General features: G+C 48.0%; 94 protein-coding genes, 1 other RNA gene and 1 pseudogene (2 of these 96 cut by a window edge). 63 read left to right on the forward strand and 33 right to left on the reverse strand.

What is annotated here, in order from left to right:
* The 6 genes from ACJJI0_RS11420 to ACJJI0_RS11445 form a co-directional block, all read left to right on the forward strand.
* Positions 1-902, forward strand: the 3' portion of a protein-coding gene (locus ACJJI0_RS11420; protein WP_444882658.1) for a bifunctional protein-serine/threonine kinase/phosphatase. 877 nt of this gene lie to the left of the window's left edge; only the last 902 of its 1779 coding nucleotides appear in the window; its start codon lies beyond the left edge, outside the window; its stop codon occupies positions 900-902.
* A 331-nt stretch (positions 903-1233) separates the two neighbouring features.
* Positions 1234-3771 (forward strand): nitrite reductase large subunit NirB, encoded by a 2538-nt coding sequence (gene nirB, locus ACJJI0_RS11425; protein ID WP_444882659.1) that lies wholly within the window; start codon positions 1234-1236, stop codon positions 3769-3771.
* A gap of 78 nt (positions 3772-3849) precedes the next feature.
* Positions 3850-4278: a nitrite reductase small subunit NirD gene (nirD, locus tag ACJJI0_RS11430; RefSeq protein WP_444882660.1), complete on the forward strand. Its 429-nt coding sequence runs from the start codon at positions 3850-3852 to the stop codon at positions 4276-4278.
* A 12-nt stretch (positions 4279-4290) separates the two neighbouring features.
* The gene (locus ACJJI0_RS11435; protein WP_444882661.1) at positions 4291-7053 is read left to right on the forward strand and encodes a nitrate reductase; all 2763 of its coding nucleotides are present in this window, start codon (positions 4291-4293) and stop codon (positions 7051-7053) included.
* A gap of 275 nt (positions 7054-7328) precedes the next feature.
* Entirely contained in the window at positions 7329-7742 is a 414-nt protein-coding gene (locus ACJJI0_RS11440; RefSeq protein WP_444882662.1) for a VOC family protein, read from the forward strand.
* 34 nt (positions 7743-7776) lie between these two features.
* On the forward strand, positions 7777-8502 hold the full coding sequence (locus tag ACJJI0_RS11445; RefSeq protein WP_444882663.1) for a dienelactone hydrolase family protein: 726 nt from the start codon (positions 7777-7779) through the stop codon (positions 8500-8502).
* 52 nt (positions 8503-8554) lie between these two features.
* On the opposite strand, the gene soxR is transcribed toward ACJJI0_RS11445, so the two are convergent.
* Positions 8555-9043, reverse strand: coding sequence for a redox-sensitive transcriptional activator SoxR (soxR, locus tag ACJJI0_RS11450; RefSeq protein ID WP_444882664.1), 489 nt, complete (start codon positions 9041-9043; stop codon positions 8555-8557).
* A gap of 86 nt (positions 9044-9129) precedes the next feature.
* Here soxR and ACJJI0_RS11455 point away from each other — a divergent pair, with 86 nt between their 5' ends.
* From ACJJI0_RS11455 to ACJJI0_RS11475, 5 genes are all read left to right on the forward strand, one after another.
* Positions 9130-9309 (forward strand): hypothetical protein, encoded by a 180-nt coding sequence (locus ACJJI0_RS11455; protein ID WP_444882665.1) that lies wholly within the window; start codon positions 9130-9132, stop codon positions 9307-9309.
* Positions 9306-10535 (forward strand): MFS transporter, encoded by a 1230-nt coding sequence (locus tag ACJJI0_RS11460; RefSeq protein WP_444882666.1) that lies wholly within the window; start codon positions 9306-9308, stop codon positions 10533-10535. The genes ACJJI0_RS11455 and ACJJI0_RS11460 overlap by 4 nt, the downstream gene beginning before the upstream one ends.
* 62 nt (positions 10536-10597) lie before the next feature.
* Positions 10598-11560 carry an ABC transporter ATP-binding protein gene (locus ACJJI0_RS11465; RefSeq protein ID WP_444882667.1) on the forward strand — a complete coding sequence of 321 codons (963 nt, stop codon included), beginning with the start codon at positions 10598-10600 and terminating at the stop codon, positions 11558-11560.
* Entirely contained in the window at positions 11560-12321 is a 762-nt protein-coding gene (locus ACJJI0_RS11470; protein WP_252083213.1) for an ABC transporter permease, read from the forward strand. The genes ACJJI0_RS11465 and ACJJI0_RS11470 overlap by 1 nt, the downstream gene beginning before the upstream one ends.
* Positions 12322-12338: 17 nt before the next feature.
* Positions 12339-12764 carry a GFA family protein gene (locus tag ACJJI0_RS11475; RefSeq protein WP_444882668.1) on the forward strand — a complete coding sequence of 142 codons (426 nt, stop codon included), beginning with the start codon at positions 12339-12341 and terminating at the stop codon, positions 12762-12764.
* 14 nt (positions 12765-12778) lie between these two features.
* Here ACJJI0_RS11475 and ACJJI0_RS11480 read toward each other — a convergent pair whose 3' ends face one another.
* On the reverse strand, positions 12779-13411 hold the full coding sequence (locus ACJJI0_RS11480; RefSeq protein WP_252083215.1) for a TetR/AcrR family transcriptional regulator: 633 nt from the start codon (positions 13409-13411) through the stop codon (positions 12779-12781).
* 134 nt (positions 13412-13545) lie between these two features.
* Between ACJJI0_RS11480 and ACJJI0_RS11485 the strand changes: the two genes are divergently transcribed.
* The gene (locus ACJJI0_RS11485; protein WP_444882669.1) at positions 13546-14664 is read left to right on the forward strand and encodes an efflux RND transporter periplasmic adaptor subunit; all 1119 of its coding nucleotides are present in this window, start codon (positions 13546-13548) and stop codon (positions 14662-14664) included.
* 111 nt (positions 14665-14775) lie between these two features.
* A complete protein-coding gene (locus tag ACJJI0_RS11490; RefSeq protein ID WP_444882670.1) occupies positions 14776-17886 on the forward strand; it encodes an efflux RND transporter permease subunit in 3111 nt (1036 codons plus the stop codon).
* Between the two features lie 105 nt (positions 17887-17991).
* Here ACJJI0_RS11490 and ACJJI0_RS11495 read toward each other — a convergent pair whose 3' ends face one another.
* From ACJJI0_RS11495 to ACJJI0_RS11505, 3 genes are all read right to left on the reverse strand, one after another.
* Positions 17992-18903, reverse strand: coding sequence for an MBL fold metallo-hydrolase (locus ACJJI0_RS11495; RefSeq protein WP_444882671.1), 912 nt, complete (start codon positions 18901-18903; stop codon positions 17992-17994).
* Between the two features lie 50 nt (positions 18904-18953).
* Positions 18954-19757, reverse strand: a complete 804-nt coding sequence (locus tag ACJJI0_RS11500) for a glycerophosphodiester phosphodiesterase family protein (protein ID WP_444882672.1) — start codon at positions 19755-19757, stop codon at positions 18954-18956.
* A 184-nt stretch (positions 19758-19941) separates the two neighbouring features.
* Complete coding sequence (locus ACJJI0_RS11505; RefSeq protein WP_444882673.1) at positions 19942-21423, reverse strand: hypothetical protein; 1482 nt, start codon at positions 21421-21423, stop codon at positions 19942-19944.
* A gap of 802 nt (positions 21424-22225) precedes the next feature.
* Here ACJJI0_RS11505 and ACJJI0_RS11510 point away from each other — a divergent pair.
* From ACJJI0_RS11510 to ACJJI0_RS11580, 15 genes are all read left to right on the forward strand, one after another.
* Entirely contained in the window at positions 22226-22819 is a 594-nt protein-coding gene (locus tag ACJJI0_RS11510) for a helix-turn-helix transcriptional regulator (RefSeq protein ID WP_444882674.1), read from the forward strand.
* A complete protein-coding gene (locus ACJJI0_RS11515) occupies positions 22816-23244 on the forward strand; it encodes a CsgE family curli-type amyloid fiber assembly protein (protein WP_444882675.1) in 429 nt (142 codons plus the stop codon). The genes ACJJI0_RS11510 and ACJJI0_RS11515 overlap by 4 nt, the downstream gene beginning before the upstream one ends.
* Positions 23244-23663: a curli assembly protein CsgF gene (locus ACJJI0_RS11520; RefSeq protein WP_444882676.1), complete on the forward strand. Its 420-nt coding sequence runs from the start codon at positions 23244-23246 to the stop codon at positions 23661-23663. The genes ACJJI0_RS11515 and ACJJI0_RS11520 overlap by 1 nt, the downstream gene beginning before the upstream one ends.
* Positions 23664-23693: 30 nt before the next feature.
* Positions 23694-24566: a CsgG/HfaB family protein gene (locus ACJJI0_RS11525; protein ID WP_444882677.1), complete on the forward strand. Its 873-nt coding sequence runs from the start codon at positions 23694-23696 to the stop codon at positions 24564-24566.
* A 42-nt stretch (positions 24567-24608) separates the two neighbouring features.
* The gene (locus ACJJI0_RS11530) at positions 24609-25160 is read left to right on the forward strand and encodes a hypothetical protein (RefSeq protein WP_444882678.1); all 552 of its coding nucleotides are present in this window, start codon (positions 24609-24611) and stop codon (positions 25158-25160) included.
* 686 nt (positions 25161-25846) lie between these two features.
* Positions 25847-26797 (forward strand): hypothetical protein, encoded by a 951-nt coding sequence (locus ACJJI0_RS11535; RefSeq protein WP_444882679.1) that lies wholly within the window; start codon positions 25847-25849, stop codon positions 26795-26797.
* Between the two features lie 484 nt (positions 26798-27281).
* Positions 27282-28310, forward strand: a complete 1029-nt coding sequence (locus ACJJI0_RS11540; RefSeq protein WP_444882680.1) for a hypothetical protein — start codon at positions 27282-27284, stop codon at positions 28308-28310.
* 370 nt (positions 28311-28680) lie between these two features.
* A complete protein-coding gene (locus tag ACJJI0_RS11545) occupies positions 28681-29715 on the forward strand; it encodes a hypothetical protein (RefSeq protein ID WP_444882681.1) in 1035 nt (344 codons plus the stop codon).
* Positions 29716-29965: 250 nt separating this feature from the next.
* The gene (locus ACJJI0_RS11550; RefSeq protein WP_444882682.1) at positions 29966-30997 is read left to right on the forward strand and encodes a hypothetical protein; all 1032 of its coding nucleotides are present in this window, start codon (positions 29966-29968) and stop codon (positions 30995-30997) included.
* Between the two features lie 250 nt (positions 30998-31247).
* A complete protein-coding gene (locus tag ACJJI0_RS11555) occupies positions 31248-32279 on the forward strand; it encodes a hypothetical protein (RefSeq protein WP_444882683.1) in 1032 nt (343 codons plus the stop codon).
* 679 nt (positions 32280-32958) lie between these two features.
* Entirely contained in the window at positions 32959-33984 is a 1026-nt protein-coding gene (locus ACJJI0_RS11560) for a hypothetical protein (protein WP_444882684.1), read from the forward strand.
* 447 nt (positions 33985-34431) lie between these two features.
* The gene (locus tag ACJJI0_RS11565) at positions 34432-35454 is read left to right on the forward strand and encodes a hypothetical protein (RefSeq protein ID WP_444882685.1); all 1023 of its coding nucleotides are present in this window, start codon (positions 34432-34434) and stop codon (positions 35452-35454) included.
* 583 nt (positions 35455-36037) lie between these two features.
* Complete coding sequence (locus ACJJI0_RS11570; RefSeq protein WP_444882686.1) at positions 36038-37066, forward strand: hypothetical protein; 1029 nt, start codon at positions 36038-36040, stop codon at positions 37064-37066.
* A gap of 275 nt (positions 37067-37341) precedes the next feature.
* The gene (locus tag ACJJI0_RS11575; RefSeq protein WP_444882687.1) at positions 37342-38232 is read left to right on the forward strand and encodes a hypothetical protein; all 891 of its coding nucleotides are present in this window, start codon (positions 37342-37344) and stop codon (positions 38230-38232) included.
* A gap of 495 nt (positions 38233-38727) precedes the next feature.
* Entirely contained in the window at positions 38728-39606 is an 879-nt protein-coding gene (locus ACJJI0_RS11580) for a hypothetical protein (protein ID WP_444882688.1), read from the forward strand.
* 66 nt (positions 39607-39672) lie between these two features.
* On the opposite strand, the gene greA is transcribed toward ACJJI0_RS11580, so the two are convergent.
* The 7 genes and pseudogenes from greA to dapB all read right to left on the reverse strand — a co-directional run bounded on the left by greA (position 39673) and on the right by dapB (position 48230).
* Positions 39673-40149, reverse strand: a complete 477-nt coding sequence (gene greA, locus ACJJI0_RS11585; RefSeq protein WP_252083232.1) for a transcription elongation factor GreA — start codon at positions 40147-40149, stop codon at positions 39673-39675.
* An 86-nt stretch (positions 40150-40235) separates the two neighbouring features.
* Positions 40236-43463 (reverse strand): carbamoyl-phosphate synthase large subunit, encoded by a 3228-nt coding sequence (gene carB, locus ACJJI0_RS11590; RefSeq protein ID WP_252083233.1) that lies wholly within the window; start codon positions 43461-43463, stop codon positions 40236-40238.
* Positions 43464-43575: 112 nt separating this feature from the next.
* On the reverse strand, positions 43576-44724 hold the full coding sequence (gene carA, locus ACJJI0_RS11595) for a glutamine-hydrolyzing carbamoyl-phosphate synthase small subunit (RefSeq protein WP_282931318.1): 1149 nt from the start codon (positions 44722-44724) through the stop codon (positions 43576-43578).
* Between the two features lie 333 nt (positions 44725-45057).
* A complete protein-coding gene (locus tag ACJJI0_RS11600) occupies positions 45058-45771 on the reverse strand; it encodes a YfiR family protein (protein WP_444882689.1) in 714 nt (237 codons plus the stop codon).
* A 54-nt stretch (positions 45772-45825) separates the two neighbouring features.
* Positions 45826-46764: a 30S ribosomal protein S6--L-glutamate ligase gene (rimK, locus tag ACJJI0_RS11605; RefSeq protein ID WP_444885930.1), complete on the reverse strand. Its 939-nt coding sequence runs from the start codon at positions 46762-46764 to the stop codon at positions 45826-45828.
* An 84-nt stretch (positions 46765-46848) separates the two neighbouring features.
* A pseudogene (locus ACJJI0_RS11610) lies at positions 46849-47265 on the reverse strand (ATP-dependent zinc protease family protein); the annotation flags it as partial.
* Positions 47266-47414: 149 nt separating this feature from the next.
* Complete coding sequence (dapB, locus tag ACJJI0_RS11615; protein WP_444882690.1) at positions 47415-48230, reverse strand: 4-hydroxy-tetrahydrodipicolinate reductase; 816 nt, start codon at positions 48228-48230, stop codon at positions 47415-47417.
* A 238-nt stretch (positions 48231-48468) separates the two neighbouring features.
* Here dapB and ACJJI0_RS11620 point away from each other — a divergent pair, with 238 nt between their 5' ends.
* On the forward strand, positions 48469-48924 hold the full coding sequence (locus ACJJI0_RS11620; protein ID WP_444882691.1) for a hypothetical protein: 456 nt from the start codon (positions 48469-48471) through the stop codon (positions 48922-48924).
* Positions 48925-49056: 132 nt separating this feature from the next.
* Here the strand turns inward: ACJJI0_RS11620 and dnaJ are convergent, their stop codons facing one another.
* The 3 genes from dnaJ to grpE form a co-directional block, all read right to left on the reverse strand.
* Positions 49057-50181 (reverse strand): molecular chaperone DnaJ, encoded by a 1125-nt coding sequence (gene dnaJ, locus ACJJI0_RS11625; protein ID WP_252083238.1) that lies wholly within the window; start codon positions 50179-50181, stop codon positions 49057-49059.
* Between the two features lie 225 nt (positions 50182-50406).
* A complete protein-coding gene (dnaK, locus tag ACJJI0_RS11630; protein ID WP_252083239.1) occupies positions 50407-52359 on the reverse strand; it encodes a molecular chaperone DnaK in 1953 nt (650 codons plus the stop codon).
* Positions 52360-52482: 123 nt separating this feature from the next.
* Positions 52483-53124: a nucleotide exchange factor GrpE gene (grpE, locus tag ACJJI0_RS11635; RefSeq protein WP_252083240.1), complete on the reverse strand. Its 642-nt coding sequence runs from the start codon at positions 53122-53124 to the stop codon at positions 52483-52485.
* Between the two features lie 231 nt (positions 53125-53355).
* Here grpE and recN point away from each other — a divergent pair, with 231 nt between their 5' ends.
* Together recN and ACJJI0_RS11645 are read left to right on the forward strand one after the other, a co-directional pair.
* Positions 53356-55026: a DNA repair protein RecN gene (recN, locus tag ACJJI0_RS11640; protein WP_444882692.1), complete on the forward strand. Its 1671-nt coding sequence runs from the start codon at positions 53356-53358 to the stop codon at positions 55024-55026.
* Positions 55027-55288: 262 nt separating this feature from the next.
* Positions 55289-55894: a 1-acyl-sn-glycerol-3-phosphate acyltransferase gene (locus ACJJI0_RS11645; RefSeq protein WP_444882693.1), complete on the forward strand. Its 606-nt coding sequence runs from the start codon at positions 55289-55291 to the stop codon at positions 55892-55894.
* 42 nt (positions 55895-55936) lie between these two features.
* On the opposite strand, the gene fur is transcribed toward ACJJI0_RS11645, so the two are convergent.
* Positions 55937-56347 (reverse strand): ferric iron uptake transcriptional regulator, encoded by a 411-nt coding sequence (gene fur / locus ACJJI0_RS11650; protein WP_252083243.1) that lies wholly within the window; start codon positions 56345-56347, stop codon positions 55937-55939.
* Positions 56348-56624: 277 nt separating this feature from the next.
* On the opposite strand from fur, the gene ACJJI0_RS11655 reads away from it, so the two are divergent.
* On the forward strand, positions 56625-56969 hold the full coding sequence (locus ACJJI0_RS11655; protein WP_444882694.1) for an outer membrane protein assembly factor BamE: 345 nt from the start codon (positions 56625-56627) through the stop codon (positions 56967-56969).
* Positions 56970-56971: 2 nt separating this feature from the next.
* Here ACJJI0_RS11655 and ACJJI0_RS11660 read toward each other — a convergent pair whose 3' ends face one another.
* The gene (locus ACJJI0_RS11660; protein ID WP_252083245.1) at positions 56972-57319 is read right to left on the reverse strand and encodes an RnfH family protein; all 348 of its coding nucleotides are present in this window, start codon (positions 57317-57319) and stop codon (positions 56972-56974) included.
* Positions 57316-57756, reverse strand: coding sequence for a type II toxin-antitoxin system RatA family toxin (locus ACJJI0_RS11665; protein WP_252083246.1), 441 nt, complete (start codon positions 57754-57756; stop codon positions 57316-57318). The genes ACJJI0_RS11660 and ACJJI0_RS11665 overlap by 4 nt, the downstream gene beginning before the upstream one ends.
* Before the next feature lie 193 nt (positions 57757-57949).
* Between ACJJI0_RS11665 and ACJJI0_RS11670 the strand changes: the two genes are divergently transcribed.
* The 8 genes from ACJJI0_RS11670 to ACJJI0_RS11705 all read left to right on the forward strand — a co-directional run bounded on the left by ACJJI0_RS11670 (position 57950) and on the right by ACJJI0_RS11705 (position 64566).
* The gene (locus ACJJI0_RS11670) at positions 57950-59368 is read left to right on the forward strand and encodes a sodium-dependent transporter (RefSeq protein ID WP_252083247.1); all 1419 of its coding nucleotides are present in this window, start codon (positions 57950-57952) and stop codon (positions 59366-59368) included.
* A gap of 15 nt (positions 59369-59383) precedes the next feature.
* Entirely contained in the window at positions 59384-59863 is a 480-nt protein-coding gene (gene smpB, locus ACJJI0_RS11675) for an SsrA-binding protein SmpB (RefSeq protein ID WP_152454820.1), read from the forward strand.
* A gap of 39 nt (positions 59864-59902) precedes the next feature.
* Positions 59903-61249: a sodium-dependent transporter gene (locus tag ACJJI0_RS11680; RefSeq protein WP_252083248.1), complete on the forward strand. Its 1347-nt coding sequence runs from the start codon at positions 59903-59905 to the stop codon at positions 61247-61249.
* 155 nt (positions 61250-61404) lie between these two features.
* Positions 61405-61794: a transfer-messenger RNA gene (gene ssrA / locus ACJJI0_RS11685) on the forward strand.
* A 601-nt stretch (positions 61795-62395) separates the two neighbouring features.
* Positions 62396-62848, forward strand: a complete 453-nt coding sequence (locus ACJJI0_RS11690) for a nucleoside deaminase (protein WP_444882695.1) — start codon at positions 62396-62398, stop codon at positions 62846-62848.
* Positions 62849-63284: 436 nt separating this feature from the next.
* A complete protein-coding gene (locus ACJJI0_RS11695) occupies positions 63285-63566 on the forward strand; it encodes a hypothetical protein (protein ID WP_444882696.1) in 282 nt (93 codons plus the stop codon).
* Positions 63567-63624: 58 nt separating this feature from the next.
* On the forward strand, positions 63625-63867 hold the full coding sequence (locus ACJJI0_RS11700; protein WP_444882697.1) for a hypothetical protein: 243 nt from the start codon (positions 63625-63627) through the stop codon (positions 63865-63867).
* A 105-nt stretch (positions 63868-63972) separates the two neighbouring features.
* Complete coding sequence (locus tag ACJJI0_RS11705) at positions 63973-64566, forward strand: hypothetical protein (RefSeq protein ID WP_444882698.1); 594 nt, start codon at positions 63973-63975, stop codon at positions 64564-64566.
* 697 nt (positions 64567-65263) lie between these two features.
* Here the strand turns inward: ACJJI0_RS11705 and tenA are convergent.
* Positions 65264-65929 (reverse strand): thiaminase II, encoded by a 666-nt coding sequence (tenA, locus tag ACJJI0_RS11710; RefSeq protein WP_444882699.1) that lies wholly within the window; start codon positions 65927-65929, stop codon positions 65264-65266.
* A 311-nt stretch (positions 65930-66240) separates the two neighbouring features.
* Here tenA and ACJJI0_RS11715 point away from each other — a divergent pair, with 311 nt between their 5' ends.
* Positions 66241-66492, forward strand: a complete 252-nt coding sequence (locus ACJJI0_RS11715; protein ID WP_444882700.1) for a hypothetical protein — start codon at positions 66241-66243, stop codon at positions 66490-66492.
* 330 nt (positions 66493-66822) lie between these two features.
* Here the strand turns inward: ACJJI0_RS11715 and ACJJI0_RS11720 are convergent, their stop codons facing one another.
* Entirely contained in the window at positions 66823-67038 is a 216-nt protein-coding gene (locus ACJJI0_RS11720; protein ID WP_444885931.1) for a putative phage abortive infection protein, read from the reverse strand.
* Between the two features lie 388 nt (positions 67039-67426).
* Positions 67427-67726: a transposase gene (locus tag ACJJI0_RS11725; RefSeq protein WP_444882701.1), complete on the reverse strand. Its 300-nt coding sequence runs from the start codon at positions 67724-67726 to the stop codon at positions 67427-67429.
* Between the two features lie 530 nt (positions 67727-68256).
* Between ACJJI0_RS11725 and ACJJI0_RS11730 the strand changes: the two genes are divergently transcribed.
* The 5 genes from ACJJI0_RS11730 (at position 68257) to ACJJI0_RS11750 (ending at position 74188) form a co-directional block, all read left to right on the forward strand.
* The gene (locus ACJJI0_RS11730; protein WP_444882702.1) at positions 68257-68511 is read left to right on the forward strand and encodes a hypothetical protein; all 255 of its coding nucleotides are present in this window, start codon (positions 68257-68259) and stop codon (positions 68509-68511) included.
* A 450-nt stretch (positions 68512-68961) separates the two neighbouring features.
* Positions 68962-69144, forward strand: a complete 183-nt coding sequence (locus tag ACJJI0_RS11735; protein WP_444882703.1) for a hypothetical protein — start codon at positions 68962-68964, stop codon at positions 69142-69144.
* A gap of 198 nt (positions 69145-69342) precedes the next feature.
* On the forward strand, positions 69343-73026 hold the full coding sequence (locus tag ACJJI0_RS11740; protein WP_444882704.1) for a S8 family peptidase: 3684 nt from the start codon (positions 69343-69345) through the stop codon (positions 73024-73026).
* A 14-nt stretch (positions 73027-73040) separates the two neighbouring features.
* Complete coding sequence (locus ACJJI0_RS11745; protein ID WP_252083255.1) at positions 73041-73331, forward strand: hypothetical protein; 291 nt, start codon at positions 73041-73043, stop codon at positions 73329-73331.
* A gap of 599 nt (positions 73332-73930) precedes the next feature.
* Positions 73931-74188 (forward strand): hypothetical protein, encoded by a 258-nt coding sequence (locus tag ACJJI0_RS11750; protein ID WP_444882705.1) that lies wholly within the window; start codon positions 73931-73933, stop codon positions 74186-74188.
* A gap of 254 nt (positions 74189-74442) precedes the next feature.
* On the opposite strand, the gene ACJJI0_RS11755 is transcribed toward ACJJI0_RS11750, so the two are convergent.
* Positions 74443-74715: a hypothetical protein gene (locus ACJJI0_RS11755; RefSeq protein ID WP_444882706.1), complete on the reverse strand. Its 273-nt coding sequence runs from the start codon at positions 74713-74715 to the stop codon at positions 74443-74445.
* Between the two features lie 709 nt (positions 74716-75424).
* On the opposite strand from ACJJI0_RS11755, the gene csrA reads away from it, so the two are divergent.
* Positions 75425-75613, forward strand: a complete 189-nt coding sequence (csrA, locus tag ACJJI0_RS11760; protein WP_444882707.1) for a carbon storage regulator CsrA — start codon at positions 75425-75427, stop codon at positions 75611-75613.
* A gap of 190 nt (positions 75614-75803) precedes the next feature.
* Here csrA and ACJJI0_RS11765 read toward each other — a convergent pair whose 3' ends face one another.
* Both ACJJI0_RS11765 and ACJJI0_RS11770 read right to left on the reverse strand, forming a co-directional pair.
* The gene (locus tag ACJJI0_RS11765; protein ID WP_444882708.1) at positions 75804-76988 is read right to left on the reverse strand and encodes a serine hydrolase domain-containing protein; all 1185 of its coding nucleotides are present in this window, start codon (positions 76986-76988) and stop codon (positions 75804-75806) included.
* A 58-nt stretch (positions 76989-77046) separates the two neighbouring features.
* Positions 77047-77892: an alpha/beta hydrolase gene (locus ACJJI0_RS11770; protein WP_444882709.1), complete on the reverse strand. Its 846-nt coding sequence runs from the start codon at positions 77890-77892 to the stop codon at positions 77047-77049.
* Positions 77893-78112: 220 nt separating this feature from the next.
* On the opposite strand from ACJJI0_RS11770, the gene ACJJI0_RS11775 reads away from it, so the two are divergent.
* On the forward strand, positions 78113-80278 hold the full coding sequence (locus ACJJI0_RS11775; protein WP_444882710.1) for a winged helix-turn-helix domain-containing protein: 2166 nt from the start codon (positions 78113-78115) through the stop codon (positions 80276-80278).
* A gap of 183 nt (positions 80279-80461) precedes the next feature.
* Positions 80462-80782 (forward strand): transposase, encoded by a 321-nt coding sequence (locus ACJJI0_RS11780; RefSeq protein WP_444882711.1) that lies wholly within the window; start codon positions 80462-80464, stop codon positions 80780-80782.
* 35 nt (positions 80783-80817) lie between these two features.
* Here ACJJI0_RS11780 and ACJJI0_RS11785 read toward each other — a convergent pair whose 3' ends face one another.
* The 5 genes from ACJJI0_RS11785 to ACJJI0_RS11805 all read right to left on the reverse strand — a co-directional run bounded on the left by ACJJI0_RS11785 (position 80818) and on the right by ACJJI0_RS11805 (position 93928).
* Positions 80818-81195: an IS66 family transposase gene (locus ACJJI0_RS11785; RefSeq protein WP_444885932.1), complete on the reverse strand. Its 378-nt coding sequence runs from the start codon at positions 81193-81195 to the stop codon at positions 80818-80820.
* Between the two features lie 102 nt (positions 81196-81297).
* The gene (locus ACJJI0_RS11790) at positions 81298-81621 is read right to left on the reverse strand and encodes a hypothetical protein (RefSeq protein WP_444882712.1); all 324 of its coding nucleotides are present in this window, start codon (positions 81619-81621) and stop codon (positions 81298-81300) included.
* Positions 81622-81978: 357 nt separating this feature from the next.
* Positions 81979-82323 carry a hypothetical protein gene (locus ACJJI0_RS11795; RefSeq protein ID WP_444882713.1) on the reverse strand — a complete coding sequence of 115 codons (345 nt, stop codon included), beginning with the start codon at positions 82321-82323 and terminating at the stop codon, positions 81979-81981.
* Between the two features lie 21 nt (positions 82324-82344).
* On the reverse strand, positions 82345-92082 hold the full coding sequence (locus tag ACJJI0_RS11800) for an RHS repeat-associated core domain-containing protein (protein ID WP_444882714.1): 9738 nt from the start codon (positions 92080-92082) through the stop codon (positions 82345-82347).
* A gap of 574 nt (positions 92083-92656) precedes the next feature.
* Positions 92657-93928, reverse strand: coding sequence for a BamB-related PQQ repeat family beta-propellar protein (locus ACJJI0_RS11805; RefSeq protein WP_444882715.1), 1272 nt, complete (start codon positions 93926-93928; stop codon positions 92657-92659).
* Positions 93929-95960: 2032 nt separating this feature from the next.
* On the opposite strand from ACJJI0_RS11805, the gene ACJJI0_RS11810 reads away from it, so the two are divergent.
* The gene (locus ACJJI0_RS11810; RefSeq protein WP_444882716.1) at positions 95961-96200 is read left to right on the forward strand and encodes a transposase; all 240 of its coding nucleotides are present in this window, start codon (positions 95961-95963) and stop codon (positions 96198-96200) included.
* 67 nt (positions 96201-96267) lie between these two features.
* A complete protein-coding gene (locus tag ACJJI0_RS11815) occupies positions 96268-96738 on the forward strand; it encodes an IS5 family transposase (RefSeq protein ID WP_444882717.1) in 471 nt (156 codons plus the stop codon).
* A 128-nt stretch (positions 96739-96866) separates the two neighbouring features.
* On the opposite strand, the gene ACJJI0_RS11820 is transcribed toward ACJJI0_RS11815, so the two are convergent.
* Positions 96867-97757: a LysR family transcriptional regulator gene (locus tag ACJJI0_RS11820; protein ID WP_444882718.1), complete on the reverse strand. Its 891-nt coding sequence runs from the start codon at positions 97755-97757 to the stop codon at positions 96867-96869.
* 142 nt (positions 97758-97899) lie between these two features.
* On the opposite strand from ACJJI0_RS11820, the gene ACJJI0_RS11825 reads away from it, so the two are divergent.
* Together ACJJI0_RS11825 and ACJJI0_RS11830 are read left to right on the forward strand one after the other, a co-directional pair.
* Positions 97900-99390, forward strand: a complete 1491-nt coding sequence (locus ACJJI0_RS11825; RefSeq protein WP_444882719.1) for an aldehyde dehydrogenase family protein — start codon at positions 97900-97902, stop codon at positions 99388-99390.
* A gap of 36 nt (positions 99391-99426) precedes the next feature.
* Positions 99427-100551, forward strand: coding sequence for an alkene reductase (locus ACJJI0_RS11830; RefSeq protein WP_444882720.1), 1125 nt, complete (start codon positions 99427-99429; stop codon positions 100549-100551).
* Positions 100552-100735: 184 nt separating this feature from the next.
* Here ACJJI0_RS11830 and ACJJI0_RS11835 read toward each other — a convergent pair whose 3' ends face one another.
* Positions 100736-101437, reverse strand: a complete 702-nt coding sequence (locus tag ACJJI0_RS11835) for a cytochrome c biogenesis CcdA family protein (RefSeq protein WP_444882721.1) — start codon at positions 101435-101437, stop codon at positions 100736-100738.
* Positions 101430-101831: a thioredoxin domain-containing protein gene (locus tag ACJJI0_RS11840; RefSeq protein ID WP_444882722.1), complete on the reverse strand. Its 402-nt coding sequence runs from the start codon at positions 101829-101831 to the stop codon at positions 101430-101432. Before ACJJI0_RS11840 ends, ACJJI0_RS11835 begins: the two co-directional genes overlap by 8 nt.
* A 337-nt stretch (positions 101832-102168) precedes the next feature.
* Between ACJJI0_RS11840 and ACJJI0_RS11845 the strand changes: the two genes are divergently transcribed.
* The 10 genes from ACJJI0_RS11845 (at position 102169) to ACJJI0_RS11890 (ending at position 114782) form a co-directional block, all read left to right on the forward strand.
* The gene (locus ACJJI0_RS11845) at positions 102169-102528 is read left to right on the forward strand and encodes a hypothetical protein (protein ID WP_252083269.1); all 360 of its coding nucleotides are present in this window, start codon (positions 102169-102171) and stop codon (positions 102526-102528) included.
* 49 nt (positions 102529-102577) lie between these two features.
* Positions 102578-103141, forward strand: a complete 564-nt coding sequence (locus ACJJI0_RS11850; RefSeq protein WP_444882723.1) for a DUF4166 domain-containing protein — start codon at positions 102578-102580, stop codon at positions 103139-103141.
* Positions 103142-103360: 219 nt separating this feature from the next.
* Positions 103361-106381, forward strand: coding sequence for a DUF2339 domain-containing protein (locus ACJJI0_RS11855; RefSeq protein WP_444882724.1), 3021 nt, complete (start codon positions 103361-103363; stop codon positions 106379-106381).
* A gap of 1109 nt (positions 106382-107490) precedes the next feature.
* Complete coding sequence (locus tag ACJJI0_RS11860) at positions 107491-108375, forward strand: hypothetical protein (protein WP_444882725.1); 885 nt, start codon at positions 107491-107493, stop codon at positions 108373-108375.
* Between the two features lie 45 nt (positions 108376-108420).
* Complete coding sequence (locus tag ACJJI0_RS11865) at positions 108421-109683, forward strand: hypothetical protein (RefSeq protein WP_444882726.1); 1263 nt, start codon at positions 108421-108423, stop codon at positions 109681-109683.
* A gap of 282 nt (positions 109684-109965) precedes the next feature.
* Positions 109966-110703, forward strand: a complete 738-nt coding sequence (locus ACJJI0_RS11870) for an OmpW/AlkL family protein (RefSeq protein ID WP_444882727.1) — start codon at positions 109966-109968, stop codon at positions 110701-110703.
* Positions 110704-110868: 165 nt separating this feature from the next.
* A complete protein-coding gene (locus ACJJI0_RS11875; protein ID WP_444882728.1) occupies positions 110869-111300 on the forward strand; it encodes a DoxX family protein in 432 nt (143 codons plus the stop codon).
* A gap of 78 nt (positions 111301-111378) precedes the next feature.
* Positions 111379-112350 (forward strand): glutathione S-transferase family protein, encoded by a 972-nt coding sequence (locus ACJJI0_RS11880; protein WP_444882729.1) that lies wholly within the window; start codon positions 111379-111381, stop codon positions 112348-112350.
* Between the two features lie 609 nt (positions 112351-112959).
* Entirely contained in the window at positions 112960-113856 is an 897-nt protein-coding gene (locus ACJJI0_RS11885; protein WP_444882730.1) for a LysR family transcriptional regulator, read from the forward strand.
* Positions 113857-114086: 230 nt separating this feature from the next.
* A complete protein-coding gene (locus ACJJI0_RS11890; protein ID WP_444882731.1) occupies positions 114087-114782 on the forward strand; it encodes a pirin family protein in 696 nt (231 codons plus the stop codon).
* Positions 114783-114805: 23 nt separating this feature from the next.
* On the opposite strand, the gene ACJJI0_RS11895 is transcribed toward ACJJI0_RS11890, so the two are convergent.
* Positions 114806-115343, reverse strand: the end of a protein-coding gene (locus tag ACJJI0_RS11895) for a flavohemoglobin expression-modulating QEGLA motif protein (protein WP_444882732.1). It continues 605 nt past the right edge of the window; the window shows 538 of its 1143 coding nt (coding positions 606-1143); the start codon falls outside the window, past its right edge — the gene reads right to left on this strand; its stop codon occupies positions 114806-114808.

Raw genomic sequence — 115343 nt, forward strand, 5'->3', positions numbered from 1 at the left:
TTATTTTGCAAGAGCTATATGCCAGTAAACGTAGCCACCTATACCTGGCCCAAGATCATATGACCGGAGAGCTTCGCGCGTTGAAAACGCCATCGGTAAATTACTGTGATGATCCAAACTATATCGAGCGTTTTATCGCCGAAGAATGGACCGGCAGGCGAATAAATCATCCAGGGGTTATCAAGCTATACGCCCCAAGAACCGAACGCGCTTGCCTGTATCATGTTCTCGAATATATTGAGGGGCAGACGTTGCGACAGTGGATGCAACTTAACCCTCAGCCAGAAGTATCCCAGGTAAGGGAATTACTTTCTCAGCTGGTAAGTGCCCTGCGCAGCCTGCAGCGATTAGAGATTGTGCACGGCGATCTGAAGCCGGAGAATATTATGATCCGCAACAATGGTCGCCTAGTGATCATTGACCTCGGAGGGGTCGATGGGCCAGGCCTTAGAGAGCAATTACATTTCACAGAAATTGATACTCCAGGCAGTAAGAATTATGCGGCTCCTGAATTCTTTTATGGCGATAGCGCCAGCCATCGTTCGGATATTTTTTCTCTCGGAGTAATTGCCTATGAATTACTCACAGGAAAATATCCCTACTCTGAGCGCCTCGGCAATCTGCACTATCACCTCAAAAGTTATCAACAGTTGCGTTATACAAATGCATATGTGCACCGCAAGAATATCCCCAACTGGATAGATAGTGCCTTGCAAAAAGCCTGTGCTCCCAATCCTAAACATAGATACGATAGCCTATCCGAATTTATCCAGGACCTGCAGCATCCCAATCCAACCTTCAAACCTGCCCAGAGCCATCCTCTACTGGAAAAAAATCCAATTTTATTCTGGCAGCTCATAGCGCTGATCCTACTACTTTCCCACCTTCTGTATGTTTTCTAAAGCCCCTCTTGGTTAATCCCTCATTTGTCTCTCAGTAACTTAAGATGACATTTCCCGCTTAATAATCCACAAAATTTAACTAAGCACCAATTCAGAGCAGAAAAAAGGTTTTCTGCACCAACATATCGCAAAAATTGTGGACAATAGGAGCGGATAGGCGCCATCCCTGGGATAAATACTGGCATGAAGATTGAATGTATTTAATGACCAACAAAATTATCCCCCAATTCGAGGCAACGGCGCCTGTACTCTTCGGCAGAAGAGGAGGCGCCCTTGTCATATCATCCGCCCCTCCTGCCAAGAGAATCGCTTCTAGATGGCAGGAATATCAATGACGGAAAAGACAAAAAAGCAAAAGCTGGTTGTGATTGGTAACGGCATGGTCGGGCACCACTTTCTTGAGCAGCTGGCAGAAAAAAATGAAAGCATCGGTTTTACCGTCACAGTCTTTTGTGCGGAAAACAGACCTGCTTATGATCGAGTACATCTATCCGAATACTTCGCTGGGTGCAGTGCGGAAGATTTGGCTATGGGTCATATTGAGCAATATCGACAATGGGGTTTTGAGCTAGAGCTCAACAATCCGATAGCTTCCATTGATCGCGAAAAGCAAACTGTTACCACCCAGACTGGAAGCTTACATAGATATGATCAATTGGTCCTCGCTACTGGCTCCTATCCTTTTGTGCCCCCCATCCCAGGGCATCAACACGAGCGTTGCTTTGTCTACCGCACCATCGAAGATTTGAATGCGATTCGCGCAGCTGCGTCTAACGCGCAAAGTGGCGTCGTTGTCGGTGGTGGCCTGCTCGGTTTGGAAGCGGCAAACGCCTTGAAAACCCTGGGGCTTGACGCCCATGTGGTGGAATTTGCTCCAGGACTGATGTCCACTCAGCTTGATGAGGGCGGCTCCAATTTACTGCGAAAAAAAATCGAGGCCCTTGGCGTTACTGTACATACCAGCCGAGCTACCGAACTTATTACAGAGGCTGACGGCCGCTTGCGTATGCAATTTAAAGGGGGGGATGAACTGATTACCGATATGATCGTGTTCTCTGCAGGAATTCGACCTCAAGATGAGCTGGCAAAATCCTCAGGGCTGCAAGTCGGTGAGCGAGGAGGTATTGTCATCGACAACCGCTGTCGTACATCAGACCCCAACATTTTTGCCATCGGTGAGTGCGCTCTCTATGAGGGGCAAATTTTTGGCCTGGTGGCTCCAGGCTACAGTATGGCTCGCACCACCGTCGCACAGCTCACCGGTATGGAGACGTTTTTTAATGGTGCCGATATGAGCACTAAATTAAAACTTCTCGGTGTGCAGGTTGGCTCTATTGGCGATGCTCACGGCCGCAGCGAAGGCGCTGCAGCAATTACTTTTGTCGATGAACAGAGCGGCGTGTACAAGCGTATGATAACCGATGCTACAGGCCAGAAACTGCTCGGCGCTGTACTGGTTGGTGATACTGGGGATTACGATACTCTTCTGCAATATCATCTCAATGATATCGACCTGCCAGAGCACCCGGAACAACTGATTCTTCCCTCAACTGACGGAGCGGAATCACTCCTTGGTGCTTCCGCTCTCCCCACTAATGCTACCGTGTGCTCCTGTTATAACGTGAGTAAAGGGCAAATTCTGGATGTTGTACATGGCGGCTGTCATACCTTGGCTGAAGTGAAGGATGCCACTAAGGCCTCCACGGGTTGTGGTGGTTGTGCCGCATTGCTGAAGGATATCGTCGATAGTGAATTAGCCGCTCTAGGAATGGAGGTCAACAATCATCTCTGTACACACTTCCCCTATAGTCGCCAAGAGTTGTTCCACATTATTCAGGTGGAGGAAATTAAAACCTTCGATGATCTCCTTCAAAAGCATGGTAGCGGCAAGGGCTGCGAAGTATGTAAACCCACCGCCGCCTCTATTTTCGCCTCCCTATGGAATGAACATATCCTGGAGCAAGCCCACGTTGGCCTGCAGGATACCAATGATACGTTTATGGCGAATATGCAGAAAAATGGTAGCTACTCTGTAGTACCGCGTATTCCCGGTGGAGAAATCACCCCAGAAAAACTCATCGTGATTGGCGATGTTGCCAAACGCTATAACCTCTACACCAAAATTACCGGTGGCCAGCGTATCGATTTGTTTGGCGCACGCCTAGAACAACTGCCGGAAATTTGGCGGGAACTCATTGATGCGGGATTTGAAACCGGCCATGCCTATGGCAAATCTCTGCGCACGGTAAAGTCCTGTGTAGGTAGTACTTGGTGCCGCTTTGGTGTGCAGGACAGTGTTTCCATGGCCCTGCGTGTAGAAAACCGTTACAAGGGGCTTCGCTCCCCACACAAAATAAAGATGGCTGTATCGGGCTGTACACGCGAGTGCGCCGAAGCGCAGAGCAAGGATGTAGGAGTTATCGCCACAGAAAAAGGCTGGAACTTATTTGTTGCCGGCAATGGCGGCATGCGCCCGCGCCACGCCGATCTATTCGCTACCGACCTGGATGATGAAACCCTGATTCGCTATATCGATCGTTTCCTGATGTTCTATGTGCGTACTGCCGATAAATTGCAGCGCACCTCGGTATGGCTGGAAAGCCTTGATGGCGGACTCGACTATCTACGTGAAGTCATTATCGATGACAAATTGGGAATCTGTACCGAGCTGGAAATCCAGATGGAACGCGTTGTCGATAGTTATCAGTGTGAATGGAAGTCCGCAATCAACGATCCGGAAAAACTTAAACGATTTCGTCAGTTTGTTAACAGCAATGAGAGTGATGACAATATTATTTTCGTCAAAGAACGCGGCCAGCCCCGTCCCGCAACTATTGAAGAAATAATAGAAACTGCTGAATCTGCATAGAGACAATCCTATACATTTAATTTATGAAAATTTAATTTCAATTGCTGATTTTTCTCTTAATCCCGCAAGGAAATTGTTATGCACCAAGCCAGCGCCAGACAAAGCTCACATACATCCAATGCCATAACCCACCCCCATTGGCTGCCGATCTGCCAAAGATCAGATTTAGTCAGCAACTCCGGGGTGTGTGCCCTTTGGGGCGATACCTCCTCAGAAAAAACGAACTATCTAGCAAAACCTGAGAGGAAAGGTATCGCCCTATTTTTTTTACCGGGGCAAGAGCGACAACTTTACGCCGTTGACAACTGGGACCCGATCGCACAAGCTGGCATAATTTCACGGGGAATAATCGCAGAACTGGATGGTGAATTAACTATTGCCTCACCACTTTATAAACATCACTTTCGGCTTGAAGATGGCGTTTGTATGGAGGACGGTAATATCCAGCTTGCCACTTACCCTTTAGCATTTAATGGAAATACCGTTTATATCGGTTGTGATAAATAAGCAAGAATAATAATGGCAGTAAAGGAATACCTAAGCACCCAGCGTTCCTGCACTACCTGCCCCTATTGTGGGGTGGGCTGTGGAGTAACTATTAACAAGGAAAAGCGGCAAAGTACTTCTGTAATTTCCGTCACAGGTGATAAACAACACCCCTCTAATTTTGGCCGTTTGTGTGTTAAGGGCTCAGCTCTTGGGGAGACACTCGGTGAGCATGGGAGACTCTTACGCCCACATTTGCATGGCGAAGCCTGTGACTGGGATACCGCTATGTCTTATGTGGCCAATGAATTCGCCCGCAATATTCACGAGCACGGCCCGAATTCAGTAGCTTTTTACCTTTCTGGGCAACTCCTTACTGAAGACTATTATGTTGCTAATAAATTAATGAAGGGGTTTATTGGCAGCGCCAATATTGATACCAATTCACGCCTTTGCATGTCCTCAGCCGTAGCAGGATACAAACGCGCCCTGGGTGCAGATGCCGTGCCCTGTTGTTATGAGGATCTGGAAGAGGCAGACCTTATTGTTTTAATAGGCTCTAACGCCGCTTGGACCCACCCGATACTGTTCCAGCGTATGCAGGCAGGCAAGGCCAAAATAGTAGTCGTTGATCCGCGGGCTAGCGCTACCAGCGAGATGGCCGATCTGCACTTGGCGATAAATCCCGGCAGCGACGCAGCACTGTTTAATGGTCTGCTTAATTTCCTCGCCCAGCACAACCGCCTCAATCACCACTATATTCAGCATCATACCCAAGGCTTTGAGCTGGCTCTGGAAGCGGCCCAGCATTGGTCCCTACAACAAACTGCACTGAGTTGTGGTGTACCTGCAGAAAAGTTATTAGCTTTCTTCCGTTTGTTTGCCGAAACGGAAAAAACACTTAGTTTTTACTCCCAAGGGGTTAATCAATCCAGTAGCGGCACAGACAAAAACAACACAATCATTAACTGCCACCTGGCAACAGGTCGCATTGGCCAGATTGGAGCTGGCCCTTTCTCTATTACCGGCCAGCCCAACGCGATGGGGGGGCGAGAAGTAGGCGGCCTGGCCAATATGCTCGCCGCCCATATGGAGTTTAAAGAGAGTGATATTGATCGGGTGCGACGCTTCTGGGATGCTCCCAATATGGCACTGGCCCCCGGTCTAAAGGCGGTGGATATGTTCCATGCAGTGGAGACCGGCCAGATCAAAGCAATCTGGATTATGGCCACTAATCCCGCGGTGAGTATGCCTGAAGCAGAGAGGGTGACTGAGGCACTACGTAAATGTCCGCTGGTGATTGTTTCCGATTGCATCGCCGATACCGATACCGCCCGCTGCGCCGATGTACTACTGCCGGCCACCGGCTGGGGAGAGAAAAATGGCACAGTTACCAATGCAGAGCGGCGTATTTCCCGGCAGCGCACTTTTATCGACCCCACTGGAGAGGCGCGTCACGACTGGCAGGCTATCTGTGATTTGGCCAACCGCCTAGGGTTCCGCGAGCAGTTTAACTTTGCCCATCCCGCAGATATCTTTCGAGAACATGCACAATTGTCAGGTTTCGAAAATAACGGCAGTCGCGCCTTTGATATCTCACTCTTTAGTAATATCGATCAAAATGAATACGATGCGCTTGAACCAGTACAGTGGCCGGTAAATCGGGAAAATCCCCAGGGTAGTGCACGATTATTTGGCAACGGAAAATTTTTCACTGAAACTGGTCGAGCCAATTTTATTGCTGTCAAGCCGCGTACACCCCAGCAACAAATAAGCCCTAGTTATCCCCTATGGCTAAACAGCGGCCGCATACGTGACCAATGGCACACCATGACCCGTACCGGCCGCGCGCGGAAATTGCTGGATCACAGTGAGATTGCCGAAATTCAGATAAACCCCAGAGACGCGCGTAAATACGGTATAGACGAGGGCGTGTTGGTAGAGTTACACAGTGCCCAGGGTAGAATGTGCGGACGTGCGGTATTAAACAGTGGCCAAAAACCCGGTGAGCTATTCGCTCCTATTCACTGGAGTCAGACCTTGGCCCAAGAGTCTAAGGTCAGCGCCCTTGCCGGGGCAGAGGTAGACCCAATTTCCGGTCAGCCCGAATTCAAACAGGTACCGGTTCAGCTGAAAGCCCTCGCCTGTAAGAGCTTTATCACCCTTATTTGCCCGGAACCACTGGCACAAAACCTTTGGCGCTGGCTACAGACCCATATGGAAGAAAATCTACTGCACTGGTATCGAGTGCCCTGTCAAAATGGATATCGCTTTGAGTTGGCGCTCAGCGCCCCTTTGGATGGTCGCCAACTGGGTGCCCAATTACTACAAAAAAATCCAGATATACGCTGGCAGCAAATAGAGACCTTAAATAGCCAGCGTTGGCTCGCTTATAGCGAACAAATAGAGCTGCTTATTTTTTCCAGTAATGATTGGCAGACACTTCCTGATCGACGCAGCCTGGAACGCTACCTACAACTGGAATTACCTGAAAATCCTGCCCTGTTTCTCCAGGCAATTCCACCAGGTGAGCGCATAGTATGCACCTGTATGCAGGTTTCACGTCCACAGATTGAAAAAGCAATCAACCAGGGGGTCAATTCCATTGATGCGCTGGGTGACGCCCTGGGTTGCGGGACCCGCTGTGGTTCCTGCAAGCCAGAGATTTCCCAGCTGTTGCGCACGAGACTGCAGCATAATGCACAGAACCACGCAGTTGCGGCGGTGCTGGAAACAGAGATTGTCAGATCGGCAAAAAGTCTGCGTGAGAAATTTGATAAGGTTTATAGCGCTTAAGACCAATATTGTTCGATAAATTCATATCCAAATGCGCGGATTGCGGTTTTCTCAACCAGCACTCCACGCAAAGGCATAGCACTAGTCGCAATACACGCCCCACCTGGCCCATAAAGCCTCACACCCCCTACACTTAGAGCCGTTAATACACTGGCGCAGATATTTGGATCAAAGGTTTCAACCACAGCCATTATTGGCTTTTAGCTGCGGTGGCGGTTATTTGTATTATTTTTTATTCGCCAGATTAGCGCCCGCCACAATTATAAGGAATTCCAGTGTTCAAAATTCAACATATTGACCATGTAGTGCTGAGGGTTAAATCCCTGGCTGCAATGCGCGATTTTTATGAAGGAGTCCTCGGCTGCACCATGGAGCGAGAGAATAAGGAGTTGGGTCTCTATCAGTTGCGCGCAGGGCACTCATTAATCGATCTGGTTCCAGTTGATCAAGGCATCGGTCGCGAGGGTGGTGCAGCCCCAGGCAAAGAGGGGCGTAATTTACATCATTTCTGTTTGCGTATAGACCCTTTCGAAGCCGATAAAATCATTGCTTATTTGAAGGGGAAGAATATTGAACCCTCCGCGCCACAACAGCGCTACGGTGCCGAAGGCATGGGCCCATCAATTTATATTTATGATCCCGAGCAAAATTTAGTGGAACTCAAAGGCCCCCCCAAATTATTGAAATAACAGTATCCATCATTCGCCAGAGAGACATGCAACGATGAAAACCGAAGTGATCGAATATGCGGTAGATGGCAAGTCCTATAGCGGCTATCTCGCCTGGGACGACACAACTCAAAAAAAACGTCCTGGCGTTATGCTGGTTCACGAATGGTGGGGTCACAATGCCTTTGTACGCGAGCAGGCGGAAAGGCTCGCCGGACAGGGTTACTGTGCATTTGCGGTGGATATGTTTGGTAGTGGCAAGCAAACCGATGATCCCGCTGAAGCCCAGCAGTATCGCGATGAGGCACTTGAGAATCCTGTTTCCCTCGAGGCATGTTTCCGCACCGCCCTCACCCTGCTTCAACAGCATAAAGTTGTCGAGGAAACTCAAGTCGCTGCTCAGGGCTATTGCTTTGGTGGTGGCGTAGCCTTGACCATGGCACGCCTCGGTGTGGAACTTCATGGCGTGGTCAGCTACCACGGAGCCCTGGCCAGCGAGGTTCGTACCAAAAAAGGGGGAGTCCAAGCGGAATTATTGGTTTACACCGGTGGTGCCGATAGCATGATCCCACCGCAACAGGTTGGCGCTTTTGTGGCGGAGATGCAGGAGGCCGAGGCCAAATTTACCCTGGTGAGCTACCCCGGCGTATTGCACGGCTTCACCAATCCTGCTGCAACTGAGCGCGGGCAGAAATTTGGCCTGCCGCTGGCCTATAATCAGGAAGCCGCGCAGGACGCATGGCTGGGCACTCTGGATTTTTATCAGAAAATTTTCCAGTAGTTTCAATCAAATATCTCAGGGGCCGAATAGTTCACCCCGCAAAAATACCCCGCTACTTGCCAATATCCAGATAGCGCGCCCCAGCCCCCTGCTCTGCAGCTTGGTCCCCTGGATTGCGGAGCGGGCAGCTCTCCATGGAAAGACAGCCGCAGCCGATACAGCCTTCCAAACGGTCGCGCAGCTGGGTCAGCTGGCGAATGCGTTGGTCCAGTTCCTCACGCCAGCCGGCGGAAAGCTTGGCCCAATCCTTCGCGGTGGGTGTACGCCCATCAGGCAGATTAGACAGGGCCTCGCGAATTTCGGCGAGGGGAATACCAGTGCTCTGTGCCACCTTGATAATGGCCACACGTCGCAATACGTCCCGCGAGTAACGCCGCTGATTGCCGCTGGTGCGCCAGCTGCTGATCAGCCCTTTACTTTCATAAAAATGCAGCGCACTCACCGCCACATCACTACGCTCTGCAACCTCACCTACGGTCATCTCACGACGGCATTTCTTGTTTCCACAAACCGACACTTTCTTTTCATTTGTATCAGACATCAGATGTCTCCGACAACTATTGACCTCAATATTACTTGAGGTTTTACACTGCGCAGCATTCCATTGCAAGCCCAGGGAGAATCATGATGAACCGTAACAGCAAACAAACCTACCCAGTCACAGAAATACCGGCTACAACTGCCACTTCCCTTTTAGTGGCAGCACAAAGTCAAAGTATCAGCCTGTCGGTGCAAGAGGGGCTATGCCAACCAATCACTTCCATGAGCGTAGAGAATAGAGAAACCGATAGCGGAGGGCGCCGGTGATACTTAACAGCGCAGCACCAACCCGCGAAATGGCGGAATCAGCTATACCGGTGCCGATGCGATTCACATTGCTGTGTCTGGCGGCGCTCACAATTATGTCTGGTGCCACCATAGCGCCATCCTTACCGGCACTGGAGGCACATTTTGCCCAGCACGAAGATATTGCCCTTCTCAGTCGCCTGATTTTGAGCCTACCGGCATTAATGATCGCTCTATTTGCACCTATCGCCGGGTTTATATCCGACCGTTATGGTCGCAGGAAATTGCTGTTACTGGCGGTAACTGTTTACGCCCTGGCCGGCATCTCTGCACTGTTACAGGAAAGCTTGGCGGGACTTTTGGCCAGTCGCATCCTTCTGGGAGTTGCAGTGGCAGGCACAATGACTTCAGTCACCACCCTGGTAGGTGACTATTTCAGCCCCATTCAAAGGCAAACCTATATGAGTCAGCAGGGCGCCTTTATCAGCCTCGGCGGAGTTGTCTTCCTTTTGGCCGGTGGACTCTTGGCAGATTTACATTGGCGCGCGCCCTTTGCCATTTACGCAGTGGCACTACTACTAATCCCTGCCGTGTTGCGTTTTCTGCCAGAACCTACACGCAATCGCATTGAACCACTCCCCAACAATATCACGAATGGAAATCCCGATTGGCCAGCATTCGCCTTGTTGCTGGGTGCAGCCTTACTAAACAGTCTTATCTTTTTCCTGATTCCCACACAGCTCCCATTCCTGCTAAAAGAGATTGGAGCAGACACCCCCAGCCTCGCGGGCATTGCCATTGCTGCCAGCAATTTAATGGGGGCCCTGGCTTCACTGGTTTTCTACCCTCTGGCACGTAACTACTTGGGAAAAAGTGGCGTTTTTGTGTTAGGTTTTACTGTTATGGCCTGTGGTATGGGGCTGATCGCCGAGGCAGATTCATTTAATGCAATAATAATGGCCACCGCGATTTACGGCTGCGGTATGGGGACATTGATCCCCCATATCTTCGCCACCGGGCTGGAATCTGCCACTCCCAACATTCGTGGGCGAATATCTGGAGCTCTCGCCGCCAGTGTTTTTATCGGACAATTTATCTCACCATTTATCAGCCAGCCCTGGATAGAACGTTTTGGCCTCGCCAGTGGCTTTTCTGCAGCCAGCACTACGCTGCTATTTTTAGCCTCCCTGGCACTGCTCCTGCATTGGTTAAAACCGAAGCCCTCCGCAAAAATGTTTTTGCAGTAGGATCTATACACACTAAAAATATTTTGGCCGAGCCGCCTGTAAGGCCACGCTTAGGAGAGAAAGTGAAACCGATAATTTCTGTTAGAGGTCTCGACAAGACATATAGTGGTGGGTTTAACGCCCTAAAAAGTATTGACTTGGATATTCAACGGGGTGAGATCTTCGCACTGCTCGGCCCCAATGGTGCCGGCAAAACGACTCTGATCAGTATAATCTGTGGCATCGTCAATCCTGGTCAGGGCAACGTTACAGTCAATGGCTACGATATCCAGCGTGATTACCGCCACGCACGGCGCGAAATTGGCTTGGTCCCCCAGGAAATTGCCACAGATTCCTTTGAGAGCGTGCTTGGCGCAATTCAATTTAGCCGCGGCTTGTTTGGCAAGCCGCCCAACCCCGCTTACCTGGAGAAAATCCTTCGACAGCTTTCCCTATGGGAAAAAAGAGACAACAAAATTGTCACCTTGTCCGGCGGTATGAAACGACGCCTGATGATCGCAAAGGCCTTATCTCATGAGCCCAGCGTACTCTTCCTGGACGAACCCACCGCCGGGGTCGATGTGGAACTGCGCCAGGATATGTGGGGGATGGTGCGCGACCTGCGCGACTCCGGCGTAACCGTTATTCTCACCACGCACTATATTGAAGAGGCGGAGGAGATGGCCGACCGGGTCGGTGTTATTAATCGCGGTGAATTAGTACTGGTTGAAGATAAAAAAACTTTGATGCAAAAAATGGGGGAAAAAGAGCTCAGCCTACAATTACCCACGCCTCTGGAAACTATTCCTGACAGCCTCTCCGACCTGCCACTGCGCCTCAATGGAGATGGTAGTGAACTCATCTATCGCTTCGATATCAAGAGTGAAAATACCGGTATTACTGAATTCCTTCGCCGCCTCACCTCTGCAAATATTGAATTTCGCGATTTATATACCAGGGAGAGTTCTCTCGAAGAAATATTTGTCAATCTGGTGCACTCTGCACAGCACCAAGGCGAGGAGCAACTCAGTGGGGAGGCACAATAATGAACTGGTATGGTATTGCGGCAATTTACAAATTTGAAATGTCACGGACTTGGCGCACATTGATACAAAGTGTCGCTTCTCCTGTACTCTCCACATCCCTGTACTTTATTGTTTTTGGTGCCGCTATCGGCTCGCGTATGGGAGACATCGAAGGTGTGAGCTACGGGGCCTTTATTATCCCAGGCTTGTTGATGTTGGCGCTTTTGGGAGAAAGTATTGCCAACGCCGCCTTCGGCATCTTTTTCCCGAAATTTTCAGGCACTATTTATGAAGTGCTATCGGCACCGGTATCCCCCTTTGAAATTGTCGCCGGCTATGTCGGCGCTGCGGCCAGCAAGTCAATTCTTCTCGGGCTACTAATCCTTCTCACCGCGCGATTTTTTGTGGACTATGAAATCCTTCATCCATTCTGGATGGTCACATTTCTGGTGCTAACCGCCGTTAGTTTTAGCTTATTCGGCTTTATTATCGGCATCTGGGCCGATGACTTCCAAAAACTGCAAATTATTCCGCTAATGATTATTACCCCCTTAACCTTTCTCGGTGGGGCTTTTTATTCCATCAGTATGCTGCCGGAGTTCTGGCAAAAAGTGACTTTGTTTAATCCGGTGGTTTATCTGATCAGTGGTTTCCGCTGGGCATTCTACGGTGTGGCCGATGTAAACCTGGGCCTCAGCGTGGGAATGACATTACTCTTCCTTTTCCTATGCCTGGTAACAGTCTGGTGGATTTTCCGCACCGGTTACCGCATTAAAACCTGATCGGTGAGAGTTTAGGGATGGAGGAATTTCACGAAGGTGGCTGTGCCTGTGGCCTCGTACGATTTCGCGCCACTGGCCAGCCGCGCCGAGTGAGCCTCTGTTCCTGTAGCTGGTGTCGGAAACGCACCGGTAGCTTAATAGGCGTATCAGTGTATTTCGAAAAAAACAATGTAGAGTTCATTCGAGGCAGGCTGAAAAGTCACCGGTTAATGTCCGATGCAGGCCGTTGGATAGAGTGCCAATTTTGTGGGCAATGCGGCAGCGCCCTCAGCTGGACACTGGAATTTCTCCCAGAGCTTCGCGGCCTAGCTGGGGGCGCCTTCGACGACCCGGTATTTATCCGACCAGAGCGTTACGTCTACTACCAAAACAAGCCGGGCTGGCTGGAAATAAGCGGCGATATCAACCGTTGCCCAGCGATGCCGGAAAACCCCAACCAGTAGCCTGCAGTAGCCTGTCAGCGGTAACCCCGCATAAAAAGCGCTACTGCCTTGCGCACCCGCTCGCGCCGCTCATCCTCGGCCTGTACCTCACAACAACCGATCAATACCCGCATGTGCCGGCAACCCAGCAGTATGCCCATAAAGTCCTCGGCGGCCTCGGCCGGATCTGCCACCTGCAGCTTGCCCATCTCGGTAGCGCGACGCAGCAATTGCTCAATATCTCGGAGGATGCGCTGGGGGCCCGCATCAAAAAACAACTGAGCAAGTTTTGATTCCTGCGCCGCCAGAGCACATAAAAGCCGTAACAGGCGGATACTATCCTCGCTATCCACCATGCTTAGAAAAGCCTGACCAATGCGCTCCAGTACTTCTGCCACCGAATCCCCCTCTTTCAGATCGAAAATGGGCAGGGGCATCATCATCTCGCAGCGGGAGGTAATCGCAGCACTGAACAGCGTCTCTTTATCGGAGAAATGGCTGTACACCGTCAGTTTCGATACGCCCGCAGCAGAGGCCACCGCATCCACACTGGTAGCGGCAAAGCCTTTGGTCAGAAACAGCTCTTTGGCTGCATCGAGAATGGCCTGGCGTTTGGCCAGATCCTTGGGACGCCCGCGCTGGGCGGCCGTCTGAGTCTGTTCAGACATAGCACTCCATATACTGGACTCGCCAGTTTAATAAATTTACTATACTCGCTAGTATAACATTACCGGCCGCCCGGCCATGACTCGTCCACTTCCGGACTTACCTTGTCGCCTCGCCGCCGAGGAAGGGAGCCCCTATGTACCGATCGCTACTCTTCGCTGCCCTGTCGTTCAGCCTGCTGTTGTCCGCCTGCGCGCCATCAGAGTCTACCGAACAATTAGAAAAACCCCGCCCAGCGGTGATGGTCCAGCCACAAGTGGCCAGTGCCCAACAGGATTTTTATCCCGGCGAGGTGCGAGCCCGCTTCGAACCCGCTTTGGCCTTTCGCATCAGTGGCAAATTACAGCGGCGCCTGGTTAATGTAGGCGACCGTGTTGAGCAGGGCCAACCGCTGGCCGAACTGGATACCGAAGACCTGCTCCTGCAACTGGATTCCGCACGCGCACGCCTCACCTCCGCCGTGGCAGACCAGCGCCTGGCCAGCAGCGAGCTGGGGCGCCACCGCAAACTATTGGAGCGCCAGCTGGTCAGCCAGTCACAGTTCGATGCGGTTGAGACCCGTTTCGAAGCCAGCGATGCGCGCCTGCAACAAGCCAAGGCGCAATTAGACGTAGCCCGTAATCAGGCCGCCTATGCGGAACTGAAAGCCCCAGAGAGCGGCGTTATTGCCCGCCGCATGGCCGAGGCTGGCCAGGTTGTCGCCGCTGGTCAGGGGATTTTCGAACTTGCCGCCGACGGCGAACGCGAAGTGCGCATCGATTTACCGGAGCAGGCAATTAGCCATTTCCGTGTCGGCCAACCTTTGACCGTAGAACTCTGGTCGCAGCCCGGTAAATCCTTCCCCGCCCAGGTGAGGGAACTCTCCCCCGCCGCAGATCCGGTATCCCGCACCTTTGAAGCACGCGTGGCTTTTACCAATAAGACCACCGGCATTGAAATAGGTCAGAGCGCCCGAGTATTCGTCCCCAAAGCAGTGGCCACCGATGTTTTACAAGTACCCATGTCGGCAGTGAGCGCCGATGACGGCAAAGCCTTTGTCTGGGTACTGAACCGCGAACAGCAAACCCTGCATAAAACCGAAGTCACCGTAGGTGCCTTCGGCCAGGAATTTGTACCTATTTTCTCCGGCCTGAGCGCCGATGATTGGATCGTTGCCGCTGGTACGCACCTGTTATTGGAGGGACAACAGATTCGTCCCGTGGACCGTATGAATCGCCCGATCGATCCGGACCGCGCGCTTGCCCAGCAGGACTAACTAAGCACGACCCCAAAATAACAACTGGACTGAACGCTAAAACGCGCTCCGATGAAATTGCCGAAGCACTACTGGCTCGATCAATCCGTGCTTCCATACAGAGAAATAACCATGGGCTTTAACCTTTCCGAATGGGCGCTGAAAAACCGCCCGCTGGTACTCTACGCCATGATCGTGCTGGGGTTGCTGGGCGCTGCCTCCTACACTCAACTTGGGCAAAGCGAAGACCCTCCCTTCACTTTCAAGGTAATGGTGATCAATACCCTTTGGCCCGGCGCCAGTGCCGAGGAGGTATCCCGTCAAATTACCGAGCGGGTGGAGAAAAAGCTGCTGGAGACTGGTGACTACCAGCGTATCTCCTCTTTCTCCCGTCCCGGCCAATCCCAGGTGTTGTTCGTCGCCCGCGACGATATGCACTCGCGCTACATTCCCGATCTCTGGTATCAGGTACGCAAAAAGGTCAGGGATATCCGCCACACCCTACCACCGGATATCCAGGGCCCGTTTTTTAATGACGAATTCGGCACTACTTTCGGCAATATTTATGCGCTAACCGGCAGCGGTTTCGATTACGCCCTGATGAAAGACTATGCCGAGCGCCTGCAGTTGGCACTGCAGCGGGTCAAGAATGTGGGCAAGGTGGAATTACTGGGGCTGCAAGATGAAAAAATCTGGGTGGAAATTTCCAACACCAAGCTCGCCTCTCTGGGCATTCCCCTCAGTGCAGTGCAAAGCGCACTGCAGTCGCAAAATCAGGTCGCCGATGCGGGCTTTGTAGATACGGTGAGCGACCGCGTACGAATTCGCGTTAGCGGTCAATTTCACTCGGTCGATGAAATACGCCGCTTTCCCATCACTGCCGGCGGGCGTACCCAGAGGCTGGGTGATATTGCCGAAGTACACCGCGGTTTCAGCGATCCTGCACAACCTCGCATGCGCTTTATGGGCGAGGACGCCATCGGCCTGGCCGTTTCCATGAAAGAAGGCGGTGATATCCTCAAGCTGGGCAAACAGTTGGACGCCACCTTTGCCGAATTGCAGGAAGATCTGCCGATCGGCATGCAGTTACGCAAGGTGTCCGACCAACCTGCGGCGGTGAAACGCGGTGTGGGGGAATTCCTGCAAGTATTGGCGGAGGCACTGGGCATTGTCCTGCTGGTGAGTTTTTTCTCTCTCGGCAGCCGCCCCGGCTTAATCGTGGCGCTATCGATACCATTGGTGCTGGCCATGACTTTCGCACTGATGAATTACTTCAATATCGGCCTGCACAAGATTTCTCTGGGCGCCCTGGTACTCGCCCTTGGCCTGATGGTGGACGACGCCATTATCGCCGTGGAAATGATGGCCATTAAAATGGAGCAGGGGCTCAGTCGCCTGAAAGCCGCCGGCTTCGCCTGGACCAGTACTGCCTTCCCCATGCTCACCGGTACCTTAATCACCGCCGCCGGTTTCCTACCCATCGCCACGGCGGAATCCGGCACCGGGGAATACACCCGCTCAATCTTCCAGGTGGTCACACTTTCCCTGGTTGTCTCCTGGATTGCCGCAGTCATATTCGTGCCCTACCTGGGCCATTACCTTTTACCCAATCTGGCTCGCCACAATCACAGTGGCGAGGTTCAAGACCCCTACCAGAAGCCCTTTTACCAGCGCTTCCGCCGCCTGATTACCTGGTGCCTGCGCCACCGCAAAACTGTCATAGTGGCAACCCTGGCGATCTTTATTGGTTCCCTGGCACTTTTCCGCCTGGTGCCCCAGCAGTTCTTCCCTTCTTCCGGGCGCTTGGAACTGTTAGTCGATCTCAAGCTGGCCGAAGGCGCTTCGCTGAAGTCCACCGAGTACCAGGCCAAGCGACTGGAAACCCTGCTGGATAAAAACGACCTGGTGGAAAACTATGTGGTGTATGTGGGCACCGGTTCGCCGCGTTTCTATCTGCCATTGGACCAGCAGTTACCCGCAGCCAGCTTTGCCCAGTTTGTAGTGATGACACGTAACGTAGAGGAGCGCGAACAGGTACGCAGCTGGCTGATCGAAACCATGGAGGAGGAATTCCCCACTCTGCGCAGCCGGGTATCCCGCCTGGAAAATGGCCCACCGGTTGGCTATCCGGTGCAGTTCCGCGTCTCTGGTGAGCATATTGGTGAAGTGCGCAGCCTGGCCCGTCAGGTTGCCGAGCGCTTGCGGGAAAATGCCAAGGTCACCAACGTCCACCTGGATTGGGAGGAACCCAGTAAAACCGTCAACCTGAATATCGATCAGGACCGCGCCCGCGCTATGGGCGTGAACAGCGCCTCGCTCTCCCGCGCCCTGCAAAGCTCACTTACCGGTATTACCGTTAGCCAATACCGCGAAGACAATGAGCTGATTGACGTGCGTGTGCGCGGCGACGAGCAGGAACGCTACGCCCTCAGCCAACTGGGTAACCTGGCGGTGCAAACCGACAGCAGCCGCAGTGTCCCCCTGAACCAGATTGCCACCCTGGAGTACGGCTTCGAGGAAGGGATTATCTGGCACCGCGATCGCCTGCCCACCGTCACAGTACGTGCCGATATTTATGGTGAAGAACTGCCCGCAACCGTGGTGAATGAAGTCTGGCCGCGCCTGCAGAACATTCGAGAGCAGCTGCCACCGGGCTACCTGCTGGAAGTTGGTGGCAGTGTGGAGGAATCCGAGCGTGGACAAAAATCAGTGAATGCCGGTATGCCGCTATTTGTCTTGGTGGTATTCACCCTATTGATGCTGCAGCTGCGCAGCATGTCCCTGTCCACCATGGTCTTCCTCACCGCGCCTTTGGGACTGATCGGGGTTACCTTGTTCCTGCTGCTGTTCGGCAAACCCTTCGGTTTTGTCGCCATGCTCGGCACCATTGCCCTGGCCGGTATGATTATGCGCAACTCCGTCATTCTGGTGGATCAAATACAGCAGGATATCAGCCAGGGCTTGAGTACCTGGGAGGCAATTATTGAGTCCACTGTGCGGCGTTTCCGCCCGATCGTTTTAACCGCTCTGACTGCGGTATTGGCGATGATTCCACTGTCGCGCAGTGACTTCTTCGGCCCCATGGCTGTCGCCATTATGGGGGGACTGATCGTTGCTACTGGCTTGACCCTGATCTTCCTGCCAGCCCTGTATGCAGCTTGGTTCCGAGTGCGAGAGGAGAAAACAGAGATAGCAGTAGAAACGCCAACGGAGTTAAATGGTGCTGAACCCCAAGCATCCTGATAACTACAGATGCTTTAATAGACTGGCTCAAGAAAGCCCCTGAACAAAAAGGCCCTGATAGCAGTATCCGGGCCTTTTTATTTCAGCAACTTTTATAATATAGGGTCAAGACTTCTTGGATTTTGCAGCCAGGGAGTCATACACAATACCAGTCCAAATATCTGGTGTCATAAAACCCTGTCCATACTGCTCGTCAAAATCTTTGGTGGGTTTGGCAGCAATCACTTGGTCACGGCTTTGGCCATTATCGACCAGCTTCTGGATACGATCCCTCAGGGTCTCCAACATATCCCGTTGCACTTTTAACTCCGCAGGACTACTCAGAGGGCCATGCCCTGGAATGATTTTGGTGTTTTCGCCAGAAAGCGCCAATGCGGTGTCCATCGCTTCAATCATGCCATCCACCGAACCACCAGATGAAAGATCAATAAATGGATAAGTGCCATTAAAATAGATGTCACCCATATGAATCACATCGGCTTTGGCGAAATGCACAATAGAGTCACCATCAGTATGGGCTGGACCGACATGCTGCACCTTCACCTCATCGCCATTCCAGTGAAAAGTAGTGGCATCGGTAAAGGTGATTACCGGCAGTGCTGCCGGCGGTGAGGGCTCAACCTTACGCTTAAAAGCCTCAATAAACTGTTCGGTACTCACACGTTTACGCACATTCTCATGGGCAACGATCAGGGCGCCGCTTTTACCCAGGTTTTCATTGCCGCCGGTATGATCGCCATGCCAATGGGTATTGATCACAAAGCGCAGCGGCTGATCTGCCAAACCCGCCACCGCTTTCTGTATTTTTGCAGTGAGTGGCGCATATTGGTCATCCACCATAAAGGTGCCGTCCTCTCCGACCAGTACTGCAATATTGCCGCCAGCCCCCTGGAGCATATAAACATTTCCTGCCACCGGCTCACTACTAATTTCTACTTTGGCAAAGCGGTCTTCCGCCAATACCGGGGTGCTGATTAGAGACGCTAACAGCACCCCAATACCTGCAATCTGCTTCATAAACATTTCTCTGTTGTTATTGTCATATTGTTTTTGCGATGTTGCTCAATTTAGGAAGCCCGTTCAAGTAGCTTTGGTTCTACCTTCGGCTCCCGACCGGGCAACATACTCATCAATATATCCGGGCGGTCGGTAACAATACCATTCACTCCCATATCGATATAGCGCTGTAGATCAGCCCGCCCATTTACGGTCCATACAGAGACGTGCAGGTTAAGCTTACGCGCCGCACGCATAGTGCCCCTGGAAACCACATTGAGCCCCCAAAATTGCATGGGCAATTGCATAGTTTGATAACGGGGTGCTAGCAGGCTTTCCGCACGCAGTAACTGAGCAAAAAATAAAAGGGTCGCCTCCCAGCTTGTAGAACCGGTCGCCGTCTCCGGGCTCAATCGTCGAAATTCCAGTAGAACCTTGTGATTAAATGAGGAGACGATAACCTGACAGTTCTTGCCGGTACGCTCGAGCAAAGCGCTCAACTGTCGTGCGGCCCGTAACTGTTTACTTTTTATATCCAATATTAGTGGCGTCTTACCCACTATCTGTAAAGTCTCTTCCAGGGTAATTATTTTCAAAGGTTTATGTCGATAGGGGTAGGATTCTTGATCACGACTCCAGTGGTAAGCTGCATTTAAGTTACGCAGTTGAGCCAGGGTAAAGTCCTCTATACAACCACTACCATTGGTTGAATCTTCCAGATCAGGATCATGGCGTAAAACCAAATGCCCGTCAGCACTAAGCCAAACATCTATTTCAATAGCATCCACCCCCTGCATCACCATATTTTGCAGAAATTCCTGAGTATTCCCCGGGAAAAGCCCATTGCCACAATCATTGCCATGTGCGATAACCATAGGCCCTTTGCATGAGGGTAGCTTTAATGCTGATTTTGGCGCAATACCCGAGCGGGCATATAAGAACAACACAAGCAAAAGAAAGAAAAAAATAAGTAACATTGACATCTATTTCAAAAACCTAAGATCAATAAAAAGACACTAAATTGATTTATCTGGGCAGCAATCATTACTTAAACAGCAGTCAGACACTAGTGGCTCCTCCTGTAGACACTTCTTTCTCAATATTTATTTCTGACTTGGATTGGCTTACTGGTGATTTCGACTTATCCGACGCAACACCTGATTCTGAAGCTTTACGAAACTGCCAATAAGTATGCTGCAACCAAAGAGGCAGAAATATTATTAGGTCATAGATACGATTAAGGAGTGTGCCACAATTTATTGCAATAACCGCCAGAAGACGCAAGCCCACTGATAACACATTCAGGAAAAATACTAAGACACTACCAAACACCGTGCGGGCAGAAGATAAAAATTGCTCCAAGGGTATTGCGATAAAGGCCAGGACCAAAGAGAGCGTAAAACCCAACATCATTTGTACGAGCCCGAGAATCCAGTAAGCATTTACCTCAGTAACAGCAGAACCGCTCGTTTCGGATAACCCCGTAAGAAACTGATCCTGTTGCAATAGTAACTCCCTTGAGAGTGATAGTCCCGCCTCAATAGAGGCCAAACACAAGAGTAGAAGCATCCCAAACCACAGCAAACGCTTCCGTACTGAATCAGTTAATGCGGAGATCGAGGGAAATAATCGCGTAATCCTCAAACACTCCATAACCACAATACCAGTGACAGTTTGTATGAAGATTAAAACCAAAGCAGCAATATCCGCTGTCCCATATCCCCCCAGAAAGCTGTTACTTCCAATGATTTCTGCCACTGGCCTGGCAATTAATTGGTGATTCAACCAAATCCCTGCCATTATCAAAAGCAATACCAGTGAAGAGATAAAAAAACGACTAAAAAACGAGGTGGATAGAAGGCGTAAACTACGATCACTCTCCTGTAATATCTCCTCGTAGCGTGACATATGCTCATCCAATACTTTGCTACGGTAAATTACAGATTCCACACTCTTGTTCATTCTTCCCAGAGTTTTCAATATGGAACGCCAACCAGGCATCATGCGCTTTAGTAGCTGATGACGCTCCCTTATAGACTCCCGATAAGACTCCAGAGCTTTATTTTCAGCCTTGCGCATAGAGTGATTAATAGTCTCCAACACATCTGCCACAACTGTATCGTCTGGAGTAGGAATTTCCGCCACAGAGCGGATTGCCCGGGCCCAGCTTGATGGCTCTGGAGGAACCTCTGCGCTACGCACATAATCATCATCTATGGTTGTCATCTGCTCACACAAATGACGATGCAACGTAGGATATTGTGCCATATCCCGCTTTAAACTACTTTCTATTCGCTCAAACTCCCTCTCAATTTGCCACTCTGTTACCTCACGACCTCTAGCCAGCAGTACCTCTCGATTGCGTTCACGGAGGCCCTGCCCGGCAAGCTCAACAGCGTTTGCAGAAAACAATAATGAGCGATGAAATAGCCTTGCCAAGGAATAAATACTTCTATGAATAGGCCCTCTAGCTAAGAAAAATGTAATGACCGCCAAACTCACCCATAGCCAGGATGGTAGTGTCTCAAATAGGTGACTCATGACGTTACTTTTCCCTGTGGAACCGAGCGATATCACATCCTAACAGCTGAAGCTTTGACAATCGCCTAAAATGTCACACTTTGTGTTGCTATATTGCGTCACTTGCTAGCAGGCATGATTCACTATCTATTTATTGCTTCCTAATGGTAAAAATTGGACCACAGTCATCCCAGCATTACTACTCACAATATTCACCCTGGGAATACCATAAACCAGGGCTCATACCACCACTTTACCGCCTGCCAAAAACCACCAATCTCATCTAAAGACTACATCAGTGACATATTCCACAAGTCACTTAAAAAACAATCACTAAGTAACTACCCTCATACGTATGTTTTAACTTCAGAGTTAAATTTTTCCATATATTCAAAAGCAAGCTTTAGAAAGAAAGAATCTTAGAAATCAACGCTCGCACCCAACCGACTATTCCTAACCAGCAACCCCAGCCAACTTTCCCATTCAAAATAGAGACAAACTCACAAACAAAAAGAAAAACTTAATCAATCACATAAAATTCAACCAATAAAATTTACTGACGACATCATTCACTGCTCCCTTACCGTGAAATAAAAACAGGCATCATATTTTCCAGAACACCTCACACCCACGACTACACTCCAAACTAAATTCTCACGAAATGAGTTATTTTCCCTAAACAAAGAGGTACTTAGCGTTAACAGAAATATTTTTTTGAGGTCTTCAAAGATCAACCAGGAAACTTAAACGACAGGAGTCGACAACGGATTCCGCTCTTCAAATTGAGAGGATTCCATTTGTTTCAAGGAGAGGTACGAGGTATATGCCGGTTCTTTTTTTTAGCAATTCCGGCCTTCAGGGCGATCTTTTATTTTCACTGTTTTCTCAGTCTATTCCCATGCCATGGGAGAAAGCCTGTATAGGAAAACAAAGGCACTGTCTACAACACTACGAGGCGATAATCATTGATTGCTGGCAGGTTGGCATCAACAGCTACTCTAAGGATTTTCTTTCTGATTTAAAAAAAATCAGACACCCAAAAGCAATTCTCATTAACTTTCCTGCCGACCTCCCAACCCACATCTCAGAAAAGCTGCGGCAAAGTGGCTTTTATTTGTTGTGTGACAATAACATCAGCCAGGAAAAGCTAATTCAAAGACTCAACACAGCTATTCACAGCTGTGAAAGCAGTCACGCTGATAGTTCGCAGTCCCCTCTTCCTCTCACACGAAGAGAGCAGGAAATCCTAGGGCAGCTAACAACGGGAGAACCCAATAGTGTCATCGCTACGAAGCTACACCTGAGCGAACACACCGTTAAAAATCACATGTATAACATTTTTCGGAAAATCGGCGTGAAGAATCGCTTACAAGCTAGCAACTGGGCAAAACTCAATCTCCAGGAAGAGAGAATATGAGATTAACCCCGCTGATTTTCATTCTCTTCACAACTGCAGGGTTTGCTCAAAATGACACCAGAGTTCCTCCTGCAGACACGGACTCAGGAAGGTTAGAGGATGAAATCAGCGGGTTTAATATCGACAGAACAATTACTCGAACAGGCCACGACTTTGCCAGATACCTTAGTGAATACAGAAATCTGAATTACCCAGATGCCACTTACAATTTAACAGTTTACGAACGCCCTTCAGCTCGCTGGGGAAACTTAATATGGGTTACCTACAACGACAAAATTGTATTTCGACGCTTTATCAGCCCAAGTACCAACAATATTCATCGCCTTGCAGACGAAGCAGCCCAATATATTCATCAAGCGGTCTTAAAGGATCGCGTGAGCAGTGCCCTAATAGATAATTTTGATTTGGGAAAGGACGAATTCTAATGAACAAAAATTACCTTATTTATCCAGCTAGCCTGGCAGCCACCCTATTCTCGTGTGGCTCTGTGATCGCGACCGAATTAATTTATGAGCCAGTGAACCCGAATTTTGGTGGTAATCCTCTAAATGGGACCTACCTGCTGCAAAACGCGCAATCTCAGGATAGCCATGAAGACCCCGACAAGCATAACAGTCTCTACGAACAACCAAGCGCTCTGGATCGCTTCACTGACTCACTGGAAACAAGACTTCTCAATCAACTACTAACAGATGTCGGCGACGGTAATAGTGGCGAATTGATCACCGACGATTTTATCGTACAGATCGTCGATAACGATGGAGTTCTTACCGTACTAATCACCGACAGAAGTACAGGAGATAAAAGTGAGATCGTTGTCAGTGGGCTCAACCCTACGAATTAGATAAGAATCAACACGGAAGGAAAACTGGCAATGCGCAATGCAATAAAAAAAGCCCTAGCCTTGCCCGCACTGGCGTTTACTCTCACACTAGGTGGATGCTCAGCATTTAAAAGCCTCGGTGATGCCCTATTTGGACCAGGGCGAACTGATGCCATGCTGACTCCACGAATGAACACCTATCGGGACTTGGTGAATCTTCCTGAACCTAAGGGGAAGATATTGGCTGCGGTATACAGTTTCCGCGACCAAACCGGACAATACAAACCAGCACCAAATAGCAGCTTCTCCACTGCGGTCACTCAGGGTGGAGCCGCTATGTTGACCGATGTACTCAATGAATCTGGATGGTTTATTGCATTGGAGCGGGAAGGTTTACAAAACCTCTTGACCGAGCGAAAAATCATACGCGCCGGGCTTACTAAACCCGATGCCCCGGTCAACAACAATATTCCTCTGCCAACTCTAATTGCCGCCAATGTGCTTTTAGAGGGAGGGATTGTCGCCTACGATCAAAATATTCAAACCGGTGGTGCCGGAGCAAGATACTTTGGTATCGGTGCCAATGAGCAATATCGTGTCGACCAGGTGACAGTCAATCTAAGAGCAATTGATATACGCTCAGGCAGAATATTACATTCTGTATTGACATCAAAAACTGTTTACTCCAAAGCAATCAGTGCCGATGTATTTCGTTATGTTAAATTCCGGCGCTTACTGGAAATGGAAGCCGGGGTAACATATAACGAGCCAGCACAACTTGCTATGCTTTCAGCCATGGAATCTGCAGTAATTCACTTGATCAGTGAAGGGATTGTGCACAATTCCTGGGCCTTGGCGAATCCCGATGAAATTAACAATCCCATACTGCAATACTATTTAAACGACAGCACCGTTATTATGTGACAGTGTAATGGGATCAGGCAGCACAACGAGGTAGAGTAAGTTATGCTTGGCAGTCAGAAAAATCACCTCTTATCCCTTCCAATACTCATCGGGTTGTGTACCGGGGGATATACAAAAAGTTGTACCGCTTCTGATTTGGATGCCAGCAGTGAACTCGCCTTAAGCAGCGAATTGAGCGCAGCTAATCTTCTATCAGTCTCCAATCTCACAGTAATCAACCAAGAAGGTGGCGTGAACAATGTTAACGTGCGGCAATCGGGTCGAACTAATTATACTTCTGCTCATCAAGATGGTAATAGAAACAGTCTTTCTGTAACACAGGCAGGTGAAAATAACATTGTACTTTCACGTCAAATAGGGGAACAAAACCTGAGCGGATTGATCCAGGTTGGCTATGAAAATCTAATTAATATTGAGCAATATGGTGCAGGTAACTCTGCAGGTATCTCCCAATTTGGCACACAAAACAGTGCACATGTGGAAGAGATTGGTATGCTACACAAAGTTAATATCTATCAAAGTGGTCATGGATTACACACCTCTGTAACGGTAATAGGCACTGCGACCACTACTTCTATCCGCCAATTTGACTGAAATTACGCACTTCTGCCCCCCTTAAATCTAACACTTCAAATAAATATCAGAGTTACCAGCCTGACCGACCCCTATTAAAACATCTTAACGACAAAAATAAATCTGAAGAAAAAAGCCTTTTTTTGCCATATTCTTCAACCCTGTGATCCAGAACCATCTATCTGCGTAAAAACTAAAGTAGTAACCATTTGAGCAGATCATCCCCCTATGAAACCTGATTTTTTTGAAGGCTAAATCACACATTAAAAATCAAGCCATAACAAAAGAACTATATTCCTATCTATTAGTGACTTATGTCCTATAGCGTATCTTCGCTTTACAGACAAAACTCATTACATATCTGATCAAATGTTGTTTTACACCTCTTGGACATTTTGTCATGCAGACATTAGGTTGTTTAGAGATCAATTTCTCAAAGCCAAGCTGGCCCTCTCTCAAGAGTGGTCCCCAATGTAGTATCTGGGAGACACCTTACCTCCCCATAGGCACAAGAGTAGTTAAGCCAATCAAGTAATTTAGCAATTTGAAGTATTAATCGCTGATTATTTTATTCAGCCAGAATTCAACGATGTAGCTATTCCAGGAATTAAGGAATCCTGCATTGTGAATCCATGACATCTGGATGATGTCAGTAATTTCAGCACAGTGCGTGCTGGATCAAAACGTCAAGAGTAAAGGAGTATCGCATGAAGGCGTTAACACCAATCGCAGCTGCAATTCTTATCGCTACAAGTGGCAGTGTTTTTGCGGCCGGTAACACCACCTTACAAAACCAAGCTGGTATTGGTAACGTGGCTACATCTACCCAGGTAGGTCCAGGTAACGATAATAATCTGGTCATTCAAACTCAAGTTGGCAACTTCAATGACTCTAACGCACTGCAAACTCTCGGCAGTGACACCAATGTTATCAACCACTTTCAAACCGGCAACCTGAACAGTGCCGATTCCATACAAAGTGGTGGATCTTTGAATGCCGCTTCTATTACCCAAGTAGGTGACGGAAATGTCGGCATTACAGATCAGTCCGCACCTGCCTTTGCATCAGCGGCACTAATTAATCAAGCTGGAGATGTTAACTTTGGCTTGGTAACTCAAGCTGCATCAACCCTGGATCTTGCAGCCATTAACCAATTAGGCACTGCAAACTTTGCAACAGTAACTCAAATTCTTAGCGCTGGAAATACCGCGGTTGCCAATCAGGCTGGCACTCTTAACATTGCTAATATTGCCCAGGTTTTTGCTGCTGGAAATACCGCGGTTGCTAATCAACTTGGCACTCTTAACATTGCTACCCATGCGCAAACAGGTTTACTGAATAGTTCAAACTCTTCACAAGCCGGGATCCTAAATAATGCTCTCGTTCTTCAAGCAGGCTTAGGTAACGACTCACTGATGCTTCAGGCTGGTTTTGGTAACTTCTCTGCACATGCTCAAGTTGGTGCCTTCAACGATGCATTCTCCGCTCAAGCTGGGATTCTTAACGTATCTACCATCACGCAAACAGGTATAGGTCATGATGCCGCGACCTCGCAGCTTGGGCTCGCGAACGTTCATACCACAATCCAGTTTGGGTTAAATGAAACAGCCGTAGCAAATCAAGCTGGAGCCTTTAACGTCGGCTTCATTCTACAGTAGCTCTTACTGTAGTTCCTTAGAGAGAGAATATCCTTTGGCGGCCGCTATTTGGCCGCCTTTTTTCTATCTAATTGAAAAAACTTCCAGAACCTACAAAGCAACAATTTAATTAAGTTAAATCGACGTCAGACTAAATCAATTTTAGCACCATACAAATTCCCCTCGGTTAAGTTGTCACTCAATTAGCCGCCCCCAAAAAGAGCACACTTTTTTCCTAGTTTATTAAAACTAATCTCCCATGGCTGCATCATTTTTTTCCTACAACACTCTAATCAGCATCAAGTTGATATTCACGAGGGTGCCATGTCTATTAAACAATTTCATAGTGGGAAACTCTTCCCCAATTGATTACTTCGATTAAACACTCTTGGATTTTTCCTCTACCCAGGAAGAGTTAACTCAAAAATATTTTTGATGCTGTATTGATATTTTCTCTGGCAAACAAAGCTTTTTAGCTAAACCTGATTTCTCTAAGGAGTAACTGATGAACAGGTATACCCCAATTGCCGCTGGCGTAATTATGGCTATCGCAACCAGTGGAGCCATGGCCAACACCTACATTCTTTTCCAGAACGGTGCTGGAAACATGGCCACAGGTGACCAAAGTGATCCAACTGTAACAGACAGCCTTATTAGCCAAGTTCAAATAGGTGACAACAACTACGTAAATGCCGAACAAGAAAATAATACAAATGACAGTTCGATCGAACAAGCACAACTCGGCAACAACAATACAGCTGAATCATATCAAAACAATGCTTCTTTTACTGATGCCGTTATTACTCAGGCCGATGATAACCATCATGCCTACACACACCAACAAAATGCTATCAGTTCATCTGCCGAAATTACCCAAAGTGGTTTTGGGGCTCAACATGCGCAGGTTTATCAACACGCTGTTTCAGGAAGTACTGTAGTTGTTACCCAGGAAGGTGGACCTAACCACGCTACAGTCAACCAGCTGAGCAGCAACGCAAACTCTGTTACCGCCACTCAGGTAGGGGGTACCTTTGGAAACAACGTATTCTCTGCTCTACAGGAAAATGGTGATTTTAATTCTATAGAAGCTGAGCAAAGGGGTGGCTTTAATGAAGCTATTGTCTCACAAAAATCTGGTTTTGGTAATATTTCGCTCTCCTATCAGGATGGTAGAAGTAACCAAGTCTACGTCACACAGCCAGGTGACGGTAACTTAAGTGATATTACGCAACTTTGGGAGGGCAATGTAGCTGTACACTATCAATCAGGTAATGGAAATGTGGCTACCACTGAACAGTTAACTATTGAGAACTATGCTGAAGTATATCAACCTGGCAACGAAAATATATCAACTATTTCACAGTCAGGCGGAAACTTTAACCAAACATATATAAGCCAGATCGGAAACTCTAATATGTTTGATGCAACACAGATAGGAAATTCTAATTACATTTCTGTAACTCAATTGTCCGATGGCAACGTGCTTTCACCAACACAAATTGGAGATAACAACGTATTTATGCTTGTTCAATAATACAAGCATAATTACTTGTAGCAATGCTGACCCAAATCGGGTCAGCATTGCTCACTCACAATTAGCCAGACAAAGATAACGCCACAATATGTGAAGTTGAAATACTATCCAAAACAGCAGAGAAGATATCAACTTAATGACAACTAGGTTTTATTTTCTCAACGTTCTAACCGGTATTCGATATTCACAAAGCGACATGCTGACCAAAGAAATTCATAAATTGGAGCACTTCCTGTATTAATTATTTTCAATTAAACACCATCAACTTTTTTTTGTAAGAAAAATCTCGCCCGCAAGAGTATTTTATACTGTAGTATTTTTAGCTGGAAAAATATCTTCAACTAAACCTGATTTATCTAAGGAGTAACTGATGAACAGGTATACACCCATTGCCACTGGCGTAATTATGGCTATCGCGACCAGTGGAGTCATAGCCGCGAACAACACCTACATCCTCATACAAAATGGCGCTGGGAATATGGCTACCGGTGACCAAAGTGACCCTAGCGTAACCGACAGTGTTATTTTTCAGGCTCAAATAGGTAACCACAACTACGCAACTGCGGAACAAGAGAACAATACTCAAGATAGTAGGATCGAGCAAGGGCAACTAGGCAACAATAACACTGTAGAATCAATCCAAAACAATGCTTCCTCCACAAATGTTAGAGTTACTCAGGGTGATGACAACCATTATGCCCATACCAAGCAATTAAATACCGACTTTTCAGGAATAGGAATTACCCAAAGTGGTTTTGGGCCTCAACATGCTCAGGTTTATCAAAATTCGGTTTCAGGAAGCACTGTAATTATCACCCAGGAAGGTGGTCCCAACCAAGCTACAGTCAACCAGTTGAGCAGTAACGAAAACTCTGTCACCACCACTCAGGAAGGGGGTTTCTTTGGAAATAACGTAATATCTGCGCTACAGGAAAATGGTGATTTTAACTCTATAGATGCTTCGCAAAGGGGTGGCTTTAATGAAGCCATCGTTTCACAGGCATTTGGTTTTGGCAATATTTCGCTCTCTTATCAGGAAGGTAGAAGCAACGAAGTTTATGTCACTCAGCCAGGAGACAACAACTTAAGTGATATCACACAACTCTGGGAGGGTAATTTAGCCATTCACTATCAGTCAGGCAATGGAAACGTGGCTATGACTGAACAGCTAACTATTGAGAATTTGGCTGAAGTATATCAACCTGGCAACGATAACATATCATATATATCTCAATCTGGCGGAAACTTTAATCAAACATATATAAGCCAGATCGGAAACTCAAATATGTTTGATGCGACACAGATAGGAAATTCTAACTATATATCTGTAACACAATTATCAAATGGCAACATGATTTCGCCAACACAAATTGGTGATAACAACGTATTTATGCTTGTTCAATAATACAAGCCTAATTACTTGCAGCAATGCTGACCCAAATCGGGTCAGCTTTGTTCACTCACATCTATTTGGGCAAGGACAATATCCTAATAGATTAAACTGGAATACTATCCTAAACGACTGAAAAACCATCAACTTAATGACAACTAAGTTTTGTTTCCTGCAAAGCACTAGCCGGTATTCGACATTTATGAAGCGACATATTTATTGGAAAATATTTCTGGCCCAACCTAACGCCCCCAAGGAGTAACTGATGAACAGGTATATCCCCATTGCTGCTGGCGTAATTGTGGCAATCGGTGCTAGTGAAGCCATAGCCGACACCTACATAATTTTCCAGAATGGCACTGGAAATATGTCCACGGCTCTCAATAGAAATACTCCAGAAGCAGACGGCTATCTTAGACAAGCTCAAATTGGAGATAATAATTCCGCATTTACCGCACAAGATAGAAGCATGAACAACTTATCGATTAAACAGACACAACTTGGCAACCACAATTCTGCAAGATCAGTTCAACTCATAATCTCCTTTGTTGATTCTGTTATTACCCAGATAGGTGATAATCATTTCGCTGAAAGCGTACAACGACAAGTCGTTAGCTCATCCACTGAAATTACTCAAAGCGGTTTTGGAAATCAAGATACATTTATTTTTCAATTTGGAGCCTCGAGAAGTACTTCAGTAGTAACCCAAAAAGGAGGCTCTAACCAAGCCACGGTTAATCAATTAGGTTTTAACGCAAACTCTATCACCATCAGCCAAGAAGGATGGGGTTCTGGGAATAATACTTTAGCCGCGTTTCAATCAGCAGTTAACTTCAACTCTATAGAAGCAACTCAAAGAGGTAGCTCTAATCTGACTGCCGTTTCACAGATATTTTCATCCGGTGATAAATCTATTTCCCACCAAGAAGGCAGAAATAATGATGCTGAGGTTTCGCATGTTGGCGGTGAAAACAATTTAAGCGAAATAACACAGCTGTCGGATGGCAATAAAGTTAAACATATCCAAACAGGAAACGGAAATATAGCTACAACTATACAATTAACCATGAATAACCATACCTCACTCAACCAGAGTGGCAACAACAATATATCAAACATTTCTCAATCAGGCGGAAACTTAAATGAAACTTATATAGGCCAGATGGGGAACTCTAATATATTCAATGCTACACAAACAGGAAACTATAACTATATTTCTGTAACACAACTTACAGATGGCAACATGATTTCGCCAACACAAATTGGAGATAACAACGTATTTATGCTTGTTCAATAATACAAGCCTAATTACTTGCAGCAATGCTGACCCAAATCGGGTCAGCTTTGTTCACTCACATCTATTTGGGCAAGGACAATATTCTATATAGATTAAACTGGAATACTATCCTAAACGACCGAGAAACCATCAACTTAATGACAACTAAGTTTTGTTTCCTGCAAAGCACTAGCCGTATTCGACATTTATGAAGCGACATATTTATTGGAAAATATTTCTGGTTCAACCTAACGTCCCTAAGGAGTAATTGATGAACAGGTATATCTCCATTGCTGCTGGCGTAATTGTGGCAATCGTTGCCAGTGAAGCCATAGCTAACACCTACGTCCTTTTCCAGAATGGTATTGGAAATATGTCCATGGGCATCCTAGAAAATCCAGAAGATTCAAATAGTCATGTCAAACAAATTCAAATTGGTGACAATAACTACGTAGACATCATACAAGCAAGAAATATGGGCGATATCTCGATCAAACAGACACAGCGCGGCAACAACAATACTGCGATATCACTTCAAGGCACAAATCTCTTTAATGATTCTATTATTACCCAGTCAGGGGACAATCATTATGCCGAAAGCTTTCAACAACTAAACATCAGTTCATCTACCGAAATTACTCAAAGTGGTTTCGGGGCTCAATATGCACTAATTTTTCAAATGGGAGCTTCAAGAAGTACTGCAGTAGTTGCCCAAAAAGGAGGCTCTAACCAAGCTACGGTTAACCAATTAGGTTTTAACGCAAACTCTATCACCATCAGCCAAGAAGGATGGGGTTCTGGGAATAATACTTTAGCCGCGTTTCAGTCAGCAGTTAACTTTAACTCTATAGAGGCAACTCAAAGAGGCAGCTCTAATCTGACTGCCGTTTCGCAGATATTTTCATCCGGTGATAAATCTATTTCTCACCAGGAAGGCAGAAATAACGATGCTGAGGTTACGCATAATGGCGGCGAAAACAACTTAAGCGAAATAACACAGCTGTCGGATGGCAATAAAGCAAAACATATCCAAATAGGAAACGGAAATATAGCTACAACTGTACAGTTAACCATGAATAACCATACTTCACTCAACCAGAGTGGCAACAACAATATATCAAACATTTCTCAATCAGGCGGAAACTTAAATGAAACTTATATAGCCCAGATGGGAAACTCTAATATATTAAATGCTACACAAACAGGAAACTATAACTATATTTCTGTAACACAACTTACAGATGGCAATATGCTTTCGCCAACGCAAACTGGAGATAACAACGTATTTATACTTACTCAATAATACAAGCCGATTTACTTACAGCAAAGCCGACCCAAGCCGGGGCGGCTTTACCCACAACAATTAAAAAGAAAAATACAACCTCCAAAAACAATAAATTCACCCAATACACAGACATCAACCCTAACCAACATACCCAAAAATAGAAAACGCAACAGGGGGGGAAGCAATTAATCACAAGCTCAATTACCTGCGGATATAATTTTAGCACCTCATAAAATAGACACACATAAAAATTGATAATTTAACTGACTTTTTAACAGGTATCGCTGGCACCTACTGAGAAAAACCTCCTATAGCTAATGCGCGCAAATCAAGAAGTAACCATCCAACCATTTTTAGTAACCAAATAACCTCTAATCTAAAACCCTCTCTGCATCGGCATTTAAGCCATCACCTCAACATAAAACACACTTTCTTCCTAAACTATCGAAACTTAAATCCTATAGCTGTTTTACTTTTTCAATACAAGACTCTACTCAGCATCAAGCTGATATACATGAGTGTGACATGAATTTTTCCAGACTCAAAAAAGGAAAGGATTACCCACCGACCAACCAGGTAAGCCCCTCAGAGGCTTTTCCTTTGTCAGGAAAAATTTCCACACCTATTTTTGATGCTGTTTTGATATTTTCTCCAGCATAAGTTTGAATTTAAATCCAATTTCTCTAAGGAGCATCCAATGAAAAAATATTCCCCAATTGCAGCAGGCGTATTAATGGCTCTTGTCACCAGTGGCGCCATGGCCAACACTGTGATTTTAAATCAGAATGGTGTAGGCAATATTGCCATGCCAGTTCAAGAAGCGACTGTCACCAATGGCACTATTATCATTGATCAAACTGGAGATTTTAACGAATCTTATCCTGAGCAAACAAATAATACTAGTAACAGTCTTATTAGCCACACCCAAGTCGGCAATATGAATAAGGCATGGTCGCAACAGGATAACACCTCTGGTTCATTTGCACTTATTAACCAAGTGGACAACAATCACGAAGCCACCACCACCCAACTCTCCTCTAGTCTTTCTGGTGCATCAATCTTTCAAAGTGGCTTTGCACCGCAACAAGCATTTGTTAACCAGACCCTCGTGGTTGGAAACTTTGCAACGGTCAATCAGGAAAAAGGCCCTAACTTTGCATCCGTGAACCAATTTGGTGGTGTTGCTAATAGCACTACTGTCACTCAAACCGGTGGCAATGTTGGCGGTAACGGTGTAACTGCGATACAGAGTCTCGGTAGCTTCAATACCATAAATGCCACTCAATATGGCGGTTTAAATGGTGCATTAGTTTCACAGGTAGGTGGCTCCGGCAATACTTCCCTGTCAGATCAAATGGGAAGAGGAAACCAGATTAACGCTGCACAGTCAGGCAATGGCAACACGAGTGTAATCTGGCAGGATTGGGAGTACAATATAGCTATTGTAAATCAGTCAGGAAATAATAACTTCTCTTTCACTGAACAGCTGACTATAGATAACTTTGCTGCAACCGTTCAGTCCGGTGATAATAACATATCCGCCATTTCTCAATTTGGTGGCAACATGAATACAACCTTCATTACTCAAAGCGGAAGCAATAACTTCTTTGATGCAACTCAAATCGGTAACTCAAACCTAATTTCAGTAGTACAGCTAACCGATGGCAATGTGCTTGCACCCACCCAGATTGGTGATGGCAATGTCTTTATGCTGGTCCAGTAATATCATCTTCTAATATCCAATAGAGCTGGCCTTAATGGGCCAGCTTTTTCATCACTAGCCCACTCAAATGATAAAGACGCATATTAGATTATCGCTTTGCTATTCGTAGACCGGCCCGATAATTCTCTGCTTGTAAGTTATAAAGTACTTAAATACCAACGGTAGTAGAATATAAACTTTCTTCTTAGATGAATGAGATTAATCTCTCATTGTGAATAAGCACTACTCTTCCAAAATTAGACTAATGGAATACGGATATTCATAAGGTATATGTAACTATTAATGATTTAAAGAGGATTACCTTCTTCTTTATATCCATAGAAAACCTTGAGTAATCTCTCCTACGCTAAGGACAGCAACTTTTACGAAAGTTTTCGATGCTGTTTAGATATCATCCCTAAGGCAAATATTTTTCAAGCTAGGGACGATATCATAAAGGAGTGACTAATGAATATTTACAACCCCATTTTTGCAGGAATAACCATAGCTCTTGCTGCGAGTAACAGCATAGCCAATACCGTCATTCTAAATCAGAATGGTGTTGGAAACCTGGCGGCACCAGTTCAAGATGCCTCTGTAATCGACGGCACTATCATTATCAATCAGGTTGGAGACTTTAATGAGTCCTATCCTGAGCAAATTAACAACACCAACTCTAGCGCGATTAGCCACACTCAATCTGGTGATATGAATAAAGCTGAATCACAACAAAAAAATACATCGAACTCATTTTCCCTTATTGATCAAGTGGGCAACAATCACGAAGCCACTTCTGTTCAAATTTCAACACTTGATTCAGGTTCCACCATCCATCAAAGCGGCCCCGTGGCACAAATTGCAGTTATACACCAGAGTAACGTCACCTCAAGTTCTGCTACGGTAAATCAAGATAGCGGTCACAATTTTGCCTTAGTAAATCAGTTTAATGGCACTTCTAACACTGCTTTTTTCAACCAGGTAGGAGGAGATATTGGCGAGAATACTCTTACGACCTTGCAAGTAAATGGTGATTTCAACACTATCGTTGCCGATCAAGATGGTAGCTTGCATAGCTTATCCATCTCGCAAGTAGGCGGATCAAATAATATGTCTCTCTCACAACAGAGAGGGCGGGGAAACCAATTTAGCGTCGCACAGTCAGGTGATAACAACACTAGTGAAATTTTACAGACGTGGGAGAATAATATAGCTTTTGTCAATCAGTCGGGAAATAGCAACTTCCTGATTGTTGAACAACTATCGATCGATAATTTTTCTGTAACTGTCCAATCAGGTGATATGAATATTTCTACTATTACCCAGTCAGGCGGCAACATGAATACTTATCTTATAACCCAGAGCGGCGATTCCAACGCATTTAGAGCAACACAGACTGGAAATTTCAACTTAATATCTGTGGTACAGGCAAATAATGGCAGCGTAATGGAAGTTCACCAGATCGGCAACGGTAATATTTTTACCTTCCCGTAAACATTTTACTTAAAGAAGTTAAAGCTGGCCCCAGGTCAGTTTTATCAAAATTCAGTAAAAATTATCTGTAAACCAACTCAACAAATCAAAAGCTCTTTATTTACCATCACCAATTAACTTCGTTTCGGATAAATAGTGTAATTAGTTAGAGGAGGCTCATCTGTTAGAGCTTACATCTCACCCGATCAAGCGAAGGACACTGATGAGTTACTACCAACTGATCAAGAAGGAACAATATCAAATTTACAGCCTGAGAAAGCCGGACGCTCTCGAAAAGCATTTGCATAATTCTTGGAGAAGCATCCCTAATTGATCAGTCGAAAGATGTATGTAATACAGGCTTGTAAAGGTACGCCGAGCGATACGGGATAGAATGTTACGAATGAGCTTTTATAGGCTGCAGATGATCTTCCTACAGCATAAGAAAATTACAGTTATTACTTGAAGCCGAGAGATGTATCTTATGCTAAAAATAATACGACTTGTTTTTCATTATAAAGATAACAATTTCGTTGTATTTCTATGGCCATATTGTAAGTCACCCTTCCCACAACTTGGATTTGATGTCTCTAAGGAGTAATCCATGAAGAAATATACCTCGATTACAGCTGGAATATTAATAGCCTATGCCTCAAGTGGTGCACTGGCATCTAATAATATATTCCTCAATCAGAATGGTAACGGGAACCTAGCCTTTCCATTTCAAGACCCAACAGTAAACTTCAATACCATTATCATCGATCAGAATGGTGATTTTAATGAATCCTCTTCCCAACAAACAAATCATAGCAACAATAGCGTTATTAGCCATAGACAGACAGGCAATATGAATAAGGCAGAGTCCTCACAGGATAATGCCCTTAATTCATTTGGCGTGATCCGACAAATTGACAACAAGCACGAAGCCGTCACAAGCCAAGCATCTGTCAATAATTCAGCCGCTGAAATTTTTCAAAGTGGCTTTGCACCGCAGTTAGCAACGATAAATCAAACGAACACCAACTCAAGTTTTGCAACCATAACTCAAAGTAAAGGTTCCAATATTGCTCACATAAATCAGACTGACGGAATCACAAACTTTGCCACTATTACTCAAACAGGAGGTACTCTTGGCGGAAATACCTTAACCGCTGTACAGGTACTCAGTAATTTAAATACTATCAATGCTACCCAATACGGCGGCATGAACAGCGCATTAATCTCTCAAGTTGGAGGCTCAAATAATACTTCTCACTCCAATCAACAAGGCAGGAGTAACCAGATTCACGTTGTTCAACCTGGAAGTAACAATGTGAGCGATATTATACAGGAATGGGAAAACAATATAGCTATTGTCGACCAAACAGGAAATAACAATCACTCTGTTACCAAGCAGTTAACCATAGATAATTACGCGGCAACCGACCAATCCGGTAATATGAATATGTCAAGCATATCTCAGTCCGGTGGCAACATGAATACAACGCTTATTACTCAAAGTGGTAGCAGTAATATATTTGAGGCGACACAGATTGGCAATTCCAACCTTATTTCTGTAGTACAGCAAACTAACGGTAATAATATTACGCCCACTCAAATTGGTGACGGCAATGTCTTTATGCTTGTTCAATAAAACAAGCGAAACAACTAAAAGCTGGCCTAGAACGGGCCAGCTTTTAAGCAGACACCAAACTCATTCCACTCTATTTTTTTGAAGATCCTAAATCCCTCAATCTCCTCTATTAAAGTAAAATTCACAAATCAAAGTACCCAACGCCAATAGCCTTTTTTCGCAACCAGCTAGGCTAAAGTTAAATCAGCAAGCTACTACCTTCTAAATGGTGAACGTGTAGCTAGTCCAGAAACACACTGAACCAAAATGGGTACAGCAGTAAACAGGAGTTGAAAGTGAGGAAGTTTCCAGTTCTGTCGCTAGCATTAATGATATCTTATGGCGGACTTACACATGCAGCGGGGAATTCAACGTCATTAGAACAAAGTGGCAATAACAATCAGGTGTTGATTGATCAATCTGATAATAGTGCTATCGACAACAGCATAGAAATTGCTCAGAACGGCAACCTCAATACTGTAGAGTCTGTCCAGACCAATGTAACAGACAGCCTGATACACCAAGTTCAAGAGGGAAAACTCAATGACGTTTACAGCTTGCAAATGGGGGGCTTCGGTAATAATGCTCTGATTTACCAAGTTGGCATGGATAACCGTGCCAATACCTATCAAATTGCCACTCAAAATAGCCAGGCAACCATTCGCCAAAATGGCGCTGGGAATGAAGCAGAGATTCATCAACACTTGGGAAGTGATAACATTTCTGTTATTGAGCAAATTGGTAATGTCCATGGCGCTTTAGTTGGACAGTATGCCAGCTTCAATGCTGAAGCTTATATATTCCAAGATGGTTCTTATCACGAGGCCATAATTAGACAAGAGGGCACCGGACACTATGCCAGCATCTCTCAATCTGGTATTTCTCACACCGCAGAAATAACCCAGGCCGATATGCACAATGAGGCTGATATTGTCCAAAGGGGAGAAAGCAACTACAGCACGATTGTTCAAGTCTCTTGGTATAACAGCGCGTTTGTGACTCAAGATGGCTACATGAACCGGGCAACGATTATGCAGTCAGGGGGTGGTGCCATGGGAGGAGGCCATTTGGTTGTGGTCAATCAATCTGGTGGTATGAATACGGCTACAGTTATTCAGAGCGGATTCTCTGAATCTGCAAATATTACCCAAACCGGCTACGGCAACACAGCTATAGTACATCAGTAAACATTGCTCCCCCTACAAATGCCAAAGATCAGGAACGATCTTTGGCATTTGTAATTATTTATTTACCCCTAATAAACCCCTCCCCTCTTAACACTTGTATGTACTCCCTATTAAAAGCAAATTTCATTGTTAATTTTTTATCATTATTTCCGACTAAAACTTATCTCCCAGGTAAATGAAACTTCTATCCTATGGCTTTTCTTAGTCACTGAAGCAACAATAATATAGACGGAACGAACTTATGGACTCCTAAGCAGTAACAGGGATGCCAATCAGAATGAACCAGCTATTTCCTATCTTTGATTTCCCTTCGATTCTACCTTTTTGCGCAGGCACCTATAGCGAGTGTATATCTGAGTAATTTATAGTTTGCCGCTAAATACCATCTAGCGAATTACTGCAAAATACTTGGGTGAATTACGCTGTGCTTACGCTCAGCCGGTAGATACTGAACCCCAACCGCGATGCTCTTTTCTAGTAGTAATGGAGATACTCATGAAGACTTTAACCCCAATCGCTGCCGCTATTGCTTTTGTAATCAGCGGTGCAGCCATAGCCGATAACAATACCGCTTACCAGGATCAAAACGGTATGGGCCAACTCGGTTATATTGATCAGGCCGGCCCCGGTAGCCATCATAACCTGGCTGATCAGGAACAACACGGGGGATACAATACAGCGGTTAGTATCCAGATTCATGAACACCACAGCACGGTTCTTCAATATCAGGATGGCTACAGTAATTATGCCAATGCCTTTCAAAATGGGGGATCTGGCAACACCGCTGTGAGTGAACAATTGGGTATCGACAACAGCTCCTTAACTTTCCAGTTTGATGAGCACCATAGCTTCTCCTACCATGCTCAGGAAGGCCACGGAAATACCGCCTGGACTTATCAACAGTCTGGCGCTAATAACCAAGCGACCATTTTACAAAACGGCGACTACGGCTATGCCACTGTTACTCAAGTAGGCAGCTATGGCAGTGAAGCCATGCTCTCACAGGTTGGCGAAATGAATCGAGCTGATGCTCTTCAAGTTGGTGAAGGCCATAAGGCTCACTTGATTCAGGCAGGTGGTGGACACAACGATCTTGATTCCCGTCAGATCGGCCATAACCATGAAGCCTATATGTATCAAGATGGCTGGTATAACGAAGCGGATATTTCTCAGGCCGGAAGCCACCACTTCGGTAAAACCATGCAGGTTGGCTATGGCAATGATGTCTATATAGGCCAAATAGGCGAAAACCACTATGCAGAAGTCACTCAGATTGGTTCACATAACAACAGCTTAGTAGCCCAATTTGGCTACAATGAAACCGCCAAAGTTCACCAACATGGCGACAGTAACAACAGTTTCGTTCACCAGTAAAAACTGCTCCTGCCCCAAAGAAAAAAGGCGGCCTCTGGCCGCCCTTTTTCTTACTAAGAGATCTTTTTATAGATGCTCTACAGTATCGATTTCATATTCCACCGTGCCGGAAGGCGTATGCACAACAACGACTTCTCCCACTTCTTTACCAATCAGTGCGCGGGCAATCGGCGAGTTCACTGAGATTTTTTGTTTTTTCACATCCGCTTCATCGTCACCCACGATTTTATAAGTCACTTCAGCATCGTCATCCAGGTGAATAATCGTTACCGTAGTGCCAAAAATTACCTTATCGCTGGGCTCAATCGACTTCACATCGATCACTTGAGCATGAGATAACTTGGCTTCAATCTCTTGAATACGACCCTCAATAAAGCCCTGCTTTTCCCGCGCCGCATGGTATTCGGCATTCTCCTTCAAATCACCGTGTTCGCGTGCTTCGGCAATGGCCTCTACCACCGCAGGGCGCTCGACTTTTTTCAGATTATCCAGCTCTGAACGCAGCGCTTCAGCGCCTTCAACGGTCATTGGTACCCGGTTCATTGTGGGACCTCCATTATTGTTACTACGCAACCGGGCCCTGTGTTACCACAAGGCCCGGTCGGAAATGACGGATTGTTTTTAGATGATTAAGACAGCTTTACCACACGCTGGTGAAGGTCTTGCAGGCGGCGAACCTGTAGCGGCTGCTCCTGACGCATGGCCATCGCCATGGCCTGTGCCGCAGCCAGGGTGGTGGTGTAACACACCTGGTGGTTCTCAGCACTGCGACGGATATCCGCAGAGTCCCGAATCGCCTGGCGTCCTTCGGTGGTATTCACCACCAGTGCAATCTCGTCGTTTTTAATCATATCGACGATATGCGGGCGACCTTCACTCATCTTGTTGACGGTTGTAACGGGAATATCGTTTTCTTGCAAGACCTTGGCGGTGCCGCGGCTGGCAATGACTTCGAAGCCAAGCTCCACCAGATCGCGAGCTACGCCCACTGCATCCGCCTTGTCGAAGTCACGCACAGAGATAAATGCGCGGCCGGACTCCGGCAGGCGGTCGCCAGCGGCAACCAGGCCCTTGTCGAAGGCCTCTGCGAAGGTAGCGCCTACACCCATCACTTCGCCGGTGGACTTCATCTCGGGGCCAAGAATCGGGTCCACTTTCGGGAACTTGTTGAACGGGAATACAGACTCTTTAACGGAGTAGTAGTCCGGTACGATCTCTTCGGTAAAGCCCTGTTCCTGCAGGCTGATACCCGCCTGACAGCGCGCAGCCACTTTCGCCAGTGAAGTGCCGATGCACTTGGAGACGAAAGGTACAGTACGGGAAGCGCGCGGGTTCACCTCGATCACGTAGATCTCGCCGTCCTGGTAGGCCAGCTGGGTATTCATCAAGCCAACTACGCCCAGCTCGCGAGCCATGGCCTTCACTTCTTCGCGCATACGGTCCTGCACATCCGCCGGCAGGCTGTAAGGCGGCAGGGAGCAAGCGGAGTCACCGGAGTGAACACCACACTGTTCGATATGCTGCATGATGGCGCCGATCACAACGTCCTGGCCATCGGATACCGCATCGATATCCACCTCGATAGCGGCGTTGAGGAAGTGGTCCAGCAGTACCGGCGCTTCGTCGGAAACCTGTACCGCTTCTTTCATGTAGGTGAGCAGCTCGTCTTCTTTGTAGACGATCTCCATGGCGCGGCCGCCCAGTACGTAAGACGGGCGCACAACCAGCGGGTAGCCCACGTCTTTCGCCGCCTGGATGGCTTCGGAGACAGAGCGCACAATGGCGTTCTTGGGCTGCTTGAGGCCGAGACGCATAATCATCTGCTGGAAACGCTCGCGGTCTTCGGCGCGGTCGATCTGCTCTGGGGTAGTACCGATAATCGGCACACCTTCGTTGGCCAGGTAGCGCGCCAGGTTCAGCGGTGTCTGACCGCCGAACTGTACGATCACGCCTTCCGGCTTCTCTTTGGCAACGATTTCCAGCACGTCTTCCAGGGTTACCGGCTCGAAGTAGAGGCGGTCGGAAGTATCGTAATCGGTGGAAACAGTCTCCGGGTTACAGTTGACCATGATGGTCTCGTAACCGTCTTCGCGCATCGCCAAAGCGGCGTGTACACAGCAGTAGTCGAACTCGATGCCCTGGCCAATACGGTTGGGGCCACCGCCGAGTACCATGATTTTCTTTTTGTCGGACGGCTGCGCTTCGCACTCCTCATCGTAGGTGGAGTACATGTAAGCAGTGGAGGTACTGAACTCAGCAGCACAGGTATCCACGCGCTTGTAAGACGGGAATACACCCAGCTTGTGGCGGAATTCGCGCACAGTCTTCTGGCTCACCCCCAGCAGGTCCGCCAGGCGGCGATCGGAGAAGCCTTTGCGCTTGAGGAAGCGCATTTGCTCAGTGGTCAGCGCCGAGGTAGGCAGTGACTTGAGCGGCTCTTCAATTTTGATCAGCTCTTCGATCTGTACCAGGAACCAGGGATCGATACCGGACAAGTCGTAAACTTCGCCGACGCTCATGCCCATACGGAAGGCGTCGCCCACGTACCAGATACGCTCGGCACCTGGAACGGAGAGTTCACTGCGCAGACGGGTCTCAGCGCCGTCTTTGCTCGGGTCAATTTTACTTTCCAGGCCGAAGCTACCCACTTCCAGACCGCGCAGGGCTTTCTGCATGGACTCCTGGAAGGTACGGCCGATCGCCATCACTTCACCCACAGACTTCATCTGGGTGGTCAGGCGCGCATCGGCTTCACCAAATTTCTCAAAGGTGAAGCGCGGAATCTTGGTGACAACGTAATCGATAGACGGCTCGAAGGACGCAGGGGTAGCACCACCAGTGATATCGTTCTGCAACTCATCCAGGGTGTAACCCACTGCCAGCTTGGCCGCGACCTTGGCGATCGGGAAGCCGGTGGCCTTGGAGGCCAGTGCGGAGGAGCGGGATACGCGGGGGTTCATCTCGATCACAACTACGCGGCCAGTCTTCGGGCAAACGCCGAACTGTACGTTGGAGCCGCCAGTCTCAACGCCGATCTCGCGCAGTACCGCGATAGAAGCGTTGCGCATCAGCTGGTATTCCTTGTCGGTCAGCGTCTGCGCCGGGGCAACGGTGATGGAGTCACCGGTGTGTACGCCCATCGGGTCGAAGTTCTCGATGGAACATACGATGATGCAGTTGTCGTTCTTATCGCGAACCACTTCCATCTCGTACTCTTTCCAGCCGAGCAGGGATTCGTCGATCAGCAGTTCGTTGGTGGGGGAGAGGTCGAGACCGCGCTTACAGATCTCTTCAAACTCCGGCCAGTTGTAGGCCACACCGCCACCGGAACCACCCATGGTGAAGGACGGACGGATAATTACCGGGAAGCCAAACTCTTCCGGCACCTTCTTCGCCTCTTCCATGGAGTGGACGATCTTGGCGCGCGGAGTTTCCAGGCCGATCGCCTTCATCGCCTTGTCGAACAGGTCGCGGTCTTCCGCTTTCTCGATAGCGTCTTTGTCCGCACCGATCAGCTCGACATTGAACTCCTTCAGGACACCGTGCTTATCCAGGTCCAGGGCGCAGTTCAGAGCTGTCTGGCCACCCATGGTAGGCAGGATGGCGTCGGGACGCTCCTGCTCAATAATCTTGGCAACGGTACGCCACTCCACCGGCTCGATGTAAGTGGCATCGGCCATGGCCGGGTCGGTCATGATGGTGGCCGGGTTGGAGTTCACCAGGATCACCCGGTAACCCTCTTCGCGCAGCGCCTTACAGGCCTGGGCGCCGGAGTAGTCAAATTCGCACGCCTGGCCGATCACGATGGGGCCTGCGCCGATAATCAGAATGCTTTGGATATCTGTGCGTTTTGGCATCTTTCTTCCGTTCTACTACCGGCAAAGGCCGGCTGCGCTAAATTTCATTCGTTTCTTGTTAAAACCGCCGCAAAAGCGGCGGTTAATTGCCCGACCCTGGGCGGCTACGCCCTTAGGCGCGCTCTTTCATCAAGTCGATAAAGTGGTCGAACAACGGCGCCACATCGTGTGGACCCGGGCTCGCTTCCGGGTGTCCCTGGAAGCTGAAGGCCGGCTTGTCCTTCAGGTGAATACCCTGCAAGGTACCGTCGAACAGGGACTTGTGGGTAACTTCCACATTGTCCGGCAGGCTGTCGGCGTCCACTTCGAAACCGTGGTTCTGCGCGGTGATCATCACCTTGGTGCTGTTCAGGTCTTGTACCGGGTGGTTACCACCGTGGTGACCGAACTTCATCTTGGCAGTTTTACCGCCCACCGCCAGGCCCAACAACTGGTGGCCCAGGCAGATGCCGTAGGTGGGGATGCCCGCGTCCAGGATTTCGCGGATAGCGGTGATCGCGTACTCACAGGGCTCGGGGTCGCCGGGGCCATTGGACAGGAATACACCGTTGGGATTCATCGCCAGTACTTCGGAAGCCGGAGTCTCCGCCGGTACTACGGTGATGTCACAGCCGCGATCCACCAGCATGCGCAGGATATTGCGCTTCACACCGAAGTCGTAAGCCACTACTTTGAAGGGCTGCTCCGGCGCGGCCTTGTGGCCTTCGCCCAGCTCCCAGGTACCTTCGCTAAAGGGGTAGGCTTCCTTGGTGCTCACTACCTTGGCCAAGTCCATCCCTTTCAGGCCGGCAAATTCCTTGGCCTTGGCCAGGGCTTCTTCGCGGTCGATATTGTCACCGGCAACGATGCAACCGCTCTGTGCGCCTTTATCGCGCAGCAGGCGTGTCAGGCGACGAGTGTCGATATCGGCGATACCAACGATATTGCGCTCGCGCAGGTAGTCCTCCAGGGACTGCTCGTTGCGGAAACTGCTGGCCAGTAGCGGCAGGTCGCGGATTACCAGGCCGGCGGCCCAGATATCAGCGCACTCTTCGTCTTCCTGGTTGGTGCCAGTGTTGCCGATGTGTGGGTAGGTCAGAGTCACAATCTGGCGGGCGTAGGAGGGATCGGTGAGGATCTCCTGGTAGCCGGTCATGGATGTGTTGAACACGACCTCGCCAACAGAACTGCCATGGGCACCGATTGCGCGTCCTTCAAAGACGCTACCATCAGCGAGCACCAGCAGCGCGGGAGTTGTACTCTGCATAAAGTTGTGGGGCATGAAGGCCTCCGACGTAGGGACAGCTTTAGTCAAATTGAACTCCAATCTTCAGAACTGCTTCCGGGCGGGGTTTGTGGGCTTCGGAGCACACGGCTCCTGACTGGCGCGCGCATAAAAAAGCGAGATGAAACATCGCAGCTTCATCTCGCTTTAAAAATCTATTCACGCGCGGCTCTCACATATTGGCCGATGCTTGCCACCGGCTTTTTTTGGTGGGCTCGCGCTGCGCGATTCAGCTTCGCGACACCGACCCAAATTCGGGCGCAGATTCTACGCGAATTCGCTTCTAGACGCTAGTGCAAAAATACGCCAAACCTGACGAAAAACTTCTCTTTACTCCAGCTTCTGCCCGAGTCGAAAGAGGCTATTGCCCATTTTTAGCTCGGCCTTTTCCAGCATGGTTTTGTTCATGCGCAGCGCCACTTCACCGCCTTTATCGGCAAATTCAATCATGCCGCCAGTTGCGGCAAAGCGCTCGGCATCGCTCACCGTAAGAACCGGGAAGAACTCCACTGTAACCAGCGTCTTTAGCAGGCTCGAGCGGTCCATAGAGCCAAGAACCACAATCTGGCATTTGCGCGCGCGCAGTATATCTTTGAAGCCAATTTTCTCCAGCGCCACCCGGCGCCCATCAATACGCTGATTCTTGAAGCGCAGAGCCAGCTGCTCGCCGAGGGAATCCCCCCCCATCAAACACACCTTAAAGGGGGCACTGTAATTATCAAATGCGTTGACCGGCCACTGCAGGTTGTAGGCGAAGTGCACGATGTAATCCACCATGACACGCCGCCCCAGGGGGGTATCCGAAAGGTGTACTGCGGCCTGTACCAAGGGAGCAAGCAGCAGGCCCAATATCAGGGAAATCGTCAGGAATGGGCGAGTGATAGAAAGTCTGGCAAAGAGTGTCTTCACGGTCATTGATACCCTGGAGTTCACACCTTCTGCCGGCGGAAGGCGCGGTTCCGGCAGAAAGTGTCTATCGGCGGATACCTGGGCAATCAACCACTGCCGAGGCTCGAACGGCGCGCCAGCGAAAAGCCCGGCCACCTTTGAAGGTTAGCCCACCGAGCTTTGCACCGCCGGTGCCCCGTTCACCATCGATTACTCGGGAACACGGCTATCCAAGTCGGCACTTCCATCCTGGGTTTTTGTTACGGGACGCCATTTGAGCGCCTTCTCGATCGACATAATCATCGCACCGGCCACATCCTTGCGCGTGGCACTCTCAATACCCTCGAGACCGGGGGAGGAGTTCACCTCAAGTAACAGCGGCCCTTTACGCGAACGAATAATATCCACACCAGCCACTTTCAACCCGAGCGCTTTAGCCGCTTTAATGGCTATGCGCTTTTCATCTGCTGTGACTTTAACCACCGAAGCGGTGCCGCCCTGGTGAATATTGGCGCGGAACTCTCCCGGTGCCGCCTCTCGCTGAATCGAGGCCACAACGCGGCCATCAATCACAAACAGGCGCAGGTCCTTGCCCTGGGCCTCACGGATAAACTCCTGCACCAGCAAATTGGCTTTAAGTGACTTGAACGCATTAATCACCGATTCACCGGCTTTGCGGGTTTCCGCCAACACCACTCCGCGCCCCTGAGTTCCCTCCAACAACTTCACAATCAGCGGCGCCCCACCCACCATGTCAATCAACTCGTTGGTATCTACCGGCGAGTTGGCAAAGCCTGAAGTAGGAATACTCAGACCACTCTGCTGTAACAGCTGCAGGGAAAACAGCTTATCCCTCGATTGGCTGATCGCGGCAGAGCCATTCAGGGCAAACACATCCAGACTCTCAAAGTGGCGAGTGAGGGCGCAGCCGTAAAAAGTCTGACTCGGGCGAATACGGGGGATAATGGCATCCAGATTGTTGAGAATTCTGCCATCGCGATAATGTACTTCGGGCTCATCCGCATCAAGTTTCATATAACACTGGCGAACATCCAGGAAAGTCATCCGGTGGCCGCGCTCGGCACCGGCTTCCATAATGCGGCGGTTGCTATAAAGATCCGGATTTGAGGCCAACAGCCCGATACGCAGGCCGGTGCCGGCGATATGGTGCTCGTCCCGATAAAATTCATCCAGCTGACTTTTTGGCAGTTCACCCAGACAGAAGCTCTCCGAGGGGTCCACCATCATGCGGCCGAGCATGGCTTCGCGCCCCAACAACATGCGATAGCCCATACTGTCACGGTTGGTCAGGGTCAATTCGATATCCCAGACACTTCCGCCGATGGAAAGCGCGGTACGAATTACCGGACGCCGCTCCGACTCACCAGAGGAGCTGCGTACAAGGCGCTTGTCGAGAATTCGAGCCTCACAGCGCACGGTCGGCCGACGCTGGTGCTGCAATGGATGCGCTTCAAAGCTTACCCAGGGCTCACCATCCCGTTTAAACGTCTGAATATTATATGCGTGCAGGCAAGAAGTCTTAGCCCCGGAGTCCACCCGGGCCTTAACTGCGGGGATACCCAGACCGGGAAACGCACACCATTCTTCACTGCCGACAATCAGCTTTTTTTCCAAACAAAAAATCCTCAAAAAAGTTTTTGATTTACCTAAAGAGTCGAAAACCCGAAGTATTGACTTTCACTATAAAAATAAGGCTCGCCTATCGATCAACCGTATAACTACTGCCTTAGAACTATTGAATAAAGGCCGCCCTTTACCGATTTTTTTGCGTGATCCTATTAATTTAACCCCAGTACATCGCGCATATCGTAGTGGCCCGGCGCGCGTGCCGATTGCTTATTTCCCATCAACCATATCGCTGCGCGTACCGCACCGCGGGCAAAAGAGAGACGGCTGCTGGCGCGGTGACTGATTTCTACGCGCTCCCCTTCGGCCAGGAACAGTACAGAGTGCTCACCGACCACATCGCCTCCGCGCACAGTGGCAAAACCGATAGTGTCGCGCTCACGGGCACCTGTCTGGCCCTCGCGGCCATAAATCGCCACTTTCTCCAGATCCCGCCCCAGGGTCTCGGCGACGACTTCTCCCATGCTTAACGCAGTGCCAGAAGGCGCATCCACTTTGTGACGGTGATGCGCTTCAACAATTTCTATATCGGCATCTTCACCCATTACCCGTGCAGCTGTCTCCAATAACTTGAAGCACAAATTTACGCCGGTGGAAAAGTTACTGGCCAGGCACAACGGTACCTTGCCCGCATTAGCCAGCACCTGATTTTTCTGCTCAGAGTCAAAACCGGTAGTGCCAATAACAATGGGACGTCCGTTGGCTGCACAATAGGCAGAGTTATCCACAGTTGCCTGTGGCGCGGTAAAGTCGATCAGTACATCGAAGCCGGCTTTATCCAGGCTATCAACAATGGCGATGCCGTTGCGCCCGAGGCCCGCAACTTCACCGGCATCGGCCCCCACCAAGCTGGAGCCCGGCCGTACAACTGCCGCGCTGAGCTCAGCCTCATCACTTAGAAGCAGTGCCTCCGCCAAGGCCCTTCCCATGCGCCCGCCAAATCCGGTGATCGCTACTTTTACTGCCACAACAACACTCCTGTCTACGCCCAATATTGCTGCGAATCTTACCTCGCCCTACCAGAAAGCAGCTACAAAAACTCAATCTTAAAAAGTGATCATTTTTGGGGACCAAACTGGCCATAAAACTTCCAGCCATAGAGGAAATAACAAAACATATTTTTATTACCAACTAACTGAAATTGAGTGAAAGCAATGACAAATCACGATGCTAGGCTTAAGCCAGAGGGGTAAATGGAGCGCCAACATGCGACTAATGATTCGATCAAACCACCTGCCACATTTATTGGTGGTGGTTATTTCTTTAACCCTGGCCTTTGGCAGTGCGCCCGTATCCGCACAACAGCAAACTACAAACCCAGACTTCTGGGAGAAATATGACGACATTACAGATTGGGTGACGCTGCGTCTGCAGCTCACCCCTGGCCAGGAAAAAGTAGTACTGCCCATCTTGCAAAAGAGCCTTGCAGAGAAAAAAGCCGTACTGGATCGCTATGGCGTTTTGGACAACCCTAAACTGACTTTGACACCTAAGCAGCGCGGGGAAATCGGTGCGCAATTGGCCGCGATTAGCGCGCAGGCAAACAAAAAACTGGAAGGGATACTAAAAAAACAACAGATGAGGGAGTTAGGTAAGATTCAACACGAATTATTGATGGCACTGGCTGCCCGTCTGAGGGCCCGTTCTGCCCAGGGCAACTAACCCGGCAGAGATACCGGGCCAGTTTTCGCTATTCTTCCTGCTTTTAACTTTTAAAAGAGCTCATCCGTTAAGCAACTAAATAAGCCCTAAATTACCGATGGTCGAATAGCGATTGGGGATGCTCGCTTAGCATTAAAGCTTCATATCCCCAAAGAAGTTTTTCACCCCTTCAAACCAGCCGGTCTGGCGTGGTGCATTTTTCTTTTCGCTGAGGGTATTGGCAAATTCCTGCAGTAACTCTTTCTGTTTACCAGAAAGGTTTACCGGTGTTTCCACTACAACCCGACACAGCAAATCGCCGGTAGCGCCTCCGCGCACCGGAGTGACACCTTTACCACGCAGGCGGAACAGCTTGCCAGTTTGGCTCTCTGCGGGAATCTTTAGCTTCACCTTACCATCGAGGGTCGGCACTTCCAGTTCGCCCCCCAGTGCTGCAGCAGCAAAACTGATGGGCACTTCGCAATACAAGTTCTTGCCATCGCGCTGGAACAGCTCGTGTTCCTTCACCACCACCTGTACATACAAATCACCAGCGGGCCCGCCATCGGGGCCAGCTTCACCCTCTCCGGACAGGCGGATACGATCGCCAGTATCCACACCAGGCGGAACCTTAACGGACAGGGTCTTGGTCTCTTCAACCCGACCACGGCCGTGGCAGCTGCCACAGGGATCAGAGATAGTGGTACCGCGACCGCGACAGTTGGGGCAGGTTTGCTGAACAGAGAAGAAGCCCTGTTGCATACGCACCTGACCGGCACCACCACAGGTGCTACAGGTCTGCGGAGAAGAACCTGGCTTGGCGCCTGAACCGTGGCAGGTATTACAGGAAGCGAGCGTTGGCACACGGATCTTGACCGTGGTACCGCGCACTGCGTCTTCCAGGTCCAGTTCCAAGTCGTAACGCAGGTCTGAACCGCGCGCCGGGCCACCCCGACGGCCGCCACCGCCCCCACCGAAGATATCGCCAAATACATCGCCGAAGATATCGGAGAAACCGCCGAAGCCACCGGCGCCGCCACCACCCATTTGCCCTTCTACACCGGCGTGACCAAATTGATCATAAGCCGCGCGTTTCTGCGAATCGGACAGTATTTCGTAGGCCTCGTTGGCTTCCTTGAATTTGTTTTCTGCTTCCGCATCATCTGGATTGCGGTCCGGGTGAAACTTCATCGCCACCCGGCGGTAGGCTTTCTTCAGCTCTGCATCCGAAGCGCCGCGCTCGACGCCGAGGACTTCGTAATAATCGCGTTTCGACATAAAACTATGTTCTCTGGTCCGGCATCAAGAACGGCCAAACTCTTTCTACTTCTCGGTTTCTAACCAAGCCCCGCATTGCGGAGCACCACCAAACTGCGAACTCTGTACAAACTTTGGTGGATACCTGAAACAACACAGGGCGCGGGGCCTAAAAAGAAGGCGCCGCGCCCCTGAAGTTCTCCGGCGGCCACTTTAAAAGCTGCCACCGGAAATGCAAGCGAACGCTTACTTACCTTCTTTCTTGTCGTCCTTTACTTCTTCGAACTCTGCATCTACCGCATCGTCGCCAGCGGAAGATTGCTGCTGCTCGCCCTGTTGAGCGCCTGCACCAGCGGCACCTTCAGCGCCAGCGGCCTGGGCCTGCTCGGCATACATCTTCTGTGCAACCGGGCCAGAAGCTTCGGTCAGCTTGGTGGTGGCAGCTTCCATAGCCGCCTTGTCGTTGCCTTTCACCGCCTCTTCCGCTTCTTTGATAGCCGCTTCGATTGCAGACTTCTCTTCAGCGGTGGCTTTGTCGCCAGCTTCTTCCAAGGTCTTCTTGGTAGCAGAGATCAGACCGTCGAGGGTATTGCGGGTTTGCACCAGCTCCTCGAACTGCTTATCCGCTTCGGCATTCGCCTCTGCGTCTTGAACCATCTTATCGATCTCGTCCTCGGACAGACCGGAGGAAGCCTTGATCACGATGGACTGCTCTTTACCAGTCGCCTTGTCTTTCGCGTGTACGTGCAGGATACCGTTGGCATCGATATCGAAAGTCACTTCGATCTGCGGCACACCGCGGGGGGACGGCGGGATATCGGCCAGGTCAAAACGACCCAGGGATTTGTTCTGGGAAGCCTGCTTGCGCTCACCCTGTACCACGTGAATGGTTACCGCAGTCTGGTTATCTTCCGCAGTGGAGAACACCTGGGACTTCTTGGTGGGGATAGTGGTGTTTTTGTCGATCAGCGGAGTCGCAACGCCACCCATGGTTTCGATACCCAGGGTCAGCGGAGTTACGTCCAGCAGCAGTACGTCTTTAACATCTCCGGACAGTACGGCGCCCTGGATAGCGGCACCCATGGCAACGGCTTCGTCTGGGTTAACGTCTTTGCGCGGCTCTTTACCGAAGAACTCGGTAACTTTCTGCTGTACCAGCGGCATGCGGGTCTGACCACCAACCAGAATTACTTCGTCGACGCCGGAGGCGGACAGGTCGGCATCTTGCAGAGCGATTTTTACCGGCTCCAGGGAGCGAGTAACCAGATCTTCTACCAGGCTTTCCAGCTTGGCGCGGGTCAGCTTAACCACCAAGTGCTTGGGACCGGTGGCATCTGCAGTGATATACGGCAGGTTGACTTCAGTCTGCTGGCTGGAGGACAGCTCGATCTTGGCTTTTTCTGCAGCTTCTTTCAGGCGCTGCATCGCCAGGGGATCGCCTTTCAGGTCGATGCCTTGGTCTTTCTTGAACTCGTCTGCGAGGTATTCGATCAGGCGCAGGTCGAAATCTTCACCGCCGAGGAAAGTGTCACCGTTGGTGGACAGTACTTCGAACTGCTTCTCACCATCTACGTCGGCAATTTCGATAATGGAGATATCGAAGGTACCACCACCCAGGTCGTATACCGCTACAGTGCGGTCACCGCCCTGCTTGTCCAGGCCGTAGGCCAGAGCAGCAGCAGTTGGCTCGTTGATAATACGTTTAACGTCCAGGCCCGCGATACGGCCGGCGTCTTTGGTGGCCTGGCGCTGGGAGTCGTTAAAGTAAGCCGGTACAGTAATTACTGCAGCGTCAACTTTCTCGCCGAGGAAGTCTTCTGCTGTCTTTTTCATTTTCTTCAGAACTTCGGCAGAGATCTGCGGCGGAGCTTTTTTATCGCCTTTCACTTCTACCCATGCGTCGCCGTTGTCGGCTTCAGTGATGGTGTAAGGCACCATCTTGATATCTTTCTGTACAACGTCGTCTTTGAATTTACGGCCGATCAAACGCTTAACCGCAAACAGAGTATTCTGGGGATTGGTCACCGCCTGACGCTTGGCAGACTGACCTACCAGGATTTCGTTGTCGTCAGTGAAGGCAACAATAGAAGGTGTAGTACGATCGCCTTCGGCGTTCTCGATTACACGCGCTTTGTCACCATCCAGTACCGCCACACAGCTGTTGGTGGTACCCAGGTCGATGCCGATAATTTTTCCCATCTGTAAAATCCTCATTTGTTACGCGCTGCCAGCTCTGTTCTGTATGCAGCGCGCGAATAATTCTTGATGTCAGCTATATTGGTGCCGGCCAGCGAAATTCAAGGCCGTTTCACGCATTTGCCGTTACGGGGCCTTACTAACCACAACCATGGCCGGGCGAACCAGGCGACCATTGAGGCGATAGCCTTTTTGAAATACCTCTAGAACCGTGTTCGGCTCCACCTCCCCATTCGGCACCTGGGTCATGGCCTGGTGCAACTCTGGGTCGAAGGGCTCTCCCGCTGGATCGACAACTTCCACAGAATTTTTCGTCAGGGTGTCGACGAAAGATTTGTGAGTAAGCTCGATACCTTCCACCAATGCTTTATTGCTTTCATCAGCGCTATCAATGGTGGCGAGGGCGCGCTCCAGGTTGTCCACAACCGGCAACAAATCCTGCAGCAGTTTTTCCACTGCAAATTTGCGTGCGCGATCCACATCCTGCTGGGCGCGACGACGGGCATTCTGTTCCTCAGCCTGGGCGCGCAGAGCGAGGTCTTTCTGCACCACTAACTGCTCTTGCAGCTTGATAATTTCATCGTGCAGCGCATCGGCGCTCTCGGCTTCTTCGTGCAATGCTTGCTCAGCCTGCTCGCGCTCGGTCGCGGTGGGATCTTCAATCTCCGCGGAAGCCGCCTCGTCTGTCGCTGTCAGGTGCTCATCAGCCAGTGCTTCCGGCTGCACCCCCTCTGTAATCTGATCTTCTTCGCTGCGCTCTCTGGCCACTGCTTTCTCCGTCGCGTCGACTCTGTCAGTAATGAGTTGGGCCCGTCCTGCGGGCTCTGGGGGCTATATGGGGCCATCCCCGCACAGTTCAAGTGGTTTTTTGCGCTAGCGCGCAATAGCTGGAAAATCTGCGCTTGACGCTATAGCTAACCAGAAAGGAATACTGTATAAATAACCACTGATTGGGTATTCAGACCCGCCCATAAGAAAGGACACAGAAGCGATCTCTATATGTTGCTGCACCTGTCTATCAGCCAATTCACCCTGGTGGACCAACTGGAGTTGGAGTTCGGCCCAGGTACCAGCACCCTCACCGGCGAGACCGGCGCGGGCAAATCCATCACCCTAGATGCACTCGGACTCGCCCTGGGTGGTCGCGGCAGTGCCGAACTGGTACGCGCTGGAGCCAACCGCGCCGATATCAGTGCTACCTTCGATATCTCCGGCTACCCCAACGCCAGCGATTGGCTTAAATCCCAGGAGCTAGATAGCGGGCAGGAAGTGATACTGCGCCGCACCATCGGCGCCGATGGCCGCTCACGGGCCTATATCAACGGCCAGCCGGTGACGCTGCTGCAGCAGCGCGCCCTGGGTGAGCAACTGATTGATATCCACAGCCAGCACGAGCACCAGTCCCTGCTGAAGAAGGAAACTCACCGCCGCCTGCTCGATGAGTTCGCCCAAGCCCAGGAGCTGGCTGCCGAAACCCGCAGCCGCTATAAGACCTGGCAGGACCAATACCGCCGCTACCGCAATCTGGCCGACAGCGTTGAGGAGGCCGAGGCGCGCCGCAACCTACTACAGTACCAGCTGCGCGAGCTGGAACAACTGGATTTGAGCGAAGGTGAGATAGAGGCACTGGAGAGCGAGCAGCGTCAGCTGGCCAATGCCGGCGATATTCTTAACGGCAGCTATCAGCTGGCCGCGCTGCTGTCCGGCGGTGAGGGCGATATCGCCGAACAACTGCACCGAGCCCTACAACTGCTTTCCGCCATGCCTGAACAGGCGCCGGCCCTGGTCGAGGTAGCGCAGATGCTCGATAGTGCGCGAATCCAGATCGACGAAGCGGCCGGTACTTTGTCGCGACATATCGATCGCTTCGAGATGGACCCTGAGCGGCTCAGTGAAGTTGAGGAGCGCCTCAGTGCAATTTACCAGGCGGCGCGCAGACACCGTGTACAACCCAGTGAGCTACCGGCCCTGCAGCGACAGCTGCAAGAGGAACTGGAAGATATCGGCACGGAAGATACCTTGGAGCGCCTCGCCGAAACCTGCAGCAAACTGGAAAAAGAGTTTCGGGCAGTCGCAGCAAAATTAAGCGAGCTACGGCGTGAGGCAGCGATCACACTCGCCGAATCGGTCAATCGGCAACTGGTGGATTTGGCCATGCCGCACGCCAAGGTCGAACTTGCCTTACAAGCTCTCGACAAGCCTTGCAGCCACGGCCTGGAGGAAGTGGAAATTTTAATTTCCACCAACCCCGGCCAGCCACCGCGCCCACTGGGCAAGATCGCCTCCGGCGGTGAGCTTTCTCGGGTAAGCCTCGCCGTTCAAGTGGTCACGGCACAAACTTCACGCACCCCCACCCTGGTCTTTGATGAAGTGGACGTCGGCATTGGTGGCGCCACTGGAGACGTGGTAGGCCGACTGCTGCGCCAGCTGGGAGAGACCCGCAATGGCTGTAGCGGCCAGGTGATCTGTGTCACCCACCTGGCTCAGGTGGCTGCGCGAGCCCACCGCCAATATCTGGTGGAGAAGCACAGTGATGGTGAGCAGGCGTTTGTGGCTTTGCGTGAATTGAAAAACGGCGAGCGCCGCGAAGAGATCGCACGCATGCTCGGAGGGCAACCCAGCCCGCAGTCACTGGCCCATGCGGAAGAGATGTTGACCAGGACTCTTTAAGCTGCCCCCACAATCTCAGAACAGCCCTTCAACCGAGGTTCAAAGCTGACCATCGGGACAGCCCATCACTTTTAATGGAGCGGTGGGCAATCATATCTCGCAGATCAATAAATAACCGCCAACAATCCGGCAAAATAGCCGGCCTGCCGGTGATAAATGCCGTTTTAGGACAAATAGACCAAATATGACTGGGTCTGGCGGCAGAAGTCACCATATACTGAGCCGCTTGTTTAACTTTGTTTGAGTAGTATCGGCCGAGTTTATGCAGAGAACGATTTTTAATACCCCGATTATCACGCCGCTGCTGCGCCAAGTTGCCAAGCTGCTGCTGAAATTTCACGGCTGGCGCGTTAACGGCGATCAGCAATCATTAAAACTGAAAAAATATGTATTGATCGGGGCTCCCCACACCACTAACTGGGACGGCTACTACTTTATTCTCGCCGCGCTCAAATTGAAGATGACTCCGCAGTGGATGGGCAAAGACAAACTGTTCCAGTTCCCCCTGGGCGGTCCCATGCGCTGGTTTGGCGGTATCGCCGTAGACCGCAGCAAGGCTAACAACTTGGTAGATGCCACCGTGCGCCAGTTTAAGCTGCGCAAAGAGCTGGTTATTGCCATCCCACCGGAGGGCACCCGCGGTCTGGGTGAGCGCTGGAAGTCCGGTTTCTACCATATTGCACGCAGTGCCAAGGTGCCGCTGGTATTGGGTTTTATCAATTTCTCCAAGAAAGAAGTGGGCATTGGCCCTATCGCCCAGCTGGGGGAAAACCTGGAGGCAGAATTGAATAAATTAAGGGAGTTTTACGCAGATAAGATCGGTAAATTCCCAGAGCTGTACACGCCGCCCTGCCAGCCACAGCAGTAAGCGGGCATAAGATGGGTGCGGCGGACGCCGCACCCGACTGGATTACTTCTCTTTTTCCTTCACGTACAGCACTAAGCTGTGGCCTGTCAGCTCGTAGCCGTGCTCATCGGCGATCTGGCGCTGCAGTTCCTCAATTTCCTCATTATGAAACTCGATCACCTTGCCGGTATCGGTACACACCATGTGGTCGTGATGATCACCACGATCCAGCTCGAATACGGAGTGGCCGCCATCGAAGTTGTGGCGAACAACTAGACCCGCGCTCTCAAACTGGGTCAGTACCCGGTAGACGGTAGCCAGACCGACATCTTCCCCCGCTTCCAGCAGTAGCTTATACACATCTTCAGCACTCAAGTGCTGCTCGCTGGTGCTTTCAAGCAATTGCAAAATCTTAACCCGCGGCAGGGTGACCTTTAGGCCAGCCTTGCGCAATTCCTGGTTTTCGTTCGACATGAATAAATATTTCCCGACAGGATTTTATGAATTGTCTTTACTTGCATCAGCTCACTGAAAAGGTCTATACCCGAATAAGACCACAGATTCCCGCCTGTCAGCGAGCCGGCTCTTCGGGTATTATCCCATGCCGAACGGAGTCAGCGGAACCCCAGGCACCATGAGAGAGGGAAATCGCAGAGGAAGGGAACTTTCCCTACGCATAGGGTCCTATTCCGGGCAACCGTTTAAAATTTGTACGAGAGGTGCCGTGTGAAAGAACATAATGGAGCAATGAATGCCGCCTAGCCTGAAATTTATCGCCATCGCCAGCCTCTGCGCCCTTCTCGGCGCCTGTACGCTGGTTAAGTTTCCCGGTGTGCACCGCATTGAGGTACAGCAGGGCAATATCATTACCCAAGAGATGATCGACCAGCTGAAGCCCGGTATGACCCGCCGCCAGGTACAGTTTGTTCTCGGCACCCCGCTGCTGGAAGACACTTACAATCCCAACCGCTGGGACTACGTCAACCGCATTCGCGACAAGAAGGGTGATATCAGCCAGGAGCGCTTTAGCGTTTATTTTGACGAAGACTCCCTGGTATCCACCAGCGGTGACTTGCAGCCGGCTGACTGGCCCTAAGCCTAAGCGTCTTCGGCACCTTTCTTTTTCTCGGCCATACGCTTGGCCTTCTCGGCGCGTTGTTTGCGCGCCTCTTTCGGGTCGGCGATCAACGGGCGGTAAACCTCCACCCGATCGCCCGGCTGCAACTCGTAGCTCTCTGCCGGCGCCAATCCTTTGCTCCCCAGAACCTGGCCAAAGATACCCATCTTGGCACTATCCGGGTCCACTTCCGGATACTCTTTTGGAATACCCGAACGAATCAGAGCCTCCCTTGCCGTAGTGCCCGGTTTTACCAGTAGCCGCATCAACCGCTGTTCATGGGGCAGTGCGTAAACCACCTCTACCGAAATCATTTTTTCTTCTGTCATTGCGGCTTCCCGTAAATGTCCTCGGCACGCTCACACATTACCGCCACCATTTGATTGGCCAGATCACTAAAAAGCTTACCTGCGGCGGCGGCGATCAAACGGCTCTTCATGGAGAACGACAGTGAAAAAGTCACCTTACAGGCGCTCTCAGCCAGGGGAGTAAACATCCAATGCCCGGTAAAATTTTCGAAGGGACCGTCTACCAGGGTCAGGGTCATGCTGGTCGGGCGCACCAGTTGATTGCGCGTGGTAAAACTTTGACGAATACCCGCGCGCGATAAATCTAACCGTGCCTCCAGGGTTTCTTCGTCCCGATGCAGAATTTCAGCCCCGCGACACCCCGGTAAAAATTGTGGGTAGCTGGCCACATCATTGACCAGATCAAACATTTGTTCCGCGCTGTACATCACCAGCGCGCTGCGCTCTATTTCAGTCATTCCTGTTGTCAAATCCAGTCCGCCAGGCGAAATCGCCTGGGATTGTCGTTCGGCCGCTAATTTTGCCAGTCGGCGCTACTCAAGCAAGAGAATTCCTGCAACAATCGCATTTTTTGCCGGCGGGACATACCCGGCCCCGCTGGAATAACAAAAACGAAAGCTGTATCTGATAAAAAATAATAGCGAGAGTACTATGACCGCAGTGAGAGAGCATTTTGGGTCAAGGCTGGGCTTTATCCTGGCCGCAGCTGGTTCCGCAGTTGGTATTGGCAATCTGGTGGCATTCCCGGTAGCGGCCACCAAGAGCGGAGGCGGTGCTTTCCTACTGGTCTATGCGCTCTTTGTTTTTCTGATCTGCCTGCCCGTTATGATGGCGGAATTGGCTCTGGGGCGCCGCTCCGATAAAGACCCGGTAGGTGCCTATCGTCAACTCTCCAACGGTTCACACCTGTGGCGTATCCCCGGCTGGCTAGCCTTGATCACGCCTTTTATGATCGCAGTATTTTATTTAGTGGTTACTGTGTGGGTACTCGGGTACCTGATTGAAACCGTCACCGGTAATCTCAACCTGCTCGCCACCCAGGATTTCTTTATCCACTTTATCAATACCCCCAAGGTATTTATTTACCTGGTGGTACTGATGCTGATTATTAACGCCATCCTCGCTATGGGAGTTAAAGACGGTATTGAGCGTGCGGCAAAAACCCTGATGCCGATGCTGTTTGTAATGCTGCTGGGCCTGGTGATTTTTGTCCTGACCCTGGATAACGCCATCCTCGGTGTGAAGTATTACCTGGTGCCAGACTTCAGCAAAATTGATGGCAACGTGGTGAGCAAAGCCATGGCCCAGGCCTTCTTCTCGCTGTCTCTGGGTATGGGCATCATGATCACCTACGGCTCTTATATGAAGAAGCGGGACTCTATCCCCGGCTCCTCCCGCGCCGTTGCCATTACCGATACCATGGTGGCCTTTACTGCGGGCCTGCTGATTCTGCCGAGTATTTTCCACTTCAACCCGCAGATTGATCCCTCCGAATTAAGCGAGTCCTCTGCCGGAATGATCTTCCTGTTCCTACCGAAGATCTTCCTTGCCCTACAGGACAGCATCGGCTATGCCGGCGCAAGTGCCGTGGCTGCAATCTTCTTCTTCCTGGTTCTGGTAGCAGCGATCACGTCCCTGGTTTCCATTATTGAAGTACCCATCGCCACCCTGCGCGACGAGCGCGATATGGAGCGTAAAACAGCCATTTACTGGGTTGCCGGAGTACAGTTTGTACTGGCCATCGCTTGCGCCGTCTCCTTTGGCATGGTCAACTGGTTCACTGAATTTGTACAGTTGGCCGGCGTTAACAAGTCCTTCTTCGACCTGGTAGAGATCATTTTCTACGACACCATCCTGCCCTTAAATGGCCTGCTGGTGTGTCTGTTTGTGATCTACAAATGGAAGAAAGCCAACTTTGACAAAGAGCTGCAGGAAGGCGACTCTGCCTTTGCCGGCTCTTTCTCACAAAAATACGTAAACTTCTCCCTGGGCACCTTTATCCCTCTGATACTGCTGTTGATCTTTATCAACACCGTGGCCCTGAAGTTTTTTGGACACAGTTTTATCTAGTCACTAGAAGTTTTCATGGCCAAGAAAAAGAAAGCGCAAACATCCAATACCATCGCCCTCAACAAGAAGGCCCGTCACGACTACTTCATAGAGGAGAAGTTTGAGGCGGGCGTTGAGATGCAGGGCTGGGAAGTGAAAAGCTGTCGTGAGGGCAAGGCCCAGCTCACCGACAGCTATGTCATTTTTAAAAATGGCGAAGCCTGGCTGCTGGGTTCCAATATCCAGCCGCTTGCCAGCGCCTCCACCCATTATGTGACCGAGCCCGACCGCACCCGTCGCCTGCTGCTCACCAAGCGCGAGCTGTCCAAGCTGATCGCCGCCGTGGAGCAAAAGGGGCACACCGTGGTTGCCACCGCGCTGTATTGGAAGGGCCATTTGGTTAAATGCGAAATCTGCTTGGCCAAGGGTAAGGCTATGCACGACAAACGCGAAACCGAGAAAAAACGGGATTGGAACCGTGAAAAGCAGCGCCTGATGCGCGCCACGCACAAGTAGTGCACAGAGACAACTAGAAGAATAATTACGGGATTTACTATGAGTGCACCGCGAGGACAGTTCAGCTCGAATATTGGCTTTTTGATGGCCGCCGCCGGGTCCGCCGTTGGTCTCGGCAACATTTGGGGCTTCCCCACCAAAGCCGCCAGCAACGGCGGCGCCGCCTTTGTAGTGGCCTATCTGTTTTTGGCCTTCGCCCTCGCCTATCCGGCGCTGATGGCCGAACTCACCATTGGCCGTTATGCGCGGCGCAATATGGTGCAGGCACTGCGGGCTATTTCTATTGGTCCTGTGAGCCGCTTCTTCGGTGGTCTCACCGGCTTTGGCGGTATCCTGGTAGCCTCTTTGATTCTGAGCTTTTACGCTATTGTGGCCGGCTGGATGGTGGCCCACCTGGCCGAGCCTTTCGCCGCCCTGTTTGGCGCCCAGGAAGCCGTCCAATGGCTCACTGAAAACAGTACCCAGCGCAACCTGATCTTTACTGCAATCTTCAGTGGTCTCACCATGCTGATTATTGCCAGCGGTGTGGAGAAGGGCATTGAGCGCTGGTCCACCCTGTTGATGCCCTCGCTGATTATCCTGCTGCTGCTTTTGATCGCCTACGTACTCACCCAGCCCGGCGCCTTTACCGGCCTGGAGGTGTACCTGATGCCAGACTTCAGTCACTTCACCCCGAAGCTACTGATCTCTGCCATGGGCCAGGCCTTCTTCTCCCTGTCTCTAGGGGTGGGTACTATGCTGATCTACGGCTCTTACCTGAGCCAGCAGGAGAGCTTGCCGCGTCTCGGCGCCCTGGTCACTCTGATCGACGTGGGGATCGCCTTCACCGCAGGCCTACTGATCCTGCCCGCTATGTATGTGGCCCAGGAAGCCGGCACCCAGATCTTCGCTGCCGACGGCGCCCTCATCGCCGGGCCCAACCTGATCCTGCAGGTGCTGCCAGCGCTGTTCGATACCATGGGCGAAGCCGGCGTGTTCGTCGCCATTGCCTTCTTTGCCCTGATGGTGATCGCCTCCCTCACCTCCTCTATCTCTATGCTGGAAGTACCGGTGGCTTTCTCTATTGAGAACCTGGGCATCCCCCGCCGTATTGCCACTCCGGCTGTGGGCCTGGTGATCTTTGCCATCAGCAGCACCATTATTTACAACTTCGACAGCCTGTTTGGACTGGCAGTCAGTATCAGTACTGAATACGGCCAGCCCCTGCTGGGTATTGCGCTGTGTATCTTTGCCGGCTGGATCTGGCGCCGCGACCAGCTGCTGAGCGAGCTGAAGAAAGGCCACGAAGATATTGAGCACACCCTGTTCTGGAAGATCTGGCCCTGGTATGTGCGCATCGTGTGCCCACTGTTGATTCTGGTGGCCTTCGCCCAATCGATACTGTAAGCCCTTTCTAACTCCCCCGGCGGCCACCGCTGCCGGGGCACTCCGCTCTCTCCCTGCCCCTGATCAAAGTTCCCAAAAATTCCTGGCGCATAAAAATTTATTGCAATGCCCGAGTTTGAGGTATACTTAGATGACACACGAGAGTGTTTCTTATCGGGGATGACTTGGATTCGACGCCGGTGACGAAACCTTGGGTGCATGCCGTGATGGCAGCGAATCACGTTAATCCAAAGCTGTATTTTATTAGTTGCCAACGACGACAACTACGGTGCCCAACTCGCTGCGTAAGCAGCTTGTGAAGCACTAACTAAGGGTTCGTCCCTTAGCAGTCTTCAGCAAGGTTCCAGTATCGCGCTGTAGACTGTTATACAGAACTGGATCGCCGCAAGCCATACTCGTGGGCAAGCGGTTAAACACTTTACGGGATCGCCCTATACGTCCTGACCGCCGGGCTGTAATGGGTTAAATCAATAGACGGAGCTAAGCATGTAGAGCCTCTGGCAGAGTGCTGACGGACGCGGGTTCGACTCCCGCCATCTCCACCAAATTGAAAAAGGCCAACCGTAAGGTTGGCCTTTTTTATTACTTATTCGACAGCCTATTCAATCTTCCACCGAAGAAAATTTTTTGCATAGCTTATCGATGGCGAATATTGACGGTCTCAAAAAGCTCACCATTAGCGTTTGTTCAGGTTACTAACAATTCAAGAATCCCGTTAGATAGCACTAAACAAACCAATTAAAAACCACTGGGTTACCGGCCAGCTCACAAATCTAGGACGATCACTCCAGTCACTTTAATGACACGTAAATTTACCGGCCTATCTTTCTATAGCCTCTAAAATCAGCCCCTAAAATCCAAACAACTGTTTAAAAAGAAGTTATTTAAATCATCTGCAAAAAGGCGTGATCATTAGCAGCAAGGAAGACACATGCTAGCAACTCACAGCGATGAAGAATCAAGTTATGAAACATATCGCCAATTAACTGAGTCCCCTTTCAGCCCCCCAAATATCGCCGACATAGCTCAACCTAGCGCCTGTTTACACTGATTCTAGTCGGTAGCTCACTAATGCAGTGATGTATTAATAATATGCTCTACATTCTTTGATTAAAATATTCTTAATACCTAAAACAGAGAGCTGTAATGAGTGAAGCTAACCATGGCGCTTACATGCAAGAAGCCATTAATGAGGCACGAAAAGGTTTAGCAACGGGAGGAATTCCTGTCGGTTGTGTAATAGTGCTGAATGGTGAAATTATCGGCAAAGGTTACAATCAGCACGTCCAGCAAAACAGTGTTATCAAGCATGCTGAAATGAGCGCACTGGAAAATATGAGAAAATTGTGTTCTACCGATTACCAAAAGTGCACCGTTTACACGACTTTATCACCCTGCCCGATGTGCAGTGGGGCCATACGTCTATTCGGAATTAAGAATATTGTTATCGGTGAAAATAAAACATTCCTAGGTGATGAATCATTACTCAAATCTGAAGGTGTAAGCTTGGTTGTTCTTAATAATCTTGAATGTATTGGTCTTATGAATCAATTTATTCAGCAACATCCTGAAATCTGGCATGAAGATATTGGCCAGTAGGAACCATTAACTACAAAGTATATTTGTAATGGCCCACCAATAAACCAAATTACTAGAATAGATTGAGATTTTATTGATACTTTTGATGTTTACACTGTGGCTTTCAAGAATTCAATTCTGCTTGAGAAGCTCCACGGCTCCCTACTCAGCATCAATTTGACACATTACTGATCAACCTGATAATTGCTAAGTAGGCCCAATCGGTGAAGGCTGCAACAGCCACCAGATATGGGCCCTAACCTGAGGTACACAACTAACCTAGATCGAAATTTCAGCTCAATTTATAGACTAAAAAGCTAGCCCCTATAAACTATTAATGGAATTTGTTATACACACCATCAATAATGTATAACATCATCTTTGCAAGGAAAAGCCTGGATCTGAGCTCTGCTTCTAATATTTTTAACTCTGGGTGCCCGATTGTATTACGAGGGCATTGTTACTGACATGTCTGGAAGGGGAGCTGACAGCTGCACCTTGTACCAACGTGCATACTGGCTCTACAAATACCGGAAGGGCAGACCGTGCCCCCACCACAGACTTGGCCGGCGCACTCACCGCCACCAAGAAAAAGCATCTGACAGCAATTACAGACCCTGCTGAAGTTGGGCACCCACTAACAGCCATAGACGAATACCAGGGCTCCCCAGTAGTAAGAGCAGCCCTAAAACTATCCCCCTCTCCTATTCTGCCCCCCTGGAGAATTGCGAAAACTTGAGTAGGCGGAAATCAATTGGGATGCCAAGCACATAGAACTACCCAGCGAAAAAATAAAAATGGACCCGCCACACATTATTCCTCTTGCTGAACAGGCTCTAGCCTTACTGCAAGAACTGGAGCTGCTAACAGGCTTTGGCAAATATGTTTTCCCATCAGCTCGATGCCAGAGCCGTCCACTGCCTGATAACGGTGTGAGGACTGCACTCAGGTCACTGGGCGATGACAATCAAACCATGACTGCTCATGGCTTCCGTGCAATGGCTCGTACTCTATTCGACCACGACACTCGGCAGATTTGATTTAGAATTCGCGTATTCATCAAGGAAAAAATTGAATGTGGCACATGCATCTCAAATCAGAGAGGTGGAACACATTCTTCAATGGATTTACGAGGATAAAAGGGTATGTCTATCAACGAACATGCAACCAAGATACAGGTGAGTCGACTGGTTAATACCGCTCTGGCAGCGATTAAGGATAAAGATCCGAGACTTGATCAGACTCTGGTCCACACCTTGGATCAACTCAGCTTAATCAGCCGGAACCTGAATACTGCCAAACATAACGTACAGCACTTTGGTGGAATTATGGCGAGCGGCGCTCATGGACAAAACGCCTACCGAGCCAATCAATCCATGAACTCGAAGCTTAGGACCCTCTCATCACTTGAAGCCTTCCTCGCAGAAGAATGGAACAAGCTTGGTAAAGCAGTTGACGCATATAGGAAACAGCTACCATGGGACGGCAAGACCGAATTGGAACTCCTGGATATGCTTGCGGGAGAAATCGAGTCGTTCGATAAATTACTTAAGAAAAACGTCATTCAGGTTCCAAAGCACCAGTCCAATCCACATCAAACGATAACCCTTCAAAGAGAAATCACGCAATTAAAGGCAATGCCCGCTCATACAGCGCCAAGTATGCTTGTCTTAATTTCCATCGGCCTTCGGTTATTTGCAATGTACGTCGGTTCTAAAAGAGTGACTAGCAATAGATAGTCTCGATTTCCCTTTTGACAGCTCGCTAGGCGCTGAACGTTTTTCATCCGGCAGGCTCAATGCCTGTCGGAGCCTTCTAAATAAGTGGGGTCAGATCAATATTGTGTTAGGAATACCCACATTTCTACCCATTAACCAACTTAAAAAAATACCTTAAAGAACCCACTTAGCCACTCACCTCAAAAAGAACAAAGCCTCAACCATCGATCATGTGATGCACTTATACACGAGAGAAAGGTTTATCCACAATCAAGGAGGCCGCTCGCCTGTTGGCAATTGTTGACATCGATAAAGGTTTTTTTCACATCAGTAAGCGCCCCAAGAATGCCTGCTGAGGCATGACACATAGAGAGAGCCTAGGGCACAGTTGATCCAGATAAATCACGCGCCAAATGGGGGATTACTTTGCTTTAGTGTTGGGGTTTTCTTTCGGCTTTTGTGATTAAACCAAATAAAAACCGAGCAAATACGATAGCTACAGCAAACGATTCAACTCCCGACATCTCCATCAAATCGAAGAAGGTCAATTGCAAGGTCGGCCTTTTTATTACCTGTACCACACCATAAAAAACCTATAACTCATTTTGGGTGGGCAAACCCTCAAGTAAGGCGTTTTTACTCTCTACAGCTAAACCAACTTTTTTATCACGCAACTTTTACTTGTCCTTGCCTATGAGCTGAAAAGCTATTATTCGACTCAAGTTGATAGATCAAGCCCTTGTTGCCAGAAAGCAATTTCCATCCTGGTAGCCGTAGTGAAATGTTTCTGAAGTTGCTTGGCGCGATGTGATTCATTAGGTATTTCGGCAATCAACTCATTAAAAAAGTCTGTAGTTAATTTGGCCGCCTTCTGGCACTCAGGGCCTGAGTAGAGTTCAATCCACTTCGTATAAGGATTACTTTTTGTCGTATTACTACTTCGCTGAGAAAGAAACTGGCCAATGTGCGCATAGCCCAGCGCACAGGGTACTAGCGCGCCATAAAGATCAGCCAGATCTCCCTGTAAACCCACATCAATTAGATAGCGAGTATAAGCAACCGTAGCAAACCCTTCAGGGATATCCATAACGTCAGACTCCTGTAAACCCCACTCAAGGCAATAGTCCATATGTAAGCTGAATTCATGCTCTATCAAGTTGGATAATGACGATATGGTGGCCCGCATTTGTACGGGATTCTCGCATTTGAATACCGCAAGAGCGAAGGCGCGAGCATATTGAATCAGATACAGGTAGTCCTGCTGTAAGTAATGCTGAAAGCATGTCTTGTCTAAGCTACCATCGCCAAGTTGGTTAACGAATGGGTGATGAACAAACAGATCCCATTCCTTCTGGCAGCCGGCAATAAGGTCTTGATGCGTCATTTTGGCATCCGATTAAAGGGACCCGAAAAGTCCTAGATAACTTTATGACCACTGTAGCTCACAATGCGTAGCTGCTTTACAGGAATTCAGCACCTTTCGTGAGATCTTAAAGATGATTATGAATAAGAGTCACCGCTAAACTTGGTACTTGGGGCACTAAATTAGCAACCACCCGCATATTATGGTGGGCGGTTTGGGGGGCCTTGTGCCCGCCGTTCCCTTGTAGCGGTAGTTCCAACCCATACAGCCCGCCGCCCAATTGAGATTGGAACTTCAAAAGCAGCGGCTCACTTATACAAGGAGCCCAAGTCATGGCAAACCAAGCCCCAGTCGTATCTACCCCTCAAGCAGATAACCTCCTTGATCGTTCAATCGATATCGCAAATCTCAGCCTAGAGTCAATAAACAAGCTACGGACTCTTTTCCATAGTATTAGCCTGATATCCAAGAGCAACACCACCAGCCAAGAGTTGGCAGTTATCGGCGCTCACCTTGCCGATGAGTGGGCAAACCTAATCGACTGCGAGCGGGAAGATCTGGAGCGCCGGGAGAGCAAGCAGTAAACATGAGGACTGCTCACGCCCAAATCATTAAGAAATATTAGGGTGGTATCGGGAGTGGGCAGCCTAAACAGGGATGCAGAAAAGTTGAGGTGCCTTCCTGGCCGCGCGAAATTACTGAGAAATACTGAGGTATCCTCTCAATGTTATTGGATAAACAATCCCCCCTGAAAATTTAAAGTATACTTCAAGATTCTGTATAGTCTTTTTCTATTGGTGGTGATTTTTCATTTGAACTCAAAAAACCAAACGCATGAAGGAAATAGATATCATCGTGAATATCTTTATCTAGCAATAAATTAGGATTTTTTTTGAAAAATTCATGGCGCTCAATTAGCAGCCTGATTTTCTCACACCCCTTTCCATAGAGACAATTATAAAAAGGACTGCTAACTGATGCGAAGATAATTGCGAACGAACCACCCTGACATAAAGCTTCGTATCATCTCCACCTTTTTCATCAATAAACTTCAGTGTTGAGTACAGGCTTCTAAAATAATGACTTAAACCTCCTTCATGGCTTTTATATATGATTCCGTGTGCCTTTATTGTTAGTGCGGCATCTGGTTTCCCTCAGAGGGCCCATCCAACGATACGGCGAGCGTGTAAATCTATAACGGTTTCCAAATAACACCAGCTTTAACCAGCCCAGATATAGGTAATGTCGTCACACCAAACTTGATTGGATTTCTCAACATTAAACTGGCAATCAAGTTCATTCGGTATATCTAAGCGCTCGAGTATTGCTCTCTTATGCTTATGAGGACCAGGTTGTTTATACGCAAAGCCGACCTCACACATTAGTCTTCAGACTTTAAAGCTTCCGATTGATGTCCCTTGCTCATAAAGCAAACCTACGACTGTACGACTTCCTGCAGAGCTACAGCTGCGCTCAAAGACTTCAATGACTTTGGAATGGAGCTGCATTCTGGGTACATCAACAGAGCTCTTCTTTATCCTGTATTCGTAGTAGCATGGTCGAGGTATTCCAAACGCTCTGCAGGCGATTGACACGGGCTTCAAGCGCCTGAATTTTCTGCTGTTCAGTGGTAAGCGCTTTACTTGCAGGCCTCCCTCCACTCAGCTCTGCCTCTAGTTGCTTCACCCATCGGCGGATAGCCGTTGTACCAATATCCAGCGACCGGGCTGCTTCAGCAATTGAATAGCCCTGATCTACCACCAAGCGGGCAGCTTCTAATTTAAAATCAGAAGAAAAGGATCGGCGTTGTCTACTCATTGATCACCTCTATTTTCGATGGCAACTTTACCACCTAAATTGGTGTCCGGGTTTAGTAGACCACTAAATACCTGAGGGATATCATCGGCCGCCCCCCCGATTCCCACCCTTTTTATAGACTCAAAAGACGCCCACAATGCAATGTGTATTTTTTCCCGACTAACTATTACAGCAAAGTTAACTAGTCCGACCTGAAAAAGCCGTTAAGCTTATAGACACTAAAGCTACGTAAGTGTACGGCTTAGTCATTTCGACAATTTTTTGCGACTCTGAGTCAAATTTCTGGTTGAAATGTTCAAGGATGATTATGCTCACAGACACCGATCTGTACCAACAAACCAGTTTTCTTGGCACCGATCTCTTTTATCAATTTGATTTATCAGATTCACTGTTATTGCTCTCAAAAGAAATTCCCTGGACAGATTTTAAACGCACTTTTGGACGCTGCTATTCTGATAGGAGCGGTCGCCACAGTATCCCCATTAATCTTCTCGTCGGCCTACCAATTCTCAAATAATTGGGAAGTTTGAGTGAAAAAAATGTTGTACTCCAATAGAATCGCCCCCTACCATCAAGCCTTCTGCGGTTTAAGATTTTCCCAGAATAAAGCCTACTGCCACCTCATAGAATTGGTACATTTTCGCACCCACATTGGTGAACTCGGTGTTGAAAAAAATTTTGATATGTCGATACAATTTCATGCCACCCTACCTGAAGCTAAAGCTGTAAATATCGAAACTACAGTACAAGAGAAATTTATTTATTACCTACCCAACGAATGGTAAGCTCGCGATAAAAATTTTTAACGGCTTAATAAAATCGCTATACATAAAAGCATCCAGCAGCGCCAAACCTATACCAAGAGAGAAAAGAAATACGAATTAATCTGCGCTTCTATCGCTATATCAAGAGTGATTTAAGGGAAAAATCGGTAAAACTTCTTCGTACAATAGCTGGCATTCTTTTGCAGAAAGTGAGAAAAAATCACCTAAGGGTCTTTTAGATACCTGTCAAGATGATTTTGCACTGTATGAGTGTGTATTGAAACAACAGAAAAATGATAGAAACAAAATCTACAGCCTGAACGAATCACAAGTGTATTGTGTTGCCAGGAGTAAGGATCAGTATGGCAACTAAGCTTCTATTGCCTCCATAGCGAAAAACGGCATTATTCTAATTGCTGTGAATCACCAGAAAAAATTCGCGATAGCAAGACTTTAGATGAAGTGATTAGCATGGACAACGAAGTTAGAGAGCCCAAGATTGAACAGGCCACATGTGATCGAGGCAATCAGGGAAAGAAGGTGGCCGAAGGTGCAAAAATAGTTTTACCCAAGCCTATTAAAAAAAAGATAATCCCTACCAGTGAGAAAAGAAACGGAAAAAGAGTTGGCGTCGAGCGGCAATTAAGCCGTTAATTGAACACCTAAAATTTGATTTTCTACTGTCAAAAAACTTCCTTAAAGGCCCCGCAGGTGATGCGATCAAGCTTTTCATGGCCGTATACGCCTGAAGAGCTGAAGTGGCAAGAATTATCTCATAAGCCCACGCTGCCCGGTAGTGGAGGTGGGTATTTGTTTTTTGTCAGGGTCGACTACTTAAATAGGAGGTTTACTATGCGTGTAAAACCGATTCCGCAGTATCTGGCAGCGACCGTCTTGGTTGCATTACTGCAACCCGCGGCAGCCAATCCGGGGGAAAAAGCTTCAGAGTCTCGTTCTCTGCAGTTGAGCGTGTCCCGCGAAGACGCGTCTCAGCCCGAGCGCTACAGGCAAGCCTGGCCGGAGGTGATCAGATATCGTCCAGATGAAGAGGTGAGCATTATTATCGAACTGCACGGGGCTTCTGCTGCGGAGCAGGCAGGCTTGCGTGCATCGGGCACTATTGGCCCACAGTGGGATATGCGCGCTTTCGTCGCCCGGCAGCAGGAGTTGGGCCTGCGCCAACGGCAAATGGTCGCCAAACTTCAACAGCGCAAACTAATCGCGAGCCATAGCCACCGCTTTACTCGTGCTGTCAACGCCATCAGCGCAACCGCCAGAGTGGATCAGCTGCCCGCTATCGCCGCCATGCCTGAGGTGCGCGCGGTAACCCGGGACCGGCAGGTGCGCGCTTTTCAGGCCGGCAGTCCACAGCAGGTACGCGCGCCCGAGGTGTGGGCAATGCGCGATGCGCAGGACAGGGCCGTCGAGGGACAAGGGACCAGCATCGCTATTATCGATTCCGGTATCGATTACACCCACGAAGACCTGGGCGGCTGCTTGGGCAGCGGATGCCGCGTGGTCGGTGGCTACGATTTCGTGAACGATGATAGCGATCCCATGGACGACCACTTCCACGGCACCATGGTGGCCGGCGTGACCGCGGCGGTAGCGCCCGCTGCCAAGCTCTACGCCTACAAAGTGCTGAATAGCGATGGCTTTGGCAGCGAAAGCGACATCATCGCCGCCATTGAAGCCGCTCTGGACCCGGACGGAAATCCGCAAACGGACGATGCGGTGGACGTGATCAATCTGAGCCTGGGCAGCGCGGGTGGAAACAACTCGGTTCTGTCCGTCGCCGCCAACAATGCCATGCGCGCCGGTGTCGTGGTGGTCGCTGCCGCCGGCAACGACGGTCCCTTTCTCAACTCCATTGGCAGTCCCGGTTCCGCGGAAGAAATAGTCACCGTGGGCGCGGTGGATGGAGCGGGCCACCTGGCGGACTTCAGTTCCCGGGGCATGTTCGGTACCAGCCTGGACCTGAGCAGTAACAGCATCAAGCCGGAGATAGTCGCACCTGGTGTGGCTATCTCTAGTACCAACTTGGGCGGCGGCCTCCGCACTGAATCCGGCACTTCTTTTGCCGCGCCCCATGTGGCAGGCGCCGCGGCACTACTGCGCCAGTTACACCCGGAACTGACCAGCACCGAGATCAAGGCGCTGCTGGTCAACCGCGCCACGCAGGTGCACGGCAAACTGGCCGAGGTCGGCAACGGGCAGTTAGATGCCTTCGCGGCCGCGAGCGCGCGTTTTCTGGTCAGCCCCCCCACCCTGTATGCGGGTCACTTCGGACAGGGCGCTCACACTCAGAGAAACCTGCAGGTGACGGTGAAGAACCTGAGCGCTCCTACCGAATTTAAAGTTGCAAACGGGGGTAATTTCCCCGCTGGCGCCGACTTGGATCTTTCCGCCGACCAGTTCGATTTGGAAGTGGGTGCGAGCAGAGCCGAGTTCATCGACCTAAATGTCGATCACGATCAGGTGCCCTACCACGAACCGTTGGAAGCCGCCTACGATTCGGCACTTGAATATTTATCTGGCGATGAGCGCGTACGCCTGCCTGTGGCCTTCAATCGCGCGGAGGTGCTGGCCATACGTGAATCCGAGGCGCCGGGAGAATACTGGTCCTATTCCGCATTTTTGTTCAATGAGGGCTGGTCTGCCTGGGAGCAGCTCTCCAGTTTTGAAAATGCTGAACCTGTCCTGCACATGGCAGTACGTGACGAGCCTATCAATATTCTGTTCAGTACGGACGTCATTGCTGATGGGGAGCGGTATGACGTCTGGCATGCATTTGAAAACCGGCACACATCCGGTGGTGAATTGGTCGTGCCTGCAAGAGTTCGGGGGGCTGGTATCCCCCCCCTACAAACAGAAAGCGGCGAGACACTCCAGTTTATGGATCAGGTACTTAGGCTGACTCACCCCGAGATTCCCGGGTCAGGCTTGCACCTGAATTACAGTGGGAATGTGCCGATGAGAACTCTGCGCAACCTATCTGACAACTTCCAAATTAATTATATGGGGCTGGCGGAAGAAGGGAGCGCGCACCCTCAAGACCGCAAACTGTATACGGTAAAGCACAGCCAACAGGGCATGTCTGAAGATCTGCACTTCGATCTCAGTAATTCCGGCAGTACGCAACTGCTGATCGGTAATCCGTTCTGGAATTGGGAAGGCTATACCGTGGGTTACGGGCTAAATACGTATGAAGCCGCTATAAACTGGTGGTCGTACCCAAGCGAGTTGACCCACAAATCGTCGCTGCTTACCCTGCATGGGCGCGAGGAGGATATTGCCGCTGGGCCCACATTTTTGAGTTTGTATGTACCCATAGGGGAAGATCAGACCACGGCGGCCCATAGTAACGAAATTTCCATCGGCCGCACGGTCTACCGCAAGCTGCGACCTAGTGATAAGGACTTCACCACCCCCGAGGTAATACTGGAGCGGTCCAACGGAATCATGCTTATGGGTCAGGGCCCCAGGTATTTTGCTGGGGGCCTGCGTAATGACAGCGGCAATCACCACTTGCTTCCCAGCCACATCGGCAGTATTTCTTCGAGCTGGATAATGGACAGCTGGGGCAACGGCTATAGACCGGAGTCCAGATACCGCGCCCTGTGCCTGCCCGGCGATAGTGAATTGAGCAGCAGCGACTTTATTCAAGAATACTTGTTCTTCGCCGACAGCGAATGCACCTCGGTGCAGGTGGATTTCGAGTACACCACGTCTCTCGGTGAAGATGAATATACCTCCAGCGCCCGGGTGCAACTCAACAATCTGGACGGTGCCACCGCGCCGCGCATCGCCATGCTGGAACTGCTGGATGACGGCGTGATTTCACACTATGCGCGCCGCAACGCCAAGCTGTTTTTGTCCCTCGAAAGCCAGTTGCCGCTCGACTCTGTGACCACTGAGCTGGCGCTGGACGGGGGTGACTGGTTGCCGCTGGAAACCGCACCAGAAGACGGGCGCTACCTTACCCTGCTGCCTGAAGTGTCGGAATCCGCCGTTGCCGACCTGCGCATTGTCGCCACAGACAGTGCCGGCAACAGTGTGCAAAACACGATTCGCGGCGCCTTCGTGCTGGGCTTGAATGCGGCAACGGTAGTGGATACCGATAATGATGGCGCTGTAGACAGCGAAGATGCCCAGCCCTTTAACCCCCGCTTCCAGCAGGCATCAAGTTCAGGCGTGAAGCTCAATTCGGGTACTGCAGACGATCGCGAGGCGAGTCCCGGCGAGAAGGATGTAGTGGTGCAACTGTTTAGCCTGGAGACGGACGTGGAGTCGGAACTCAACACCCTGACCTTGCAGGCATCCGGCAATGGGGACGACGTACTGGATATCGCCCAGGCAAAACTCTACCTTGACAATAACAGCGACGGAAACCTGGATGAGGACGACACCATACTTGCCAGCAGTGGGTTTCAAGCAGATGACGGTGAACTGACTTTCCAACTCGACATGCCTGGACCGATGGCGCTGAAGCCCGGCGAGAGTCATTTCATCGTCACTTACGATTTTGTGCAATGAAGGAGCACAAACTAATGAACGGGAAAAACTTCATACTTAAATCTGCTGTCTCTGCACTGCTGTTAATAGCTCTCAGTGCTTGTAGCGGCGGGGGCGGCAGTTCGGATAGCTCCAGCAGCACCGGCGGTTCCGGTAGCACCGGTGGTTCTGGCAGCACTGGCGGTTCCGGCAGCACCGGCGGTTCCGTATCTAAAACCTTCTCCAGCAGTGTTACCGCCGTGGATATTCGCCGAAAAGACAGCGGTGATTCGCTGCCGGTATCCGGATTGCCTGCTAAGGGCGGTGAAATTACGCTGAGCCAATAAATTGCTTTTGGGTATAGGAAACCTAAAAGCCTTTTTTGTCATCCACAAGTAAACACCAACCTCAACGGTCCACTTTGGGTTCTGTCGCAAACTTTGCGACAGAACCCAACAATAATCACCCTAAGAGCCGCCCTTGGGCTTTGCACAAAAATATCTTCAGTTGCTTAGAGTTTCGCAACCTTTTCCTCATAGGTGGGGCAACCCTCAGCTATTAAACTCCCTTCCCCCTTTCTAGGTAGCGGACTTCCGCTGGTATCCCCCCTCCTCACCGGTAGATAGTACCTCACAACCAAAGGATTATTATTTCGTCAAACTCGAGTAAAAGTCTTATCAAAGAAGGAGCTTGTCCTAGTTTTTATGTGTGGGATCAATCAATCTGGAAGAAGCAGGCCTTGAAAAACAGTGGGATAATGAAATTGATAATGCCTAAAATCTGATTGCGAGGCCACCTTACAATGTGCGGCTACTTTTATAGTCGTTGTGGTAGCTACAGTAACTGACAAAAAACGGCTCAAATCACCTCCAATAAGCGCTAAAGGCAAACCCAAAAATCGCCTTTAGTTCGGAATAATTTTATAGAAAAAAATATTGACCCTTAAATGATGATAAAAAGGAATACATACGAACTCACCGCTAGAGATGCAGCTATTCACTACACTAGAAATCCAGCAAACCCACCGACTGAAAATATTATACTCAGCAACAATGACATTTCTTCCGCTGACAAAGAGATAAAGCTTGAAGTAGATCTTGATAGACTTATGGAAAAGCTAATAAATATATTCACTGGCTATACAAAAAATGTGGGCTTTTACCTGCAGTGGATTGAAGAGTCCAACAGGATAAACGACGCTTAAGGTTTATTCACCATCGAGCACAATTCCAGCTATTTGCAGTATTTCGTTTATCCGCTTCTCTAGCGCTATCATTCTCGGCAAGTCAAAAAAGCTGGCCAACAGTTTACGGGAACCAATGAACCAAAATCATCAATAATTCTTCTATCTATTTTTTTTCATAGACAGAATAGACAATAAATTTCGACTGCTTACCAGTGCCTAACTTTGACTCTTCATAGAAACAGAGGAAAAGTAATGAATAACCTCATCACCGTCTACATTTTCATAAGCCACAGTAGGAGAATCCCATGAAGGCGAAGATATACCCTTAAGTAATTTTTTTGGGCACGCACATTATGCTCCTTATAAGCAACTGTCAAACCTGTAAGTTGGTTGCTGGACACATGGAAAGACAATTTCGTATCACCATATGCTTCCGGTAGAGAACACATAAAATCTGCTTTATCCGCTTTTAACACCTCAGGAATTCCTGCCTGAGAAATCGTAGAGGAAGAGGCTAGCAGAAATATTATAATTCCTGCTTTCATCATCCACCTTTCAGCTCTTTTGATAACACCGCCTCACCACATCAAAGACGCAAGAAATTCTAGCGAGTTAAAAATATAAACCAAATTAACAAATAACAAATAACAAATAACAAATAACAAATAACAAATAACAAATAACAAATAACAAATAACAAATTCTACAGAGCAATATACCAATCATCTGTCAGATATAACCCCAGACAACCAGTAAAATATAGGCGCCCAAATAATCTTATTGGATTTTATTAAGTTTTCTTCAGCGCTAAAGCTGCGTAGAATCGAAAGATATTTATCAACATTGTGGGCAGTGATCAAACCAGCTTCTACAAGCCAACAGCCCAAGATAAAATAAGAACATCAAGAGTTTTCTAAAAGACCCACTCTCAAGGGAGAACGGTAGCGTGACATAAGAGTAAGTAAAAGGCGCTGACCCAAGGTGCGGCAACACCCAGGGCCAGCTAACCAAATTGATATCACAGTTATCAAAGTGGCTACATGAATGGTACGCTAGAAACCCGCTCGTCTTCAATAAAAGGTTGCACATTCAGCAGCCTGAGGCGACTCCCCAAGCACTGGGAGTCTAGCGCCCGCCTTTTCTTCTTTTACGCCTACCGTTCTCGTGCCCCTCCTCGTATTTCCAGTTGGTACTTCCCAAGCTTTCCCACTGTGGAACGGCCACTCCATGATTTGATGATCAAAGGAAATAAGCATGTTAATTTTAAAACGCCGGACCGGAGAGAACCTGAGAATTGGAGCTAATGTCTCAGTCACCGTATTGGAGGTTAACGGTAATCAGGTAAAGATAGGGATACACGCTCCCAGATCTTTACCTGTTCACCGAGAGGAAAATTACAGGCGTATCCAAAAGCACCAGAAGGCGGCTGATGAAAACCCTTAAGAGCTGGCTACTTCTAGTGGGGATGGCTCCTAAGCCTCCCCTCCCTATAATACAGTATCAAGTTGCCACGAAGCCTCCTCAGCCCCTCTATTTAACATTAGCAGAAGTGACTGAGGAAGCTCTGAAGTTACTACTTAAACACCCTGCCTATAAAAAATATAGGCCCATAGTTTGCTTTAACTACTTTCTATTAAGTGGATATAGCAAAGGCAGGCAGAATACGTTTCTCTATTAAATCCAGGGTTTTATCATCATCACCACGGCCGGTGATCGCAATTACCAAATCCAAATCTTCAATAGAGATCACGTACTGGCCACCACCGCCCCAGCCGAACTTCGCTAAGTATTTCTTGTTGCCAACCTTCAGAGGGGTTCGCCAGAAGAAATAACCATAGGAGAAATTGGTGTAGTCGAACTCATCATCTGTAGGTACAGCTACCTTTCCAGTGGCCTTGGTGATAAACGCTGCCGGAATCAGCTGGTGGCCATTCCATTTGCCTTTATTGAGTACCAATGCACCCCACTTGACCATACTGCGAGATGTCATCATGGCTCTTGACCCTGCCTGGGGTACGCCTTTAACGGCTTCCTTCCAGTGATAGCTATTGATCCCCATCTTCTCTAGCAGCTCTTTTTTAATAAAGTCACTGGCGGAACCGGGAACCACGGCATCCAGAACCAACATTGCAATCATTGGGTCTGAGCCTTGGTATAAATAGGTTTGCGATTCTGAGGTTATCGGTTTGCTATGGCTCAAATAGATTTGAGCCAGCTTTTTCCCAGTTAACTGCTCTTTGTTTTCCAGTAAGGCGCTCAGTTTTTCCTCTTCAATACGAATTCCTGACTGCATGCTCATGGTATGATTCAATGTAACAAGCTCTGCGCCTTTAACAAGCTGCTTCCGATCCAACCCTTTTAGAAAGGAAATGACAGGCTTGTCCAGGTCTGCCATGGTCAAATAACCTAACTGTATCGCCCGACCAATTGCCAGGGCTGTATAGGCCTTGGTGGCAGATGCTTGCGGGTGAGGCAAGTTTACACGTCCAAGGGAATAGTAGGATTCAAAAACCAGTTTGTTATTTTGGGCGATAAGCAGGCTATCGTAGGGTGTGTGTTGGTTATCCGCTATTTCCTGGGCCAGCTGTTGCAAGCTCTCTTTGATTTTATCTATCTCTCCAACAAGGATACCGTCTTTTCTATCCGCTGGCGCCGTATCAATAAACGCCTTTTTGAGCTTTGGCGTGGATCTCTCCAGGCTTGGGAGGTCACTACGATAGTCGGCCATATTTATTTCTGGTGCCTGTAAGGCTACCGCGCCTACAGTCGCGCTTATGCCGTACAATAGGCCGATTGTGATTAGCTTCTTAAAAATCATCTTATATCCTCAATTTAGCTTTGAAGTTTTTATTAATATGTTCTCGATATACCATTGATTAGTGTTTCAGCTTATCGGCAAGCCAATAAATACTGCGCACTGAAGTCTTCGGGAAAGCTGTAGTGTGATTCGCCGATTCGATAACCGTAGGCTCCAGAGTTAAGTTAGCTAATTCTTGCTCCTTTAACTCACTAACGAACCTTTCTACCGTAGCGCCCAGCTCCTTCTCTAATGCACCGTAAGCAATAAATACGTTTGTTTGCTTGGGTAGTTCCATCAATGGTTTGTTAGGCTCTGATTCAAGCCGAGAATCCATATAAGTGCCTATCAATCTTGATGGACTACCGATAATGTAGTTTTGAAAAGTATCCGGTTGGCTTATTAAGGCATAAACCCCAAAGAGCCCCCCGAATGAGTAACCGAAATAAGTACGATTATCTGGATTCGCGCGGTAATTGCTTTCGATATACTTTATAACGTCATTTCTTAAAAAGGCGAGATACTGATGGGCCTCTCCTTTATAGGTTTTTTTATCTTTTTTATTAGAGAGAACTGCCGGTTTAAAGTCCCGATATCGACTCGACCATTCTTTTTCAGCACCGGCCATATCCTTCTGCCAACTAATACCCACCAAAATGGCATCTTCCAGTGCGTATTCAGTAGTGGCAGATAGCATTTCAACCGCCCATAAAGCGTCTGTATAGTAAATAACCGGATGCTTTTTAGTATCACTCTCCTTATATTTCTCAGGCAGCTTAATAAACAGCTCGTATTCTCTGTTATTGCTGGAATCCTGAATGGGTATTACTTGGATTGTGGATAACTCCAGGGCCTTATGCTCACCTGCTTTAAGGGCAGCGATAGGTAGCAACAGGAGAAAGGCGACTAGTAAACGCTTTTTCATATCAGTATTTATACCGTTACATGTGATCGGAGAAGCGCTCAATCTAAACAAGGAGCCAGTGAAACACCTGAAGTACTCCTGATTTTTCGATGACTTTCTGCTGCCGGCATAAAATGTCTATTTATCAATAGGTTACATGATGCGCTTTAGCTGTAATCAGGGTTTATGCTAGTATCGATGGCAAAAATTCAGCTCAAATTTTGCTCAGGTAGATACATCAATGGCTTTACAATATTGGGTGGGTGACTTCTTTATTGATTTATCCAGAAACCAGATCACCCGACATGAGCAATCACAAACTATCCCCCCAAAAGCCCTTGCCGTCTTAACCTACTTAGCAAAGCATCAGCGAAAAGTGGTGAGCCAGGATGAGCTACTGTCTGAGGTCTGGCCCGATGCAATAGTCACACCGAATACGCTGCAAAGAAGTATTGCGCAGCTAAGAAAAGCCTTGGGCGAGGATCGAAAGCAGCAGTCTTATATTAGAACCCACGCCAAACAGGGTTATAGCCTGGAATGTGATATTGTTTGGCAGAATGATGATTCTATTTCACAGGATAAGACAGCACCGGAAGAAGACGCCCCTTCTCCTACTCCCCCTGAGCCTGTAATAGATAAACAACCAAGCAATCCGAATTATCAAATCCAGCCAGTTAAACCAAATAGATTCCCAATATTTGCGCTTATCGGGATGGTATTGCTTGTATTTGTTGGATTTAATTACTCTTCACCCCAAAATAATGCTCAGCTTATATTTGATCGATTGCAGGCAGTAACGGCTACGGATCACAAAGAGTTTGGCCCCTCATATTCGCCTGATGGTGAATATATTATATTTAACCGCTATTTAGATAAGCTCTGTGTGAATAAAATCTGGGCCAGGAATATACATACCCAGCAGGAAACGGAGTTAACTCCCGAATGGGGTACTTATGGCCGCCATACATTATCACCGGATGGCAAGAAACTGGTATTTATTTCCGAAGAAGACTGTACCATACCGCTAACCCAGAATACCTGTTACAACCTGGTAAGCCTGGACTTCCAAAAAGCTATGGTAAGCCCACAACAACCAAATGTATTAATGCGCTGTAAGAACTCGGCCATTAAAAATCCGGTATGGTTAAATAACAATGACCTCGCTATTTTGCATAATGAGTCTGATCGTTGGCGGCTAATCAAATATTCAGTGAGAGATAACACGAGTCAGGTACTTTATGACCTGAAAGAGGGAAACCTAGCCCACTTTGATTATTCAATCGATGACGATTTAATAGCCGTCACCAGCTATCATCAAGATGGCCAGCTTTATATCGATATGCTGGATTCTAAGGGGGCGCTTTTAACCAGCCATCCGATTGACTATCCAGATGAGATATCTGAACACAGAGCCATTTCCCCTAACTTTTCACCGAGAGAGGATGAGCTAATCTTTAGTACAGGGCGAAGACTCTTCTCTCTCACCTATGATGGCAAGGTCAGTAAAATTCAGTTACCCCTGGACCAGTCCGCCAGCTCTCCAGACTTTCATCCAGATGGACATAGGGCACTGGTTATTAAAGGGCAATACGATAGTGATATTGCCTCGATACCGCTAAACCTGCCTGGGGCTAGCACCACACCTTCAGAAGAAGATGTCAGCACAATTTACCCGAGCACCACACGGTCGATTTCCGGGGAGGATGACGGCATTTTCCAACCCAATGGCAACTTGATTGCGTTTACCTCCAGGCGCTCTGGTGAAGACCAGGTGTGGGTGACTGATGGTAGTGATTTACGGCAGGTATCTCAGTTTCCAATCGATACCAATATCGACGGTATCCATTGGTCTACCGATGGAAAAAGTATTCTGGTAAATGCCAATAACAAGCTCAATAAAATTTTCTTGGATGGCCGTGTAGAGGGCTTGCCCCTGAATGCGCCTGTTGATCAGCTCTTCCAGTGGGACAGTATCGATAATTCAGCGTTACTATCCTTGACGGTTAAAGGGATTACACAGTTTGCAGAAGTCGATTTAGATAGCCTTGAGACCAGGTTTATCAATGAAAAACCAGTTAGCTGGGCCCAAAGAGCTAAAGATGGCCGGTTGATCTATATGGACCATATGAACCGCTTCTGGCAGCCCGGCCCTGCTGAAGACCAACTAATTGAGAAGCTGGATGATCAAGGTAGCGAAAAGAGATTTGTTATCAAAGATAATGTGATTTACTCAATCAATCGAGACGACCAGCTGTGGTCATACAATCTCGACACCGATAACTTTTCCATTTTGGGGAACATGCATAGGGATATCGATTACTTGACCGATGTTAATCAAGGGAACCTGATGATTACCTATGTTGTTGCCGCTAAAAAGGAAGTGGCTGAGTTATTCTTACGAGAATAATACAGCTCTAGAGTTTAGGGTTTCACGGGTCAAAAAACGGACAAAAAATAGCTTGAGATAGAGGCGAAGAAAGTTTCGCCTCGCTATGCCGAAGGCATGGCGTAAAGGGCGCGGCCTCCAGGAATGTGTTGAGTACACAACTGAAGGTTATAATGCGCATGAAAAGGTGTTGCAACATCCCCCATGAACTATTTGATTAAATTTCTGACGCAAAGCATACTCGCAAGATCGATTCGGACTTTTATCGAGCTGCTGCTGGGTGCAATACTAACACCGGCGGGCTTTGTGACCGAAGCCTACTTGATGTTGGATATGCGCAATCACTGGAACAGTTACTACAAGTGGTTGCAGAAAGGAAAGTGGTCATGGCTTGCACTGGCCAATCAGTTTACGAGGTTACTGATTTCCTTGCACAGATACGACGTTATCCACCTTGCCATCGATGATACCTTAACCCTGAGAGCCTCAAAAAAAAGCACCAACATGGCAACAAACCGAACTTAGCGAAGTTTGTACGGGGGTCAGTGTTCCATAAGTACTCAGCTAACGCCACCCTTTGATTCATTCGGCGGGTTTGCTTCCGTTACGCTCTGAAGATTCCAAGGCAATAAAGATTCAATTTCCTCGACAGTTTGCGCGCGTGATAAGTCGGTGTAAGCTCGGGGCAGGTAATCATACGAGTTAAGTCTATTGGCTTTGGCTGTTTCGATTAAACCGTATAATGCAGCACTCGCCTTGGCACCTCGTGGTATGCCACTAAACAACCAGGGACTACAACCGTTCACAAACAGGCGGATGGCATTTTCGGTCACGTTGTTGTCGATATTTACCTGTCCGTCTTCAGTGTAAATCGTGAGCTTTCTCCGGTTCTTGTGCAGATATCCAAGTGCTTTCCGAGGACGATCTTCGGCAGTAATTTAGGTGGTCGGCGCCGCTAGGGCTTATGGCAGTAAGTATCCCCCGGCAAAGCCGGGGGATACTTACATGATCAGCTGATTCGCTTTAGAGTTGAACACTGGTTAAATGGTTACATAGACTGCGGTGATTTTTATCCAGGAGTTTTCACAACCATCAACAGCCAGCCTTACTTTTTTACCTGCTACGGCGGCGGATAGCAATGTAGATTTCAGGATAGGGTCATCGTCACCGCTTATGCCTGCATAGCCATTATATGTTGGACATTCATTTTTTGCTTCGTCACTAAATCCTTCTTTCAATTTAAGTGCAACGCTTCCGTTATTGGTTGAATAGTAAGTGCTAATGGTACCAATTGACCCTGCGGAATGTGCTGAGGCTGACGTCAACATTATAAGCAACGATATTAATAATGTAGGCTTTTTCATAGATTTCCTAATTGGGTTAGAGTCAAAATTTTATATTTGTATAACTACAACCATTATCCACCCTTTTTAGGGCGTAGCTATTGCGTACGATTGTAAGGAGATGCTAGCCGTACACTGTGTCCCATAAACTAAACTGCGTTATTTCAATCAAGGTTTAAAGGAGCGAAATTCTTAGCATCAATCAAAGCAGAAACATCGGCCAAGAGGTGCTTCTGTTTTAACGACTGAGTAAAAACAAAAGCTCCAGTCAATGATTGCTGACTGGGGCTTTTTTATTGAATAAATAATATTCGTTACGACCCCTTTAGTTTTACCTGGGCTTGTTGATTTCATAACGGGGCGTCCCCCTGCAATCATTTAAATATCACACTTTACTAAAACGCTAACCTCACCACCTTCAGAATAATATGAAATACTATCCCTAATAACAGTAAAGCTGCCTAAGCAAATATCTTTTTGGCGAACTTCCTCTTCAACCCCATCTAGATATAGATTTTCTTCTCGGGAGTTCTTGTAGCTGGAAAACCTGTGTCTAGAATAATGAAAATAGAATATTCCAATACCATACTTTTCTTTGACTATTTTTTCACCAACCGGATCAAGTCTTACAAAATAAGGCGATGTACTAGCAGCCACACATCCAGCCACTATAGCTGAAGAACATAGAACTAGGACTTTATCAATCAAACCTATACCAGCCATCTAAGTAAAGCCTCAATCCGCTCAGTCATCTTTATACTTATCCTTAGTAATACTGTGATTATACATGGCTGAAGGAACATACGGATCAGTAAATATAGCGTTTGTGGTTAGCGCCGAAGCTGTAACTGCTGCCGCAGGCAACATCCCTGCAAAGCTATAAACTTGATAAGCGGTATTATATGTCTCACTACCACTCAACCACAGCCCTGTTGACTCATCATAGCCTTTGAAACCTAAAAGTTTAGAGCCGTCAGAATTGAAGTAATCATGGACTTTAGAAACTTTATTTACAAATCTGCCTACCATACTATTTTCATCATAAAGATGTTGTCCACTACCCTCTGGAGCCATTCCGCCATTGGTAATAAAATTACCATCGCCAGGATCAGTACCTTCTATTTGTTTTGAGCCTCTTCCACCATCGGTTAGCAATTCCCCAGCATCGTTATATTTACATACCGACCCATTTAAACCACATGACTTTAATTTCAAGTCATTGGTAATCTTTGTAGCATGCTTTACAAAGCCTTCAACTAATGCAGAAAATGCACCGAATGCCGCACCATTTGCGAACTTTCCTCCTGTGATTTTAGACATGGTTCCACCCACTATTGATCTTGCTACAACTTGCACCCCTACATTTTCTACGCCTTGGAGCATCCCGCCTGTAAAAGCACCCATTCCAGCCGAAATAAACCCATGGCCAAACTTGCCACCCTGCAAAGCACCAGTTATTCCTCCAAGCACAGAAAAACCTAGCGTTTCTAGATTGAAGCCAAACCCAGTACCCTGCGCTATTGTCCCTCCCACATAGGATAGTGCAGCAGCCGATACACCTGCTATTAATGCATCCCCGAAGTTGGCTCCCGCATGTAATGCCTGGGCAAAAGAGAGAACACCTACCGTAATTGCGATATAGGCGACTTTTACTTTAGCAATTGCCATAACAATACCGACTACTGCAGGGATAAAATGACCGCTCGGATCCGTGTATTTCAATGGATTATTCAGCACGTAACTATATCTGTTATAGCTTTGAGTATTCGATGGGAATTGAATTATCGGATCCGCCTGCAAAAACCTCCCAAGCTTGGCATCATATATCCGCCCATTCATATGAATCAGGCCCACCTGATCCAACATTTCATGCCCGGTATAGCCGCGGGTGGTGATACGGGTATCGAATTCGCTCAGCTCTGCACTGAGGAGGGCTTCCCAGCTCTGCGCATTGCGGCGTTGCCCCCAGGCGTCAAAGCTGTAAATGGCTTGACCATCGTTGGCGATCCGCCCATGGTTATCGGTGACCACATCCAGTGAGCCCAAATGATCTGTGTGCAGGTACTGGGTGGTGCGGAATTGAGTCTCATTATCGCCATTACTAGTCGATAAGGTAATCAAGGCGCCGCCAGGCAGGTAGCGTTTGATCTCGGTAGTACCGGCTCTGGTAATCTTCTCGACATTGCCAATAGTACGGGTTTCGGTAACCGCACCATTTTTATCGGTATCGATGCGCAAAAAGCGCATACGATCCGGGCCGTATTTGAACTCGGTCTTATGGCCGTACTTTTTGATTTCAATAGGCTTATCGAAGGTGGAATACTTAAGACTTCTTCCACTGCTGTCTTCAAGCATGTTGCCATTATGGTCATACTGGTAGCTAACCGTATTACCATCTTCATCGATAGTCTCACAGACGGCATGGGGGCCGTAGCCTGTATCGCACTGGCTGCCGTAGCGATATTCCCCCACATCCGATTTGTAGGTGATATTGCCAAGGTCATCATAGCTGGTAATTTGGGCTTCGCGCCCAGTAACCTGGGTACTAGTCAGACGATTTAATTCGTCGTAGACAAAGTTTTCGCGCAGGTTTTTATCACCGCTGTGTTCTTCACGGTTTTTGAGATTTCCAAGATTATCCCATTCATATCTGAGATCCTGGATATCGCCGATACCCAACACACTGGCCATTTTCCCTAACAGGCGGCCAGTTGCGGGGTCGTAGTCTTTTACCGTGGTGACACCATTGCCACTGAGATGTTTGGTGACATTGCCGCGGGCATCCATCTCAAGCACGGTATAAAACCGTTCGGCGCTGGCAAGGTTACGCTGTTCCGCATCGACAATCTGATGAAGGTAACCATATTGGTTGTAGTGATGGCGAATAGCACTACTTTCCCAGTTGCCGCTACCACCGGCATCGAAAATCTGAAAAGGTCGCGAGAATTGGTCGTAAGTGGTTTTCTCGTAGTGATCATCACCGCTCTCTACAGAGAAGCTTGTCAGCGTTTCGCTAGAGCGGCCGTATGCATCATAGCCATACAATTGGCTGTAGCTATCACTATTACCGGTTTCAAACTCTTCCACTCGTACCAGAGCAGTGGGGGGAACACCGCTCCCATCAGTGACTACATCATTGTTATACAACCATACAGTGGTATTTACGTACGCATTATTATTGTCGAAATCAATTCGTGTGAATAAGCGGCCGAGCTGATCATAAAAATTTTCGACAACTTGACCATTAGCATCCGTTTGCCGTATTAGCTCACCATAGCCGTTGTAATCATATTGCCAAATACCTTTGTCTGGGTCAGACATACTAGTTTTTCGGCCGAACAGGTCGTAGGTCATTTTAGTTATCAGGTTACGGCTGCCGTCCCCTCTATTCGTCACCTGCAGTAACTGGCCTTCTGCGTCGTGGGTAAATTCAAGGATATTATTGGCATTGTCCTGAATGTACAGTTTCTCACCAAGGACGTTATTGGTTTCTACCTGGCGTTGCCCCTTGGGGTTGCTGGAGGTGATAGTAGTTCCTTGATACTCCACCGTGAGGTCCCAACGTGTACCTCCACTGTTACTGATGCCCGGAAGGTCGGTGCCAATCACACGACCGAGACGGTCGTAATTGTAAGTGGTCCAGTAGCTAGTACCGCCAGTAATGTAGGGCTCGGACTGGTGTTTTACCCTGCCCACATTGTCGTACTCTATATCGACATAATTCCAGCTGCCATCAAAGGCACGGCTGGCTTTGCGTATCTCTCTGGCTAGACGATCAAAGCAGATTAATGTTTCGCTGCCACCGCCACTATAGTTATGCTGCTGGATACTGGCTCCATCAGGGCAAAGCGCTCCCGCAGGGGCCAGAAGGCTACTACTCTGAGCACCTGTAGCGCTGTAGCTATGCACTTGGCGCCCAAAAACATCATAAATAATCTGGCTAACCACACCGACACTGTCGATCATCTCTGTTGGCTGTCCAGCAGCGTTTCGCTGGCGCACTTGATTGAGCGTCTGATCGAAGACATTCATTTCTTTATCGACAAAGCGCCCGCTATCGTCATAAAGCCAACGCTGACTGCGAGGGGGCTCATTAGCGGTGGATTGCTCAGCTAAAATTTTGTTGCCAAAGCTATCGTATTCATACCTAGCTATCAGTTCATGTAAGTCACCAGGCTCCAGGGTTTCTTTTTGAAGCAAGCCCGCCTCATAACCACTTTCGTAGTAAGTAAAGGAACTCCGACGTGTTGCCCGGTACGATTGACCTGCCTCCGTGCGACTATGGGTTACAGTCGCGCTGCTTAAACGTCCAAGCTCCGCATAACCATTGAAGGTGTGCTGTGGGTTTTGGAAGACAACACGACCACTCCCATAATCATTAATAGTCTCGGTGCTAAAGCGATCGCCACCCGGTGCAGTAGTAACTGCAAGAATACGGGTGGGGTTACCATGCTCATCCTGCTCGGTGCTGGTGGTGATCGTTTTCAGCAAATCGCCTTGAGTTTGCCCATCGCCAACAAAGTCATATGACTTTTCCACGCTGGTCGAGAGAAAGGGCTTTAGAGGCCCTAACTGAGCAGTGCCGCTAAGCGCTGCTGTTGGAAAGTCGGACTGCCACCCCTGCAACGCCCAGGTGCTGTCGGACTTACTTAATAACTTGTCCTCAGCTGTATGGGTTTCTGTACGTCGTGGATAACCCAGGAAGGGAAAGTCCTGGCGGTAATGAGTGGTAGTTTTAATTCCACTCTGCTCGTCTATTGTGCGCAGGCTGGCAAAGCCCAATAGTCCACGACCTCCTGCCTGCAAACGGGCACGGCCATAGAAATAGCTGATAGCGCTGGTAGCTTCCGGATCGGCGGCTCCTGCAGCCTCACTTTCCGTGGCCGGCGCACTACTTTCCACTCTGGTTACTATAACTTGGGAGCCAACCACCTCCAATAACGGGCCAGTTTTTCCGAGCGTATGGTGCCCTTGTAAGTCGCCATTGAGCTCTCGATAAAAGTCAGCGGTGGAACCCATCTTGTATTGAGTGCACCAGTTTTTAATATCCTCGGTGTCCCCATTGGAGCAGTGTGTATCGAGCACTGTGTCAATATCTAAACGCGCATAGTGATCCGAAGTAACACTGGAGCCAAAAAGGATATTGGTTTCAGCACCCAAGCCATTGGTGATTTTTTCAATCACATTAGGAATGATTTGATGATCCGCAGCGTGGTAAACGCGGAGATAATCGTCTGCGAATTCCATCCAGTCTGTAATGCCATCACCATTCATATCGAGAAACAGGTTATAGCTTTCTTTACGAGTAGTCTTAAACCCCTCTTCTGCAGCATAAGCTTGCTGGTCACTTTGCCAGCGACGCAGTCTTAGCTCATCCGACGCACTGCCACCCTCTAAGCGCCAAACAAGGTCTACATCCCCATCGCCTTCGTAATCAAACCAGCTGGGCTGGGCATCTTCTGGGAAGCTGCCTAAATCTATAGGGTCATTTAACCCTGCACCGGTATTTAACCAATAGCGATAGTTAACCTCTCCGGTTTTATCATGCTGCACCAAATCTACCAGCCCATCGCTATTGATATCGACAGCCTGTAATTTACGGTGAAGATGTTCATGGCGCTCAAGAGGAGTTGCGTCTCTGTCATCGCTATCACTTTTAAACCCATCTTCTTGTATATCATCCATCACCCGCTGGCCGAGGATCAACTGATTGTCGCGTACCTTGGCAATATAGGCTCGGGTCTTCTGGGCCTGTAAACCACCCATTCCCTCCCAGGTTTGTTTGGTGTGTATCAAAATCAAGTCGACCTGGCCATCGCCATCAAAATCGCCGATCACATCCGGACTCAAGTAAAGCGCAGTGGATTCATTGTTCCCTAGGACAAAGGGTTCCAATGCAGGCATCTGCCAAGGTTGCTCGGGGCCAAAATGATAGAAACTATCAGAGCCTGTAGACTCCCCGGAAGGCTCTAACAGGCGATAGCCAGATGAGGTTACGGCATCGACTAGGCCATCGCCATTAATGTCCATAAAACGTGCATCTTTCTCACTGAGAATCGCTTTGGGCACTGTAGACAGCTGCCATTTGCCGGCGCTTGCACTATAAACAGATTGATGCAGCATCCACTGGCCACTATATTTACCTTGGCGGTGAAAGATGGCTACATCTGAGCGACCGTCGGCATTGTAGTCCAACACTTCCCACCTATAGGGACTGCGTGAGCTGCCTCCGTACTTAAATACCTGTTGCTCGGGACCAAATCCCTGCTCTTCCGCCAACACATATTTCACATAGTGATCGTGGATTTTGCCATCGTCATCCCAGTCGACTTCTAACCAAGCAATATCCATCCGCCCATCGCCATTGATATCGGCTGGCCGCGGTGCAACAGCCGCTCTATCGCTCTGGTGACTCAGCCTAACTGTGTCCACTAAATAGGAAGAAGTGAAAATTGCTGGCAATCGCCATTCAAATACCGTGTCGGGATGGCACACGGTGCCAGCACACTCCCGCAGGCGTTCAACACGGCTCAATGTATCTCCGTCATAATCGGTTTGTAGGTAGTCCAGCTCATAGCGACGTAGCGGCGTACTTTGTGTGCCTTTTACCTGGATGGCATGTAAGCGCTGGCTGATAGTTAAAGGCGCTCCGGCAACATAACCACTAATCACATCTTCTCGTGCCTCATAATCAAAGAAAACTGAAGCAGCGGAGTTGTTGCCGGCACCATAGGCATAATGGACCTCGCGGATACGGTGGCCGCCGTCACGATCGTAAAAGAAATCAATGGGATTGCCTGCACTGTCTTCAGTACGACTCACCGCCCAACTCAGAATGCCGTATCCATCAAAGGCCTGCGTGGCATTATTACCCTGGATATCCCGGCCATAGTAACTAATAGAGCCGTCTTTGCGCTCAACGGTAAAGTAAGCCGGCTTACCCGCACCGCCACCATGGGCAGTAACCAGACCAAAGCTGTCTATTTCAGTGCGATATTGACTGTCTGGCTCACCATAATTGCCCCCATTAACTAGCAACAGGCGCTGGCCGTCGAGGCAAAAACGATCTTCGGAACCCCAGGTAATCGGGCTATTATTATCGTCTTGTCCTAGGGTCTGGCGACAACGTGTAATACTAGAAAGACCGCCGAGTTGCCAGCCGTGCCCTAGCAAGCCGTTGCCCCTTTGACTGGAGTAATTGAGTGAGAGTTGCGGAACGACACCAGCAGTGCCAGCAGGTAGGCTCAGCGGAATTGAGTAGGTCGCAGCCCCGGATTCACTGACTCTAAACTCTCCCGGCAGAGTACCGGTCTCAGCAGAAATCGCCACCGCCTCAGGCTCTGGCAATATAGGAGCGGAAGGTTCCGGGGGCGTTTCTACGATGCCGTTATAACAGCCATTGATACAGGGACTGGTCCGGCTCGTAAACGCCTCGATATTACTCACCCCATCTCTATCGGGGTCATCATCGGCACCATAGGAAGTGTTACCAAGGAACAAAATCTCCCACCAATCAGGAAGTCCGTCGCCATCACAGTCACGAGTGTATATATCACCTTCATCACAGGTAGTAACCGCCCAACTGTAGTCCTGTTCATACAAATACTTAAAGCTTTGGCGAAGCACAGCATTAGTAGTGAGAACATATTCTTCCGATTGCGCAAATAGTGCTGCAGCGTGAGCAAGGGATAGCTGCTCTGCCGTCATAATCAATGCCTCACGGGTGTAGCTGCGCCCGCCCCAAGTTAAATCCGGCTGGCCTTGCCCGGGAAATAAACGCTGGTAAAGAGTGTCGACAAAAGCCTCTGCTCTCACCTCGGGATCGGAGATACTAAAAACATCAGGGAAATTAGCTTGGCCGCTATCTGAGGCCAAAAAGGCTTCGGCAATCCCTTGCTCAGTGGTGCTGCCACCGATCAACTGAAAAGTCCAGAAAGTAAGAATTTTTCGATGGAAGGGCAATTCAGGTTGCAATAAGCTTCGGAAGAGACGAGCTACAGAGAGAAACTCCGGTTCCCTTGATGGGTCAGGCTGCCAGTTGCCGATATCCTCCCAGAGGGATGGATCACCAACACTTTCCCAAACCAGTTTGCCGGGACCTTCATTGTCCCTAGTAAGGGCATAAATCTGTTCACTCTCAACCGTAGAAAAATACAGGGTATTGGTGCCAGCTAAAACAGGCTCCTTGGCGATGCCACCATTAACAGGATAGGTCCATTTTATGCGCTCTTGTTCGCTGTCTGCAGTCGCGTTGACGGCATAAAGTATCCCCCCTTGTCCCTCTATATTTTCTTCCGCATCATCTTCAGTTGCACCAATAATGGTACCAAAATAGAGAATTCTCTGTTCATCTTGCACCGCCTGCGAAACCACTTTACCTCTGGTAGGCAGACGCCACTTTTCGATGGCATTGGGGGCTACTGCATAGAAGATTTCATCCAGAGCGCCTACATAGATCGTACCATCCACGCTATCGATACTGGGAGTAGCGCGGATAATACCTCCGGCGGTAAAAGGCCATCCCAGCTCTTGCACATTACTGCCATCATTTTCTTTTAATGCATGAAGTTGGTTGCCAGCACCCACATAAAGAGTGCCATTTGGACCGATGGCTGGTGAGGAGCTGGTTTCGCCAATAATCTCAGTTGCCCGATCGCCATAGGCAGTGATACCGCCAAGAGTACCATTTGGATTGGTAACAGTTGCCCGCACTCCAAGTTCAAACAACTGTTGATACAGTGGGCTATCGGGGGTAATAAAAACCTGTAGGCTGCCGGTTGAAATAAAATCGAGCGCGCTGTCAGCAGTACTAAAAGTCTGGTGTATGTCTTGATCAGCCACGCCAGTTAATGTCAGGGACAGGTTCGGATCCATCCCCAATCCAGACAGTGCGATACAGTCCCCATCGCAAGATAAGCTTGCCATGGTGAGCACAGGAGACAAAACAGAAACCGAAATATGATTACTCGGTTCGCTGCAGATTTGTTCATCATCTACAGCGCATACGAGTACTCGATAAGCATATTCACTCGCGTTTTTATTTTCTACAATAAAACTGGTCTCTGTTCCTTGCTCAATTAGTTTCCAGGGCTCCAGTGACTCCAGCCCACCAGGCTTTTCCTGCAACTTATAAAGTACCTCCCCGGTACTGACTGGGCTCCAACCTAAGGTATAACTGTCGGTAAACTCCGGTGTGGAATCGCCTGAATCAGGGTATGGGCGAGCGGACAATCCCAGAGGAGCCACTAGGGCTTCTACTGTAATAGCAATCTCCTCGCTCGGTTCACTACATCCGGCAGGATTACAGGCGAGGACTTGATATCGGTATTCCCCTGGACTTTGATTAGACTGATATAAGCCTTCTACTTCGGTTGTTGCTAGTGGCTGAAATGCTGAGCCGTCAATACTGTGTTCAACTTGGTATTCCTCTGTTCCCGCGCTAAGAGCCCAGGCCAGAGCGTAATTACCGGTATGATTGATTTCTGGTTGCGCCTCACCGTCAATTTTCAAACTAGTCGGTGCTGCCGGTACAGTAACCGCGGTTACACTGAGTGAATGAGTATTAGATACATGGCTCAACCCCTTATTATCGGTTACTTCAACGGCCAAAATGAAATTGCCCGAATACTGGGAAGTCCAAGGTAACTCGTAAACGCCGTCATTCTCCGTACCGCTTCCAATCGAGCTACCATTTAGCAGGAATTTTACTGAGGTAAGTGTGCCATCCGTGTCTTCCGCTTCTGCACGTAAAATGACAGAACTGTATTGTGCAATCTCATTCGGAGGGTTCAATAGTCGGCCACTAGGAGGACTATTAGGATCTATTGTTATCGTCGCCTTTTGCCCTGAAAGCGAACTCGACGCCCCTAAATTGTCAGTCGCTGTTGCCCAAATCTCTACCTGTGCAACCTCACTCGGTGTCCAGTTGACCGGCGTCCAATTAAGACGATAGCAGTTCTGACATTGCTGGGAATCTTTTGTCGCTGTGCCTAATGGCCGTGTCCCATTATCACTATCTTCAAAAAATTCAACTTTTTGAATTGATCCATCAGAATCGTTCGCCTCGACATAAAGAGTTTTTTCTACCTCTACTTCTGGATTAAAAGTATCCCCATGAGGGCCACCATTCAGCCAGTTGATAGTTGGGGATTGATTCGGATTGACCGTAGCGGATTTTTCTACCGATAGGGGACTACACTCTAGGCTGTTACAGGCTTGAAGCTGATAATAATAAGCTCCCACGGGTTTAGTGGGTGGTGTATAAGTGTTTACCAGAGATGGACTATTCCACTCTTTTAGAGGAGCGCTGGTCGTAGTTGAGGTTCTTTCGAAGAGGCGTATCTTGGTAGCATTCCCGGGATTACTCCAGCGCAAGGTGTAGTCTCCCCCTTCGACAACATTATTGGGCGTAATAGAAAATGAATCTGGGGCAGTTATAGGGTTACCTACTGTGATAGTTTTGCTTTCTACAAGATGCCCCACTGTCCTTGAACACTTGACACCAAGCCCCCCGCAATTCTCACCTTCAGACTGTACCCAGAGAACCCTGTATTCAAACCTCCAAGTACCAATTTCGTCTACATTTAGGGTATAATTTTCATCTTCAGGTTCATAGGAAATGGAACTTTCTAAAATTTTTTGAAACTGGTCATTGTGATAAACCTCCACCGATGACCATTTATAACCGCAAGTTGATCTTAATTCGCAACTATTTATATCTGTCGCTCGCCCTTTACCTCCCCATGCCGGACATCCCCCATTTGAACATCCATCATACCAAACCGTTTTAATATCTATTCGACCATCCGTGCTATGTGTCGGTGCCACCGTTAGGTAATCTGCCAATACATTTGACACACCTAACCCAAGATTTAACAACAACAAAACACTTAAAATTTTGATAAACCCTTGCAGACATTCTGAAAGTCTAGTCATAATTTTAATTCTTATATTTATTGCATTTATGAGTAAAAATGCAGCTATAGGTCGATATGCATTGCCAAACTTATAGTTAACAGAATAATTCTAACAATGTAGCCAAGATATACTTTTGCAATTAGCTCTCTGATTGCAGATCACGTTGCCAGAGTAATGTCGGCAATTCCAGCTCTAGCTCTGGTGGATCCTGAGCAGGAATATTTTTCGGCACTATCACCACTGGGCCATCTGGTATTGGGATCACTATTAGCGGGATAGCTTTTGGTTCTGGCTCAGTTCTGAGAGCAAAAATTCGATGGTTGGTACTATGAATATAGAGTACGGTTCCATCTTCACTTAGGGTGGGTGAGGCGTTCACTGTTGCGCCATCAGGCAATTGATAACGCCATAGCTCATTGCCGTCAACATTATTTAAAGCGAGGACAGTGCCGTTATAACTAACAGCATAAAGAATACCGCTGTCTGTATTAATAACAGGGCTCGCTATCACACCACTGGTAGTATTTACTTCCCACAGGATGGATTTATCGGGTTTCAATGCAAGAACACGCCCTCCATCAGGGCTATTAGCACCTACAAAAACAATATCTTCCAGAATCGCAGCTTGATTCATTACCACCCCTACATCCTCCAAGGTCCAGGATATATCCCCCTCGGCAGAAAACTGGTAATAGTTTCCATCAAAACTGCCCTGGTAAATACTGCCATCATCCATTGCGGTGAGTGAGGCACTTATGGACTCTGAACCTTGCTGAATTTTCTGTAAAGCTTGCAAGCCTTGTACTTTTTTATCCTTCAGTAAAGAGTTACTTTTTATATTTGACGATGATAATTCCCATCGATTAACAGGCTGCTCTGAAACTAAGGTAACTTCAATCTTTGCAGTTTTACTTCCAGAAGGACCATTCGCGAAAAGGGTGTAGGTGGTGGTTGTACTAGGAGCTACTCGTACAAGCCCCTCTGCCTGAAGACCCTCAAGTCGCGTGCCATCGCTATTATCGACCAAAGTTACTTTGGTCGCACCTGGTACAGACCAGCTAATTGCTACCGGCTCTCCAGGCTGGAATAATCTGCTGGGCAGTGCAGAGAAAGCTTGTATTTCAAGCTTTGCTCCACCTCGAATGGTGGATAGGGGAGAGTCCATAATCTTTTTCATTTCCGCCGCATAAGCCGCGAAAGAAAGCACACAAAGTATCAGAAAAGATAACAACAACTGCGCATGAAATAATTTTCTAAAGAAAAAGAAATGAGATAACAGCCTCGAGGGCTTAAGAAAAATAAAAATACGAAATAGGGACATAATGCGCATCTCATCCACGAGCAAAGTGCCGATTTTACACATGCAAGAGTCGGCAATTATTTTTTTAGCACGCCAAAGATATGCTGCCACTTAATCAAACATAGGCCCACCTGCTAGACCCTTAAGTAGACAGGAAAAAATCATTGCATAAAATTTTTGATTATTAGCAAGCGCGGATTCTAACCAAACAAAATAGAAAATCAATTTAAAGGTGTATTTGACTGCCAAAACTTCTACACAATCAAATAAAATTTAACCTCACGATAACAACATCAACACGCTTTTCCGGCAGGTGAATGTACGATCAGCAGCTTGAAACATCTAAAGCTACATAATGATACGTCCCCTCTAAGCACATTTCACTCTCACACTGAATATAAATAGATGAGGCTGTTTCACCACCTCAACATATCTCAGAGATTCCTCACTCTCTTTACCCTGATTTTAATGGTATTTTTCCCCTAATCGGTACTTTATTACCATTAAATTTCACACATAAACGCTATTTTCCAGTTTTTTATATGGCAAACCCAGATCACCAACGGTTCAAACCAACACCTTCTAACCTGCCTCTTGTTTAATCGGCTTCACCGGTACTTAGGACCTTCAGAGCGTATAATATAGCCTTATTTTTTTAAGATACCTTATCTACCAATTAGCATTAAATTACCCTTGATATTTTACCACCCCTATTCTCCATTAGACTGTGAACTATCGTTCCAATTTTTCCGAATCTAGAAACATGCTTACTATTATATATACCAATTACACCTATAATCTCATAAAAAAACGGTTTTTTATAAACGATACTTTTAGACCTTACCTTTACCCCCCAACAAATCAAAGTGTAATTTTTATCAGCTAACTTAATTTTTTTGGGGAAAATATCGCGCCATATATTTGCATCCAACTAGGTAAAAATAAACAAAGCCATCAAACACAACTTTTCTCTGAAAATGAAAAAATGCACTGCAAAAGGGTTTAAAAATAACTATCTATAGTGATAACGTTATCATCTCACTCCCAACTAAGCTAGGTAAGTCAGTCAAGACCAAACTGGCAGTGTTAGGCTCTTAAACAATCAATGCCGCATAAGCAAAAAAATCACTCACCTTAGGAGTAAAACATGAAGCTCATTTATTTTTCGTTAATATTTGTTGTAAGCTCTAACCTATATGCTGCATGCTCAGGAAATCACTGCAGGGATGTAACAATCGATAGAATTTACATGTACCCCAATAGCAACATACTCCGCATTGGGACATCCGGCGAAGAAATGGATCTAGATTGTGCAGCGTATAGTGACAAATATATCACTTTAGATATGAGCCAAGAGTATGCGAAAGAGGCATACTCCACAATACTATCGGCTCATCAAACGCGGAGTAATTTTTGGTTAAGAACAACAGGAGCTGGTACGGATTGTAGTATTGTGTATATAGTCTCAGACACATGAATCTAACTAATTTTGACAGCAAGGGCATGATGTGCTGATACAGCTCCCTCCATCTCCTAGCTGTCACTTCACTACTTATTTATAAAAAACTTAAATTCCTGATCCACTTTATAATCCATCCAACCTAATAAACACACAAGCAGTAAAGAGAACAACACCTAAGAAGATAAATAATAACCCCCTTTCAGGATTAAATAGGATGATTTACCAACCGTGCTAAAATGCATCGAATTTTCCAGTACTTTGCATAGCCTCTGAAATTCCCAAACCCTTTTCAGATTATTTTGACGAGGATCATAGCTCGCGAACTTAGCATACAATAAGTGTGTGGATATTTGTTTTTTATGCTCAACATAAAATAATTAGTATAATAACTTCGTCCCTGCTAGTGAGATCTAGATAATGGTACATCCCGCTACAACAACTCCTATTTCGACAAAAAAATAACTTCAAAATATACCAAATTATAAATAAATTTTAGGTCACTTGGTTTGAAGTAATAAATGCAATATTTTCATACTATAAGAGAATAATTTTGCAGCCCCATAAATAACTCAATCGGTGAACTTCCCCCCCCGACTCGCTCTTGGTCTAATGTCTAGAGGCTGTTTCATAACTTGAAATCGGTTATTCTCACGTAATTACATAGAAAAAAGTCCAGCAATAGTGAGCCGATTCAAATCAGAGTTAACCAATGATCAATGGAAATTGATCGAACCTTGTCTTCCAGAGTTAAAACGAGGAAAGGGAGGCCCAAAACCCATTGAAAATCGAGCTTGTTTTGAAGGCATCCTATGGGTTTTGCGTTTTGGAGCGCGATGGAAAGATCGTCCTTCACACTATCCATCACCGAGTACATGCTGGAGAAGGCTTCAATTTGGGGAAGAGCAAGGAGCTTGGTTATAGGCATGGAGAAGATTTCTGGAGCTGTTGGATCAGCAGTCTTTGCTTAACTGGGAGGAGGTCTTTTCTGATGGCAGCTTTACACCAGCAAAAAAGGGGCTTCGAAATCGGGAAAACCAAGCGGGGCAAGGGTTCAAAGTGGATGGTGGTGGTCGATGGCGAAGGTATTCCACTGGGAGGCACTATTACTTCGGCCTCACCAGCAGAAGTGAAGTTATTACACCCATTACTTGATGTTACGTATAAAAATACAACGATTCATCGTTTAGTTTATGATAAAGCGGCGGACTCAGATCCTCTTAGAGATAGCCTGTTGAGTCGTGGAATCGACCTTATCTGTCCACACAGGAGAAATAGGAAAAAAGTCTCAAGACAGGATGGCAGAAAGCTCAGAAGGTACGCTCGCCGTTGGAAAGTTGAGAGGACTTTTGCGTGGTTGGGAAATTACCGCCGTTTAGTTATTAGATGGGAGCGATATTTGTCCACTTATCGTGCTTTTTTCTATATTGCATGCATTTTAATTACGTTAAAGAAGTTATGAAACAGCTTCTAACAAAACCAGCCTCCATGCGGGCCTATTTCAACAGCCGGCTAGAAACCATCTAGCTACTCCATCAAGATATGATGCGAACTTTATTACTGCTAAAGCTCAATTAAAGAACTACATAGCTACCTAAATAATCTCATAAGCTGATCAACTACCCACATATGGAGCTGGCTGTGATTAGATCGGCTATGCCATGCTGCAATGACTTCAAATTTTGGGGTTTGTGTATCCAAATTGAGAGGAATCACTTTCTTATTGGGCAGCAATCTTGAAGGGTAAAAAGCAATTGTATCAGTGGCAGCAATAATATCTGGTGCGGCTGAAAAGCAAGGTACTGACATTACGATATTGCGCTTTAGTCCTTGCATAGCAAACCATTCATCGTGAGACCCTCTCAAGTTCGGGCGAGAAGGCGAAATAATCAATTGTGGAAGCTCGGCTACGTCAGCCAAAGTTAATGACTTTCTCTTTAGAGGAGATTTTTTTCCTGCAATACAAACATGTTGCTCTTCAAATAATAGTTTGTAAGGCAAGTCATCCGGGATGAAATCAGGGAAAGTGAGCGCTAGATCGATCTCACCGGCAACCATTAATTGATTTAGGTTATCTGTTTCAAAATCCCTAACGATAACTTTAAGCTCTGGAGCAGATTGACGGACAACCTCTAGTAATTGGGGTAGTACCGATTGAATCGCATAGTCTGTGGCGCTAATGCTAAAAACCCCCTTATAGGTTGCCGGGTCAAAAGCTATTGGGGTCAGCAGTGACTCTACATCCTTTAAAATACTGCTGATCCTACCGCCCAGTTGTTCGGCAATAGGAGTGGGCACCATGCCGTTACCTTGCCTAATGAACAGACGGTCATCAAATACTTCCCTCAACTTACGCAGCTGTTCACTGATTGCTTGCTGAGTTAACCCAACCTTTTCCGCTACCCGCGATAGGTTTCTCTCTTGCAGTAGCGCTTCCAATATACGTAGCTGTTTCAGCTCTAACCGACTAATACCATTCATATTTGTAACCAAGACAAAGAGCAGTTGTTTCTAATTGTATCTTTGCCTATCTATTATTCCCACCATCGTAAGGCACAGCCACATCTGGCTGGGGCTATTTAATAGCCCAAGTAGTTACTCTTCTAATTATCTGGAGATAGATATGAGCCGACCCACTAAGCGCTTTGCTCCTCAGGAATCTTATAAATTATTTATTGGTGGTGAATGGGTTAATAGCAACTCGGGGCGTACGATGGACAGCCTCAATCCTGCTACAGGCGAATTACTGACTCGCATACCGTTGGCCGATTCAAGTGATGTCGATGCTGCTGTCATTGCGGCAGAAAAGGCGTTCCCCACCTGGAAACTTACTTCCGCTATTGAACGACAGGATGCACTGCTCAAAATTGCAGACATGCTTTCAGAAAAGAAAGCATTCTTCGCCCACCTTGAGGCATTGGAAACCGGCAAGCCAATTCGCGAAACTTCAAATATTGATATCCCACTGGCCATAGACCACTTTCGCTACTTTGCAGGGGTTATCCGCTCTCACAGCGATGAAGCGGTGATGATTGATGATCAAACCATGAGCCTGGTATTCAGCGAGCCAATGGGTGTAGTCGGTCAGGTAATCCCATGGAACTACCCTCTGCTGATGGCTGCCTGGAAGATAGCACCCGCTATCGCAACCGGTAATACCGTAGTGATTAAGCCATCCGAGATGACTTCGTCCACCCTGCTGGAGCTCACCAAGATTTTCAAGGAAGTATTACCAGATGGTGTAGTGAACGTTGTCACCGGCGTAGGCCCAGAAGCGGGCCAGGCTTTACTGGATCACCCTAAAGTCGCGAAGCTGGCCTTCACCGGGTCTACCGGCATCGGTTATAACGTGGCCAAAGCTGCGGCTGATAAATTGGTGCCGGCAACTCTGGAGCTGGGCGGTAAATCAGCCAACATTGTATTCCCCGACACAAACTGGGAAAAAGCCCTGGAGGGCGGAGCCTTGTCTATCCTGCTGAACCAGGGACAAGTCTGTGAATCTGGTGCCCGCCTTTTTGTCCACGAAACTATCTTCGACCGTTTTACCACTGAATTAAAAGCCAAGTTTGAATCTGTAAATGTCGGCGACCCGATGGATCCCAACACACAGATGGGCAGCCAGATCAGTGAAGCGCAAATGAACCGTATTCTTGGTTACATAGATATTGCCAAAGAAGAAGGTGCAAAGATCCTTACCGGCGGTAAGCGGCTGCAAAAACCTGGATTGGAAAAAGGTTTTTACATTGAGCCGACAATTATTACCCATGCCGACAACGCTATGAAAGTCGCACAAGAAGAAATTTTTGGCCCAGTTGTTGTAGTGATTCCATTCTCCTCTGAGGAGGAAGTTATAGCGATGGCCAACCAATCCGATTATGGCTTGGCTGGCGCTGTGTGGACTCAAGATATCAACCGAGCGTTGCGTGTTGCACGAGCCGTGGAAACAGGCCGCATGTGGGTGAATACCTATCACGAACTCCCTGCCCATGCACCATTCGGCGGTTACAAGAAATCCGGTATCGGGCGTGAAACCCATAAATCGATGATTGATGCCTACACGCAGAAGAAGAATATCTTTATCAGTCTTAATGAAAAGCCCTACGGTCTTTTTTAAGCCTCACTGCAATAAGTTTTTAGCAGGAAAATAGTTATGAAAAACGAAGCATTATTCAGTGAAATCAACCTGGGCCCTTACACCCTGAAAAACCGCATTGTGCTGCCGCCGCTTACCCGGTCGCGTAGTTCACAGCCTGGCAACATCGCTAATGACTTAATGGCCAACTACTACGCTCAGCGTGCCGGTGCAGGCTTTATGGTTACAGAGGGCACGCAAATTGAGCCCAGGGGCCAGGGTTATGCCTGGACTCCCGGAATTTATTCACAGGACCAGATCGAAGGCTGGAAAAAAGTGACCAAAGCCGTACACGATCAAGGCGGTATTATTTTTGCGCAGCTTTGGCATGTGGGGCGTGTATCCCACACTTCGTTACAACCGGGTGGAACGGCTCCTGTTGCGCCGTCTGCAATTCGTGCAGATGCGGTAAAGGTATTTATTGAGACAGGGCCAGGGCAAGGTGCTTTGGCTGATCCCAGTGAACCTCGTGCACTGACAACAGAAGAAGTTAAAGAACTGGTGCAGATCTATGCCCAGGCAGCACGTAATGCTTTGGAAGCAGGCTTTGACGGTGTTGAGCTGCATTGTGCCAATGGTTATCTTGTAAACCAGTTTATTTCTGAACATACCAATCAACGCGAAGACGAGTATGGCGGTAGCCTGGAGAACCGACTGCGTTTCCTCAAAGAGATTGTTGCAGCGGTATCAGCAGAGGTAGGTAATGATCGTCTCGGCGTTCGATTTGCTCCACTGTTTGAAAGTACCGATGAGGACCGTGTTTATCTTGGCCTGGTGGAGAGTGACCCACACACAACTTATATCGAAGCTATCAAACTGTTGAACGAGGCGGGAATTGCCTATCTATCTCTAGCAGAAGCGGATTGGGATAATGCACCGGATTTACCTGAGAATTTCTACCAGGAAGTGCGAGAGATCTTTGACGGGCGCATCATGTATGCAGGCAAGTATTCCCCAGAGAAGGCTTTGCGGGTACTGCAGGCGGGTAACGGAGATATCTTTGGTTTTGGCCGCCCTTTCATTGCCAATCCGGACCTTCCCATACGTATTCGCAATGATTGGCTTCTTAATAAGGTTGACCCGGAAACCATGTATGGCGGTACCGATAAAGGCTATACTGATTACCCTTCTTACCAGCCATAATTTTTAACAGTTCCTTAACAGGACATAAAAAAAGCCCCAGTAATTGAAGGTTACTGGGGCTTTAAACTTACTCGTAAAACTTCTTGGATTGCTGAGGTGATTATCAGTGTTTTTCTAGACACTAAAATAACTATTAGTCGCTTTGGACACCTCGATTAAATAGTGATTTATTTTGAGATGATTACTAAAAACTAAAAGTCCACTCAGGCATCCAGTTTAAAGCCCAGGTTTCCAGGACTTTATCAAAGCCACTCAACACCATAATCCCAAGCAACAAAAGTATGGCACCAAGTGCTACTTTGCCGCCAACAGCAAAAGTACCAACTGATGGTGATAAGCGGCTATAAATTTTCCTTGATAGCCCGCCTGCCACCAGTAGCGCAGCGCCAGTACCAAGCCCAAAAGAAAACATCACCATAAATGACTGGCCTAGTTGCTGGCCCATTGAAGCAAGCGCGATTGCTGCACCTAGCGTGGGACCTACGCAGGGCAACCAGATAATTCCTGTGAGAAAGCCGATACCAAACTGTCCGGCCCAGGCACCATCACCAGTAATGCTCGCCCCTGTGGTAACTTTCGACAAACGCAGGGTCACCCAGTCGGAAAGTGGTTTAATCAGCAGAATAAGGGCAACGGCCACAAGCAGGATTGCAGCAATATAGCGAAATAGCTCTGGGTCCAACCCTAAAGAGACCAACAGGAAACTGAGCACAGTTCCAGCCAGGGCAAATGACAAGCTGAGCCCTACGGCAAGCGCATAAGGCCCCCAGCGCCCAGCGCTGCTGGAGGCACCAACCACCATTGGCACCAGTGGCCAAACACAGGGGGAGAGAATACTAAGTGTGCCCGCAATCAAGGCCAGGGGGATGGCGCTGACTTCAAGCATTTTCGCCGCAGGCCTTAACTGAGTTAAAGATATTCTGGCGAATAACATCAGCGCGTGTTTCAGCAACACTGAACCATACTTGCTTGTCCCCACGATAGAGCAGCAGGGTTGACTGCCTGGGCGCACGGAAATGCTTTACCCACTCTTTTTGCTTGTCGAAATTCACATTAAGGATTGTGAGGCCACACTGGGGGTTATCTTTCTGGAACTGCGCAAGAATTATGCCCTGCTTCTTGCAGGTAGGGCACCAGTCTGCCCGCACATCAATCAATACGGGTTGCTTCGCAGCTTGCAGCTCTTTGAAGCGCTCTTCAGAGAAGGGCTCTCCCGCTGATGCGAAGGGCATTGAGAGCAGTAAAATAGCTAAGAACAGGGTGCGGTGAAATACTTTCATGCTAGTGATATCCCAAGTGAAGGGTTGAAAATTTCAATAAATAGGCAAGTTTGGCTGCTTACCTAGATTTGTCGTACTAGCTAGTAAATTTCTTACACCCGGTAGCTTTAAATATAAGCAACCTCACCTGTTCCGGAAAATCTGAGAACTGTGACAAATCTCAGGCTTCACTTATTGACTGGCTGTTCTTAACCATCTGTTGGGCCTATCTACCCACTAAGTCACTTGATTGCTGACAATATCCCTATAAGATCCCGCGGGTAATTTTTGCGACCGTAACAAGCGTGTCTCAAAGCTCTACGTCAGTATTCAATGTCAAATGGATTCAGATCGAAAAATGAACAAACTTTTTGCCCTTATAGCCATTACTCTTGCCACCGCTTCCTGCATGCAACTCGAAGTCAAACCGGGCCGTGTTATTGGCGATACCGTGGATGCGGGCAAAGAGGCTTATCAAAGTATTCAACGCAGCCGCCGCGGTGAGGAAGAGAGAGGTTTCTCCCACAAAACCAGTTACGATTCTGCCATTTCTAATGCCGCCAATATTGCAGGCTGCAAGGAAGAGCTAATGGAGGTGGTTAGTGTTTCAGACCTCGTTGTATCCCAGGTGATTTCTGAGTCTTCTGAAGTGCTGGTTAAGGATGGTGATAAAACCATTTACTGCGCAATGCGAGCCGTGGTTCGCCCTAAAGCTTGAACACTGCAGAAAACAAAAGAGTTCTAGTGATTTCTTTAAGTATTAACCAGTGAATACTGCTGTCATCAACTGGTTTGGGCCTAGTTTTAGTGAATTGAATCCACTTTTGCAGCACCTGCATACGCAAGGTGCCAAGCTGTACGGGGAAGTGGATATCCGTTTTGGTTCCGGCGTCGCCGGCTGGATTGGTCGGCGAATGGCGCACAAGCTAGGGGCTCCAACGACAGCTGGCAAAGTGCCTTTTTCTGTAGACATCCATCACTCCCCAGAAAAACTGACTTGGTCCCGCACTTTTGCCAGAACCCATACTGTTACCTCAGAGTTCCAGCCAGTAAAGACCTACCAACAAGGTGGTTGCTGGGTGGAATCCACTGGCCCGGTCAAAATACAGCTAGGGGTCTCAACAGAGGGTGGCAACTGGCAATGGCTACAGCAATCTGTGTCACTTTTTCGTATTCCTATTCCAACAATATTCAGGCCAAGGGTTTCCGCTGGAAAAGCCATTGTGAATGGGCTCTACCAATTTGAAGTAAAAATCTCCTTGCCAGTGCTAGGCCTTATCTTTGGCTACTCAGGTACATTAAAGAAAGACGATGGAAAAATGATCGATTAAACCCGTGCAGTTCACTAGGGAACCCTTGAATAACTCCGTAATATCTCTGCAGATTTTGAAGACTGCAGGTGTTAGGCACAGCTTGTAGCGAATGGCCATAGCCCTTTGCAAGGCAGCTGTAGTCTTCAAGACCCGCCTACAGGGTTTTCAGAGGCTCCCCCGGGACTTGTTGTAAAAACAGACACGGGATAGTCTCGACCAAAACGATAAGAGCAAGTTATGGAAAGTGAACTGCTGTCGCTCCGGGCTGAACTAGCCCTTCTAGAACGTGACAACCGGCGTCGGCTGGAGACCTTCGAAAGGCGACTCTCCGCCCTTGAGGCACAACTCAAGCGAGGCAATACAGAAAACAAAGATGCCTTGTTAGAAAACACTACTGGGTTAGAGGATGATTTAGCCCTACTTATGGGCTCCCCCTCTGAGTCCCGGCAAACCATTGAGCCAACCCAGCCAGCAAACATACCCCTTACAACCGCGTCTGCTGAATCCAAATCAATTCCACAAGAAAACAGAAAAGTATCAGTAGTCACACCCTGGTTGCAGGAGGGATTAGCAAGCCTAGTGGCACCAGCTCTGGAACCACTGAATCGCGTGTGGGAGCCCCTTGCAAACTTTTATCGCCATTACCAGCGCCAGGGTAAGGCCCCGGTATTCTTTATGACCGCTGCCGGCATACTGGCACTGGTATTTGGCTTCGCATACTTGCTGCAGTTCTCTTTCAACAACTATTTGGGCCCGGCCGGTAAGGTGATCTTGGGCTTTCTGGCTGCGGCGGCAACCACTTTTGGCGGTGTGACTTTTAGCCGGCGTATGCCCCATATGGCGGACTACGGCTCTGGATTAATAGCACTCGGAGTGATTCTTCTCTACCTGTGTGGGTACTTTGCCGGGCCTTACTATCAGTTGCTGTCTGTTCCTGTTGGAGTCGGCCTGTTGGTGGCGACAACAGGGCTCTCATACTTACTGGCCCTATTATTTGAGACTCGAGTGGTGTCTATGGTGACCCTGCTGGGCGGTGCCACCATGCCTTTGGTGGCGAATCATTTTGATCCTTCCGCACTTGTTTACCTCAGCTATTTATTGGCACTCGCCCTGGCGATGCTGCATTTATCCAGGCAGATACGCTGGCCACAGCTTGCGATCGTCACAATGGTACTGAGCGCAGGCATGCTGGAGTTTTCCGTCTCAAATCTGGATGAGGCTACATCTACCTGGGGGCCATTACTAATACTGCACGGCTTCTTTTATGGCTTTGCCCATTACGCCTTGCGGGGTCTAAACGCTGAATTGATAGAGTCCAAAGGGCTGGAGCGAAGGCGCCTGATTATTATTGCCGCAAACCTGGTGCTGTTTATCCACATCAGCTGGTCGCTCGCACCCAACAGTAACGCACTGGGCATTGTGTGGCTGCTGAACCTTCTACCCTGGATGGCTCTGGCCATTTATTCACGCTGGCTGTTTGGCTACAACGCCATCAGCATTTCCGCCCGTGTTGTACAGAATATGGCTCTACTACACGGTGGATTACTGGCAGGCTTGGCAATCCTTGCGTTGTGCAGTCCCGCTTTATTGGGGATTATCTGGTGCCTAGAGGGATTGTTGCTGATTTTTCTCGGTGCCCGTTTTGGTTTTATCAGTGTAAGAAGCGAGGGTTACATCGCCCTATCTGCAGCTGGCATTACCATGCTGTGGCAAGCTCTGACCTGGGTAGCTGGCGGAGTTGTTCCCGCACCAATGTTGCTGTCATTAAGCGCAGATGCTGGTTGGGGTAACTGGTTGGCGCTCTGTGCGACTGCCTTCGCATTAACCCGACTGTTGCAGCACTGCGCAGATCGGATTACTCCTAGAGAGCACCATTTAACCTCTTTCGCAGATAACGCTTTTGTGGTGTTTTTATCCGCAAGCTTTCTGCTATCTGTTGGCATCCTCTGGCCCCAGGGTATGTGGCTGCTTGCCTTGCTACCGATGGGCTTTTTAATCTGGCACGGCAAGCACACTGGCTCAGCATTTAGTGAATGGTTTGGACTCAGCCATTACTTTCTGCTGTTTATCCCACTACTAGCGAGTGCATCGATTGTGGGTAACTTGCATTTCTACGATCAAATACCTTACGGAAAGATCGCTAGTGTAGAGGCCTTCCTTAGCTTGTGGATGATTGCAGCTCTGTATAAACACCTGGATATGCAATCCACTGGCTTCTCTCTGGCACTCAATTTGCGCAAGCTGTTTTACGCTCTGGTGCCAATATTTTTCCTACCAACAGTACTTTATAAGGCCAACGACTACTTCCCCATCGCTGTTTGGCTGTCTGGCGCTATCGCCCTGGCACTTTATACACGCCTGAAACTGGAGGTATTAAAACAGGAACTGCGCATATTGATCGCAGGCGCAAGCTTTGTAGCAATAATCAGTTGTGCTCTGCAGGAGTTCGCCAACTGGCAAGGGTTTGCCTTGAGTGGGTTGCTGTTGGGGCTGGTATCAATGGCGGCACTGGTGTGGATCGGCCAGGGATTGCGGCGGAAGCCAGTCGGCCAGGATTGGCGGTTGGCCCTGCATCGGGCACTTAAGCCACTCTTTCCATTGGCCTTTTACTATCTCGCGGCAACGCTACTTATTATTAGCTACGCACTAAGCCGTGACTTTGCACTGGCACTTTTACTATGCCAGCTGTACTTCGCCGGTCTGTATATTTTTAAACCCCAACTAGCGCCGCTGCGCAACCAGTTGACCCCCCTTTATATGCTGAGTCTGCGCCTGTTTGAGTTTATTACCTTGTTGCAAGTTGCAGCGGTCATTGCCAATTCCGCTAAGGCGCCAATGTTGGGAGTGTATAACCTGGTGGCCCTGGGAATCGCTTCACTGTTGGTTTATCAGCGCTTTTTCGCCAATAGAGCCGTATGGCCTGGCCGCAGGCTGTTTAACCTGTGGGTGCTGCACCTTACAGCCATCCCAGCTTATATTGCGCTGCTGGCGCAAGTGCTGGAAACCATGTGGCTGCCAGCAATATCATTTGCCTTGGTGGTGCATGCAACACTGCTACTGTTCCAGACTCTAAGACCTGATACCCAAAAGTTACTGAAGCTCTCACTCATGTTGTTCGGCATTGCCGCACTAAAAATTGTGCTGTGGGATATGCAGGACTTTTCCCTGATACAAAAGATTGTGGTCTGTATGCTGGTGGGGCTGTGCATGCTGGGGGCTGCATTCCAGTATCAGAAATTCCTAACAGCAAGAAGCTAAATAAATTCTTATTTAGCTTTCTATCATTGTGGCGATCAGATAACCCATTATTTGATCGCCCAATAACATGTTAAACAGCCCGCCAATTTCAGGTAGGATCACGGTCGCGTACTGAAAAATTGAGCGCTAAGCCCAAAGGCAAAGAACTTTAGCCTTTCTCACCCTAGACAAACAGCTGATGTTATTATTACGATTGGTAGAAAATTTACAAATGGATTAAACAGAATAGAAGTTTTTAGAACCATGAGAAAAGTTTCTATCTCAAAGCCTACAAGAGAACATCTTGAAAATATTCTCTTAAATGTTAGCTATATATATTTAACTTTAGTTATCTACCAAGTGTACACCGAAGGCGACATTCTTGACCTTCAGTACCTATCCAACCTTGACATGCAAAATACCAACACCATTTTCGCTACCAGTTTTCTTGCGTTCCTATTTATTTCTTGTTCAGCCTGTATTATTTATCGCATACGGTACTTACTGACCGGCAAACCTTTAATATCTGAACTGCAAAAAAAACACCTTTCCAAAATCAACTCAAATATTTGGTATAGCTATTTTTTCCTATTTATTTTTCAACTATCTACTGAGGGTAATATTTTTGACTACCAGTATTTCTCCAGCTTATTCAAACAAAGCGACGCCTTTATCCCAGCAGGTATTCTCATTGCACTCGGCATAATGATGTACTTCTTGGGAATCATTTACCATTCCTGGCTTCTGCTAAAGCTATCCTTAATTCAGCACCAATCAAATTCAGTTGGTGAGCAGGGGTAAAGGTGCCTATTTTATTGGCGAATAAAATAGGCACTTGTATTTGGTTTTATAAGCAATTGAAACATTGGTTACACTTCGGAAGCGAGCAGTCAAAAATGAAAGAACAAAAAGATAAACGGTACTCACCTACCAAATTTCAAAGAAACTTTCCCCCATCAACAATTATTGGCCCATAACCTACCAGCTTACTGCACGAACGTACCGCAAAAAGGAACTCCCTCACAATAAAAATGTGAATCAGTTTGCACTTTATAATAAATAGCAAGCACTATAATACGGCGGCCAAAATCCCGTAAGCGCTAGCGTTGTGGATAGGAACCACCAAGTCTATGTTTGAACGCCTCTTTGCCTCCAGAAAAAAGCCATTTGTACCAAATCGGGACAAACTTGAAACACTGACTGCCAACTTGTCCGGTAGCCGCTTTAGTATCTCACTGCCCCCCAACAGCGTGCCCGATATTAATGAGGAATATTATGGCCCCCGTATTGATATCTATAACCGGGAAGCCTATGACGATCTAAGTCGCGGCAAATGGTACCAAGAGGGAAGAATGCCAGGGCAGTCCATTTTAAAACGCAACTGGGGTTTTTATGGACCACCCTGGGTTTCCAGAGAATATGGTTTTTTAACAATATCAATTAGGGTTTATCGGGTAGATGATCTACCTGAAAGTATGAGTTGCTTTAATCCAAGCCACCTTGAACAGGTGATTTTAAAGGATCTATATTTTCATTACGGCCCCCCTGAAATCGACATGATCCCCAAAGCAGCCCCTATCAAATGGCATTCAAAAAACATAAATGGCATAAACTGGCTGTACTGTGAGGCACATCCTAAATGTAGCGAACTAGAACTACGAGAGAATCCCTTTAGCGAAGCTGTGTACGACACGCAACTCTATGCTCCGATAGATGACCAATATTTCATTGATGTCAACTTCAGCGCATTAGGTTATGCCCCTGCCACTTATAGTATTGCCGCAATGGAAAATTTAATGACGAATACTTACTCAACGCTAAATTTAAAGTTGAGCCCGGCCATGCAAAAACGAAAAGAAGAAATTAAGCGACAATTCCCAGAAGCAAGATTTAGTCAGGCCCGCGATCCAGAACCCTGGGTTTACCATAAAATTCGCAAGGGTAATAGTAGAGTTGGCGAAGACTCTTTTGTTGTGGTCGAAAAAGGAACACCGCCACCAAATTTTAATCCCTGATTAATTTATTTGCGATTTAGTTTAGAACTATGATAAGGAGATCTTATGCCAGCATTTCGTGCCGGTTGGACCAAAATAATTGAAATGGCTCCTATGGGGACAAAACAGGGCCGTGATGTTTATGTCAACAATGCCCATTACCCGATGTATGAAAAAGTAAAACAGGAAGCGCAAACTAATTACTATTCTGCCACCCTGCTACGAGCACTAATAAGCTTAAATGCCGATACTGGCAGTAGCCAGAGTGTCAATGGAGCTGGAACTATTCGCTATCTAGTACGCCATGGTATGGCCATTGAATACTTTATTGATAATGGCGATGTTCTGATCCATAAACTCCACTATGATGATTCTTTACAACCTAATACAGGAAGTCAAACAACAGGAGTTTACAAAGTTCGACATGATGGAAACACCTGGAAAACAAATAGTATTCCCTTGGATAAGATGCAGCATAAACATAAATGGAATGGTGCACACTATGCTGCAGTGAGCGGAAAATTCGGATCAAATAATTCAGCCGGCCGCATACTAATTAAGCATATTGAAAAAGCTTATGGCGGAACGGAGATACTTCCCAGAGATATTACCAAAGTTGACAACCATTACTCCCTCTACTGGATTAACAAAGGAGAGCACGGTGCATTGCCATCTGTCGATGGTCTGACCTCTCTGATACAACAGGCCGCTGATGCCCGTGAATCAGTCAACTGGTTGGTACACGGTGAGGGTGCCAAAACCCTCCAGCGAGCGTTGGAAATCTTGCAGACTGCCCCCTCTTTAAGCCGTTTTGCGGCGAAGGATGAAGAAATCGTGCGCGGATTGCGTATGAAAATGGCAGGTCAGAAGATCTTTCTTTCCAACCCAGTGGGCGCAAATCCCGATAAGATTGAAAAGCTTTGTAGTGCCGTTGGTCTTACCTATGTAAATAAAAATATCAATACACGAAATTTTAAAACAACTGGGGCATGGCGCAACTCCTGGGGAGAGATCAAAAAGATCGGAGCAACGGCTATGGCAATTGGTTTTGCGACAACAATAAGTAAAAAGTCAGGTGTCTATTACCTTCAAAAACAGGGTGAACTAATGGGGGAGTCATTTGGCGCCGCTATGACTAATACTAATTCTATTACTATCGCTACTGCGGGTGCGTCAGTTGCCGCCGTTTATGTTTTTGCCCAATCCCAGTTCACGAAATGGAACGATCACTACCGAGCGATAAGAGCAACCGCAAGTAGTACCTTTGGTCGCGGCAATGAATATTGGTACGAGAGTGATAAAGATCTGCTAGAGCAGTTATCTGGCTAGGACTAGTACGATAATCACCCTACTATTTAGTAGGGTAAATCTAGGATTTTATTGGTGCCCGCCTTGGCCGGCACCATTTATTGAAATTTAATAGATACTTCGGATATTTGATCTAATAAGTATCTATTCTTTAAATCACCTGTACAAAATCCCACCCACTCTAATAATCTTAACTAGAAGTAGTCAATTCATCTTCTTTAAAACATATCTAAATAAGTAATTTTTTAAGGCTACACTCATTGAAAGCCCCCTTTCTCAGATGGACTTTCAGGGAAGTGAGAGATGATACGGCTCAGACTGGCAATAACACTCTTTGCCACCTTATTAACCAGTTGCCTGGCAATAGCAGATTACCAAAAAGGAGACTTTATAGTTCGTGTTGGCGCCGCTGCAGTAGCTCCCAACGACGATTCCGACAATTTGCACCTAAATGGCACCATACTGCCTGATACACGAGTTTACGTGGATACTGGTTACTCCGTGAGCTTTACGGGCACCTGGTTATTCGCCGATCATTGGGGGCTGGAGCTTTTGGCTGCACTGCCATTCAAGCACGACCTTAAGGTGAGTGGCCTGCCAGACCCGAATACCGGGGAACCTCTGGGCAGGGTTCGCCTGGGGGATATCAAACACCTACCTCCTACCCTCACGTTGCAGTGGTACCCGGTATGCACAGAATCCTGGGTGCAGCCATACATTGGTGTTGGAGTAAATTACACCCATTTTTTCAGCGAGCATATCAACCGTGTAGCCCAGAACTACTTTGAGACAGTTCTCGGAGCTGAATCACGGGCAAGACTCAAGCTGGACAACTCCTGGGGACTTGCCGGGGAGGTTGGTATAGATGTCGCCTTTGGCAGGGAGAGCCGCTGGTTGTTTAACGCGGCTATTTGGTATCTGGATATTGATACCAAGGCAAAGATCCATTTTCACTCTGGAGCTGATGATAGCTCTCACATTCGGGTGAATGTGGATATAGACCCATTTGTTTACTCCCTGGGTATCGGCTACCACTTCTGAGGTGTTCAGTACATCACAGCCCCTTCTTTCTATTTATTAGAATGAATAAGCCTATTTATACCAATTTTCATTCTATTAAATATCTCTAAACTGCTCCTTAAAGACATCGACTACTTAGCCAAAACCCAGTGTTATCCACTTATTCACATTTTGAGGACCATCCCTATGACCACTTCTACTTTATCCACATCCCAGACAAGTACAAACTCGAATCTGTTTGCAGACATCGCCGACCTCAGTGGGCGTATCGGCCTGGCAGCAATCTTTATACTAGCGGGAGTGAATAAGCTTCAGAACTATGAGGGCAGCGCCCAGTACTTGGCTATGGGCGGCCTGCCAGAATTCCTTCTGCCACTGGTAATCTTATTTGAGATTGGCGGAGCCCTGACATTGATCGTCGGCTTCCATGTTCGCCTTACCGCCCTGGCATTTGCGGCATTCAGCCTGCTAACCGCGGCCTTGTATCACCATAACTTAGCCGATCAGATGCAATTTTTGATGCTCTTTAAAAACATGGCCATGGCTGGCGGCTTCCTGGTACTGGCCGCTCATGGCGCCGGGCGCTTAAGCATCGATAAGCGTAAAAATACCATTTGATAATTTAGCCAACATACTTTTATCTCGCCCTAGCTACCTCAGGGCCGATTAGCACAAACACTGATTCAGGAGAGAAACATGGGACTATTAGTCAACGGCCAATGGAAAGACCAGTGGTATGACACCAAAGATTCCAGCGGATCGTTTAAGCGAGAAGCTGCTCAACTGCGCAATTGGATTACCCGTGATGGCAGCGCAGGCCCCAGTGGTAGAGGTGGCTTTAAGGCGGAATCCGGGCGTTACCATTTATATGTATCTCTGGCTTGCCCCTGGGCTCATCGAACCTTAATTTTCCGCAAGTTAAAAAAACTGGAGGAGCACATCAGTGTTTCTGTAGTCAGCCCGGATATGCTTGAACATGGTTGGAGTTTTAATACCGATGAGGGCAGCAGTGGTGATTCGCTATTTGGCTATCAGTTCTTGCATCAGTTATATACACGTAATAAAGCTGATTACACTGGTCGCGTTACTGTGCCAGTACTTTGGGATAAGCTGCAAAATTGTATTGTCAGCAATGAATCTTCAGAAATTATCCGTATGTTTAATCAAGCATTTAATGAAATTAGCGGGGATACGCAGAACTTTTCCCCTGAGGAAAAACAAACAGAAATTGATACCATCAATGAACTAGTATACGAAAATATCAACAACGGCGTATACCGAAGCGGTTTTGCCACCACTCAGGAAGCTTATAAAGAAGCCTATACAAATTTATTTGATGCCCTAGATCGGGTAGAGAGTATTTTAGGTCAAAAGCGCTATCTAGTAGGAGAAAAAATCACTGAGGCCGACTGGCGGTTATTTACTACCCTAATACGCTTTGATTCCGTCTATCACGGACACTTCAAGTGTAATCGTCAACGCCTTGAGGATTACCCCAACCTCAGCAATTATGTACGCGAACTATACCAGTGGCCCGGAGTTGCAGAGACCGTGAACTTTCACCATATCAAGCGGCATTACTACTTTAGTCACACAATGATCAATCCAACTCAGATAGTTCCAGTGGGACCGGATATCGATTACACCATCCCTCACAATCGGGGTTAAGCCTAGCCCAAAAAGCCGTTACTGCACACTTATCCACATATCCTTACAGTGGCCGCAACGCGGCCTCCTTTTTACTTTGGGGTCTTAAAGCGTGAGTCTGTTTGCAGATAAACCACGTCACAATAGTTTACAACTCACAGAGTTAATTACTGAGCAAGCTAATTTCGAGATTTTCCATGTACGGAATACAAAGATTAATATGCCAGAGAATATAAGACGTTGAGATTTAGCCAAGACCATTACGGTAAAGCAACAAATTTTTTCAAAATCAATAGCAGAGTATTCAACTTTTCTCTATATTTGTTTCAGAAGTGACACGAGCAATACCATACTCGAATCAGAGCTTATCTTGCTTCTCATCCGGCTTACTTTGATGCATTCAAAAACAAAACCGCTGATTCACTCGTTATCTCCTTCCTGGAACAACAAGTGTAAAAATACAATACAAGGAGATACCGACTTTTTTCTCTTTCATAGCGCCTTACCAAGCCGGAGAAATAATTACTTTAAAATCTTCACAGGAGTACCGCCTATAATTTTCACTATCATTCTGTGTAGTCAAGGAATAAAGTAGCCTTTCTGAAATGGCTCTCAGGAGAGGGAAAACTCATGCAAAAGACCACCCTTGAGCAATGGCGGATGTTCAAGGCCGTTGTAGATGCTGGCGGTTTTAATCAGGCAGCCTCGGTGGTTCACAAGAGCCAATCCAGTATTCACCATGCGGTAACGAACTTGGAAGCCGCACTCGGTGTTAAGCTGTTTGAAGTATCGGGGCGTAAGGTAGTACTTACTGAGGCTGGTCGATTAATGCTGCGTCGTGGCAAGTTCCTACTGGAAGAGGTATCTCGTATTGAGGCTATTGCCGATAGCCTGAGTGGAGGGGTGGAATCGGAGTTACGCATTGCGGTGGATGGAGCCTTTCCACAGAAGGTAGTCTTCCAGGCTTTAGAGAAAGTATCTGGAAACTACCCTCAGGTCAATATTGATATTGTGGATACTGTTTTATCCGGTACCAACGAATTAATTCAGGAAGGACTCGTAGACCTGGGCCTTTCGGCCTTTACCATGGATGACAGCCTCAACGATGAAATCTGCCGTATCAAATTTGTGGCCGTCGCTCACAATGCACATCCACTACTCCAGTTTGACCGTGAGTTGACATTTGAAGATCTAAAATCCTATCGGCAGATTATTGTGCGGGATTCGGCGATTCAAACAAACCGGGATTCCGGCTGGCTGGGAGCAGAGCAACGCTGGAAAGTAGGTAGTTTGCGTGCATCTCTAGATTTAATCACCCAGGGCACGGGGTTTGCCTGGCTGCCTATGCCACTGGTGGCTGACTCACTCAATGATGGGACTCTGAAGCTGCTTCGCTTAAAAAAAGGTGGGACACGTTCCACCAGTTTTTATATAAACTTCAAAGACCAGGATAAGCTTGGACCTGTGGCTCGGGAATTTATTGGAGAACTGCGCCTACTAACCCTGGAGATGCCAGCCTCTGAGTAATAGTGCTTATTCTTCATTTTTTCCTGCTTCTTTTCTTCTCCATAGATCCATATTTCTTTATCGCTTTCTCTTTTTTAGCATGGGAAGATGGGATAGACGAATGTTAAGTTGGAGGCCATTCATTCGATTAAGGCGAATTACTTGTCCGTTTTTATCCAATATTTGTTTTCGTAACCATTATCTATCATAGCCCTATCATCACAACCAATCTTATTAATAGGGATCAGGCTATGTATTATTACAGACCCTCACAAGCACGTGGTAGAGCCCGTTTTGGCTGGCTAGATAGTAGACATAGCTTTTCTTTTGGGCATTATTACGACCCTAATCATATGGGGTTTTCTGTACTGCGTGTTATCAATGATGACACTGTTATACCTGGTGCAGGATTTGATACTCATGGCCATCGGGATATGGAGATTATATCCTACATTTTGCAGGGTGCGATTGAACATAGAGACAGTGAGGGTAATCGTTTGGTCGTATCCGCTGGAGAGATTCAGAGGATGAGCGCGGGAACTGGCATCACTCACTCGGAATACAACCACTCACAAACGGAGCAGCTTAAATTTTTGCAAATCTGGATTGAACCGAATCGCCAAGGCATAAAACCCAGTTACGAACAGCAGTCAATCCCACAACGGGATAAGATGACTGCGCTTATCACCCCCGATGGAAGCGGAAACACACTCTCCATACATCAGGATACCAGTCTATACCGTTTGCAATTAAACACCGGAGAAAGCATTACAATACAAACCCATGAGCGGCCCGGCTACTTACATGTCATTGAAGGTGAGGCCAGTGTAAATGATAAATCTATACTGGCCTCAGGGGACGGCCTGGGTTTATTCAAGAAACAAGTACAACTGAAAGCGATAAAGAATAGCATCACGGCCCTGTGGTTTGACCTACCAGCCAACTGAATCTAGGTAAGATTCTCTAAAAATTATTTAATCGCATGGGCAATAAACCGTTTAACGGGATCAATAGACTGCGGTTCTTTTATCGCAGGGCTGATAAATTGTGGTACCTGCAGATAGCCTTTATCAATCAACCGAGAAATAATAGGCAGATATTCCACTGATACCTTACCGGTCATAAGGTTATTAAAATCCTTACAGTTTTCCATGGCATTTAACATCTGATGAAAACCTTGTAGATAAAGATAATCCTTGGTGAAGCCACCACCTCGATAGACTCTGGTAGTAATCGTAAAGGCCAGATTTTCCTCCACCTGATATTTTTCTTTGAGCAGGATAAAAGTACGTTTAAAATCCCTCTCTTGTAACATGGATTGTACCGCAACCACCCGCAAGGCCAATACTTTTAGTCTTGGCAGAGTGAGGTATCCAGCCAGGTACTCACACAGAATTGCCAAGCCTTCCTGAGTAGTTGTATTGACCGGGCAACCCAACTCTAGAATTTTCAGCGTCTGGCTACGGGCGTTAAGAGTGGTGACCAGGTGAACCCCCAGCTCGTGGTGA

The sequence above is a fragment of the Microbulbifer mixtoriginis (SeqCode) genome (assembly GCF_052466695.1).

What these genes read in the sequence shown, in the direction of transcription:
- ACJJI0_RS11490 (WP_444882670.1), top strand. Translation starts at nt 14,776, where the DNA reads ATGGGCTTTAACCTTTCCGAATGGGCGCTGAAAAACCGCCCGCTGGTA.
- ACJJI0_RS11870 (WP_444882727.1), top strand. Translation starts at nt 109,966, where the DNA reads ATGATACGGCTCAGACTGGCAATAACACTCTTTGCCACCTTATTAACC.
- ACJJI0_RS11495 (WP_444882671.1), bottom strand. Translation starts at nt 18,903, where the DNA reads ATGAAGCAGATTGCAGGTATTGGGGTGCTGTTAGCGTCTCTAATCAGC.
- ACJJI0_RS11815 (WP_444882717.1), top strand. Translation starts at nt 96,268, where the DNA reads ATGGCAGCTTTACACCAGCAAAAAAGGGGCTTCGAAATCGGGAAAACC.
- ACJJI0_RS11890 (WP_444882731.1), top strand. Translation starts at nt 114,087, where the DNA reads ATGTATTATTACAGACCCTCACAAGCACGTGGTAGAGCCCGTTTTGGC.
- ACJJI0_RS11750 (WP_444882705.1), top strand. Translation starts at nt 73,931, where the DNA reads ATGATGATAAAAAGGAATACATACGAACTCACCGCTAGAGATGCAGCT.
- ACJJI0_RS11820 (WP_444882718.1), bottom strand. Translation starts at nt 97,757, where the DNA reads ATGAATGGTATTAGTCGGTTAGAGCTGAAACAGCTACGTATATTGGAA.
- ACJJI0_RS11455 (WP_444882665.1), top strand. Translation starts at nt 9,130, where the DNA reads ATGAACCGTAACAGCAAACAAACCTACCCAGTCACAGAAATACCGGCT.
- carB (WP_252083233.1), bottom strand. Translation starts at nt 43,463, where the DNA reads ATGCCAAAACGCACAGATATCCAAAGCATTCTGATTATCGGCGCAGGC.
- ACJJI0_RS11705 (WP_444882698.1), top strand. Translation starts at nt 63,973, where the DNA reads ATGTCTATCAACGAACATGCAACCAAGATACAGGTGAGTCGACTGGTT.
- greA (WP_252083232.1), bottom strand. Translation starts at nt 40,149, where the DNA reads ATGAACCGGGTACCAATGACCGTTGAAGGCGCTGAAGCGCTGCGTTCA.
- ACJJI0_RS11505 (WP_444882673.1), bottom strand. Translation starts at nt 21,423, where the DNA reads ATGAGTCACCTATTTGAGACACTACCATCCTGGCTATGGGTGAGTTTG.
- ACJJI0_RS11830 (WP_444882720.1), top strand. Translation starts at nt 99,427, where the DNA reads ATGAAAAACGAAGCATTATTCAGTGAAATCAACCTGGGCCCTTACACC.
- ACJJI0_RS11535 (WP_444882679.1), top strand. Translation starts at nt 25,847, where the DNA reads ATGAAGGCGTTAACACCAATCGCAGCTGCAATTCTTATCGCTACAAGT.
- fur (WP_252083243.1), bottom strand. Translation starts at nt 56,347, where the DNA reads ATGTCGAACGAAAACCAGGAATTGCGCAAGGCTGGCCTAAAGGTCACC.
- ACJJI0_RS11545 (WP_444882681.1), top strand. Translation starts at nt 28,681, where the DNA reads ATGAACAGGTATACACCCATTGCCACTGGCGTAATTATGGCTATCGCG.
- ACJJI0_RS11665 (WP_252083246.1), bottom strand. Translation starts at nt 57,756, where the DNA reads ATGACTGAAATAGAGCGCAGCGCGCTGGTGATGTACAGCGCGGAACAA.
- dnaK (WP_252083239.1), bottom strand. Translation starts at nt 52,359, where the DNA reads ATGGGAAAAATTATCGGCATCGACCTGGGTACCACCAACAGCTGTGTG.
- ACJJI0_RS11515 (WP_444882675.1), top strand. Translation starts at nt 22,816, where the DNA reads ATGAGATTAACCCCGCTGATTTTCATTCTCTTCACAACTGCAGGGTTT.
- ACJJI0_RS11860 (WP_444882725.1), top strand. Translation starts at nt 107,491, where the DNA reads ATGTTTGAACGCCTCTTTGCCTCCAGAAAAAAGCCATTTGTACCAAAT.
- ACJJI0_RS11655 (WP_444882694.1), top strand. Translation starts at nt 56,625, where the DNA reads ATGCCGCCTAGCCTGAAATTTATCGCCATCGCCAGCCTCTGCGCCCTT.
- ACJJI0_RS11550 (WP_444882682.1), top strand. Translation starts at nt 29,966, where the DNA reads ATGAACAGGTATATCCCCATTGCTGCTGGCGTAATTGTGGCAATCGGT.
- ACJJI0_RS11780 (WP_444882711.1), top strand. Translation starts at nt 80,462, where the DNA reads ATGAACTATTTGATTAAATTTCTGACGCAAAGCATACTCGCAAGATCG.
- ACJJI0_RS11835 (WP_444882721.1), bottom strand. Translation starts at nt 101,437, where the DNA reads ATGCTTGAAGTCAGCGCCATCCCCCTGGCCTTGATTGCGGGCACACTT.
- ACJJI0_RS11520 (WP_444882676.1), top strand. Translation starts at nt 23,244, where the DNA reads ATGAACAAAAATTACCTTATTTATCCAGCTAGCCTGGCAGCCACCCTA.
- ACJJI0_RS11770 (WP_444882709.1), bottom strand. Translation starts at nt 77,892, where the DNA reads ATGAAAAAGCGTTTACTAGTCGCCTTTCTCCTGTTGCTACCTATCGCT.
- recN (WP_444882692.1), top strand. Translation starts at nt 53,356, where the DNA reads ATGTTGCTGCACCTGTCTATCAGCCAATTCACCCTGGTGGACCAACTG.
- ACJJI0_RS11745 (WP_252083255.1), top strand. Translation starts at nt 73,041, where the DNA reads ATGAACGGGAAAAACTTCATACTTAAATCTGCTGTCTCTGCACTGCTG.
- ACJJI0_RS11500 (WP_444882672.1), bottom strand. Translation starts at nt 19,757, where the DNA reads ATGGTTATCGCACATGGCAATGATTGTGGCAATGGGCTTTTCCCGGGG.
- ACJJI0_RS11765 (WP_444882708.1), bottom strand. Translation starts at nt 76,988, where the DNA reads ATGATTTTTAAGAAGCTAATCACAATCGGCCTATTGTACGGCATAAGC.
- nirB (WP_444882659.1), top strand. Translation starts at nt 1,234, where the DNA reads ATGACGGAAAAGACAAAAAAGCAAAAGCTGGTTGTGATTGGTAACGGC.
- ACJJI0_RS11555 (WP_444882683.1), top strand. Translation starts at nt 31,248, where the DNA reads ATGAACAGGTATATCTCCATTGCTGCTGGCGTAATTGTGGCAATCGTT.
- ACJJI0_RS11715 (WP_444882700.1), top strand. Translation starts at nt 66,241, where the DNA reads ATGGCAAACCAAGCCCCAGTCGTATCTACCCCTCAAGCAGATAACCTC.
- ACJJI0_RS11580 (WP_444882688.1), top strand. Translation starts at nt 38,728, where the DNA reads ATGAAGACTTTAACCCCAATCGCTGCCGCTATTGCTTTTGTAATCAGC.
- ACJJI0_RS11700 (WP_444882697.1), top strand. Translation starts at nt 63,625, where the DNA reads ATGGACCCGCCACACATTATTCCTCTTGCTGAACAGGCTCTAGCCTTA.
- ACJJI0_RS11735 (WP_444882703.1), top strand. Translation starts at nt 68,962, where the DNA reads ATGGACAACGAAGTTAGAGAGCCCAAGATTGAACAGGCCACATGTGAT.
- ACJJI0_RS11560 (WP_444882684.1), top strand. Translation starts at nt 32,959, where the DNA reads ATGAAAAAATATTCCCCAATTGCAGCAGGCGTATTAATGGCTCTTGTC.
- ACJJI0_RS11660 (WP_252083245.1), bottom strand. Translation starts at nt 57,319, where the DNA reads ATGACAGAAGAAAAAATGATTTCGGTAGAGGTGGTTTACGCACTGCCC.
- ACJJI0_RS11525 (WP_444882677.1), top strand. Translation starts at nt 23,694, where the DNA reads ATGCGCAATGCAATAAAAAAAGCCCTAGCCTTGCCCGCACTGGCGTTT.
- dnaJ (WP_252083238.1), bottom strand. Translation starts at nt 50,181, where the DNA reads ATGTCGAAACGCGATTATTACGAAGTCCTCGGCGTCGAGCGCGGCGCT.
- ACJJI0_RS11885 (WP_444882730.1), top strand. Translation starts at nt 112,960, where the DNA reads ATGCAAAAGACCACCCTTGAGCAATGGCGGATGTTCAAGGCCGTTGTA.
- ACJJI0_RS11865 (WP_444882726.1), top strand. Translation starts at nt 108,421, where the DNA reads ATGCCAGCATTTCGTGCCGGTTGGACCAAAATAATTGAAATGGCTCCT.
- tenA (WP_444882699.1), bottom strand. Translation starts at nt 65,929, where the DNA reads ATGACGCATCAAGACCTTATTGCCGGCTGCCAGAAGGAATGGGATCTG.
- ACJJI0_RS11680 (WP_252083248.1), top strand. Translation starts at nt 59,903, where the DNA reads ATGAGTGCACCGCGAGGACAGTTCAGCTCGAATATTGGCTTTTTGATG.
- ACJJI0_RS11445 (WP_444882663.1), top strand. Translation starts at nt 7,777, where the DNA reads ATGAAAACCGAAGTGATCGAATATGCGGTAGATGGCAAGTCCTATAGC.
- ACJJI0_RS11725 (WP_444882701.1), bottom strand. Translation starts at nt 67,726, where the DNA reads ATGAGTAGACAACGCCGATCCTTTTCTTCTGATTTTAAATTAGAAGCT.
- ACJJI0_RS11485 (WP_444882669.1), top strand. Translation starts at nt 13,546, where the DNA reads ATGTACCGATCGCTACTCTTCGCTGCCCTGTCGTTCAGCCTGCTGTTG.
- ACJJI0_RS11470 (WP_252083213.1), top strand. Translation starts at nt 11,560, where the DNA reads ATGAACTGGTATGGTATTGCGGCAATTTACAAATTTGAAATGTCACGG.
- ACJJI0_RS11480 (WP_252083215.1), bottom strand. Translation starts at nt 13,411, where the DNA reads ATGTCTGAACAGACTCAGACGGCCGCCCAGCGCGGGCGTCCCAAGGAT.
- ACJJI0_RS11565 (WP_444882685.1), top strand. Translation starts at nt 34,432, where the DNA reads ATGAATATTTACAACCCCATTTTTGCAGGAATAACCATAGCTCTTGCT.
- ACJJI0_RS11845 (WP_252083269.1), top strand. Translation starts at nt 102,169, where the DNA reads ATGAACAAACTTTTTGCCCTTATAGCCATTACTCTTGCCACCGCTTCC.
- ACJJI0_RS11825 (WP_444882719.1), top strand. Translation starts at nt 97,900, where the DNA reads ATGAGCCGACCCACTAAGCGCTTTGCTCCTCAGGAATCTTATAAATTA.
- ACJJI0_RS11435 (WP_444882661.1), top strand. Translation starts at nt 4,291, where the DNA reads ATGGCAGTAAAGGAATACCTAAGCACCCAGCGTTCCTGCACTACCTGC.
- smpB (WP_152454820.1), top strand. Translation starts at nt 59,384, where the DNA reads ATGGCCAAGAAAAAGAAAGCGCAAACATCCAATACCATCGCCCTCAAC.
- ACJJI0_RS11540 (WP_444882680.1), top strand. Translation starts at nt 27,282, where the DNA reads ATGAACAGGTATACCCCAATTGCCGCTGGCGTAATTATGGCTATCGCA.
- ACJJI0_RS11530 (WP_444882678.1), top strand. Translation starts at nt 24,609, where the DNA reads ATGCTTGGCAGTCAGAAAAATCACCTCTTATCCCTTCCAATACTCATC.
- ACJJI0_RS11670 (WP_252083247.1), top strand. Translation starts at nt 57,950, where the DNA reads ATGACCGCAGTGAGAGAGCATTTTGGGTCAAGGCTGGGCTTTATCCTG.
- carA (WP_282931318.1), bottom strand. Translation starts at nt 44,724, where the DNA reads ATGCCCCACAACTTTATGCAGAGTACAACTCCCGCGCTGCTGGTGCTC.
- ACJJI0_RS11645 (WP_444882693.1), top strand. Translation starts at nt 55,289, where the DNA reads ATGCAGAGAACGATTTTTAATACCCCGATTATCACGCCGCTGCTGCGC.
- ACJJI0_RS11570 (WP_444882686.1), top strand. Translation starts at nt 36,038, where the DNA reads ATGAAGAAATATACCTCGATTACAGCTGGAATATTAATAGCCTATGCC.
- ACJJI0_RS11775 (WP_444882710.1), top strand. Translation starts at nt 78,113, where the DNA reads ATGGCTTTACAATATTGGGTGGGTGACTTCTTTATTGATTTATCCAGA.
- ACJJI0_RS11790 (WP_444882712.1), bottom strand. Translation starts at nt 81,621, where the DNA reads ATGAAAAAGCCTACATTATTAATATCGTTGCTTATAATGTTGACGTCA.
- soxR (WP_444882664.1), bottom strand. Translation starts at nt 9,043, where the DNA reads ATGTCTGATACAAATGAAAAGAAAGTGTCGGTTTGTGGAAACAAGAAA.
- ACJJI0_RS11740 (WP_444882704.1), top strand. Translation starts at nt 69,343, where the DNA reads ATGCGTGTAAAACCGATTCCGCAGTATCTGGCAGCGACCGTCTTGGTT.
- ACJJI0_RS11620 (WP_444882691.1), top strand. Translation starts at nt 48,469, where the DNA reads ATGCGACTAATGATTCGATCAAACCACCTGCCACATTTATTGGTGGTG.
- ACJJI0_RS11840 (WP_444882722.1), bottom strand. Translation starts at nt 101,831, where the DNA reads ATGAAAGTATTTCACCGCACCCTGTTCTTAGCTATTTTACTGCTCTCA.
- ACJJI0_RS11755 (WP_444882706.1), bottom strand. Translation starts at nt 74,715, where the DNA reads ATGAAAGCAGGAATTATAATATTTCTGCTAGCCTCTTCCTCTACGATT.
- ACJJI0_RS11875 (WP_444882728.1), top strand. Translation starts at nt 110,869, where the DNA reads ATGACCACTTCTACTTTATCCACATCCCAGACAAGTACAAACTCGAAT.
- csrA (WP_444882707.1), top strand. Translation starts at nt 75,425, where the DNA reads ATGTTAATTTTAAAACGCCGGACCGGAGAGAACCTGAGAATTGGAGCT.
- ACJJI0_RS11510 (WP_444882674.1), top strand. Translation starts at nt 22,226, where the DNA reads ATGCCGGTTCTTTTTTTTAGCAATTCCGGCCTTCAGGGCGATCTTTTA.
- ACJJI0_RS11475 (WP_444882668.1), top strand. Translation starts at nt 12,339, where the DNA reads ATGGAGGAATTTCACGAAGGTGGCTGTGCCTGTGGCCTCGTACGATTT.
- ACJJI0_RS11795 (WP_444882713.1), bottom strand. Translation starts at nt 82,323, where the DNA reads ATGGCTGGTATAGGTTTGATTGATAAAGTCCTAGTTCTATGTTCTTCA.
- ACJJI0_RS11880 (WP_444882729.1), top strand. Translation starts at nt 111,379, where the DNA reads ATGGGACTATTAGTCAACGGCCAATGGAAAGACCAGTGGTATGACACC.
- ACJJI0_RS11690 (WP_444882695.1), top strand. Translation starts at nt 62,396, where the DNA reads ATGAGTGAAGCTAACCATGGCGCTTACATGCAAGAAGCCATTAATGAG.
- ACJJI0_RS11855 (WP_444882724.1), top strand. Translation starts at nt 103,361, where the DNA reads ATGGAAAGTGAACTGCTGTCGCTCCGGGCTGAACTAGCCCTTCTAGAA.
- nirD (WP_444882660.1), top strand. Translation starts at nt 3,850, where the DNA reads ATGCACCAAGCCAGCGCCAGACAAAGCTCACATACATCCAATGCCATA.